Source organism: Bacillus sp. CZDM1, from assembly GCF_055502545.1.
Genome location: NZ_JBUESO010000006.1, coordinates 1 through 115,343 on the forward strand (window position 1 = coordinate 1; position 115,343 = coordinate 115,343).

116 protein-coding genes, 4 pseudogenes and 2 riboswitches (1 of these 122 running past the window's edge) are annotated in these 115,343 nt (G+C 39.2%); of the genes and pseudogenes, 26 read left to right on the forward strand and 94 right to left on the reverse strand.

Annotated features, from left to right (window positions below; genetic code table 11):
* Positions 1–233 precede the first annotated feature (233 nt).
* The 5 genes from ACY3XC_RS14890 to ACY3XC_RS14910 all read left to right on the forward strand — a co-directional run bounded on the left by ACY3XC_RS14890 (position 234) and on the right by ACY3XC_RS14910 (position 6,401).
* A complete protein-coding gene (locus ACY3XC_RS14890; protein ID WP_464869263.1) occupies positions 234–779 on the forward strand; it encodes a helix-turn-helix domain-containing protein in 546 nt (181 codons plus the stop codon).
* 43 nt (positions 780–822) lie between these two features.
* On the forward strand, positions 823–2,868 hold the full coding sequence (locus tag ACY3XC_RS14895; RefSeq protein ID WP_464869264.1) for a hydantoinase/oxoprolinase family protein: 2,046 nt from the start codon (positions 823–825) through the stop codon (positions 2,866–2,868).
* Between the two features lie 2 nt (positions 2,869–2,870).
* Positions 2,871–4,619: a hydantoinase B/oxoprolinase family protein gene (locus ACY3XC_RS14900; protein ID WP_464869265.1), complete on the forward strand. Its 1,749-nt coding sequence runs from the start codon at positions 2,871–2,873 to the stop codon at positions 4,617–4,619.
* A 3-nt stretch (positions 4,620–4,622) separates the two neighbouring features.
* Positions 4,623–4,952: a cupin domain-containing protein gene (locus tag ACY3XC_RS14905; RefSeq protein ID WP_464869266.1), complete on the forward strand. Its 330-nt coding sequence runs from the start codon at positions 4,623–4,625 to the stop codon at positions 4,950–4,952.
* 105 nt (positions 4,953–5,057) lie between these two features.
* Positions 5,058–6,401 carry a purine-cytosine permease family protein gene (locus tag ACY3XC_RS14910; RefSeq protein WP_464869267.1) on the forward strand — a complete coding sequence of 448 codons (1,344 nt, stop codon included), beginning with the start codon at positions 5,058–5,060 and terminating at the stop codon, positions 6,399–6,401.
* Between the two features lie 1,117 nt (positions 6,402–7,518).
* Here the strand turns inward: ACY3XC_RS14910 and ACY3XC_RS14915 are convergent.
* From ACY3XC_RS14915 to ACY3XC_RS14970, 12 genes are all read right to left on the reverse strand, one after another.
* Entirely contained in the window at positions 7,519–8,772 is a 1,254-nt protein-coding gene (locus tag ACY3XC_RS14915; protein ID WP_464869268.1) for a LysM peptidoglycan-binding domain-containing protein, read from the reverse strand.
* A gap of 252 nt (positions 8,773–9,024) precedes the next feature.
* Positions 9,025–9,312: a transposase gene (locus ACY3XC_RS14920; protein WP_464869269.1), complete on the reverse strand. Its 288-nt coding sequence runs from the start codon at positions 9,310–9,312 to the stop codon at positions 9,025–9,027.
* Positions 9,313–9,440: 128 nt separating this feature from the next.
* Positions 9,441–10,238, reverse strand: a complete 798-nt coding sequence (locus ACY3XC_RS14925; RefSeq protein ID WP_095250193.1) for an energy-coupling factor transporter transmembrane component T family protein — start codon at positions 10,236–10,238, stop codon at positions 9,441–9,443.
* Positions 10,222–11,685, reverse strand: coding sequence for an ABC transporter ATP-binding protein (locus ACY3XC_RS14930; RefSeq protein ID WP_464869270.1), 1,464 nt, complete (start codon positions 11,683–11,685; stop codon positions 10,222–10,224). Before ACY3XC_RS14930 ends, ACY3XC_RS14925 begins: the two co-directional genes overlap by 17 nt.
* 14 nt (positions 11,686–11,699) lie before the next feature.
* Positions 11,700–12,281 carry an ECF transporter S component gene (locus ACY3XC_RS14935; RefSeq protein WP_464869271.1) on the reverse strand — a complete coding sequence of 194 codons (582 nt, stop codon included), beginning with the start codon at positions 12,279–12,281 and terminating at the stop codon, positions 11,700–11,702.
* Between the two features lie 67 nt (positions 12,282–12,348).
* Positions 12,349–13,047: a thiaminase II gene (gene tenA, locus ACY3XC_RS14940; RefSeq protein ID WP_464869272.1), complete on the reverse strand. Its 699-nt coding sequence runs from the start codon at positions 13,045–13,047 to the stop codon at positions 12,349–12,351.
* A gap of 192 nt (positions 13,048–13,239) precedes the next feature.
* Positions 13,240–13,348, reverse strand: a riboswitch (TPP riboswitch).
* Between the two features lie 432 nt (positions 13,349–13,780).
* Entirely contained in the window at positions 13,781–15,193 is a 1,413-nt protein-coding gene (locus tag ACY3XC_RS14945) for a YfcC family protein (protein WP_464869273.1), read from the reverse strand.
* Positions 15,194–15,254: 61 nt separating this feature from the next.
* Positions 15,255–16,436: an amidohydrolase gene (locus ACY3XC_RS14950; protein ID WP_464869274.1), complete on the reverse strand. Its 1,182-nt coding sequence runs from the start codon at positions 16,434–16,436 to the stop codon at positions 15,255–15,257.
* 147 nt (positions 16,437–16,583) lie between these two features.
* On the reverse strand, positions 16,584–17,885 hold the full coding sequence (locus ACY3XC_RS14955; RefSeq protein WP_464869275.1) for an ArsR family transcriptional regulator: 1,302 nt from the start codon (positions 17,883–17,885) through the stop codon (positions 16,584–16,586).
* Positions 17,886–18,308: 423 nt separating this feature from the next.
* A complete protein-coding gene (locus tag ACY3XC_RS14960; protein WP_368737793.1) occupies positions 18,309–18,440 on the reverse strand; it encodes an FbpB family small basic protein in 132 nt (43 codons plus the stop codon).
* Between the two features lie 543 nt (positions 18,441–18,983).
* The gene (locus ACY3XC_RS14965; RefSeq protein ID WP_179159001.1) at positions 18,984–20,411 is read right to left on the reverse strand and encodes a M20 family metallopeptidase; all 1,428 of its coding nucleotides are present in this window, start codon (positions 20,409–20,411) and stop codon (positions 18,984–18,986) included.
* Positions 20,411–21,628 carry an MFS transporter gene (locus ACY3XC_RS14970; RefSeq protein WP_179159002.1) on the reverse strand — a complete coding sequence of 406 codons (1,218 nt, stop codon included), beginning with the start codon at positions 21,626–21,628 and terminating at the stop codon, positions 20,411–20,413. The genes ACY3XC_RS14965 and ACY3XC_RS14970 overlap by 1 nt, the downstream gene beginning before the upstream one ends.
* Before the next feature lie 226 nt (positions 21,629–21,854).
* On the opposite strand from ACY3XC_RS14970, the gene ACY3XC_RS14975 reads away from it, so the two are divergent.
* Positions 21,855–23,165, forward strand: coding sequence for a transcriptional regulator (locus tag ACY3XC_RS14975; RefSeq protein WP_179159003.1), 1,311 nt, complete (start codon positions 21,855–21,857; stop codon positions 23,163–23,165).
* A gap of 1,487 nt (positions 23,166–24,652) precedes the next feature.
* On the opposite strand, the gene ACY3XC_RS14980 is transcribed toward ACY3XC_RS14975, so the two are convergent.
* The 25 genes and pseudogenes from ACY3XC_RS14980 to ACY3XC_RS15100 form a co-directional block, all read right to left on the reverse strand.
* Positions 24,653–26,035, reverse strand: coding sequence for an IS4 family transposase (locus tag ACY3XC_RS14980; protein ID WP_464869276.1), 1,383 nt, complete (start codon positions 26,033–26,035; stop codon positions 24,653–24,655).
* 164 nt (positions 26,036–26,199) lie between these two features.
* A complete protein-coding gene (locus tag ACY3XC_RS14985; RefSeq protein ID WP_464869277.1) occupies positions 26,200–26,406 on the reverse strand; it encodes a hypothetical protein in 207 nt (68 codons plus the stop codon).
* Positions 26,380–26,466: riboswitch (cyclic di-GMP riboswitch) on the reverse strand. Its footprint overlaps the gene before it by 27 nt.
* Positions 26,467–26,783: 317 nt before the next feature.
* Positions 26,784–27,425 (reverse strand): class D sortase, encoded by a 642-nt coding sequence (locus ACY3XC_RS14990; protein WP_464869278.1) that lies wholly within the window; start codon positions 27,423–27,425, stop codon positions 26,784–26,786.
* 6 nt (positions 27,426–27,431) lie between these two features.
* The gene (locus ACY3XC_RS14995) at positions 27,432–28,148 is read right to left on the reverse strand and encodes a cell wall anchor protein (RefSeq protein ID WP_464869279.1); all 717 of its coding nucleotides are present in this window, start codon (positions 28,146–28,148) and stop codon (positions 27,432–27,434) included.
* Between the two features lie 99 nt (positions 28,149–28,247).
* The gene (locus ACY3XC_RS15000) at positions 28,248–28,712 is read right to left on the reverse strand and encodes a VanZ family protein (protein WP_464869280.1); all 465 of its coding nucleotides are present in this window, start codon (positions 28,710–28,712) and stop codon (positions 28,248–28,250) included.
* Between the two features lie 66 nt (positions 28,713–28,778).
* Positions 28,779–29,849, reverse strand: a complete 1,071-nt coding sequence (locus tag ACY3XC_RS15005; protein ID WP_464869281.1) for a glycosyltransferase family protein — start codon at positions 29,847–29,849, stop codon at positions 28,779–28,781.
* Positions 29,850–29,907: 58 nt separating this feature from the next.
* On the reverse strand, positions 29,908–31,296 hold the full coding sequence (locus ACY3XC_RS15010; protein WP_464869282.1) for a sugar phosphate nucleotidyltransferase: 1,389 nt from the start codon (positions 31,294–31,296) through the stop codon (positions 29,908–29,910).
* A gap of 71 nt (positions 31,297–31,367) precedes the next feature.
* The gene (locus ACY3XC_RS15015; RefSeq protein WP_464869283.1) at positions 31,368–32,687 is read right to left on the reverse strand and encodes a UDP-glucose dehydrogenase family protein; all 1,320 of its coding nucleotides are present in this window, start codon (positions 32,685–32,687) and stop codon (positions 31,368–31,370) included.
* 1,225 nt (positions 32,688–33,912) lie between these two features.
* Positions 33,913–35,268 (reverse strand): lipopolysaccharide biosynthesis protein, encoded by a 1,356-nt coding sequence (locus tag ACY3XC_RS15020; protein ID WP_464869284.1) that lies wholly within the window; start codon positions 35,266–35,268, stop codon positions 33,913–33,915.
* 5 nt (positions 35,269–35,273) lie between these two features.
* Positions 35,274–35,867, reverse strand: a complete 594-nt coding sequence (locus ACY3XC_RS15025; RefSeq protein ID WP_464869285.1) for an acyltransferase — start codon at positions 35,865–35,867, stop codon at positions 35,274–35,276.
* Positions 35,868–35,910: 43 nt separating this feature from the next.
* The gene (locus ACY3XC_RS15030; RefSeq protein ID WP_464869286.1) at positions 35,911–36,735 is read right to left on the reverse strand and encodes a glycosyltransferase family 2 protein; all 825 of its coding nucleotides are present in this window, start codon (positions 36,733–36,735) and stop codon (positions 35,911–35,913) included.
* Between the two features lie 26 nt (positions 36,736–36,761).
* Complete coding sequence (locus tag ACY3XC_RS15035) at positions 36,762–37,643, reverse strand: glycosyltransferase family 2 protein (protein WP_464869287.1); 882 nt, start codon at positions 37,641–37,643, stop codon at positions 36,762–36,764.
* A gap of 40 nt (positions 37,644–37,683) precedes the next feature.
* A complete protein-coding gene (locus tag ACY3XC_RS15040) occupies positions 37,684–38,805 on the reverse strand; it encodes an EpsG family protein (protein WP_464869288.1) in 1,122 nt (373 codons plus the stop codon).
* A 7-nt stretch (positions 38,806–38,812) separates the two neighbouring features.
* Positions 38,813–39,700 carry a glycosyltransferase family 2 protein gene (locus ACY3XC_RS15045; RefSeq protein ID WP_464869289.1) on the reverse strand — a complete coding sequence of 296 codons (888 nt, stop codon included), beginning with the start codon at positions 39,698–39,700 and terminating at the stop codon, positions 38,813–38,815.
* Entirely contained in the window at positions 39,697–40,572 is an 876-nt protein-coding gene (locus ACY3XC_RS15050; RefSeq protein WP_464869524.1) for an alpha-1,2-fucosyltransferase, read from the reverse strand. The genes ACY3XC_RS15045 and ACY3XC_RS15050 overlap by 4 nt, the downstream gene beginning before the upstream one ends.
* Positions 40,573–40,599: 27 nt before the next feature.
* Positions 40,600–40,842: pseudogene (locus ACY3XC_RS15055) on the reverse strand (acyltransferase); the annotation flags it as partial.
* A 153-nt stretch (positions 40,843–40,995) separates the two neighbouring features.
* The gene (gene pssE / locus ACY3XC_RS15060; protein ID WP_464869290.1) at positions 40,996–41,481 is read right to left on the reverse strand and encodes a PssE/Cps14G family polysaccharide biosynthesis glycosyltransferase; all 486 of its coding nucleotides are present in this window, start codon (positions 41,479–41,481) and stop codon (positions 40,996–40,998) included.
* A gap of 18 nt (positions 41,482–41,499) precedes the next feature.
* Positions 41,500–41,991 (reverse strand): PssD/Cps14F family polysaccharide biosynthesis glycosyltransferase, encoded by a 492-nt coding sequence (gene pssD / locus ACY3XC_RS15065; protein ID WP_464869291.1) that lies wholly within the window; start codon positions 41,989–41,991, stop codon positions 41,500–41,502.
* A 230-nt stretch (positions 41,992–42,221) separates the two neighbouring features.
* The gene (gene gmd / locus ACY3XC_RS15070) at positions 42,222–43,301 is read right to left on the reverse strand and encodes a GDP-mannose 4,6-dehydratase (protein ID WP_464869292.1); all 1,080 of its coding nucleotides are present in this window, start codon (positions 43,299–43,301) and stop codon (positions 42,222–42,224) included.
* A gap of 19 nt (positions 43,302–43,320) precedes the next feature.
* Positions 43,321–44,262 carry a GDP-L-fucose synthase gene (fcl, locus tag ACY3XC_RS15075; RefSeq protein ID WP_464869525.1) on the reverse strand — a complete coding sequence of 314 codons (942 nt, stop codon included), beginning with the start codon at positions 44,260–44,262 and terminating at the stop codon, positions 43,321–43,323.
* Positions 44,263–44,283: 21 nt separating this feature from the next.
* A complete protein-coding gene (locus ACY3XC_RS15080; protein WP_464869293.1) occupies positions 44,284–44,955 on the reverse strand; it encodes a sugar transferase in 672 nt (223 codons plus the stop codon).
* Positions 44,956–44,973: 18 nt separating this feature from the next.
* Entirely contained in the window at positions 44,974–45,867 is an 894-nt protein-coding gene (gene galU, locus ACY3XC_RS15085) for a UTP--glucose-1-phosphate uridylyltransferase GalU (RefSeq protein ID WP_464869294.1), read from the reverse strand.
* A gap of 318 nt (positions 45,868–46,185) precedes the next feature.
* Positions 46,186–46,950: a tyrosine-protein phosphatase gene (locus tag ACY3XC_RS15090; RefSeq protein ID WP_464869295.1), complete on the reverse strand. Its 765-nt coding sequence runs from the start codon at positions 46,948–46,950 to the stop codon at positions 46,186–46,188.
* Positions 46,951–47,052: 102 nt separating this feature from the next.
* A complete protein-coding gene (locus ACY3XC_RS15095; protein ID WP_464869296.1) occupies positions 47,053–47,757 on the reverse strand; it encodes a CpsD/CapB family tyrosine-protein kinase in 705 nt (234 codons plus the stop codon).
* The gene (locus ACY3XC_RS15100) at positions 47,747–48,502 is read right to left on the reverse strand and encodes a YveK family protein (protein ID WP_464869297.1); all 756 of its coding nucleotides are present in this window, start codon (positions 48,500–48,502) and stop codon (positions 47,747–47,749) included. Before ACY3XC_RS15100 ends, ACY3XC_RS15095 begins: the two co-directional genes overlap by 11 nt.
* Before the next feature lie 305 nt (positions 48,503–48,807).
* Here ACY3XC_RS15100 and ACY3XC_RS15105 point away from each other — a divergent pair, with 305 nt between their 5' ends.
* Entirely contained in the window at positions 48,808–49,569 is a 762-nt protein-coding gene (locus ACY3XC_RS15105; protein WP_464869298.1) for an SGNH/GDSL hydrolase family protein, read from the forward strand.
* A 31-nt stretch (positions 49,570–49,600) separates the two neighbouring features.
* On the opposite strand, the gene ACY3XC_RS15110 is transcribed toward ACY3XC_RS15105, so the two are convergent.
* Positions 49,601–49,756, reverse strand: a complete 156-nt coding sequence (locus ACY3XC_RS15110; protein ID WP_179158155.1) for a hypothetical protein — start codon at positions 49,754–49,756, stop codon at positions 49,601–49,603.
* A gap of 188 nt (positions 49,757–49,944) precedes the next feature.
* Here ACY3XC_RS15110 and ACY3XC_RS15115 point away from each other — a divergent pair, with 188 nt between their 5' ends.
* From ACY3XC_RS15115 to ACY3XC_RS15125, 3 genes are all read left to right on the forward strand, one after another.
* Positions 49,945–50,985, forward strand: coding sequence for a C40 family peptidase (locus ACY3XC_RS15115; protein WP_464869299.1), 1,041 nt, complete (start codon positions 49,945–49,947; stop codon positions 50,983–50,985).
* Positions 50,986–51,104: 119 nt separating this feature from the next.
* Positions 51,105–51,569, forward strand: a complete 465-nt coding sequence (locus ACY3XC_RS15120; protein WP_464869300.1) for a hypothetical protein — start codon at positions 51,105–51,107, stop codon at positions 51,567–51,569.
* A 182-nt stretch (positions 51,570–51,751) separates the two neighbouring features.
* Positions 51,752–52,243: a hypothetical protein gene (locus ACY3XC_RS15125; RefSeq protein WP_179158152.1), complete on the forward strand. Its 492-nt coding sequence runs from the start codon at positions 51,752–51,754 to the stop codon at positions 52,241–52,243.
* Between the two features lie 49 nt (positions 52,244–52,292).
* On the opposite strand, the gene ACY3XC_RS15130 is transcribed toward ACY3XC_RS15125, so the two are convergent.
* The 3 genes from ACY3XC_RS15130 to ACY3XC_RS15140 all read right to left on the reverse strand — a co-directional run bounded on the left by ACY3XC_RS15130 (position 52,293) and on the right by ACY3XC_RS15140 (position 54,510).
* Positions 52,293–52,538 (reverse strand): cytoplasmic protein, encoded by a 246-nt coding sequence (locus ACY3XC_RS15130; RefSeq protein ID WP_464869301.1) that lies wholly within the window; start codon positions 52,536–52,538, stop codon positions 52,293–52,295.
* Between the two features lie 599 nt (positions 52,539–53,137).
* Positions 53,138–53,758, reverse strand: a complete 621-nt coding sequence (locus ACY3XC_RS15135) for a CBO0543 family protein (RefSeq protein ID WP_464869302.1) — start codon at positions 53,756–53,758, stop codon at positions 53,138–53,140.
* 113 nt (positions 53,759–53,871) lie between these two features.
* The gene (locus tag ACY3XC_RS15140; protein WP_464869526.1) at positions 53,872–54,510 is read right to left on the reverse strand and encodes a hypothetical protein; all 639 of its coding nucleotides are present in this window, start codon (positions 54,508–54,510) and stop codon (positions 53,872–53,874) included.
* 461 nt (positions 54,511–54,971) lie between these two features.
* Here ACY3XC_RS15140 and ACY3XC_RS15145 point away from each other — a divergent pair, with 461 nt between their 5' ends.
* Positions 54,972–55,307, forward strand: a complete 336-nt coding sequence (locus tag ACY3XC_RS15145; RefSeq protein ID WP_464869303.1) for a DUF3889 domain-containing protein — start codon at positions 54,972–54,974, stop codon at positions 55,305–55,307.
* Positions 55,308–55,367: 60 nt separating this feature from the next.
* Here ACY3XC_RS15145 and ACY3XC_RS15150 read toward each other — a convergent pair whose 3' ends face one another.
* The 17 genes and pseudogenes from ACY3XC_RS15150 to ACY3XC_RS15230 all read right to left on the reverse strand — a co-directional run bounded on the left by ACY3XC_RS15150 (position 55,368) and on the right by ACY3XC_RS15230 (position 69,332).
* On the reverse strand, positions 55,368–56,990 hold the full coding sequence (locus ACY3XC_RS15150) for an ABC1 kinase family protein (protein WP_464869304.1): 1,623 nt from the start codon (positions 56,988–56,990) through the stop codon (positions 55,368–55,370).
* 357 nt (positions 56,991–57,347) lie between these two features.
* Positions 57,348–57,926, reverse strand: a complete 579-nt coding sequence (locus ACY3XC_RS15155; RefSeq protein ID WP_464869305.1) for a CBO0543 family protein — start codon at positions 57,924–57,926, stop codon at positions 57,348–57,350.
* Between the two features lie 342 nt (positions 57,927–58,268).
* Positions 58,269–58,925 carry a potassium channel family protein gene (locus ACY3XC_RS15160; RefSeq protein ID WP_464869306.1) on the reverse strand — a complete coding sequence of 219 codons (657 nt, stop codon included), beginning with the start codon at positions 58,923–58,925 and terminating at the stop codon, positions 58,269–58,271.
* 48 nt (positions 58,926–58,973) lie between these two features.
* On the reverse strand, positions 58,974–60,323 hold the full coding sequence (locus tag ACY3XC_RS15165) for a TrkH family potassium uptake protein (RefSeq protein ID WP_464869307.1): 1,350 nt from the start codon (positions 60,321–60,323) through the stop codon (positions 58,974–58,976).
* A 316-nt stretch (positions 60,324–60,639) separates the two neighbouring features.
* Positions 60,640–61,386 (reverse strand): ABC transporter permease, encoded by a 747-nt coding sequence (locus ACY3XC_RS15170; RefSeq protein ID WP_464869308.1) that lies wholly within the window; start codon positions 61,384–61,386, stop codon positions 60,640–60,642.
* On the reverse strand, positions 61,387–62,148 hold the full coding sequence (locus ACY3XC_RS15175; protein ID WP_464869309.1) for an ABC transporter ATP-binding protein: 762 nt from the start codon (positions 62,146–62,148) through the stop codon (positions 61,387–61,389).
* Positions 62,149–62,314: 166 nt separating this feature from the next.
* Positions 62,315–62,656: a DUF1048 domain-containing protein gene (locus tag ACY3XC_RS15180; protein ID WP_179158143.1), complete on the reverse strand. Its 342-nt coding sequence runs from the start codon at positions 62,654–62,656 to the stop codon at positions 62,315–62,317.
* Positions 62,657–63,051: 395 nt separating this feature from the next.
* The gene (locus tag ACY3XC_RS15185; RefSeq protein ID WP_464869310.1) at positions 63,052–63,372 is read right to left on the reverse strand and encodes a PadR family transcriptional regulator; all 321 of its coding nucleotides are present in this window, start codon (positions 63,370–63,372) and stop codon (positions 63,052–63,054) included.
* 197 nt (positions 63,373–63,569) lie between these two features.
* Positions 63,570–64,574 (reverse strand): DUF3231 family protein, encoded by a 1,005-nt coding sequence (locus ACY3XC_RS15190; protein ID WP_464869311.1) that lies wholly within the window; start codon positions 64,572–64,574, stop codon positions 63,570–63,572.
* A gap of 181 nt (positions 64,575–64,755) precedes the next feature.
* Entirely contained in the window at positions 64,756–64,956 is a 201-nt protein-coding gene (locus tag ACY3XC_RS15195) for a hypothetical protein (protein WP_464869312.1), read from the reverse strand.
* 131 nt (positions 64,957–65,087) lie between these two features.
* The gene (locus ACY3XC_RS15200; RefSeq protein WP_464869313.1) at positions 65,088–65,483 is read right to left on the reverse strand and encodes a PaaI family thioesterase; all 396 of its coding nucleotides are present in this window, start codon (positions 65,481–65,483) and stop codon (positions 65,088–65,090) included.
* Between the two features lie 842 nt (positions 65,484–66,325).
* Positions 66,326–66,490, reverse strand: a pseudogene (locus tag ACY3XC_RS15205) (tetratricopeptide repeat protein); the annotation flags it as partial.
* Between the two features lie 52 nt (positions 66,491–66,542).
* On the reverse strand, positions 66,543–67,025 hold the full coding sequence (locus tag ACY3XC_RS15210) for a GNAT family N-acetyltransferase (protein ID WP_179158191.1): 483 nt from the start codon (positions 67,023–67,025) through the stop codon (positions 66,543–66,545).
* A pseudogene (locus tag ACY3XC_RS15215) lies at positions 67,011–67,550 on the reverse strand (DUF1697 domain-containing protein); the annotation flags it as partial. The gene ACY3XC_RS15210 and the pseudogene ACY3XC_RS15215, both read right to left, overlap by 15 nt.
* Positions 67,551–67,981: 431 nt before the next feature.
* A complete protein-coding gene (locus ACY3XC_RS15220; RefSeq protein WP_464869314.1) occupies positions 67,982–68,263 on the reverse strand; it encodes a toxin-antitoxin system YwqK family antitoxin in 282 nt (93 codons plus the stop codon).
* A gap of 62 nt (positions 68,264–68,325) precedes the next feature.
* A complete protein-coding gene (locus tag ACY3XC_RS15225; RefSeq protein ID WP_464869315.1) occupies positions 68,326–68,820 on the reverse strand; it encodes a DUF1572 family protein in 495 nt (164 codons plus the stop codon).
* A 125-nt stretch (positions 68,821–68,945) separates the two neighbouring features.
* On the reverse strand, positions 68,946–69,332 hold the full coding sequence (locus ACY3XC_RS15230; RefSeq protein WP_464869316.1) for a hypothetical protein: 387 nt from the start codon (positions 69,330–69,332) through the stop codon (positions 68,946–68,948).
* 220 nt (positions 69,333–69,552) lie between these two features.
* Between ACY3XC_RS15230 and ACY3XC_RS15235 the strand changes: the two genes are divergently transcribed.
* Both ACY3XC_RS15235 and ACY3XC_RS15240 read left to right on the forward strand, forming a co-directional pair.
* Positions 69,553–70,065 (forward strand): DUF3189 family protein, encoded by a 513-nt coding sequence (locus ACY3XC_RS15235; protein ID WP_179158134.1) that lies wholly within the window; start codon positions 69,553–69,555, stop codon positions 70,063–70,065.
* A 193-nt stretch (positions 70,066–70,258) separates the two neighbouring features.
* On the forward strand, positions 70,259–70,819 hold the full coding sequence (locus tag ACY3XC_RS15240) for a CBO0543 family protein (RefSeq protein WP_464869317.1): 561 nt from the start codon (positions 70,259–70,261) through the stop codon (positions 70,817–70,819).
* Positions 70,820–70,931: 112 nt separating this feature from the next.
* Here ACY3XC_RS15240 and ACY3XC_RS15245 read toward each other — a convergent pair whose 3' ends face one another.
* Positions 70,932–71,663, reverse strand: a complete 732-nt coding sequence (locus tag ACY3XC_RS15245) for a spermidine synthase (protein WP_464869318.1) — start codon at positions 71,661–71,663, stop codon at positions 70,932–70,934.
* A gap of 196 nt (positions 71,664–71,859) precedes the next feature.
* Between ACY3XC_RS15245 and ACY3XC_RS15250 the strand changes: the two genes are divergently transcribed.
* Complete coding sequence (locus ACY3XC_RS15250; RefSeq protein ID WP_464869319.1) at positions 71,860–72,090, forward strand: hypothetical protein; 231 nt, start codon at positions 71,860–71,862, stop codon at positions 72,088–72,090.
* 394 nt (positions 72,091–72,484) lie between these two features.
* Here the strand turns inward: ACY3XC_RS15250 and ACY3XC_RS15255 are convergent, their stop codons facing one another.
* The 4 genes and pseudogenes from ACY3XC_RS15255 to ACY3XC_RS15270 form a co-directional block, all read right to left on the reverse strand.
* Complete coding sequence (locus ACY3XC_RS15255) at positions 72,485–73,111, reverse strand: hypothetical protein (RefSeq protein WP_464869320.1); 627 nt, start codon at positions 73,109–73,111, stop codon at positions 72,485–72,487.
* 556 nt (positions 73,112–73,667) lie between these two features.
* Positions 73,668–73,751: pseudogene (locus ACY3XC_RS15260) on the reverse strand (hypothetical protein); the annotation flags it as partial.
* Positions 73,752–73,865: 114 nt separating this feature from the next.
* A complete protein-coding gene (locus tag ACY3XC_RS15265; protein ID WP_464869321.1) occupies positions 73,866–74,255 on the reverse strand; it encodes a cupredoxin domain-containing protein in 390 nt (129 codons plus the stop codon).
* A gap of 68 nt (positions 74,256–74,323) precedes the next feature.
* Positions 74,324–74,866 (reverse strand): RNA polymerase subunit sigma, encoded by a 543-nt coding sequence (locus tag ACY3XC_RS15270; RefSeq protein ID WP_464869322.1) that lies wholly within the window; start codon positions 74,864–74,866, stop codon positions 74,324–74,326.
* Between the two features lie 543 nt (positions 74,867–75,409).
* On the opposite strand from ACY3XC_RS15270, the gene ACY3XC_RS15275 reads away from it, so the two are divergent.
* On the forward strand, positions 75,410–75,781 hold the full coding sequence (locus tag ACY3XC_RS15275) for a hypothetical protein (protein WP_179158130.1): 372 nt from the start codon (positions 75,410–75,412) through the stop codon (positions 75,779–75,781).
* A 217-nt stretch (positions 75,782–75,998) separates the two neighbouring features.
* Here the strand turns inward: ACY3XC_RS15275 and ACY3XC_RS15280 are convergent, their stop codons facing one another.
* The 3 genes from ACY3XC_RS15280 to ACY3XC_RS15290 form a co-directional block, all read right to left on the reverse strand.
* Positions 75,999–76,361 (reverse strand): group I truncated hemoglobin, encoded by a 363-nt coding sequence (locus ACY3XC_RS15280; RefSeq protein WP_464869323.1) that lies wholly within the window; start codon positions 76,359–76,361, stop codon positions 75,999–76,001.
* Positions 76,362–76,533: 172 nt separating this feature from the next.
* Positions 76,534–77,985, reverse strand: a complete 1,452-nt coding sequence (locus tag ACY3XC_RS15285; protein ID WP_464869324.1) for a zf-HC2 domain-containing protein — start codon at positions 77,983–77,985, stop codon at positions 76,534–76,536.
* Positions 77,982–78,464 (reverse strand): RNA polymerase sigma factor, encoded by a 483-nt coding sequence (locus ACY3XC_RS15290; protein WP_464869325.1) that lies wholly within the window; start codon positions 78,462–78,464, stop codon positions 77,982–77,984. Before ACY3XC_RS15290 ends, ACY3XC_RS15285 begins: the two co-directional genes overlap by 4 nt.
* Before the next feature lie 137 nt (positions 78,465–78,601).
* Between ACY3XC_RS15290 and ACY3XC_RS15295 the strand changes: the two genes are divergently transcribed.
* Positions 78,602–79,228 (forward strand): LysE family translocator, encoded by a 627-nt coding sequence (locus ACY3XC_RS15295; protein ID WP_464869326.1) that lies wholly within the window; start codon positions 78,602–78,604, stop codon positions 79,226–79,228.
* A 1,073-nt stretch (positions 79,229–80,301) separates the two neighbouring features.
* Here the strand turns inward: ACY3XC_RS15295 and ACY3XC_RS15300 are convergent.
* Together ACY3XC_RS15300 and ACY3XC_RS15305 are read right to left on the reverse strand one after the other, a co-directional pair.
* Positions 80,302–82,467: a YhgE/Pip family protein gene (locus ACY3XC_RS15300; protein ID WP_464869327.1), complete on the reverse strand. Its 2,166-nt coding sequence runs from the start codon at positions 82,465–82,467 to the stop codon at positions 80,302–80,304.
* A gap of 150 nt (positions 82,468–82,617) precedes the next feature.
* On the reverse strand, positions 82,618–83,184 hold the full coding sequence (locus ACY3XC_RS15305; protein WP_464869527.1) for a TetR/AcrR family transcriptional regulator: 567 nt from the start codon (positions 83,182–83,184) through the stop codon (positions 82,618–82,620).
* Positions 83,185–83,416: 232 nt separating this feature from the next.
* Here ACY3XC_RS15305 and ACY3XC_RS15310 point away from each other — a divergent pair, with 232 nt between their 5' ends.
* Entirely contained in the window at positions 83,417–83,539 is a 123-nt protein-coding gene (locus ACY3XC_RS15310; RefSeq protein WP_256989027.1) for a hypothetical protein, read from the forward strand.
* A 122-nt stretch (positions 83,540–83,661) separates the two neighbouring features.
* On the opposite strand, the gene ACY3XC_RS15315 is transcribed toward ACY3XC_RS15310, so the two are convergent.
* Positions 83,662–84,192 (reverse strand): DUF5683 domain-containing protein, encoded by a 531-nt coding sequence (locus ACY3XC_RS15315; protein ID WP_464869328.1) that lies wholly within the window; start codon positions 84,190–84,192, stop codon positions 83,662–83,664.
* A 204-nt stretch (positions 84,193–84,396) separates the two neighbouring features.
* Here ACY3XC_RS15315 and ACY3XC_RS15320 point away from each other — a divergent pair, with 204 nt between their 5' ends.
* From ACY3XC_RS15320 to ACY3XC_RS15335, 4 genes are all read left to right on the forward strand, one after another.
* The gene (locus ACY3XC_RS15320; protein WP_464869329.1) at positions 84,397–84,549 is read left to right on the forward strand and encodes a hypothetical protein; all 153 of its coding nucleotides are present in this window, start codon (positions 84,397–84,399) and stop codon (positions 84,547–84,549) included.
* Between the two features lie 242 nt (positions 84,550–84,791).
* Positions 84,792–86,423 carry an SWIM zinc finger family protein gene (locus ACY3XC_RS15325; RefSeq protein WP_464869330.1) on the forward strand — a complete coding sequence of 544 codons (1,632 nt, stop codon included), beginning with the start codon at positions 84,792–84,794 and terminating at the stop codon, positions 86,421–86,423.
* A 295-nt stretch (positions 86,424–86,718) separates the two neighbouring features.
* Complete coding sequence (locus ACY3XC_RS15330; RefSeq protein WP_464869331.1) at positions 86,719–89,649, forward strand: DEAD/DEAH box helicase; 2,931 nt, start codon at positions 86,719–86,721, stop codon at positions 89,647–89,649.
* Between the two features lie 164 nt (positions 89,650–89,813).
* Positions 89,814–90,404, forward strand: a complete 591-nt coding sequence (locus ACY3XC_RS15335; RefSeq protein WP_464869332.1) for a CBO0543 family protein — start codon at positions 89,814–89,816, stop codon at positions 90,402–90,404.
* A 22-nt stretch (positions 90,405–90,426) separates the two neighbouring features.
* Here the strand turns inward: ACY3XC_RS15335 and ACY3XC_RS15340 are convergent, their stop codons facing one another.
* The 4 genes from ACY3XC_RS15340 to ACY3XC_RS15355 form a co-directional block, all read right to left on the reverse strand.
* Positions 90,427–91,488, reverse strand: a complete 1,062-nt coding sequence (locus tag ACY3XC_RS15340; protein WP_464869333.1) for a 3D domain-containing protein — start codon at positions 91,486–91,488, stop codon at positions 90,427–90,429.
* A 484-nt stretch (positions 91,489–91,972) separates the two neighbouring features.
* On the reverse strand, positions 91,973–92,113 hold the full coding sequence (locus tag ACY3XC_RS15345; RefSeq protein WP_464869334.1) for a hypothetical protein: 141 nt from the start codon (positions 92,111–92,113) through the stop codon (positions 91,973–91,975).
* Positions 92,097–92,855, reverse strand: a complete 759-nt coding sequence (locus ACY3XC_RS15350) for an Rpn family recombination-promoting nuclease/putative transposase (RefSeq protein WP_464869335.1) — start codon at positions 92,853–92,855, stop codon at positions 92,097–92,099. The genes ACY3XC_RS15345 and ACY3XC_RS15350 overlap by 17 nt, the downstream gene beginning before the upstream one ends.
* Before the next feature lie 40 nt (positions 92,856–92,895).
* Positions 92,896–93,291, reverse strand: coding sequence for a hypothetical protein (locus tag ACY3XC_RS15355; protein ID WP_464869336.1), 396 nt, complete (start codon positions 93,289–93,291; stop codon positions 92,896–92,898).
* Between the two features lie 219 nt (positions 93,292–93,510).
* Here ACY3XC_RS15355 and ACY3XC_RS15360 point away from each other — a divergent pair, with 219 nt between their 5' ends.
* The gene (locus ACY3XC_RS15360) at positions 93,511–93,921 is read left to right on the forward strand and encodes a helix-turn-helix domain-containing protein (protein WP_464869337.1); all 411 of its coding nucleotides are present in this window, start codon (positions 93,511–93,513) and stop codon (positions 93,919–93,921) included.
* A gap of 374 nt (positions 93,922–94,295) precedes the next feature.
* Here the strand turns inward: ACY3XC_RS15360 and ACY3XC_RS15365 are convergent, their stop codons facing one another.
* From ACY3XC_RS15365 to ACY3XC_RS15380, 4 genes are all read right to left on the reverse strand, one after another.
* Complete coding sequence (locus ACY3XC_RS15365) at positions 94,296–95,987, reverse strand: glycerol-3-phosphate dehydrogenase/oxidase (protein ID WP_464869338.1); 1,692 nt, start codon at positions 95,985–95,987, stop codon at positions 94,296–94,298.
* Positions 95,988–96,159: 172 nt separating this feature from the next.
* Positions 96,160–97,650, reverse strand: coding sequence for a glycerol kinase GlpK (gene glpK / locus ACY3XC_RS15370; RefSeq protein WP_464869339.1), 1,491 nt, complete (start codon positions 97,648–97,650; stop codon positions 96,160–96,162).
* Positions 97,651–97,680: 30 nt separating this feature from the next.
* A complete protein-coding gene (locus ACY3XC_RS15375; RefSeq protein ID WP_464869340.1) occupies positions 97,681–98,505 on the reverse strand; it encodes an MIP/aquaporin family protein in 825 nt (274 codons plus the stop codon).
* A 223-nt stretch (positions 98,506–98,728) separates the two neighbouring features.
* Complete coding sequence (locus ACY3XC_RS15380; RefSeq protein WP_464869528.1) at positions 98,729–99,277, reverse strand: glycerol-3-phosphate responsive antiterminator; 549 nt, start codon at positions 99,275–99,277, stop codon at positions 98,729–98,731.
* Positions 99,278–99,460: 183 nt separating this feature from the next.
* On the opposite strand from ACY3XC_RS15380, the gene ACY3XC_RS15385 reads away from it, so the two are divergent.
* Positions 99,461–99,658 carry a hypothetical protein gene (locus ACY3XC_RS15385; protein WP_464869341.1) on the forward strand — a complete coding sequence of 66 codons (198 nt, stop codon included), beginning with the start codon at positions 99,461–99,463 and terminating at the stop codon, positions 99,656–99,658.
* 306 nt (positions 99,659–99,964) lie between these two features.
* On the opposite strand, the gene ACY3XC_RS15390 is transcribed toward ACY3XC_RS15385, so the two are convergent.
* Complete coding sequence (locus ACY3XC_RS15390; protein WP_464869342.1) at positions 99,965–100,243, reverse strand: hypothetical protein; 279 nt, start codon at positions 100,241–100,243, stop codon at positions 99,965–99,967.
* Positions 100,240–100,626 (reverse strand): single-stranded DNA-binding protein, encoded by a 387-nt coding sequence (locus tag ACY3XC_RS15395; protein WP_464869343.1) that lies wholly within the window; start codon positions 100,624–100,626, stop codon positions 100,240–100,242. The genes ACY3XC_RS15390 and ACY3XC_RS15395 overlap by 4 nt, the downstream gene beginning before the upstream one ends.
* Positions 100,627–100,886: 260 nt before the next feature.
* Here ACY3XC_RS15395 and ACY3XC_RS15400 point away from each other — a divergent pair, with 260 nt between their 5' ends.
* Positions 100,887–101,318: a YwpF family protein gene (locus ACY3XC_RS15400; protein ID WP_464869344.1), complete on the forward strand. Its 432-nt coding sequence runs from the start codon at positions 100,887–100,889 to the stop codon at positions 101,316–101,318.
* 41 nt (positions 101,319–101,359) lie between these two features.
* On the opposite strand, the gene ACY3XC_RS15405 is transcribed toward ACY3XC_RS15400, so the two are convergent.
* The 5 genes from ACY3XC_RS15405 to spoIIID all read right to left on the reverse strand — a co-directional run bounded on the left by ACY3XC_RS15405 (position 101,360) and on the right by spoIIID (position 104,601).
* Positions 101,360–101,689: a hypothetical protein gene (locus ACY3XC_RS15405; RefSeq protein WP_464869345.1), complete on the reverse strand. Its 330-nt coding sequence runs from the start codon at positions 101,687–101,689 to the stop codon at positions 101,360–101,362.
* 113 nt (positions 101,690–101,802) lie between these two features.
* Positions 101,803–102,228 carry a 3-hydroxyacyl-ACP dehydratase FabZ gene (gene fabZ / locus ACY3XC_RS15410; RefSeq protein WP_464869346.1) on the reverse strand — a complete coding sequence of 142 codons (426 nt, stop codon included), beginning with the start codon at positions 102,226–102,228 and terminating at the stop codon, positions 101,803–101,805.
* Between the two features lie 85 nt (positions 102,229–102,313).
* Positions 102,314–102,643: a DNA-directed RNA polymerase subunit beta gene (locus ACY3XC_RS15415; RefSeq protein ID WP_464869347.1), complete on the reverse strand. Its 330-nt coding sequence runs from the start codon at positions 102,641–102,643 to the stop codon at positions 102,314–102,316.
* Positions 102,644–102,976: 333 nt separating this feature from the next.
* Positions 102,977–103,978: a rod shape-determining protein gene (gene mreB, locus ACY3XC_RS15420; RefSeq protein WP_179158110.1), complete on the reverse strand. Its 1,002-nt coding sequence runs from the start codon at positions 103,976–103,978 to the stop codon at positions 102,977–102,979.
* Positions 103,979–104,328: 350 nt separating this feature from the next.
* A complete protein-coding gene (spoIIID, locus tag ACY3XC_RS15425) occupies positions 104,329–104,601 on the reverse strand; it encodes a sporulation transcriptional regulator SpoIIID (RefSeq protein ID WP_007086083.1) in 273 nt (90 codons plus the stop codon).
* A gap of 609 nt (positions 104,602–105,210) precedes the next feature.
* Between spoIIID and ACY3XC_RS15430 the strand changes: the two genes are divergently transcribed.
* Positions 105,211–105,516, forward strand: a complete 306-nt coding sequence (locus ACY3XC_RS15430; RefSeq protein WP_464869348.1) for an MGMT family protein — start codon at positions 105,211–105,213, stop codon at positions 105,514–105,516.
* A 15-nt stretch (positions 105,517–105,531) separates the two neighbouring features.
* Here ACY3XC_RS15430 and ACY3XC_RS15435 read toward each other — a convergent pair whose 3' ends face one another.
* From ACY3XC_RS15435 to ACY3XC_RS15455, 5 genes are all read right to left on the reverse strand, one after another.
* The gene (locus tag ACY3XC_RS15435; protein ID WP_464869349.1) at positions 105,532–105,978 is read right to left on the reverse strand and encodes a hypothetical protein; all 447 of its coding nucleotides are present in this window, start codon (positions 105,976–105,978) and stop codon (positions 105,532–105,534) included.
* A 16-nt stretch (positions 105,979–105,994) separates the two neighbouring features.
* Positions 105,995–106,759 carry a hypothetical protein gene (locus ACY3XC_RS15440; protein WP_464869350.1) on the reverse strand — a complete coding sequence of 255 codons (765 nt, stop codon included), beginning with the start codon at positions 106,757–106,759 and terminating at the stop codon, positions 105,995–105,997.
* A gap of 102 nt (positions 106,760–106,861) precedes the next feature.
* Entirely contained in the window at positions 106,862–108,838 is a 1,977-nt protein-coding gene (locus ACY3XC_RS15445) for a penicillin-binding transpeptidase domain-containing protein (protein ID WP_464869351.1), read from the reverse strand.
* A gap of 133 nt (positions 108,839–108,971) precedes the next feature.
* Positions 108,972–109,823 (reverse strand): peptidoglycan DD-metalloendopeptidase family protein, encoded by an 852-nt coding sequence (locus ACY3XC_RS15450; protein WP_464869352.1) that lies wholly within the window; start codon positions 109,821–109,823, stop codon positions 108,972–108,974.
* Positions 109,824–109,919: 96 nt separating this feature from the next.
* Entirely contained in the window at positions 109,920–110,105 is a 186-nt protein-coding gene (locus tag ACY3XC_RS15455; protein WP_464869539.1) for a hypothetical protein, read from the reverse strand.
* Between ACY3XC_RS15455 and ACY3XC_RS15460 the strand changes: the two genes are divergently transcribed.
* Positions 110,028–110,390, forward strand: a complete 363-nt coding sequence (locus ACY3XC_RS15460) for a VanZ family protein (protein WP_464869529.1) — start codon at positions 110,028–110,030, stop codon at positions 110,388–110,390. The genes ACY3XC_RS15455 and ACY3XC_RS15460 overlap by 78 nt on opposite strands.
* 77 nt (positions 110,391–110,467) lie before the next feature.
* Here the strand turns inward: ACY3XC_RS15460 and ACY3XC_RS15465 are convergent, their stop codons facing one another.
* The 5 genes from ACY3XC_RS15465 to ACY3XC_RS15485 all read right to left on the reverse strand — a co-directional run.
* The gene (locus ACY3XC_RS15465; RefSeq protein ID WP_464869353.1) at positions 110,468–111,448 is read right to left on the reverse strand and encodes an NERD domain-containing protein; all 981 of its coding nucleotides are present in this window, start codon (positions 111,446–111,448) and stop codon (positions 110,468–110,470) included.
* Between the two features lie 777 nt (positions 111,449–112,225).
* Positions 112,226–112,543: a hypothetical protein gene (locus tag ACY3XC_RS15470; RefSeq protein WP_464869354.1), complete on the reverse strand. Its 318-nt coding sequence runs from the start codon at positions 112,541–112,543 to the stop codon at positions 112,226–112,228.
* 153 nt (positions 112,544–112,696) lie between these two features.
* On the reverse strand, positions 112,697–113,731 hold the full coding sequence (gene spoIID, locus ACY3XC_RS15475; RefSeq protein WP_464869355.1) for a stage II sporulation protein D: 1,035 nt from the start codon (positions 113,729–113,731) through the stop codon (positions 112,697–112,699).
* A 185-nt stretch (positions 113,732–113,916) separates the two neighbouring features.
* Positions 113,917–115,227: a UDP-N-acetylglucosamine 1-carboxyvinyltransferase gene (gene murA, locus ACY3XC_RS15480; protein WP_464869356.1), complete on the reverse strand. Its 1,311-nt coding sequence runs from the start codon at positions 115,225–115,227 to the stop codon at positions 113,917–113,919.
* Between the two features lie 32 nt (positions 115,228–115,259).
* On the reverse strand, positions 115,260–115,343 hold the 3' portion of the coding sequence (locus ACY3XC_RS15485; RefSeq protein WP_464869357.1) for a YwmB family TATA-box binding protein. The gene runs 660 nt beyond the window's last position; only the last 84 of its 744 coding nucleotides appear in the window; its start codon lies off the right edge, out of view — the gene reads right to left on this strand; it ends in the stop codon at positions 115,260–115,262.

The following is a 115,343-nucleotide window of genomic DNA, read 5'->3' on the forward strand; positions in this document are numbered from 1 at the left end:
CCAGAGTAATTTATTCATCACTGATTCCTTTTTATAATTCTGGTTTTATAGTGTCTACTTTAAAGGTCGCAACGCACTGGCACCAATATCCCCCCTCTCTATCCCCACAAATAATTATTTTTAAAATTTTCTTTAAATTCCAAATCTATTTTGTTATTATATGATTACAGTATTACTACAAATATTTTTCAGTATAGCTGGAATTTTATTGTATTACTTTAAAGGAGTTTACAATGGATGAAATTTACAAGAAAATAAAGGAACTTCGGGTTCAAAGAGGGCTTACTTTAAAGGAGTTGAGCGAACGTACGGACTTGTCGATCAGCTTTATATCACAGGTGGAACGAGGCGCCACTTCCTTAGCGATTACCTCGCTGAAGAAAATAGCGGATGCATTGAATGTAAAAATAACAGAATTTTTCGAAAGCGAACAACCGAGTGAAACGTATATGGTCAAAAGGAATGACCAAAAGCCATTCCAATTAAAGGGTTCCGATTTTATTTACGCAAGATTGAATGGCGAGTTTGCCGGGAGATCATTGGAACCCATTTTGGTTACAGTCGCTCCCAATCAGAAAAAATCCCAGCAATATGGCCATTCAGGTGAAGAGTTTTATTTTGTATTAAAGGGAATGATTCTTTTTCACATTGATGGAAAGGAATATGTGGTTCGTGAAGGAGATTCACTTCACTTTCCGTCCACTAGCTCACATGCCCTCGAAAACCCAACAAATGAAGAAACTATTTTATTGTCTGTGTTAACCCCAGTTATTTTCTAACTGATTATAATTCAATCAAGGATTTAAGAAAGGTGGAGTATGCATGCGTGTAGCAACAGATATTGGCGGAACATTCACTGACTTAGTTTATGTCAATGAAAACGGTGAAATTGGAGTGGCCAAAAGCCATACCACGCCGCCACATTTTGAAAAAGGTGTCATTGACGTTATTGAAAAAAGTGGGATTGATCAAACAGCCATCCAAACCTTCATTCATGGAACAACCGTCATCATTAATGCGCTGACAGAGCGTAAGGGTGTAAAAACGGGATTGATCACTACCAAGGGATTCCGCGATGTCATTGAAATTGCGAGGGGAAACCGTCCAGACTTATTTAATGTCCGTTATCAAAAGCCAGAACCGTTTGTGGAGCGTTATTTGCGCCAGGAAGTAGAAGAGCGCCTTAACTATAAAGGTGAGGTTCTCACGCAGTTAAACAAGGCGCAATTAAAAGAAATTATTGCTTATTTTCAAAAAGAAGAAGTAGAAGCGATTGCGGTATCCTACTTACATTCCTACGTCAATCCGGTTCATGAAACGGAAACGGTGGAGCTCATTAAGGAGCTTTGGCCAGAAGTAGCCGTTACAGCCTCCCATGAAGTAACCAAGGAATGGCGGGAATATGAACGGACAAGTACAACTGTCTTCAACTCATATGTGAAACCGATCGCTGCCTCTTACGTGAATCGTTTACATACGAAACTTTTAGAAAATGATACAGACAGCCAGAACTACATTATGCAGTCTAATGGCGGCACCACAACCTTTAACAGTGCCAAGCAAACACCCATTAACATGGTAGAATCCGGTCCGGTTGCTGGTATTTACGGGGCAGCAGTCCTCGGCGAGATTATCGGCGAAGAGAATATCATCGCGTTTGATATTGGCGGGACGACAGCGAAATGTTCCCTTATTAACCAAGGTGAGGTAAAGGTATCGACGGATTATTATATTGAGAAAAATGAACGCAATGCCGGCTACCCGATTAAAGTGCCTGTCGTTGACATTGTTGAAATCGGAAATGGAGGCGGTTCCATTGCCTGGATTGACGGTGCCGGCTCCCTAAAGGTTGGACCTCAATCGGCAGGTGCCCTGCCTGGACCGGTTGCATATGGACAAAGCGGTACCGAACCTACTACAACCGATGCCAATCTGATTACCGGCCGTCTGTCTCCGGAAAATTTCGATTACAAAGTGGATTTGGAAAAAGTAAAAGGTGCCATCAAGGAAAAAATTGCTGATCATTTCGGGTTGTCCGTGGAGGAAGCGGCTTTAGGTATTATTCGCATTGCCAATTCCAATATGTTAAACGCGCTCAAGTTGATTTCGATTCGTAAAGGCCATAATCCGCGAGACTTCTCGCTCGTCGCATTTGGCGGCGGCGGGTCCATGCACGCACCTGCACTTGCGAAAGAACTAGGTGTGAAAAAAGTGATTGTTCCAGTCGCTTCTTCGGTTTTCTCTGCTTGGGGAATGCTGATGACCGACTTGCGTCACGATTATATCAAGACCTATATTAGAAGATTTAATCAAGTGGAGTTAACAGAGCTGAACGACGAGTGGGCTTCCCTCGAAAGACAAGCGCTTGAGCAATACAAAGAAGAAGGTATGGAAGAAGACAAGGTGGTATTCTCAAGATTTGCCGATATCCGATACTTAGGTCAGGAACATACCGTGAAAGTCCCGGTTTCAAATGGTGACTGGACAACAGACACCGTTCACGAAGCGATCAAAAGGTTTGGCGATCTTCATGAGCAGAACTACACCTTTAAACTGGATGGCACACCAACTGAAATCGTGAACCTGCATGTAACTGCGTTTGGCAAAGTCGAAAAACCTGCGATTAAAAAATGGGAAGCTGGCAGCAGCACGGCGGCGGATGCCTTAAAAGAAACACGCCCGGTTTATTTCGAAAATCATGGCTGGGTGGATACAAATGTTTATCACCGCCAAATACTAGGTAAGCATGTAGAAGTAGCTGGTCCGGCAATTATCGAGGAAGCTTCTGCTTCAACCGTGATTTATCCAGGTCAGTCGTTAACGGTAGATGAATATGGGAATTTAATCATTGACACGGGGGTGGAGTGAAAATGACACAGGCAGTGAAAACAAAGGTTGATCCATTTACACTCGAAATTGTAAAAGATTCATTGATTGCGATTGGCGATGAAATGTTTATTGCATTAGCAAAGACTTCGATGAGTCCAATTATATATGAAGTTCTGGACTATGCCAGTGGTCTATTAGATGCCAAAGGTCAGTTATTGACCCAGGGGAACGGGGTTACCGGTTTTATTGGGATGCTCTCCGACATGGTCAAGCAAACTTTGAAAAAATTCGGCGACGGAAAATTAAAAGAAGGCGACATTATCATCATTAATGACTCCTATGGCGGCGGTGGTTCCCACCTCTCTGATGTTGGGCTCGTAATGCCGATTTTTTACAAAGGAGAGCTTGTCGCTTTTTCCGCAAACAAAGCTCACTGGACAGAGGTTGGCGGGAAAGACCCAGGATCCTTCAGTAACGACGCCACGGATATTTTCCAAGAAGGCTTGCAATTCCCTTGTGTGAAGCTTTTTAACGAAGGGGTAATCAACCAAGCCATCGTGGATATCATTGAGGCAAATGTCCGCTTTCCGGAATTATCATTAGGAGATATGTGGGCCCAGGTTGCCGCTCTAAAAACAGGAGAAAAGCGTGTGATCGAAATATGTGACAAGCACGGAAAAGAGATCGTGCTTTCATCGGTGGAATACCTGTTAGACCATGGCGAACAGCTGGCGCGTCAAGAGCTGGCCAAGCTGCCTAAGGGAACGTATGAAGCAGAAGGATTCATCGATGATGATGGGTTTGGCAATGGTCCATTTAAAGTGATAGTGAAGGTCACGATTACAGAAGAAAAATTCATTGCTGACTTCCGCGGCAGCCATCCGCAGGTGCCAGGACCAGTTAACTGTTCTTATACCGCGCTTGTTTCGGCTGTTCGTGCGATCTTCTTAGCGATTACGAACCCGTCCCAAGATGCCAATGATGGGGTATTTCGTCCATTAGAAGTCATTACCGACAAAGGTTCCATCCTTTCGGCTGAACGTCCAGCCCCGGTATCCATCTACTGGGAAAGCATGCAAGCAGGTGCTGACGTGATTTGGAAGGCACTTGCACCAGTGGTACCGCATCGTTTAACAGCCGGCCACTTATTATCGGTCTGTGCGGTCGTTTTATCTGGTCTGCATCCGGATACAAAAGAGCCATTCCTGATTGTTGAGCCATCCGTTGGCGGATGGGGTGCAGCGGAAGGCCAGGATGGGGCAAGAGGACAATTCTGTATCGGTGATGGTGAGACCTACAACGTGCCTGTTGAGGTCGCGGAAACGAGATACGGCGTAATGGTTGATGAATACAGCCTTCATACAGACGGTGCAGGCGCCGGCGAATATATTGGCGGTGCAGGCGTCATTCGTTCTTACAGAGCTTTGACGGATAAGCAATCTGCTTCGGTCACGTTTGGCCGTCATAAGTTTGTCCCGTGGGGAATTAACGAAGGCAAGGATGGGTCCGGGAATAAATTTTATGTAGAAAAAGCGAGCGGAGAAGTGGATGGCCCGTACGGCATTTATCCAAGATATCCATTAAACACCGGGGATGTGGTGAAACTTGTCACGGCGACCGGCGGCGGTTACGGTGATCCGTTTAAACGTCCGTCTGATAAGGTGGCTAAGGATGTTAAGAATGGGTACCTTTCTATTGAGCAGGCAAGAGAAGATTTTGGTGTGATCGTAAATCCGGGAACGTATGTGGTTGAAGGGTTAACAGCAGAACGAGAGCAGAAGGGAGTTTAGAGAATGGAAGTTTTAAAGATTGAAGGCTTAGAAGTAGATGCGAATGCAGCGGTACCTTTAAAAACCGTTTTTAAACAGGATGCTATTTCAGGAGACCTAAAGGTAGGACACGTCACGATTCCCCCAGGAAAAAGGGTTCCTTTAGCTGGTTTCTCGAACCATAAAGAAAATGAGTATTCCATTGTGGTCAAGGGTTCCATTGTGACAGAAACCAACGGGCAGACCTATCGAGTCACTAGTGGGGATGCGACGTTTATTCCCGCAGGGCAGGAACATATCGCCTATAACGATGGGGATGTGGACTGTGAGATCGTTTGGGTATTAGTAGGATAATAGATTTTAAAAAAGCCTTGCCGGGCAAGGCTTTTTTTCTAACAATATTTTACTGAATATTCCAAACATAACTGCTTTGCAAAAAAATAAAGGGGTTGAGGAGAAATGGAAGATGTTTCTTTAAGAAAAGGCGGGGGTAAGGACGAGGCTCTTGCGGCGGTGCCATTGAGTGAGAGGCAGCATTGGATTTCGCCAGCAGTGATTTTTGGTGGATTAGAGTTTACGATTCCTGTGTTGATGGTAGGTGCCTCCTTAACCGCCAGCTTTGGGTTAGGAAAGCTTTTTTGGATCCTGGCGATTGCTCTATTTGGTTTTCAATGGATTGGAAATGCTGTGGCTGGATATATCGGTGCGAAAACAGGACGATCATCATCAGTAATAGCTAGAACGAGTTTTGGCTCTGCCCAAGCACGGTTTATTGTCGGCCTGACCATCTTTATCGTTTCGATGGGCTGGTGGGCATTGCAGACGGCTGTTGCTGGTAATGCAATTTCAGCGATGTTTGGAATTAACTATGAAACACAGTGGATTCCATGGGCGATTATCACGGTCATTGCTGGACTTCTTTTCGCGCTTCCGTCCATTATTGGCTATTCTTCCATGAAATGGACCGATTATTTAGCAGTCCCGGCTGGTTTGTTGTTAATTGCAGGAGGAATCTTTTACGCTTTAAAAAATATCGGGTGGGAAACGATTATGGCTTGGAACCCTGAGCCACAAATGACGTTTTTAGCGGCTATTAGTTTAATTATCGGTATCAATGTGTCCCAGTGGGTGATTGCTTCTGACTACACCCGCTATGCCAAGCCTACTGTTAAGGACAACGCACTTATTCCTTTAGGAATCGTGGCCGTTGGTTTCCCGTTGTTCTATGTAGGGGCCATAATGTCGATTGGAGTTGGTGACGCGGATATCGTAAATGTAATGATGAATTTAGGTTTCCCGGTTTGGGGCTTTATCATTTTGTGGCTTGCTACTTGGACAAGCCAATTGGTGAACAACTATAGCATGGGCCTTGCCCTGTCCAATATGTTAAACGTGAATTCAAACAAAGGCCGTGCTTTATTGACATTGGCTGGGACACTTGTTTCCATTGTCGTTGCCTTAGCAGGAATTTTAGATTATTTTATGGATTTCTTATACATGACCGCCCTTATTTATCCAGCAATCGGCGGAGTCATGATGGCGGATTTCTTCTTTATCCGCAAGCAGCAATGGGTAGATAATAAAGGGTGGAACTGGATGGCTACCATCGCCTTAGTAGTAGGTACGCTAATAGGCTATTACACCCAATATGTTAATCCAATGGGACTTCCAGCGGTTCAATCGATCATCGCATCCGGGATTATTTATATCCTAGTTATGAAAATCAAAGCAAAGGTTGCTCCAGATCACTTTACCAAAGTTCTAGAACAACACGAAACAAACCAAAAGGTAAAAGTAATATAATGCACAAACGCGCTGGGGAGACATAACCTCCGGCGCGTATTTTTTTTGAAATAGGAATCAAAGCAGGACTTTCATTTATATTAACAACCTACTCATCTGAACCTCGCCTTTAAAGAACTTTTTACAAAGGAACCAGGTTCCAGTGGGACGGTTCGAGATCACGGAAAAGTCCATTTCTTAAAAACAAGTAGGCAATTACCTACCATAAGTAGATATCTGCCTTCTTTTACTTATTATATATTGATGAAAATTATCCTTCATTGTTCAAGTAACGACTTTTTTCAGTGGTCTCGGGCGGTTCTCTTGGCTCAAATCTGGTTAAACTCGAGACTCCCTGGGAACCATCAGAACCGCCCATGGTCTTCTTAATAAAGAACTATCAATCTTCGACAAATATCGGGGAGTGACAGGCACCATAGCCACCAGTCCTTTTAAACCAATACTTAATACATTGACCGTCATAAAGCAGCCTCCAACATAACATATTTTTCATTGCTATACATAATTGGAATCACACAAAAGAATTGAGGAAAAAGTAAACGTAGCTTATTTCTGAAGATTAATAAAAAGGAGTATTACAATACTAACTTTCTACAAAATAATTCAAAATCCTGCAAAATATTTTCAAAGAATAAAAAAATACTAAGAAGCAAAAAGGGCGGAAGCTGACAAAGCTGTTACTTTTAAATAAATGATTAATTGTGTATAATGGACATATAATAAAAAAGAGAAGTGCTTCTAACACTCCTCCATGCAGCCTATACCGTCAGGGTGATGGTTGTCTACGTTATTTTTTGTGTGAACCACCCTTTTGCTTGCTACGGCGCGGGGTGGTTTTCCTGTTTTCTAGTACGTTTTTCCGAAAGAAATTTGCACTCACTTCACGCACAATCCCCTTCAGAACTTCTCGTAAGATTTCAAGAAAAGTTTCCAGTATTATCACCCCCTTCCCCTATGAAGGAAAAGAAGATTGACAATCCGGCCACCCCAACAAATATTCAGCTGCGACTCCATTCTATCACTCTTTACCTATCTAACAACCTATCAATCTTCGACAAAAGTCGGGGAGTGACTGGCACCGAAATCAAATACCGGAGAGTGACAGGCACATAGATATTTATTGAATGGATACTAAAGTCAATTTTGTACCCCTTTTTCCTTCCAGTGTTAGTGTTGCTTTCTTTCCTTGATGATTAATTAATTCATTAATCATGTTGCCCGTTGCTTTTGCAGCATATGTAGTACCTTCAGCCGTGATAAATCGAAACGTTCCGTTATCATCTACCTTGCCTATTTGAGCTGTTATTATTATTTGATTGACAGTAGGTGCAGTAGTCGAAGGGATTTTGATGGTTTGTCCAATTTTCATCTTTGTTGGTTCCACTCCTGGATTTAGTTTTTGAATCTGTGAAACAGAGAACCCTAATGTTTTACCGATTTTTGTAAAAGTATCACCGCTCTTAATCACATAGGTGCCTGTGTTATTCAACGTATCATTAATGTTTTTGTTTGGTTCGTTATTCGTTAAATAGGTTTGACTAACAAATGCTATTTTGCCATTGAAATGAATCTTAGCCCAACCATTAGAAGTGGATATCATGGACACACGATCGTTTAATTTCAAAGAGCCAATGATAGCACTACTCGTAGAAGCTGCTTCTCTTACTCTCAACGATGTTGCCGTTACATACATGGTTTTAGTAGTTGGACTTGATTCAACCGCTTGTTTTGATGTAAGATAATCCGCACTCACAAAACAAACTCTTCCTTTAATCAAAATGCCAGCCCATCCGTCTTCTTCGAATACAAACTTAACCACATCACCTTTTTTATACTTTCCGATAATACTACTTTCAGTGGTCGGTTGGGATCGAATATTTAGTACAGTGGCGGTAACCATTCGATCTTCTACTTTTGGTAAGAGAATTTTCTTTCCGTTAATGGAAGTTAGGCCATTTGCATTTAATATTCCTTCTACTGTTACCCCATGTTTCGCAGCGATCGCTTCAATTTTTTCACCACTTCTTACCTGATAGGTATATTCTTCTATCACTGTTGCGGCACTCGAAGTAATCGAAGAGATACCAAGAACTACGGTAAAAATTCCCGTCACGACCAATCTTTTTACTGGATTTTTTTGAATCCATTGGCTCACCTGTGCTACATATGTATTCCAATTGGCACGAATATCATTTAAGAATCCTTTAACATCTAAGACATTCCGGATATCAAAATGATTTACGCTCTTGTAATATTCCCGTTTTTCCATCCTTGAAGTGAAAACTGGTAAATTTTTGGGTTGCTTGCCTTTTCCATGCGCTTCTTTCCTGCTTACCTTTAATTCCCCATTTAAAAATATCTCTGTAGTCAAAATTACCGCTTCTCCTATTCTCTCTAAGATGAAAGTCATCCATAATATTTCCTATAAACGATTCGATGGTTTATAAAATTTTTTGTCCCTTTTTGTCAAAAAAAGTAGAAATTAGTTTAATATGGTCCCACTTCCATATTTATGATGAATATCCCGACTTTTATGCAAATATATAATTGGAATTTTAGGATTCTAGGAGTACTTTCTAATTCTAATAGGTGAACGATTCATCAAGCATCACAAGTTGATATGTTACAATAACTGCGAAAAAAAGCTTTCAATAACAGCGTTATCCCAACAGTTAGCCTTTTGTGTCATACTTGATATGAAGTGTAGCTCCTTACTTAGATTGAGATACATGTGTGATCTGTAAACACTTCCTTGGTCGCTATGGATCAGAACGCCCTCCAATGTATCCAATTTTCGCTTTTTCTGTGCTGCCTTGAAGGTGGCTTTTATCCGTTCCTTATTAGGGCTTGAACTTATTTCAAAGCCAATCACTTCACGGTTAAATAAATCTATTACCGCAGAAATATACAACGAAAAACGAATCCAGCATAGAATGGGATTCGTTCCTAAAATGTTTTATTTAAATTACCAAAATGCATCATAAATATCGAATTTATTGATGTCTATTTTTTGGGCGCTTGACCACAGGCACCCATATGTTAATCGCGAACATCTGTAACTGGAAAAAAGGGGAATTCCTGAGCTAGATAAAACGATAGACCCGTTAGTACAACAAAATAACCAACAAAGACAACATCAACTTTCGAAAACCCTATTTTGTAATAAAATGTGCGTTCCTTTGAGTAATCAAACCTCTTTGCTTCCATAGCGACGGCTATACGAAAAGCTCTCCGGATGCATTGAGACAGCAATGGAATCGAAGTGATTTTGAATAGGTGAAAAAGACCATTCATTCCAGCACCGGTTCTCACTCCTCTCACTTTTTGAGCACTGCGAATATGTTGAAATTCTTCGATCATGATCGGCATTAAGCGAATTCCAGCCATAAAACTATAGGAATATTTTGGATTAAGCTTTAACTGCTGCATCATCGAATAAAATAAATACACGGGCCTTGTTGTAAGGGCAAACGTTAAGCCCAGCAGTGCATAGGTTAAAGCCCTGAATCCCAAGTGAATTCCTCGAAATAAACTTTCTTCTGTTACATGGACGAGACCCCATCTGAAAATAGTAGTATCCCCTTTACCAAAAAAGATCATCGAGGTGGTCGTCGAGATGAAAATAAATAGGAACGGTATCGAGAATAGCAAAATTCGCTTATATGGATGACCTGTAAAAAATACAAATAGGATCATTGTCACAATGGTAAAAAGAATCATCTGATTAAGGTTATGAATAAAAATCACCAGGATAAACAAGAAAATCATTGTCAGGAGCTTCAGACTTGGATTGATTTTATGAAGCCATGTTTCTCTGAAATCAAATGTAGTGTGCATAAGCTGCTTGGTCCTTCCCCTGATGTACATGTTCGTTTTTCCAATCTTTGACGACCTTACCGTTATCAATCTCCCAAACTCTTGTCGCGAAACGCTTAACGATTTCCGAATCATGCGTGACCATGATGATGATGCACCCTTTTTGCCGTTCCCTCTCTAACAACTCAAGCAGATGGAATGTATTCTTGGAATCCTGCCCAAACGTAGGCTCATCCAAGAGCAAAAGCTTTGGATTTTCTACAAATGCAGTCGCCACACTCAGTCGGCGTTTTTGCCCTATTGAAAGATGATAGGGATGGTGGTTCTGTTTTTTTGATAATCCAAATATGGCTAACAGCTCATCCACCCTCTCTTTAATGATCGAGGGTTCTTCCTTTTTCACAGTGAGAGCATAGGAGATTTCTTCATAAACAGAGTTTGTGACAAATTGATATTCAGGATTTTGAAAGACAAAATAAGCTTCCTTTTGGAGTTGTTTGATATTCTGTATAATTTCTCCATTCAATACATAGGTTCCCGACGTTTTCAGAAGCTGCATCAATGATAATAGCAAGGTACTTTTTCCTGCTCCATTATCACCAACCACCGTGATCCATTCCCCCGATTGAGCAGAAGCGTGATCAAGTTGAACTTTTATTTCTTTTTTCCGGTACCCCTTAAAGTCCTCTAAAATCAGCGAGTGGTTGTAACCGTGTCCAGTATTCGATTCGAAAGACAATTTGTAATCATCCCAAACCCCAGGGTACCAGATACCATATTCTTGTAGTTGTTTACGATAAGAGGAAAACACGGTTTTCACATCATCATCTGCAATGATCACCCCGTCATAATTAAAAACAATGACACGATCTATAAAATCCAAAATGTGATCAATCTTGTGTTCGACAATAATCACCGTTTTATCTTTAGCGACACTCTTTACACTATCCCAAATTTGTTTCGTGCCTTCTTCATCAATCAGCGCTGTTGGTTCATCTAAGAATAAACATTCAGGATTGAGTGCTAATACGGATGCAAGCGCAAGTCGCTGCTTCATGCCTCCAGATAGAGATTGGATAGAAGAATGATAGAGGTCCAATCGCAGCCCGACAGCGGACAATAATTCTTCAATCCTATCAGGCATTTCACCTCTTGGCACAGTAAGATTTTCTAATACAAATGCAAGCTCTTCATCGACATATGGCATACAAAATTGTGAATCCGGATCCTGGAACACATAGCCCCAGGATTCGGGATAGTGAATATTTCTATACTTGATCGGTACTTCTATAGACTTTGGAATTAATCCTGAAAGTGTTTGTAAAAGAGTTGACTTACCGCATCCAGAAGGTCCGAGTAATAAGACCTTCTCACCTTTTTTAATGGTAATGGATAAATCTTTGAACAGCAGGTTGTCGTCTCCCGGAAACTTTAATCTAAGCTGTTCGACCATCGCTATATTTGTCATGTCTTCACCCCTGATTATTGATTTAAGGCGTCGTAATCTTCTTTGGAAGCAGGACGAAGTAAATTGGTAACACCTGTAGCCTCTAGTGCCTTCGCAATGCCAAATGCCATAAACCCAGTAAAGATAACGGACCCAATCAACCTGAAACCAATGAGCAGCATCAAGTTCCATGTTGACAAATCACCCATATATCCTTTGTAGTAATCCATAAATAGGGACCCAACTGCCGCACCAATTCCAGCTAAGCTAACAACTAGTAAATCAAAGCGCTTATACCTAAAAGCCATTATGACAAGTTCAGCAAACAACCCCTGTACAACACCATACAAAAGAACCTCCAGTCCAAATTCAGACCCCATTAGAAACTCTCCAGAAGAAGCCGCAACTTCCGCAAGAAATGCCACACCAGCTTTGCGTATGATTAAGAACGCAACGGTCGCAGCAATAAACCACATTCCGTAAATCAGCTGGTCAATATGTAATCCAAATGGTTTTACTGCGTAATAAAGCGGTCCCCAAATTTTGTAAACAATCCCAAATGCGATGGATATCACGATGGTTACTAAAATGTCCGTTAACTTTAACCCTTTTTTCATTGTTTCATTCTCCTTTTTTAGCAAAGGGGAGAACTCATTCCCCTTTGCGAACATGATCTTTCCCTTATTAGCTAATATTAAGTTGTTCTTGGGAATTCACTTCAATGGGCCATTTTTCGAATGTATAAGCCATTTCCCAGAATAAGTATTCGTATTGACAGCTAATTAAGAAATGATCAATCATTCGACTTTTTTCTTTTTCGGAAGCGGTTTTTGCTAGCTCATCTAGACGATCCAATTGCTCCTGAACCAATTCGCCAAACCATTCTCCACCATAGGCCGCAATCCATTCCTGATAGATCGGTTCATCCGGTGTCGCCCCTTTTAACTGCTGACCGATATCATAATAAATCCAGTAGCATGGTAGAATAGCGGCGATAATCTCTCCTAAACTTCCAGATGCCCCAACGCGATATAGATGGGAAGTATAGGCATAAGCCGTTGGTGCAGGCTGGAAGTTTGCAAGCTCCTCTGATGTAACGTGCAGTTGTTTGATGAATTTCTCATGTAAGCTTAACTCTGCTTGTGAAGTGCCTTGCGCATGAGCAGCCATTCTTGCTGTAGTATTTAAATCTTCTGCTCTCGAAGCACCAATCGCTTGAACACGAGCAAAGTGTGATAAATAATAGGAATCTTGTAATACGTAATAGCGGAAACTTTGTAAATCTAATTTTCCACTAGCAATTCCTTGAACAAATGGGTGTTCTAGATTCGCATCCCATATCGGAGCTGCTTTATCTCGTAGAATTTCAGTAAATGTAGACATACGATACCTCCATTTAATTAATTGCTTAGTTTTCACGTTTAATTGTCGTTTTCAAAAACATACATTTAATACTTTGTTAGATTGATTGTAAATACATCCTTGTTTGCCGGCAGCGGACGTATTTTTCCAATAAAAAAACCACTTTCTGTTGGAAGAAAGTGGTTGTATCGGAACGTGATTGAAACATAAGGAGTTCCCGTTACACCACTTCCCTACGCTGGTTTGATCCAGATCAGGTTCTAAGAGTCTTAAAGTTTCACTTTAATCTCAGCCTTCTTAAAAGGCACCCCTAGTGGTATTTTTTATGAAATTAGTATTCAGATTATTATGTTATCACTATCCACAAGATTGTCAAACATTTTATTCAGTAAAAATTGATTCAAGGCTTTGTGGGAGTTTTTTTGTGTAAGAGCCAGCGAACAAAAACCCAAGACCCTTGGGAGTGACACCGATATTTTCAAATCCTTAAGTCTTTCGTCAAATAACGATTTAATACTTCTCAACTAAACGTTTAATTAAAAGTGCCGCGAACCCTTTTGAAAAACGAACTTTAGCCTCATTTCAAGAGAATTTCTTGTCGAGGAAAAGTTTTGGTTTCTTCTAGAATACTTCAAAGATAGCCAATAAAAGTTGCTTGTTACAATTAACGACGGGGTGTTCCAGAATGTCATAGTATTATCTAATACACCAGGCACCGATATTTCGACGGGATGAACACCCAGATTAACCGTGCCTACATCGGTCCCCAACCGATAAGTACCGCGATTGTGAGCATGACAATAGCGATTCCACACCATATGATGAATAATGGGAGCATCCATTTTGCCCATTTTATCCAAGATACACCGGCGACAGCTAGACTCGCCATTAGTGTTCCTGATGTTGGGAAAATACTGTTTGTAAAGCCATCTCCAAATTGGAATGCTTGTACAGCAACCTGCCTTGTAATCCCAATCATGTCTGCCAATGGGGATAAAATCGGCATGGCGATCATAGCTTGACCACTACCCGAAGGGACAAGAAAATTAAGAACAGCGTTTGCGGCAAACATGCCCAGTGCAGCCAATACCGGAGGCATATTCTCTAATGGAGCTGCAAGGGCATTTACAGCCGTATCCAAAATCTTCGCATTTTCCATGATAATGAGTACAGCTCTAGCTACACCTATAATTAACGCACCATATACAAGTTTTTGGCATCCTTCTAAAAAGGTGACGGCGATTTTATTGTAATTCATTCCCGCAATCACACCGGAACCAAGCCCAATCACAATAAAAAACGCTGCCATATGATCAATACTCCATTTAAATTCGATAGTTGCATAGACAAAGAATGCCAACGCTAGTCCTACAAAACTTAAAATTGTTTTATGTCGGGAAGTAAACGGTGCTTGTAATTCTTCTTTCGAACCACCGGAGCTTTCCAACACGCCAATTAAACTTTTTGAGGGATCCGCCAACACTTTTTTGGCATATCTCCATGTATATAAAATTGTCACTGCAACAATAATAACGAACGTGATAATTCGAAGCGTCATTCCTGAAAATAACGGAAGACCGGCAATTGATTGAGCAACTCCAACCGTATAAGGATTTAGAAAACCTACATTGAAACCGGCAAATGTTGCACCAAACGTAATGGCTACCGCCACCATCGCATCAAGCCTAAGAGCCCTTGCGATAATCATTCCGATCGCTACAAACGGAATAACGGAGTTGGCAACTGCACCAATTGCTCCCCCTAATGCAAACAAAATCGAAACAACAGCGATAAGCAAAAATTCTTTGCCTTGTGTTTTATTAACGGCTCGAAGAATTCCTCCTCTAATGGCTCCAGACCGTTCCACAATCTCAAACGCCCCTCCTGCAAAAAGAACGAGAAAAATTAAACTGCCAGATTGAACCATACCAGATTGCAAGGCAAGAAAAATGTCCATAAAACCTGCCGGATTTCGATCAACTTGACTATATGTGTCAGGTACTACCCTTTCAACTCCATTTACAACCTCACGTTCAAATGTTCCCGCCGGCGTAAGATAAGTTGCTGCAACCGCCAGCAGCATGACTAGAAAAAGAATAACGTAAGTGTCAGGCATTTCCCATTTTCTACTTTTCATCGCTTTCACCTTTTCTGTATTAGGGTTCATCCATATTCAACTCCCCATGGTTTAAAGTATATTTTCTTACAGTAATACGGGCATTTCTTTTTCAATACGATCCCAGCAGCTTTAAAGCGGCATGAACGAATAGAGTAACACCGTTAGATAAAGAGTCTTCATCAATGTTAAATCGAGGATGGTGATGAGGGAAGTCTGTTCCTTTATCCCTATTACCTGTTCCTGTGAAAAAATAAGTTCCTGGTGCTTCCTTTAGAAAAGCGGAGAAATCCTCAGCGCCCATATTCGGTTTCATATTAACCAACGCTTCTTCTCCCCATAGTTCACATACAACCTCTTCAATGATAGCAGCGACTTTCCCATCATTCACAACAGGGGCAGCACCTTCATTGTACGAAAATTGATAGTCAGCTCCATGTGCTTCCGTTACACCTTTTACAATCCGTTCCATTAAATGGGTAACGGTTGGTCGAAGTTCGGTGTTAAAGAGGCGAACTGTTCCAGCAATTTCAACTGAACCTGAAATAATATTCATGGCTGAACCACTGGCAAATTTGGTAATCGAAAGGACTACGTTATCTAATGGATCCAAATTGCGGGATACGATATGCTGCAGGTTGGTGACAACCTGCGCCCCGACTGCAATAGCATCGACCGTTTGGTGCGGAAGTCCAGCATGCCCGCCATGACCGTTAATCGTGATTGAAAAAGTATCTGGCGCTGCCATAACAGGACCAGGGGAAACACCAAATTTCCCTGTTTCCAGCGGTGTCCAGAGATGGGCACCAATGACCAGGTCTACTTCCTCCATTACGCCAGCCCGAACCATTTCAGCCGCCCCCCCCGGTGCTAACTCCTCGGCATGCTGGAAGAGGAAACGAACTTCACCTCTTATTTGCTCCCGTAATCCAGACAGGATCTTGGCTGCTCCCAGCAATATGGCTGTATGACCATCATGACCACATGCGTGCATAACACCGGGATTTTGCGAGCCATACGAAAATGAATTCTCTTCTTGAATGGGCAAAGCATCAATATCAGCACGGATTGCCAGTACTTTCCCGGGATGAGCACCAATCAAACGTGCCATCACACTCGTTTTTGTAGGGCGCGAAAGTTCCAAATGCTCAAAAGATTGGAGGGTTTCAAATATGAACTGAGAGGTTTTTTCCTCCTCGAAGGACAATTCCGGATACTTATGGAGATGGCGCCTCCATGCAATAACTTCATGCTGAATCTCCTCAACGAGACTACTAAATTCAATTTTTTTCAAGCTTAAGCCTCCCCTAAAATATGACCTATACCATTTAAGGTTTATTAACGGTTGTGACCATAATTATATAACGAGTCGTACTATTAACGCTAGTGGTAATTTTCTGTTAATTTTTTTAAAAAAATAAACAAGATAGCAAGTATCTTGTCATAAAGTAATTCGATAGATTTTCCTCGGCCGTCCCCTTGGATGAGGATTTTCTTCAGCGACCGCTTCCGCTAATCCATTATTCTCCAATATCGTTACGATTCTTCGGGCGCTGCGAGGCAAAATTTTCATATGTTGTGCCAGATCATGGGCATTGATTTCCGTCGTTCCAATCTTTTTTAAAATAGATTCTAGTTTACTTAAAGTGGCGACACTAAGAGAGGTTCGTTCACTTAATAATTGTAATTGTTCTGAGGCAAACCCATAAGTGATTTGCTCTGGCTGCCCTAATGGACCCGTAATGGTTTTATCGTCAAAGACGACCATCGTTGTTCCTTTTTGAAATTCTTTTGCATGAAATAAGGCCGTTCCGGCATTGATCTCTGCCTCATAAGCCGTTTGTCCGATCCCAATTCCACATGTGACTCCATCATTGCCGGTCAAATGAAGAACAGCGAAATCCGGCAGAACAGTAAAATCTTGGGTTGCCTCCTTCAAAATCCCATGAGTGGTAAATATGACATAGCGGCCAGGTCCAGCAGATTTTAACGAACCATTTATTTTTTTAGCGTATTCAAGAAGCCTTTCGGTCATTTTGATTTCAACTTTATGGATTTCATCCGTTGAAAACGTCTCTTTCGTTAAACTGAAAAAAGAATCGAATTCAATCATCTGCACCGCTATCTGAGAATCCTTAAAACGCAATGTTTTTTGTGATTGCCGAATGAGGGCTAACGTCGAAACAATAGCAGAGCGTGTCGGAAGAACTCTAAACGCGTGTACACCAAGTTGCTTAAGCTCATGCTGTGCATTTTTTAAACAAGTCACCGCTGCCATTGTCTTTCCTTTTTTCCAAAGGTCATAGTGAAATTGAACAACTTTTTCAGTTTGAATTTCCTCTTCATAATGGTTTAAATACAAGGGCTCAGGATTAATTGCCAATTCCAAGAAAACCCGTTCAAGTTCGGAAGGATGAAACGTATCAAAGCTTAACTGATTAAAAGGGATATTATGGTGATAAACAATATATAGTAACGTTTTATATAAGCTGGATCCGGAAGAGGGCACGTAAAACATCGGCTGGGTTAGACCAGACCATTTCTTCGCATACCCATAGGGAATTTGTCCAGAAAATAGCCACACATCCACATCCTCTGCATATGCTTTTAATTTTTCGATAATCTCCTCATCTTTCCAGTAGGAAATGGGTACAAAACTAAATTCAGGATAATTAGAGACCACCGATCCCATAATTTCGATAGAATCCTCCGCACCAAATAATCCTAAACGAATCTTTTTCAAATTGCCAATCCACCTTTCTATTGAGAGTATTGCCAATATTATTGTAACATAGGAGGAACCTGGCAATTTTATTTTATGATTGAGGGTATAAAATTCAGCCTTTACATCCTAATTATGAAGCAGGGGAATCTCTCCCATGCTTCCCCGAAATTAATAGTAAAAATCTTCATGCCGGCCTTTTTGAAAAACGAACCTAGATCTGTTTTCAAGAATCGTTTTGTCGTGGATAAGGCTTGGATGTTCACGAAGAGTCTACAGCGATAGTATGGAAAAGAATTGTAAAAACTTATAATCCTGCTTGGCCTGCCTGATTCAGCATCACATTCGGACAATCATAAGTAGAAAAAGCAAGAGGGTGAAATCAATGCGATTTCACCCTCAAAACAATCTCCTAATTGCACCTTATAACGATCCCTGTTAAGATTAGGCCAGCCTTTTCAATTCATGCCGCTCTTCTATCCGCTGTTCAATCTGTTCCAGAGCCTTTTTATCGTTTAAAAGATCCTTTTTATTTTCTTCAATAAGTTCCTTCATGGATTTAATTTCTTTACGCACTTTTTATCTTACTCCCTTTATATTATATTAATCTGAGTATTCTATATTTAATTATACGCCCAATCGAACAATTCAATCGATTGATTAAATCGGGTTTTACCCCTTTAAAGACAAGCATTCTGATCAATAGTACAAGAAAAAGATGTTGAAATTTGATTATCACTAGTTATCAAGATAATACCAATCCCTGGATGGGTGCCTGGCACCCGGTTGTTTTTGCACATTAATAAAGAGTGGCTGATTCAAAAGATATTTCTGCTTTTGGATCAGCCACTCTTTCATCTAGGTTAGATTGACAGAAATCTTAAACAGCTTCTAAGGCAAATTGTTTATCATTAAAATAAATAATTTCAGAAAGAATCTTGTAACCTTGAATGTTCTTGAAAGCTTCTCTCGCTTCTTGTTCCGTATCTAGTTCAAACATGGTGATTTTACCTTCTGCATAAATTAAAACCGTTTCTATACAAGATGTCCAAACTTTACAAGAAACATATATTCCATCAAAAGTAACCTGATTTATATAGTACTTCCCAGTATAAAAAGTTAGTTTCGATTTTGCGCAGGCAAAATTTCTTTAGGAATCGGACATTGATAAACATTGTTGCCTAATCGTTCTTTCAATTCTTGTTTGCATTTTTCAAGAAGTTCTGGATCTTTCATCACTTCAAGTGCCGTACCGGCTAAAACCTTTCCTGCTTGAAGCATTCCTTTATGACCAATAGAGGTAGAACCAATGGAAACCACTTGCCAAGTGTGTGCAGGTGTTCCCAATACCCAGCATGCAGTACCAACCTGCGCAGTTGGTACGATCCAACTAACATCACCAACATCTGTCGAGCCTCCGAGAGGTGCATCAGCTATATCATCTGAGTACGGGTAAACCATATCGAATATCGGTTTATCCTTTAGATTTCTTGCTATCTCCTTCGGCAATTTGCTGATTTCATTGGCCTTATCTTCTTCAGATAATGAAGCATGCAGCTGTTTGGCGAAACGAATTTCTTCTTCAGTATAAGATGGAACACCGACTTCTTCGAACACTTCAGCCATCTTAGCGTTAAGTGTCACATTGCCCATCAGATTGGAGCAGGCTTTATCAAACACAATCTCAACTTCCGTACCCGTCATAAGTGCAGCCCCTTTTGCGATATTACATACTCGTTCATAAATTTCTTGGACTTGAGGCGTTTTAGGGGCACGGATTAAATATAGCACCTCAGCTTCCGCTTGAACGACATTTGGCGAAAACCCACCAGTGTTCGTAATCGCATAATGGACTCTTGCTTCAGAAATGATATGCTCACGCAAGTAGTTGACCCCTACATTCATGAGCTCTACAGCATCCAGTGCACTTCTTCCCAAATGAGGTTGAACGGCAGCGTGTGCACTCTTTCCTTTGAATTTGAAGTAAACTTGGCAGTTTGCCAGAGAATTTCCAGGTAAGATCGTATTCGTAGTCCAAGGGTGCCAGCTTAAAGCAAAGTCAACATCGTTAAAACATCCTTCGCGTGCCATATATGTCTTACCTGAACCGCCTTCTTCAGCTGGACAACCGTAATACTTGACCGTTCCTTGCAGACCTTCTTTTTCCATCATATCTTTCAGAGCGACCGCAGCAGCAAGCGAACCGGTTCCTAGAAGATTATGTCCACAACCATGTCCATTTCCACCTGGTTCAATTGGATCGTAGACGGAAACCCCGCTCTTTTGACTTAGTCCGGAAAGCGCATCGTATTCCCCAAGTATGGCGACAACGGGGCTTCCAGAACCATAACTGCCAACAAAAGCTGTATCAATGCCTGCGAGTCCTTTTTGAACTGAAAACCCCTCTGATTCAAGAGAACGACAAATGAGGTCTGCAGAACGGAACTCATCGAAACGTGTTTCGGCAAACTCCCAAATTTGGTTGCTCATACTAATCCATTTATCTTTTTTTTCGTCAATTAAATTTATAATGTGATGAATATCCATTACGCCGCTTCTCTCCCTGCTGCATTTTCAGTTGAATTTAACTTTAAGAACAAGCTTGCAATAATTGAAATGAAAAGTGATCCAATTAATAAAGTGAAAGCCCCGTTATAGGATCCATTAAATAAAGTAAGCGTATATCCGATTAGGGTTGGTGCAATCGTACCAGCCATTTGTCCACCAAAATACATGATACCAATGGTCGAACCCATTGTATTTTGTGGAAAATATTTTAACGGAAGGGCAAGTACAACCGAAAGGAGTCCTACACCAAAATAAGCCAAACAAAGGAATGTAAGTGCCATCGATATAGATTCGGCACTCATTGTAAAATATAGAGCGACCATGCCAATGATTGCACCAGTGATAATGATAAACTTTTCTTTTCCTGCAGCAATTTTATCCAATGCCCATGAGCTGAGGATAATAGCGATGATCGAACATGCAACCGGCAGCATGGAAATGAATCCTGTTTTGACAAGTTCAAGCCCACGTACGTTTACCCAATAAGAAGGAAGCCATGAGTTTAATCCCCAGTTTACCATGCTCATACCAAAGTAGATCAGCATCAGCAACCAAGCTGTAGGGTTTTTCAAAACCTTCAAATAAGATACTTTTTGTTTTTTTGCCGTACCAGTTTGTTGCGCTCTATCCGGCAAGTATTTCCAAAGTAAAAGAAGGAAAACAAACCCGAGTGCCCCAAAAATGTAGAACATTATGTTCCAGCCGACACTTTGAATAAGCACTGCTGCAAGCAAGACAGCTATGATTGACCCGATTTGAGTGGATGCAGATAACACTCCTTTTGCCCTTCCACGTTCTTCCTTCGGAAAATTTTCTGCCAATGCTACAGAACTTGCGGATGGAAAGCTTCCTTCTCCAATTCCAAATAGGAAGCGAATAATGATCAGTGAAACAAATGACCAAGCAAAGCCGGTAAAAATAGTAAAGATTGACCAAACAAGCAATGAAATAAGAATGACTTTTTTCGAACCGTATTTATCTGTCAGCCAACCTCCAAGTAATTGCATTAAGGCATAGGCAAGAAAGAAACTACTAATGACCATTCCACCTTGAGTAGGTGTTAAACTGAATTCTTTAGAAATGGCGATAATTGCTACGCTCATGGAGTTTTTGTCTAAATAATTGACAACCCATGTTAAAAATAGAAGAGTTAAAACGGTGGTTTTTGTTTTATTATTGTAAATGTTTTCTTTCATAAAAGTTCCCCTTTCATTTTCCTTTTTAGAGTTCTTTTTTAGAAACCTAAAAATACTCTATTTATTTTTAGACCTATTTAAGACATTTCTTAAAATAAATTATATCAATCATTTTTCGTAATAACAAGAAAATTCTGATTAGATGATTGATTGGTTGGTGAAGGATAAAGTTAGGAGTATAATTAGAGTTGGGAACTTACGGTTGGAGAAGGGAACGAGTATTATTATGATTAAACTTGGTGTAATCACCGCGCACCATTCTATTTTTGAAATTAAACAGATTGAACCGCTTATTCAAGATCAATGTGAGTTAACATTTATCCCATATCGTTTAATTGGCGAGATTCAAGAGCTGTATGAGCGCAATCATCTATTTTATGATGGAATTCTTTTTAGCGGGGCTTTAGGTTATAATATTTTGCAACAAAAATTTACCGAATTTACTACCCCTACCTATTTCTTAGATATTCCTGAAGGGGATTTTTATAAACGCTTGTTTTCTATTAGTAATTCTAATAAAAATTTAAACTTTGCTCGAGTTTGTATGGATTTAATAAGTGAAGAAAATAATTATATGGGGCTAAAAGGAGTGCTAAAGGAAGAAGAATTTCCTTTTTGTTTGCAATTGGAATATACAACAGCTCTTTACGAACGTGCGTTTCAGCAACATTTGTCATTATGGAATCAAGGAAAGATTGATTTAGTTATTACTCGTATAAGTAATATTGTAAATCTATTGAATCAGGCAGGCATACCAAACATTTTTATCTTTCCTTCCAAAGAGTCAATGTTAGAACAGGTGAAACATATTATTAATGAATTGCAAATTTCTAATTTGTTAGAGAATCAAGGGGCAATCGGTGTGGTTACAATTAAGGGACAAGAAAATATGTCTGACCTTGAGCTCAAACAAATCATGCTTCATAAAGCACTTTTAGAATTTAACGAAAAAGAAAATGTTTTGTCTGTTATTCAGAGAAAGCATGCAAGTTTTGAAATTATTACCTCCCAGTCAGACTTAAAAACATTGACGAACGACTTTACTACCTGTTCAGTCCTTCAGTATCTGAACGAAACACTCCCCTTTCATGTGAATATAGGGTGGGGAATCGGAACAACATTCTACCAAGCTAAGATGTCTGCTCAAACGGCAAATAATCAAGCTAAATCCATGGATTTACCATGTGCCTATGTGATTACTGCAAACGAGGAGGTAATTGGTCCATTAGGAGATGATACCTGTCTGCACTTTACGAATAAGGTTGACCCACAATTACAAAAATTAAGTGAAACATTAAGTGTTTCGATTCTTCAAATCAAAAAAATCATGGCTTTGATTTCCAAGCTGAAGACAAATGAACTTACAGCGGAAGATTTGGCTTATCAACTAGGACTTACCTTACGTCAGGCTAACCGGATTTTAAATAAATTAGAGGATAAAGGTGCTGCCAAGATATCATACAGAAAACAGGAAAAACTTAGAGGAAGACCTAAAAAGATTTACAAGATAGACTTTACAGAGGTATCTATCTCATAAAAAGTACTTATTATTGTAGCTTTGAAATAAAGATTAAAAGTATTGTTTGAACTTACACATACGGCAATTAAAAAGAATCCATTTTGAAAAAAGATTGATCAAAATGGATTCCTCTTTTTGGATTTGAATTTATTTTTTCAAAAAAATTACCAAACTATGAGAACCTTGAAACACAAAAAAAGGACGCTTTCTTTACTCAGGAAAAGCGCCCGATTCTTGTATAAGCTACTACAATAATGTTCTGATTTAGCCATTGGAATAATCTCTGTATACATTTATGAGAGAATCAAAAATATAGCTTCCACCCCTTTTAAAAAACCATCTCTACGATCTACGTATTCGATATCGTTATAGCTCCTTAGGGATTAAAAGTAATTCATTTCCTTATTGATACCCTATATATCTACTAAAAACGGGGATATTTTTTTGTCTATATGAACGAATTTTTAGGATACCTTTTAACATCCAGCAAATAAAAAAAGTCAAAATGACTGCTTATGTCGCATTGACTTTTTTAAGGATTACGATTTATTTGTTTTTCTCTTTTCAATTTCTTTTTTCACAAAAGGAATTACCTTTTCTTTTACTATTTTTTGTACTTTTGGATCATTTATTAATTTTTTTAATTTGTTTTTCAACACATTCATACCTCCGATTTATTAAATTTGGGGTTAACTAATATGGAGATGTGTACTTAAAGGAATAAAAGATTCTTCTATCATATGGCTATTGTACCTTAAGAATACACTGTGTCTTATAGGAGACAGACAACCAATGTGAAAGAAACAGATTAATTACAAAAAACAGAAATATTTGGTAACCCTCATCATAAACAAAAGCCGAACTTCCCTTATAGTAGGAAAGAATTTCCTTGTTTTTATAGGGAAGTGCTATTGTTTTAGCATCACTGTCCCATAATATATTTTGTCCAATAGTGACAAATTTACGAGGAGGGAATAATATGCATTTATTTTTTTATCACTCGGTGTTATACCACAATCGCGCCCTATAATGGAATAAAACATCAGTTTCTATTAACTTGAGTTGGGGTCTGACCCCAAAATTTAAGTGCCGATTCTAAAGATGACGTTATTTCTGTTGTCTTGCTCTTGTACATGCTTATCTCATAGATAAAAAGAATTTATCCTAGTTGAAGTAGTTTGAAATTACCCATATACCTTACAGAACTATCATATCAGAACCGCGAGAACCGTCCCCATAGTCCGCCCACTAAAAAAGAGAAGTGTTGGTAACACTTCTCCCTGCAACTCTATTCTACCATTTTCTATCTAATAACCTATCAATCCTCGACAAAAATCGGGGAGTGACAGGCACCATAGCCATCAAGCGAATTTTTCGACAATAGCGGGAATTTTGTCTACTCTTGTGATTCCTAATTCGCTGCTAAATTACATTCTAAAAAAGTGCATACTTTAATAAGCCTTCAAAACTAGGCTTTTTTTTAATATTTATGTTCACAAAATCGCTTAAGCAGCTTTCATATTGCCTTTTTCGAACACGCCAAGAAGGATCTCAAAAGGGGTCCTTTTCTTCCGTCGTTTCGCTTTTTGTCCGTTTTTTTCTACCTGTTCAAACATAACCTCTATATTGGCTAAAAGAGCCTCACCTCCTTCCATTAACGCCTGGTAAAGTGTGGCGAGGAATTCCTTTATGATGGAGAAGGCCTTAAATTCGCTTATTTCTTTCTCCTTTTTTAAGTAAAGAAGTTCTCGAATTTTAAATGCTAAAGTAGATGTGATAAGTAGTGATATAAGGGTCCCATAAAGATGGCATTCGAATCGTTCTACTTTCATTTTCTTTACTTTATTTATATCGTATATCGATTTCCATGCCTTAAATAAAATTTCTATTTGCCATCTGAGAGAATATAGAGGTTGTATTTTTTTCTTTGAAATTACATTATATGGTATATTAGTTATGAACATGTTCAATCCTGAGAGCTTTTTGGTTTGGTGTGAAAATTTCACACCATTTTTTATTTCTTTTCTTTTCCTCTTTTTTAACCTCTTTTCCGTCTGTTCATCCGTTAATTTACACAAAATGAGCCGTGGGATTTTCAGCTTTCCCTTCCCTGCATAGATATTTTCTATTTCTCTTGTCTCACCAATCTCCATCTCTTCCATTATTTTTTCTATGTCTAATCTGACGAAATTCTCCATTCCATCCTTGACATAAGCAAGTATTTTCGTTGTCGCCCTTGAAATATAATAGGCTTCTGCTTCACTAATCGATCTCAGGGTTTTATAAGAAAAATATCCTAAATCACGAATAATCAAATCAAACTTTTGGATGGTACTCATAATCTCTTCTGCAAAAACGTGATCACTATCCAACTGATCTTGTACAACAAGATGCAAAAGTTCCCCCTTAAGCAGCTCGTACTCCAGTTGAATCCTGACACCTGATTTGTGATATCCGAAGTATTTTTCCTGATAGACTGTGGCCAGTTCAAAGGAAGTGGAATCCAATATTCGGATTCGGCCAATTTTTGGATGACGAAGACTTGGGAGAAGATCGGATAAGAGCTGTTTTGAAATGAGTGAAGAAAAAACATCCTTCAATAAATTTACTCCGGCTGCGCAAAATCGTTGGTTTAACCCTTCTGTACTAAGGGAAATGTTTCTTTCGGAGGCTAAAACACCACATAATTGGGTTAACGACTTTTTTCCTGACTGATGATTCAGAAACCCGCAAAGTGCAATAAAATCCTTAGGTTTGAATTTGCTGGACCTCTGAAGAAACAAATCTTTTCTAGCCAAATCATTGAGGAAATTAGGGCTAAAAATCTTGGTCAACTCGTCGGAAATTAGTTGAAAATCCTCTTCCACTCTCAGTTTACGATTTAACATAATAAAGACCTACCTTTCTTTAGGTTTCAAAGAAAGAATAGGTCCATTTTGGTAAAATTGAAAGTTATTCGCTTAGCTTGATGGCTATGGTGACAGGCACCATAGCCATTGGACAATTTCCAATTTGTGAAACAATAATGAAATACGTTTGGTGACCGTGGCACTTAGTTTTGGTAAGCCCTTTCATCCCGAAACATTTCTAACTGGTGGTCTCCCTTTTTTGCTGCAACCATAAGGCTCATGATTAAGAGCACTGAAAAGGAACCGACGAATAGACCTGCAAGAAATATAAACATATTATTACCTCCTAATAGTGTTTTATAATTCGTAGGAAGGTGATCATATTCGGCATCTGGCTGGCCTAGTTTCACGAAACCTTAGCCCCTATAGTTTTGCGCCACCATCTTTCAATGGATTTGCCCTTTCGTACGAACTATGTATTTACCAGTTAAATATATCATTAATTACTTGCAGGTAATAGACCAATTACCCATTTAAAAATAATAAAAATACAAAAACAGATAAAATGTGCTATAATTCGACAAAATTTTTAGATTGTCTAAATTCTACAATTAACTATTCTTAATACCCCAAATCAGAATAATATCGTCTATTTTCGGAATCTCCCCACAGTCACCGGTATTCAACTAACAACGCAGGTGTTAGTTTTGAAATACACCACTAAAGGTAGTGGTATTTATCAAAAACAATAAAGCAGCCTGATAAATAATTCATCAGGCTGCTTCTTTTAGTTACTAGCAATAATAGGACTAGAAACCAACTTTGTATAAACAATATACCGGTCAGGTGCGTCCCCTATGAAGTCAAATGGGTAGCAGGTTGTTAGGGTAAGGGTTTCGTAATCGGTTGGCACCATGACGGTCATGTCGTCTGCAGGGACAATTTTAAAGTCAATGGCTTCGTAAACGAATTCCCCATATGGCGTATCAAAGGTCAGTTGTTCACCTAGTTTTAGGTTTTCTAGCTTCCTGAATACCGTATCCCGGTGTCCGCTTAAGATGACATTTCCACCTTGACCAGGCAGGGCACTGCCAGCGAAATGGCCTGCACCTTTTTTCAACTCATTGTCGTGTGTACCTTGGACAACAGGAACAGTTAAGTCAATGGAGGTAAATTGTAGTTCACCAATAGATGAACCTGGGTCCGGCAGTTTAGGCCAAGGCTGGTCAAACGTCTGATCAGGTAATTCTGGTTCGTATTCATCAACCACTTCGTGCGCTAACAAGACGGTCTGTTTTGATAAATCCCATCCAAAAAAGGCTACAATTCCAACACCAACTAGGATAAGCGCGACAGGGATGCTAAGAAGTACCCATTTCCACTTCTGAACCCACGTCTTTTTGCGCTTCTTTTTTCTTACCTTTTCCATGTTCGATTAAGCTTCAATTTCGGATTTGCGTACCAAGCGTGCTGCTGGTACAATCGCAATTCCGCCTAGTAGGATTAATAATCCGCCTAAAGCCATGTAATCTACGGTGTTGCTGTCTGTGTTAGGAAGTGGAGCATTTGGCATTGGAACGAAGGTTCCAGCTTTATCTAGTTGTTTTTTAGCTTGAACGGCACCTTTTAATGCGTTCATTTTTGCTTGAATGGCACTAATGGTTAAATCTTCTTTCTTCGGATCGACTATTGCTAGTACGTTTCCTTTTAGATCCTTTAACTGAATCACTAACGTAGATGATCCAGCCTTATAGGTTGTGATATCAATCGGATTGCCCTGCTCGTCCGTAATGGCTGCTTGAAGGTGTGCTAACTTAACGCTCTCTAGGAATAAGCGTGCAACTTCTACTTTCTGTGCATTAGGAAGATCTTCCGGATTGGCTGCACCCTTTAAAATTTGACTAACGGTTTGCGTATTAGCAAGAATTCCTTGATACTCAGCATCACTTAAATTAACAGATTGTAGATAAGCGTATAAATAATCTACTTCAGCAATATTTAACGCCTTTAATGAATCTACTAATTTTTGTGCCTGGGGATTGCTGTTACCTGCTGCAAGAACATCATTTCCTGGAAGTGCAGCAAATGCAGACAAGCTCAGGCTTAGTGCTGCGATAACAGAACCCCTTTTCAACGTTGCTTTTAAATTCAATTTTTCCACCCTCAATATTTTTATAGTTTCTATAAAAATAACATATTTTGCTAGATTTCTCAATCCAAAGTAGTAGTTAATGTAAATTATTGTAGAAATTTAAGAGACTTTTTCCTTACTCACTTTACATTTCCTCTTTTTGGTAATTAAATATAGTAGAAATAAAGCAATAAATGCGCCCAAGGAATCAATTAATACATCCCTAAATGCAGCAACTCTCCCAGGCATAAAGGATTGGTGCCATTCATCTGATAGTGCATAAAGAACGGTAAGAATCCATGAAAGGATATAGCCAAAACGAAAGGTTTCAAGGGACTTAAACAGTAAGACTGAGAGAATTCCAAAGACCATAACATGTGTGACCTTTCGAACGATGAGATTTAGCTCATTGATATTCTCAGCACTGGTAACAATTGTGTTGTTAACTGCATTTTGTTCCGTTACAACTGCTTTTTCAATTACCTTTGCGGTATTCTTCCCTGTGAAGTACGGCAATTGGGTAACGATGAATATGGCTGCCATCCAGGTAATGGCAGCAAGTATCCACCATTTTCTTTTACCCATAAACTAAACTCCTTTACATATCAACACCCATGGTCCTTTAACAATGTTTGTAGAAAAGACTACTGATCATATCAGACTTATTAAATCATTAGCTATTTTTTCAGCTTGATTATGGTGAATGGTTTCAATCCTTTTTGCCTTAGCTTTCAATTGATCAAACATTGATAAATCAATCTGATACGTTTTAAATTCTCCCCACTCCATTAGCTCACAGAGTTGTTGGTGTTTTAAATATTGAATGGTATTTTGGTCTTCTTTCATTGTCGGTCGATTCAGAATTAACAAAGGGACATTTGCACTGACTGCTTCACCCATCATTCCCCATCCAGCTTTCGAGATCACTAAATCAGCAGCTGCAATATAATTTTGAGATTCTAAATAATCTGCGGGTATTTGATAGACATTCTGACGGTCTACATGGACATTGGAAGATACAAGAAATATACAATTGGTGCTGTCCCAAATCGGTAATGGTTCAAGTGAACCTGCATCAATTTTCATCCCAAGGCCAAGGAAAATAACTTTCATATTTCCTTCAGGATCAACAGAGTTTCTAATTCTCTGAACTTCTTGTATATCTATATCTCTTGAAAAGAATCCGTATTCATTCGAATTCATACCCCAATGTTCCTGACTGCCCGATAAGGAGTAAAAGTATGTCATATTTTCATAGGCTTCTTTATAGGTGATTAACTCACTATTGTCTATTAATCCATGATAGGCGGTAAACCAGGTAAAGTTTGATATACCAACAGAAGGAATGCCTAAACTTTTAGCAGGTTCAAAAGGTAATGGTGAAATATCCGAAATAACTAAATCGACATGATGAAGTCTCAAGAACTCTCTTTCTTGTTCACTATGTTTTCCCCAATCTGCCTCGAAGTTTTTATACTCCTTGAGTAATAGAACTTTATCAGGATGGATTGAATCATTTTCTAGAAAGTATCCTATATCTGTCTTAATGTTTCTATAACTTACACGGGTTGAATTTAGAGATTCCTTAATAAAAGAAAGTGCATAGGAATGGCAGACAATGATTTTTACTTTAGGTTCTTCAAGAAGTTTCCTAATGATCGCAATACTCCGTGAAGCATGCCCATATCCATAATCAGAGATATAATAGGCAATGGTTTTCACTATTCTCCACCTCCATACAAAAAAGTGGGGAAAGAACCGTAGTTCTCTCCCCTAACTATTATAGAATAACTTTTGCTTTTGATTTTTGGAAGTGGTTAATGACATCCTCCCATTCAAAATACAAACGAGTAAAGTCTTCGTCACTAATACCGATACCTGTTTGGACTTCAACAAATTCCAACTCAGAAAATGCTTTAATACCATGTTTCTTGCCCGCAGGAAGGTGAACGATATCCCCCGCTTTTACTCGTGTTATATAGTCATCCAAGGCTAATTCGCCTTCTCCACGGACAATTGTCCAAACTTCATCACGTAAATTATGGTAATGATAGCTTGAATTCTTTCCTTCATGGATACAAATTCGTTTGGTTACCATTTCGTTTCCGTCATCATATTTTGCATAATCAAGTACACGAGACCAGCCCCAGATCCGCTCTTCATACATTGGAGGGTGTTCAAATGCACTTATTAATTCCTTAATTCTCGGACTAGAAGCCTTATCTGCAACTAGGATTCCGTCTGGACTTGCAGCAACAACAATATCTTTTACTCCTAGGACTGTAACAGGAATATCAAGTTCATTTATCAAATGGGTATTTTGGGTATCATCACTGATAATACCTTTTCCAATTTGAGAAGTTGCCATTTCCTCTGTTAACGTATTCCACGTTCCAAGATCCTTCCAATAGCCATCATAAGGAAGTGCCACAATATGATTCGCCTTCTCTACTACTTCATAATCAAAACTGATTTTAGGAAGATCTGTATACTGAAGTGAAAGTTTATCATAATGAAGAGGCAAACCTTTTTCTAGCAAAATATCTAGTAAGTACTTTAATTTAAAAGCAAATACTCCACAGTTCCAAAGTGCATTCAATTCAATAAGAGTTTGAGCTTTTTCTTCACTTGGTTTCTCGGTAAAATGATTCACAGTAAAATATGAATCTCCTATTACATGATCCTTTGGAACAATGTATCCATATTTAGCAGATGGATAAGTTGGTTTCACACCGACTAATGCCAAATCTGCTTTAGAATCTAGTAAAACACTCTCGATTTCTTTTACTTTTTCAAAAAAGCCATCCTCCACATAAGGATCAACTGGTAATACCACAACTACTTCATCTTCTGATACATTTTGAATAGAATACAAATAAGAAGCAGCTAATGCAATGGCAGGGAAGGTATCTCGACGTTCTGGCTCTATGATTAGAGGTATATCCATCCCTAATTGTCTATGAATCATATCTCTTTGCATTTTAGAAGTTGCAATGACAGAAGAAGCAGCTAGACCCACTGTTTCCAGTTGACCCCATACACGCTGCACCATTGATTGCTTTTCTTCATTCTTACTCTCTAACACTTTTAAAAATTGTTTTGATCTTGTATCATTTGATAATGGCCATAGTCTCTTACCCGATCCTCCGGATAATAATACAAGCTTCATACTATCCCTCCATAAAAAAAACAGGCCACTTGGACCTGATTCGGTTTATAATACTTAAATTTGCTAATATACTATGCAAGAGAGTATTCAAAATTATTTATAGTTTCTCTACCAATGGAATCATATGTCAGGTTTGCCTTTTTTACACTTACTAGATCATAACAGTTTCTTCCATCAAGTATTATTGGTGTTCTCATTAGTTTATTGTATTTTGTTAAGTCAAATTCTTTGACTTCATCCCATTCAGTAAAGATAAAGCACACATCTGCATCCTTAATTGTATCTTCAATCGAATTACAGTAAGTAATTTCATCGGGATATATTTTCTTAAAGTTATCTACACCTACAGGATCCCATGCTTTTATATTAGCGCCATCCTCAAGCATAATTGGGATATTCACGAGTGTAGGTGCTTCCCTTAAATCGTCAGTTCCTGGTTTGAAAGTTAAACCTAGAACAGCTACATTCAACCCTTTGAAACTATCAAAATACTTACGAGATTTTTTTATCAATTTAAGCTTTTGATTTTCATTCACATCAATAGCAGCCTTAATAGTCTTTAATTCATTATCATGGAAGTTTGCTAGCCAGTGAAGCGCTTTTGTATCTTTAGGAAAACAAGAACCGCCGTAACCTATGCCTGCATTTAAGAAACGATTTCCAATACGGCTGTCATATCCCATTCCATGAGCAACATCTTCTATATCAGCCCCAATTATTTCACAGAGGTTAGCTATTTCATTAATAAATGATATTTTAAGAGCTAAAAAATCATTGGATGCATATTTGATCATCTCGGCACTTTTCCTATTTGTAACCACAATCGGTGCATCAAAATCTTTATAAACCTCTTGCAAAACTCCACCTGCATATGAATCTTCGACACCTATAACAATTCGTGAAGCATGCAGTGTATCTTTTACGGCAGTACCTTGTGCCAAAAACTCAGGATTAGAAGCTACATATACATTTACATCATGTACCAACCTGGATTTAATCATTTCTTCAATCTTGTCATTTGTACCTATTGGTACGGTTGATTTAACAACGACGACACAATCTTTCTCAATACTTCTTGCAATTTGTTCAGCTACGCCATAAACATAACTTAAATTAGCCGAACCATCCTGTTTTTCTGGTGTTCCAACCCCTATGAAAATAACATCTGCATCTTTATATGCTTCTTTATACTCTCTTGTAAAATTCAATCTTTCTATATTTTTAGCAAGTAATTCTTCAAGGCCTGGTTCATAAATAGGGGAAATCCCTGCCTTCATTAAAGCAACTTTTTTATCATCTATATCTACACAAGTAACAGAATGCTTATGTTCCGCCAGACAAACTCCCGTAACTAAGCCAACATACCCAGTTCCAGCAACAGCAATTTTCATTTTTTCACACCTTCACTATATTAATATTTCTTATTTAATGCACCTTGATGCTTGGTTAAGTACTTAACCACTATAATAATACTATATTTCAGCCCTTCCTAATAAACCCAATTTGTTCCTTCATGCGAACCTAATGATTGAACTAAAATTAAATGTATCACTATCATCATGAACAATGGTTACAGTCACAGGAGACAGTCAATGTTAAAAGGAAGGCATCAAACTTAAGAACAACGCCTTTATCCTCTTTATTTATAAACTTCAGATAAAAAGTATATGAAACTCTAATGAAGTGTACAAATGGAAATAATCAACCAATACAAAACCGGTTGACTCTTTTCTATTTATAGCGTGATGCCTTCCTCGAACAAAAATCCTACTATTCTACAATTTTGACAAAAAACGAGTAGTGACATGCACCAAGATTATGAGAGGGGGAATTTTCACTTATCTTTTATAAGTTCTATTTGACACTTATTTATCAAACCCACTAGTAATTCCCTGTCTCGTCTTTCAAGAAGTTATACCATATTAAGTTCGTACAAAAGCTTTTGCATAGTTATTTTAATAATATATTGACTATCTACCCATCTTATTATGATAGATAGTGATTAATGCCATAATTACAATAACAGTTTCAGTTCCAGACTTTATTTCGAAAAAATCTTCATCAATCGGAACCTTAAGTTTTTTTAGATTTCCAAATGCTTTTTCTAGTAAACATGTATTTACCAGTACCACGTTTGTATTCTTTTATTCATTATAATTAGATGCATGATAGCCATATTTCTAGTTCGCTGTTACCTTTAGACCTCGGATTGGTTGTGCTTTTCATTTCAAAATACTTAGTGAACAGTTATTCGTGTTTTAGTATACGTTTCCCACTTTCTATCCCGTCTTCAATTTTATTATGAATAATTATGTCTAACTTCGGTAATCAAACTGAAGATATTAATTCGGCTTACCCTTTGATAGTATTCCCTTTGTAAAAACAAAAGTCATTGAATACTTTCAAGTAACGGACTACATGCATATTGTTCATATTTGATTGTATAGTTTTGACTATACTTTTACTGTAATCATACCCAACCTAATTGTATCACAGAATATAAAGGGAAATATCATGGCTATTCCAAGCTATTTCCCCTAAATTAAAAGAGTAGTATTGAGAGAAAAGCAATTATCAATTATAAAATAATTAATTGCAAATTAGTCTTCATTAAACTTAACCAACTTTAGAATTTGTTCTTATATACTTGTTTAACCATATTGTCTGGAAGACACAATATGGAATCATTGCAATTGTCTGCGCAACTAAAACCATGGAATAATGGCTGATTATTCTTGTAAATACATATGATAAAGAAACCAACAAAGCTACAGCAATTATCATTGATACGTATTGTACTCTCAATTCATTTAATCCATTACATATCTGGGCATTCAAAGCATACATCATCATTACACCAATATTAATTATAAATACTATTTGGATTGGTATACTTGCTACAATAGATTGATCACCTAACCAGAAATCAAATACCGGCTGCATTATAAGCAATAGTCCAAATTGAGAAATAAACATTAATAATAATACTAATCTCAATTTTTTAATTAACTTACTAAGCCATTTGAAGTTTCCATCATTTTTTGCCTTGGTAGCTGATGACCAAATTGGAGTCATAATTATCATAAAGACCATATATACTTGAAAATATATTTTATTATAGATATTGTATTCAACGACGCTATCAGGCCCTACTAACATAGTAATTAGATACACAACAAAAGAAGATCCTACAAGCATACCTAAAATTTGCAATCCCAAAAAGGCACTACCTATCTTAAATGTTTCGATTGTACAAACCTTATCAAAATAATGAATATTCGGCTTCATGTTTTTCAGCGGCCCCAAAAACACCCATAATGTAGCAACAATTAAAGGTATATTTACTGCAAATAGATAGGTCTTGGAAAGTGCGACAATATCATTATTATTCCCATTAACATTCGCAAAAAGTACCCATATTAATAAAATAATATTCGTACAGAGTGAAAGAAAATTTGGTACATACGCTTTTTGCATAGCATAAAGTATTGAAGTTACTAATCTAAGAATAAACTGTAAAATAATAGTTAAATAGACTATCTTTACAGCCATTGTCAAGGTTAGTGAGTCAAGGTTTTTATACGGTATATTAAAGAAATCATTCCAATCAATAAAATCAACTAATATCCAAAGGGAAATACCAATTGGTATAAAGATTACAGTCAAAAAAATATAGGAAGAAGATATATATTTTTTTCCTTTTAATGTATCATTTGAACTTATACAGCTAACTAATTTATTTCTTAGTCCATTCCCAATGCCCATGTCAAAATACATTATCCATGAAAGTACCGATAACATAGTAAACCAGGTTCCCAAAATAGCGTCATCGTTAAAAAAATGTAAATATGCTGGCATTGTAAATAAACCGATTAGTAAAGAACCACCTTTAACCACAAAAGAATTAAAGATATTTAGTAAAACTACCTTGCTGTCTTTTTCTTTGGAGATACTTTTTTTATTCCACTGCATTAATATTATCCTCTATCCAACTTTTTAATAAATTTTGCAGGATTACCGGCCCAAATTTCATAGTCAGGTACTGATTTTGTGACAACCGAACCTGCTCCAATAACACTTTCACGACCAATTGTTACTCCTTTAAGAATTATTGAATGAGCACCTATAAAAGCTCCATCACAAATCCGTACTTCACCAACTTGTATAGTATCATCCTTATCGCTTATTCTTTTTACCATGCCTATTGAATGAAAATCGGTGTCGTAAATTTTAACACTTCCGCCAATTCTAACGTTATCACCTATTAATATTGATTTCATTGCTACGAGTGTACAATTAGACATTCCAACATTATTCCCAATTGTGATGGAGGCACCTTTGAATATTTGAATATTGCATCTTATATCCCCACCTATAGTATTATAGTCACTTCCCGAATTAACTCTCAAACGATCGCCCAATACCAATTTCCCTAAATTGACAATATGCAACTTACCGTTTATTTTCGGACAACCTTCTACTAATAACTCACCCGTTCTTGCCCCATGATATAAGACATATTTATTATGAATGCTATTAAATACTTTAAATATTTTTTTTAGTTTACCCATTTTTAATTCACCTCAGAGTCTTGGAGTTTATTAGGAATATTATTTAAAAATCTTTTTTCATTAATATACAAATAAGGCATTTTGCATATGTCCCCAAAAATGACTTATATCCCCCAAATCCAAGACTCTGAAAATTTTTCTTACAATAATATAATCCCGACCTTATTGGTAAACCTCTTTTTGATAAGAGGTTTTTTATCCGACTAATTCTACTTAAATTACTATCCCTGAATGTATTTTTGGGTGAATTCCTTTCACAGGTACCTATAAAGTCAGTTGCGACATAAATTGGAATTTCTGATCTTTTCATCATTAATGAATAATCATAATCACCATGGGCATGTTCATAATAATTATCTATAATTCCAATTTTCTCAACAACACCTTTATCAATTAAAAAGCAATTCCAGTTTGCCAAATCACATTTTTGAATGTCACCAGTAGGATCAATGAATTCGGAACTTCCAATAATCTTACCACTATATGTTGTTGATAATTTATCTTCTGAACAAGTAGCGCCTACAATGCCGCAAACTTGCTTTGCCCTTTGATGAGAATCAAGCATAATTTCAATGGCTTTATCAAAAAAAGCAACATCATCATTAATCATCAAATAGTAATCGTACCCTTTTTCTACTGCCTTTAGCATAGCAAGGTGCATACCTCTGCTCCAAAATAAATCACCAGTACCGTTTACGATATAAGCTTTCAATTCAAGTTCATTTATTGCTTCAGCAGTACCATCCGTTGATGCATCATCACAAAGATAAAAATCCAACTCATAGTTTCTTCCAACATTGAGACTTATAAACGCCTGCAATGTTTTTTCTTTTCGATTGTATGATGTTGTAATCACAGCTATTTTCATGAAAACTATTCCTATCCTTCGAATTTTTATAAATAAATTTTCAAAATCAGCTTTAGGCATCGCCAATTAATTATATTATATTTTAAAGCTTGCTTAAGGGCTCCCTTACCCTCTTTCTTCTTTTTATATTTCAAATAGTGCATACCAAGCCGATAGTATAAACGTGACATAATCATTTTGTTTTTCCAGCTAGTGATTCTACCATCCAAAAGATAATTTGGCATTTTCTCAATGATCCGATTACAACCTTGTATGACATTTTCACCATTATTACTCATGCGTGTACCATGAAAATATTGAGTCAGAAGTACTTCAGAAACGTATCCTATTTTTCCACTGTTAATAATCCTGATATATATATCCCAGTCTTGACAACTTCGCAAATCAATATCAAACATTCCAATATCGATTAACGTAGTACGCTTAGCCATTAAACAAGAGGTTGTTCCTAAGTAATTACCAACATAAATGTCAGAGGTTTTGCATTTTAAAGCTTTATTATTTATTGCTACCACTTGGCCCGTCTCAAACTGTACCATGTCATAATTGCAAAATACCGCTACTAATGATGAATCATTCCTAAAAAGTTCTAATTGTCTCTCAATTTTTTCAGATTTCCAGACATCATCACTATCTAGAAATGCGATAAACTCTCCGTTCGAGTTCTTAATACCAGTATTCCTAGCTCCACCACCGCCTAAATTAGTTTTATGTTTAATGTATATAATCCGTATATCCTTTTCTATATATTCGTTCACAACTCGCTCGGTATCGTCACTAGAATTATCATCGACAACAATTATTTCCAAATTGGTATAAGTTTGGGCAAGAATACTATCTAATGAAAAACCTATTAAAGCTTCTCTATTATATGTTGGTATAACTATCGACACCAAAGGATCAATCATTCATGCGTCTCCTCCCTAATTAAAGTAATATATAAACCATCTACATAGAAAAAATAGATTTATATGGGAAAGTAGCTCCGGCATTTCCAAAATAATACATTTTCAAATAAACTATAAAATAGATTAATATAATAAGAGCACCATAGAGAATACGGTTCTTTCCGTTTCTAACCTTAGACAATAATAATGGTATATACGTAATCTGTATTGCTGAGAACATCATTATTACTCTATTAGTATTCGGAATAATTGGAGCAAGTACACTTAGGACTAATGCTATAAACTGAATTGAATAAAATATATCAAATAATTTTCTCTCACTTTTATCCATTATTTTATACTTTTTCTCAATATATATGGCAAAAAGGCAAATAAATAGATTCAATAGGAGATACATATAATTGTTTCCTGAATTATCATAAACACTACCAAAATATGAATGGTAGAAATCTAATCTTTGAAATATATCGATGAGAACTGGCCTAATTTGATCTAAAAATAAGCGTAAGACTAATACGACCATTGTATATGTTAATTTCCTTTTGAATTCAAATTTATCCGTACCCAAAAAATATAATAATAAGAAAATTAACGATGATGTATGAAATAGTGAAGCAAATGTAATTGCAATTACATATTTCAGCATTTTTCTTTCAATTAAAAATTGTATAGCATATAAAAATATTGCCACAGCAATCGATTGACGCATGATATTAAGGGAGCCATTGAAAAAGCCAGTTACTACGATAAGGAATACACTCAGTGCTATGTTAGGAGATAACCTCTCAATATGTTTATATAAAAAAAACATAATAAGGAAATGGGTAAAAACAAATAGCCATTGATAAGAACCTAGAAAACTCGAAAATTTAATCAAAGCTTCAAATAAAGGTTCTAAATCAATATAACTATATTGACCACTCATGACATTAGGAATATATTTTTGTATATACCCCATATAATCGGTACCTACATCATATCTTAGTCCAGCAACAAGAAACGGAAAAAGAAATGATAAAAACATAAAAAAATTAAAAATTAATTTCTTCTTAGTTATTCGTAACCCAATGCGATTTTGCTTCCTTTTTATATTTCTATCGTTATATCTATTTGCCATCCCTGCAAATAATGTCATAAAGAAAGTCATAACTACATAAACCATTACTATTTCACCTTATCCAAATATATTTGATTAAGTGAGAAAAATGTAATCGATTTGTATTCTCACTCCTCATCTCTGATGCGCTTTCGATTCCCTTTTTATATTCATTTTCCCATCCATTTCTTTTGGCCTTTAGAAAATAACCGAACCTATAATAAAGCTCAAAAAATGGAACAAATATTTTTGGAAACAAGCTACGTACAATAAAGAGCCTATTACGAACTTGATAGTAGAATCTACCAGCGTCAGAATTTCGTCCATTTCCCTTAACCCGATGTAGAATCTCAATAGTACCATCATAATACACTGGTTTTTTCCCTCCAGACAGCACTTTAAGAATTAGCTCAGTTTCCTCTCCCCAGAAAAACAAAACATCTGAGTATCCACCAATTTCTTCAAAGATAGACTTCTTAATAGCATGACCACACCCTATGAAAAACTTTGCTTCGAAAGTCTTATTCACGCACTGCAATCTTCTTTTTCCATAAGGCCAGTTATACATAGCACCTTCTAGATTTGTTATCTTGAATGCAAACAGATCATACTTTTCCTGTGTTTTCATCAAATTATAGATTGTGTTTAACGAGTCTTTTTTAACGAAATTTGCATCATCATCAATAAAAATCAAATACTCATATTGAGCATGCTTTACGCCAACATTTCTGCCACCGGCGACTCCTAAATTTTGTGTTAGACGGACATATTTAACATTTTTTGTATCAGTTTCGAAAAGTTGATCAGTCCCATCGCTTGAGTTCTGATCTATAATAATAACTTCCCATGGGTGATAACATTCTAACTCCCCTAATAGATTCAAAGTATATTCTAAATCCTTTTTTCTATTAAAAGTAATGATAATAATAGAAATACCATCATTTGTTCCACATTTCTTCATACTCTCACCCAACTATCTGGAAGAATATCTATGGAATCTGCTGGAGCACTATTAGTCCATCTTGAAGGAGCAACAATAATTTTGTTAGGATTATTATTAAGCCACGCTCCCCACCAACTAAATGAACTATTTGCAATTACATTATGTTTGCAAAGGCTCATCAGATGCATATCCCTAAAACTATTTGCATCGCTGTTTATATTAACAAAAGTCATATTTGGGAAATGAATATTATCTTTTACCCAGTCCAAGTCATTTGAAAATACAAATATCTTAAAACTATCTCCTATCTTTGCACGAAGATATTCGTACGCTTTCAAATAGTAATCAACATCACAAATTCCTTTATATAGTGGATGATTTAAATAATCTCCTCTTCTTATATGAAAACTTACAGAGTTAGTAGTCATAATTTCTTGCGCCATTTTCTGTAATTCATTATCAGTGATTTTAGGGAATCGGAAACATTTGGCAATTACATCTCTTATATCTTGGAAATACTTTTCAGTTTGCCAATATCCACGCAAATACTTTTCATCTTGAACCAGAACATCAGGACAAAATGATGTTGTTTTTTCTATAAAAACACTCTTCTTGCATAAGGGCGTTTTTTGAATCCATCTTGTAATCCGGTTATCCCTACGATATCCGTATCTTTTTATCTCATCTAAGGTTGCTATATCACCATTGATGCCAAAAACTTTATTAAGCTCATAATTATTGTGTATTTGATAATAACTATATTTAGATACATCTAATTTGATTTGTTTTCCTCTATGTTTAAATGCCATACAAAGAGCATATTGAAACATCTGGTTACCCAAACCACCACTTATTGCTACAATATTCATTATCTCTGCTCCTTTAAAAATTTTTTGACATTTAAATTTTGTATTATTTTAATGCCTTTGTACAAAGAATCTTTCCCATTCATCGTTAATACGTTCGGGGTTGAATCTATCGTTAATTTTGATATTTTTGCTTTCTTCAGTCTGTTTTTCCATCACATCGTAAAATGAACCGATTACCTTTGCAGGTATCCCCCCCACCACGGTTCCGGGAGGAACATCTTTTGTAACTAAGCTTCCAGCTGCAACAATAGCATTTGGTCCTATACGAACGTTAGGCATAATTTTGGAACCCAATCCAATAAAACAGTTGTCCATAATCTCGATGCATCCTAAATGCTGAAAATGTTTTCTCTTATCAATTCTCCGTAACATTAAATAGATTACATCGTGATTAATGAAAGTGACATCCGCAGCCACAATCAATAATACTTCAAAAATTTAATATCATCTTACGTTATCCAGTAAAAATGATTCAATCGAAGTAATTATATTCTTGGTATTGGAGAAATATGGAATAAAGTTAGTGGCTTTTACTGTAGTAATAGCCTCATCTAATTGATCGATATCATTACATGCACAAATCAAATTCATTCCATTAAATTGATCTATTAATTGCAACTGATGGTCATCAACATGTTCACCATACATAGCCCTTCTTGGTACAGCAATAACTTTTTTTCCTAGTTTAATGGATCCAATAATTGCACCTGTTCCACCATGTGTTATTAAAATTTGTGATTTCTTTGTAATTGATGCATACTCAGTGCGATCAAGAAACTGCTTAAACTGATAGTTCTGTGGCTGATAGTCACTGTAGCCTATTTGAGCAAATACATCCTCTTGTATTACTCCTGTTTCAATAAGTTTATCTATTTTAATAAGTAACCTATTAAATTGAAACTTCTGTGATCCCAACGTTACAAAAATCATAGTAATCTAACATCCTTTCTAATAGATTCCTCCCTTATAAATTGCACCTGGATATATATCTAACATTTCGCTCCATTGAACATAGAACTGATCGGCATATTTATATAATAATTTTCCGGTTAGTGTTGGAGATGTAACCTTAGCGAAAGATTCTATATATACTAATTTCTTTCTAGCTAGTTTAGCTATTAAGCATATTGGTATCATTGCTAGAACGCCCGTACAGATTACTACATCTGGTCTTTCTTTAATAAATATCCCAAGTGAAAGAATAGAATTATATATCATGCGAGGAATAAAACTATGTTCTTTTCTATTTACTTGTTGCATGTAATACATTCTCTTTCCCTTTTCGCTAGTGTTATAAAATGTTTTTTCAGTTATGATAAATGTATCGTACTTATCCATCAGAGGTTTTAGCATCATAATTTGCTCATAATGACCACCTGATGACGCTGCAAAACATATCTTTAATCTTTTACGGTCCCCATCGCTCACTGTAATTTCCAATATTTCATACCTCCTCCGACGCATATATATTATATTCAGGTGAACTCATACAATTTTTTATAACGCACGCTATAATAACAAAGACTCTTAAAAATGATCCTAATTAATTGTAATTGACATTAATATATCAATATTCCCTCAAAAATCTCCTAAGATTTTTAGCAAACTACTTTTATTAAAAAGAAATTGAGGTAGATATTTTTTCTACCTCACATTCCAAACCATATTTATTAATCAAACATCTTTTTAATTTTATCTTCTTTTTCTACTTTCTTCATATCTGCTGTAACCATGATTCGAACTAATTCTTCGAATGACGTTTTTGTTGGATTCCAACCTAATAATGTTTTCGACTTTGTAGGATCACCTAATAATTGCTCAACTTCAGCAGGTCGGAAGAATTTAGGATCAACTTCAACAATTACTTCTCCAGTTGCTTTGTTAATACCTATTTCCTCTACACCATGACCAGTCCATTCAATTTCAACACCTACATGTTTGAATGATAACTCTACGAATTCACGTACAGTATGCATTTCCCCAGTAGCAATCACGAAATCCTCTGGCTTATCATGCTGAAGGATTAACCACATACATTCAACATAATCTTTCGCATAACCCCAGTCACGCAAAGAATCCAAGTTACCCAATGTTAATTTCTTTTGTTTACCTTGAGCAATACGAGCTGCAGCAAGAGTAATCTTTCGAGTTACGAATGTTTCACCACGACGCTCTGACTCATGGTTGAATAATATCCCATTAACTGCAAACATGTTATAAGATTCACGGTAGTTCTTAGTAATCCAGAATCCATAGATTTTAGCCACTCCATATGGAGAACGTGGATAAAATGGTGTTGTTTCTTTTTGTGGGACTTCTTGAACTTTCCCGTATAACTCAGATGTTGAGGCTTGATATACACGTGTTTTTTCAGTAAGACCTAAAATACGGACTGCTTCAAGTATATTCAAGGTCCCTTTTGCATCTACATCTAATGTATATCCAGGCATGTCAAACGAAACACGTACGTGTGATTGTGCAGCCAAATTGTAGATCTCATCAGGCTGAATTTCACCAATAATACGAGTAACATTTAATGCATCTGTAACATCCCCATAATGAAGATGGAAATTTGTATTATCTAATAAAGCTTTTGCTTCTTCTTCTGTAAGAAGGTCCTCCAAACGCTCTTGGTTATAAGAAGAGCTGCGACGAATCACACCGTGTACTTCGTAACCCTTTTCTAATAAAAGTTCTGCTAAGTATGAACCGTCTTGTCCAGTAACACCTGTAATTAATGCCTTTTTCATTTTGTCCTCCGATATATGTTTAATTTACTTTTGTAAGTTCGTTTTCCAAGAACCAGTTATAAGCCTTCTTAAGTCCTTCATCTAATGAGATAGAAGCTTTCCAGCCTAATGAGTTCAACTTTGTTACATCTACCAATTTTCTTGGCGTTCCGTCCGGTTTAGATATATCAAACTTAATTTCTCCCGTAAATCCAACTACTTCTTTAACTTTTCCTGCTAATTCTTTAATAGCGATATCTTCACCAACACCGATATTTACAATCTCATTACCAGCATAATTGTTCATGAGGTAGATACTTGCATCCGCAAGATCATCAGCATACAAAAACTCTCGTTTTGGTGAGCCTGTACCCCATACTTCTACAAATGGAGCATTGTTTTCTTTTGCTTCATGGAACTTACGGATTAATGCAGGCAAAACGTGAGAAGTGTGTAAATCGAAGTTATCATTCTCCCCGTACAGATTCGTTGGCATTACCGATATATATTGTGTTCCGTATTGACGATTATAGGATTCACACATTTTAATCCCTGCAATTTTTGCAATGGCATATGGTTCATTTGTTGGTTCAAGCAATCCAGTTAATAAGTACTCTTCTTTTAATGGCTGAGGTGCCATTTTAGGATAGATACATGTACTTCCAAGGAATAAAAGTTTTTCAACATTATTTCGGTAAGCGGCATCTATGATATTTGTTTGAATTAATAAGTTGTCACGGATAAAGTCTGCAGGATATTCATTATTTGCCACAATCCCGCCAACTTTAGCAGCAGCAAGGAATACAAATTCAGGTTTTTCATCTGCAAAGAAGCTATCTACTGCAAACTTGTCTCTCAAATCTAACTCTTTACTCGTACGATAGACAAGATTATTGTATCCTTTTTCATTAAGCATTCTAACTATTGCTGAACCGACAAGGCCACGATGGCCAGCCACATATATTTTCGAGTCATTCTTCATCATTTTTTCCTTACCTCTTTTCTAAAATGCGTCTTTTGAGCCAAATAATACTAGAACTGTTTTGAAAATAATTCTTATATCGAATATGAAGGTTCTTTTTTGAATATATTGTAGATCTAGTTCAACCATTTCACTAAAACCGAGACTATTTCTACCACTTACCTGCCAAAGACCTGTACACCCTGGAGTAACTAATAAACGCTGCTTATCATACGCAGTGTATTCCGCAACCTCTCTCGGAAGAGGAGGTCGAGGACCAACTAAGCTCATATCCCCTTTTAATACATTAAAAAGCTGAGGCAATTCATCGATACTCGTTTTCCGAATGAATTTCCCCACCTTTGTAATTCGAGGGTCATCCTTCATTTTAAACATAGCGCCGTTTATTTCATTGTATTTTAATAGTTCTGCAAGCTTTTCTTCAGCATTAGACACCATCGAGCGGAACTTATACATTTTAAATTCTCTTCCATTTAGCCCCACCCGCTTTTGTGAGAAATAGACACTTCCTTTTGGATCCTCAACTTTTATCAGGATGGCAATAATCACAAAAAGAGAACCTAAAAGGATAATTCCGCATAAAGAACCAAAGATGTCTACTAATCTTTTTGTAATGAGATATATCTTTCCATCATTTACATTCGTTATTTGCTTTTCTATATAGCCAACTTCTTGATTTGCTAAATTAGACAACCTAGACCCCTTCCTTCTCTATAACACTACTTTTTCTTTATCTAATGAACAAACTAGATTTTTCAAGTACTCTAGCATATCATCATGGAGGTCTTCGTGCTGCAATGCAAATTCAATCGTTGTCTTTACAAAACCAAACTTTTCACCAACATCATAACGTTGTCCTTCAAAGTCATAAGCAAATACTCTTTGAATTTCATTTAGTCTTTGGATGGCATCAGTTAACTGAATCTCGCCACCCGCTCCTTTTTCCTGACGGTCTAGGAACATGAAGATTTCTGGAGTTAAGATGTAGCGTCCCATAATGGCTAGATTAGAAGGAGCAGTTCCTGGTTTTGGTTTTTCTACAAAGTTACTAACCTGGTAACGACGTCCTTCTTGTGTAGATGGATCGATAATCCCATATCGGTGTGTATCTGAATCTGCTACTGTTTGAACACCAATTACGGAAGAGAAAGTATCTTCATATTGGTTGATCAACTGTTTTAAGCATGGTGTATCACTTTGAACAATGTCATCACCTAATAAAACAGCAAAAGGTTCATTTCCAATGAAGTTGCGTGCACACCATACTGCATGTCCAAGTCCCTTTGGTTCTTTTTGACGGATGTAGTGGATGTCTGCTAGTTTTGTTGGATATTGAACTTTTTCTAATAAGTCGTATTTTTCTTTATCAATTAAATTTTGTTCAAGCTCCATCGCATTATCGAAGTGGTCTTCAATCGCCCGCTTCCCTTTACCTGTTACAATGATAATATCCTCAATACCGGAAGCGACTGCTTCCTCGATTATGTACTGAATCGTTGGCTTATCTACGATTGGCAACATCTCTTTGGGCATTGCTTTTGTTGCTGGAAGGAATCTAGTTCCTAACCCTGCAGCCGGGATAATGGCTTTTCTAACTCTTTTCACTATTGGTTCCCCCTCTATCTATTTCTTTCGTTTATCTAAACATTTACAAAAAAATAAATACCTAATGGAAATGCAAGCGTTTACGAGAGCTTATCCTTTCATTAAGTATCTATTGGTTTTTTTTAAAAGCGGGCATCTAACCCAACCTCACATCATGCTTTTGACGACATGCGTCTAAGGATTGGAAGATGAAGCTTCCCTCCCACAGCATAACCGAGTGCTCCCATGGATAACGGACAGAGAGCATCGCCGTTTCAGGGTGTTAAGCCTGAAAGAAGTATAGTCATAGTCGTTCATTCTTATCAGCTTAGTAGGAATTTAAAATAGATTAAATAGCTTTTTTCGTTTGATTCGTTCTGGGTCTTCTTTATAGACATGCTTCCCATCAATAAGGAGGTTAGCATTTTCATCAAAGAGGTACACCATTTCATTTCCGAACTTTTTTTCAATGACACCAAAGGCGTCTCTCATTTTAAATGTACGTTTGTTTGTATTATGGGCGTCAGAAGCAATGAAGTGTGTTAGGTTCGCTTCTATTAATTGGATTGAAAAATTCCTGATTTTCTTACCGAAGTCTCCGCAGATGCTAGCAGCTGTGACTTGTGTCATAGCGCCTTTTTTTACTAATTGGTAAAGTAGTTCAGGACGTTCAATGATTTCCTGATTTCGTTCTGGATGAACAATGACTGGGATCAGCCCATTTATCTGCAGATCATAAAACAGTTTTTCCGTATACCTTGGTACATGGTTCGATGGAAATTCCACTAACAGATACGGTGTATGATTAACGGGTAGGATTTCTCCTGCCTTATAGCCTTCAACCATTTCACCATGGATCCGAACCTCCTGACCAGGTAATACCTCTAACTCTATCTTTTCTTCCCGTAACGTTTCGTTTAAGTCTTTCACTCTATCAATAATGGAATGCTTCGGATTTTCATAGGAGTTATTCATGTGATGGGGTGTTGCTACTATTCTTTGTATCCCCTGCTCTACAGCCTTCCTCGCCATGCTCAGACTATCAGAAAGAGACTGTGCACCATCATCTACTCCAGGCAATATATGACAATGTAAATCGATCACGTGCAGCACTCTCTTTCCAATAGATTGTTATTTTTCTCCGACAATATTCATGGTAACATCGTCGAGAGCCTTGGTAAAGGGGGGGATTTTGTCGAAAACTAGTTATTTAGCACCATAATAGTAGTAATATTCATTATTCTTTAGCTCCTTATGGTTTAATACAACACCAATCAATTTGCTTTGTGCATTTTCAAGCAATTCCTTGGCTTTTTTCGCCTGGTCAATTTGAGTTTTCCCACTATAGACAACATAAATAGAACCATCCACTTTATTCGCAAGAATTTGTGGGTCCGCAACCGCTAATAATGGCGGTGTATCAAATAAAACATAATCAAATTGTTCTTTCGCTTCTTCCATAAATTGTTCCATTGATTTCGAGCTTAATAACTCCGCCGGATTTGGAGGAATCGGTCCACTCGTTAAGATAAATAAATCTTTTTCCTCTGTATCAAGGACAGAGTTCGCTAGTGTCGCTTGCTTCGTTAAGACAGTTGTAAATCCAAATAAGTTATTGACACCAAAAGAGCGGTGAACCGTTGGCTTACGAAGGTCCGCATCTACAAGCAGTACCTTTTTACCAAGCTGAGCAAATACAACTGCCAGATTTGCAGCGGTTGTTGATTTTCCCTCTCCAGGTCCTGATGAGGTAACCATTAAGGTTTTTAGCTCTTTATCTACGGAGGAGTATTGTACATTCGTCCGGATCGTTCTGTATTGTTCAGAAATCGGCGACTTTGGATCAAGGTTTGCAATAAGCTTACGGCTTGGATCTGTGGTTGTAACCTTCTTCTTTCTCTTAAACACCATAAGTCTCACCTCTTCCTGCTGCTCTAGTTCCTGCCTTCCGCTTCTTCAATTCTTCCATTTTTTGATCATCGATTTGTGCAATAACACCTAGAATCGGAAGTTCCAATATTTTTTCAATATCTTGTTCATTTTTAACGGTGCTGTCAAAGTACTCCAGTAAGAAGGCAAGTCCTACAGATGCCATTAAGCCGACTACCAATGCAATCGCTACATTTATCACTGGTTGTGGTTTAATTGGAGCCTGATTATCGGTAACCTTAGCTGGTGCAAGAATACTAACATTGTCGACTCTCTCTCCCATGATGCTACCAATGTCTTTTTGGAATACATCTACAGTTACATTTGCAATTTTTGCAGCCATATTTGGGTCAGGGTCTTGAACGGATACATTCACTACCTGTGAGTCCTTTTGACTGCTAACCATAATTTTCCCTGCTAGTTGCCCAGCTGTCATATCTAGACCTGTTTGGACAATAACCTTATCAAGGATACGAGAACTTTTTATGATTTCATTATAGGTACTAATTAATGATAAGTTTGTTTGAACTTCACTCGGACTGTAGAATTGTTGCTCACTCTGTTTCTGGTTGACGAGAATTTGTGTCGAAGCCTGATAGATTGGGGTTAGAAAAAAGTAACTTACGATTCCACTTACTAAACCAGCTGTCATCGTAATGAGTATGATCATAAGAATCCGCTTTTTTAACGTCTCTAACAACTCTTTTAAACTAATTGTTTCTTCCATTAGTAATCCTCCTGTATGTGTTCAATAAAAACAAAAAGTATTATAACATGAATGAATGTCGTTATTTGTCGATTTGTGTTGAATGATGAGTATTTATTTTATTAAGAAGTTGGTAGGTAATTATTACTGGTTTTCATCATGCCATTATATCTATGATTGTAGATGCTTTTTGTAGGATTTTGTAAATCTCTTAAACAATAGTAACATGTATATTGTAAAAATATGTAGGTTTTTTGGAATTGGAATAAATTTCTTAGCGAGACTTTTGCTATAATAATAGAAGAAATGTATTTGGGGGTATCAACATGAAGTATTTTTTGACTGCTATTTGGGCTGTCATCTGTATAGGTGTGCTTGCGTTTAGCCATATTCATTGGAATCAACAAGTAGCCGTAATGGCAGTTGAAACTCCTGTCGTCACACAAGAGCCGAGTGTGACTGACTATCGTACCTATTTGGAAATGGCAGCAAATTGGCCAGAAACCGCTAAGACGCAGCTAAAGCTGGCATTAGAGGCGGAACAGCCTTTTAAGATTCTCTTTGTTGGTTCTTCCTCCATGGACTGGGAGAAAAGCGTTAGCCAACGTATAAGTGAAAGCTTTGGAAGCGATAAGGTTATTACTAGTTTTCATACATACGATCAGAGTTCAAAAGCTTTCATCGCTGAGAATAAACAGCTTGAGCTTGCTGCCGAAAAAGCGCAGCTTGTCGTGATTGAGCCATTCCTATTAAATGACAACAGCATCGTAAAGATTGATGTCACATTAAATAACCTAACGAAAATGATCGCAGATATTAAGACTGCTAATCCAGACACCACCTTCATTCTGCAGCCATCGTATCCGATTTACCTTCCGAAATATTATTCCGAACAAGTAAAAGCATTAGAGGAATATGCTACAGCCAACAACATAACGTATCTTGATCATTGGAAAGCATGGCCTGCAACCGACAATCCAGAACTGAAGGATTATTTGAATGCCGATCAAAGTGGTCCTAATGAAAAGGGATACCAGGTTTGGGCACAGGTCCTTATTGATTATTTTGTTAACAAAAAGGCAAACTAGGAATATACTAGTTTGCCTTTCTTCTATTATATTAGTAAACCTTTAGTTTCAAAAGGTCGAGCTTCAAATCTTCGATGAGTTTCGTAACGGTTACACCTTGGTCAGTCAGTCCACGATCATATGCCTTTTTAACAATATCAGAAAAGTCATTTGTCAAACTCTCTTCTTTGTTAGTAGTATTCCCCATTCGGCAAAATTCTCCTTTCTTTCGCTTTATTCGACTATTCTACTAAACTTCATCTTTTTTGTAAATATCTGTCTGCTGATGGATTGTAAATACTATGTCAACTTTTGCTAATTTGTGCATAAATATCCATACTATTATGATAGAATAGGAGATAGTAAGAAGAAAATTGTCTGGGGTGATACACAGGAATGAAGAAGAAAGTCGCAACCGCCGTGGTTACTGTCGCGATTCTTTCTGGCGCCTATGCTGGAATGGCTTCTGCCAGTACCTATACGGTTCAAAAAGGGGATACCCTCTCGAAGATTGCATCGAAGTATAAAACAAGTGTCAAAGATTTGAAGGCAATAAACAGCTTGAAGTCGGATATGATTTATATCAATCAAACACTGAAGGTGACAGCAGCGGCGAATACACCTGCTCCTGCCCCGACCAATACGGTAACAACAGCTGCATATTACACCATAGTTAGCGGGGATACTCTCAGCAAGATTGCCAAGCAATTTGGTACCTCAGTAAAAGAATTAAAATCACTCAATCAGTTGAAATCGGATTTGATATTAATTGGTCAGGTTCTGAAGGTTTCGTCCCAAGCAGCCGTGGTTTCTCCTACGCCAGTGATTGTTCCACAGGAACCGCAGGCGCCACTGGAACCAGCTGCACCACAGACACCTAGTGCTCCTGCCGCCGCTGAGCAGAAATATATCGTTAAAGGCGGAGACACTCTTAGCAAAATTGCTGGGCAATATGGAATTACCTATCAACTCATTAAGAAACACAATGGTTTGACATCAGATATGATCTATATTGGTCAATCCCTTATGATTCCAACCACTTCAACACCAGTTAGTCCACCTAAAAATGATGATTTTGCACAGTCATTCATTACAACCGCAAAAAGCTTAATGGGTATTCCCTATGCTTGGGGCGGCTCCTCGTTGAGCGGCTTTGATTGCAGCGGTTTTATCTATTATGCGGCAAATCAGGCAGGGAAGAGTATGGGACGGTACTCAGCAGAAGGCTACTACAGCCGTACCTTCTATGTTGACCAGCCACAGCCAGGCGACCTTATCTTTTTCGAAAATACATACAAAAAAGGAATCTCCCACGTCGGTATTTACCTTGGTGATAATCAATTTATCCATGCCGATGAGAAAAAGGGAGTCTCGATCGCTAACCTAAGCAACCCTTACTACACCGCCCACTTTGACGGGTTTAAAAGATTCTATTAATATTATGAGCCAGGCGGCTGACGCCTGGCTTTTTTATGTATAAAGTCCTATGGCAGGTATAGTTGTATCACTTAGAAGGATACTAGGAAAAATGACTTCTTAAGGGTAAGGAGAACTTCATGACTATTTCTTTTTTGCTCATTTCTTATACCATCATCGCATTTATTTTCTTTTTTATGCCGAAAAGATTAACAAAGCAAGAAGGATACATTACTTATATCATCGTATCGTTAGTAACACTTATATCTGATTTGGTTATTGGTAACCTTTTGGATCAATATGATTTAATGAAGAAGCCAGGTCCACAATGGTCAGATGTATTCGTAGAAATAACTTTACCTGCTGCCTTTGGGATTTTGTATATGAATTTCATGCCGAAAGGGAAAAGAAAATTTATCTTATACTTCATTTTTTGGGTACTGCTTTCAGTAGGATACGAACAAATTTCAAGATATTTCGGTTATGTAAACTATAAAGGCTGGAAAGTTTGGTATTCCTTCATCTTTTATATTTTTGCTTGTCTTTTCATGCGTTGGCACTATTGGTTTATTAAAAAAGCCCTTTTTGGAAAAGCAAGGGATTAACGGGGTGGCCACAGGGGGACCACGGGGACGGTTCTAGTGGTCCGAAAAGTAGATACCCCTTCCATAAAAAAGCCACGGGAAACGTCCCCCCGGACCTTTTTTGGTGAACCAAGGGATTAATGAAGGATATTTTTCCAATAAATTGGTAAAAATATAACCAATGTATTCCCTTGAGGTGGAAAATGGTCATACTTTTCGGTTCAGTTATTATCTTTAATTTTCTAGCATTCAAACTAGTTAAACGATTTTCTGGAAACATGATTCTCCACATTTGGATATTCACCTGTTTTTTTCAAGTATTCTTCGATATCTTTATCGATTTAAAGTATCACGGTTACTGGTTTGTCACACCAGGTATCGATTGGAGCGCGTTTCCCGGCTATACCCTCTTAATTCCACCCGTTAATTTATTATTTTTGAATTGGTTTCCATTTAAGGCTTCATTGGTAAAACGTATTGCTTATATTGCAGTATGGGAAGTCGTATTACTTGGCTATGAGTATATTACGTTGATACCTGAGCCGTGGGGCTTCTTCCATTACGGGTGGTGGAGCATGTGGCATTCTGCCCTGGTTAATCCTTTATTGCTGCTGATTTTATTGGGATATTACAAATTGGTATGCATGCTAGAGGCCAAGGTAAAACACAAACCCATTAACGGTCAAATCATATAGGAGTATTAAAGCGCTCAACATTAATGAGCGCTTTTATGCATCCTTGATTCTAGAACCACCTCTTATGCATGTCCTTTAAGAACTTGTCTGTAATCGGAAAACCAGAGCTCTCCCCCATCACCGAATCAATCCCGCAATATGGGCATAGCGCGGTATCCTCATCATCCACCCACTCGGTAATTTCAGTTGGAGTAAAAATCTTCGTGCAATGAAAACACCCACATACTCGGTCCTTTTCAAGCTCCTTTCGGTGATGACTACTAAAACGATGTGCTTCTCGAAAGTGATTTTCCAATTTTGAAATCCCCTTTTTTAAATGATGCAGGTTAAGAACTAATTTGTGCAGGTAGAATTGTTAATTAGGCAGGTAAACTAACCTTTTAGGCTGATAGAGCAACAATTTCGGCAGGTACGATGGTTTTCCTGAAAGATGGTATCTTGAAAACAGACTTCCTCACAGAATTTAGGCCTCATTTCAAACGTTTTTACCTATTTGATTACCTGTGCCAGGCTGCCGCCTGGCTTTTTCAGCAACAGGACTTATCTCCGAGTCTAGTTCGCAGGTGAAGGACTAGTTTATGCAGGTAGAATAGTTAATTAGGCAGGTAAACTAATCTTTTAAGCAGATAGAGCAACCTTTTCGGCAGGTACGATGGTTTTCCTGAAAGATGGTATCTTGAATACAGACTTTCTCGGAGAATTTCGGCCTCATTTCAATCGTTTTTACCCATTTAATTACCAGTGCCAGGCTCAGCCTGGCTTTTTTAGCAACAGGACTTATCTCCGAGTCTAGTTCGCAGGTGAAGGACTTGTTTGTGCAGGTAGAATTGTTAATTAGGCAGGTAAACTAATCCTTTATGCTGATAGAGCAACATTTTCGGCAGGTAAGCAAAATCATCTGAACCTGCTCTTCCTGCGTTTCTTTTTCGGTTCTACTTCGGTTGGTTTCTCTTCTGCCCTTTTTTTCATGAACATGAAGAAATCCGTAATCACCTTCGATAGGACAAGAATAACGATATAGGTTAAGAACAGGTGAAAGTAATTGACCCATGAGTTGAATTTGAACAAATGATGCATGACAAAGATCGGTTTTAGAATAAAGGAAAGAAACAAACTTAATAACAGTGTATAGATATAATAATTTTTATTATGTTTGGTCGTCCATTGATACACCAATATGAACAATACCGGAACCAATGAGGCGTCCATTCCGACACTGTGAGCGATATAGGGGATCATTTTATAAGGATACGTCCAAAGCGCTTGAGTCGCACCAAAATCATCAAAATAAGCAAACCAAACATGTACATTAAATCCATAAAAGCCAAGCTGGAGTGCCCTTTTCCAGTCCATTGCAAAAAGAAGAATGATTAGTGGGGCCACAAACATAATCACATGAAACCAAAATTGCCACGTATCAAAGGCAGAAAACTCCTGCCAATAATGCAGCCACTGTCTTGCTCCCTCTTGTTGTTCTTGTATCAACTTTTCTAAAGCATCCCTTTGAGCACTCATGGAATCCCTGCCTTGATAGTAGTTTCCTCTTAAAATGCCCAAGTTTTTGAAAAAAGATTTCTGAATAAAAAATTTTGCGGAACAAAGGCTACCTTTATTCCGCTTTTTTGTAGCTATAGTTGTTGAATCATCGACGTGACTAGCGTATTCAATGGATTGATGATGGTTTGGGAAGTCTCCTGCTCTACCTGCTGTGCCGCTGCCACCATCGATAATTGAGCCACGGACAGGCTAGAGTTGCTATCTAGCTGCTTCATGTAATGATACACTGCGTTTTGATACTCCTCATTCTTCCCGCTCATAATTAGTTCAAAAGAATTCTCAATGACCTTAACCTCGATATCCAACGTCTTCTGATGGCTTTTTGCATATTGTTCCAGCCTGGTCATCGTTCCTTGTACAGTATCAGGATTCGTAAACAGGATAATTTGAGGCTGTTCAGTCTTGCAAAGGGCTTCAAAGTACGGTTCATCAATCTTGATGATGGGTATGTTTACCTCGAGCTGCTTCAATAACGCTATATAGTTCGTACATGTGATAAGAATGGCATCCACTCCAGATTGAGCAATCCATTCTATTTGATCCTTCACTTTCTTTTCCGCCTCCGACACTTGGTCGTTCTTCAGCCGATAAATTAACCCCGGGTCAACATAATGACTTAACTCGAGGTCATACGCTGAAAATGCGCTTTCGATATAGTCAATATTTGAATAATGCGCATGCAGGCAGCCAATTTTCTTCTTCAAGCCTATCCCTCCATTTCTATTTTTTACTTGTTTCTCCTTTGAACAAGAACCTGGATTAAGGACTAATCTTTTTGCAGTTCGTGCGATTTGTCCTCAAGACCCGAGATTAAGGACTAATCCTTCTGACAACTCGTGCGATTTGTCCTCAAGACCCATTATTAAGGACTAATCCTTCTGACAACTCGTGCGATTTGTCCTCAAGACCCCTTATTAAGGACTAATCCTTCTGGCAACTCGTGCGATTTGTCCTCAAGACCCCTTATTAAGGACTAATCCTTCTGGCACCTCGTACGATTTGTCCTCAAGAACCTGGATTCCTATTTTTGAAAAGTGATCTTATGAACTATTAATGAAGCTAAAACTCAATTTCAAATTTCATAAATAGGCCCCATGACCCATTATGGAGTCCAGTACATAATTTACTCCTTTAAAAGCCATGATAACAAAACACCAAAGGGGGATTTTACATGAAAAAGCTGATCATATGTCTATCGATACTTTTTTGCTCTACCCTTGCCACTCCATTTCACTTCGAACACCCAGCACATGCGCAACAGAAACCGATACCTCCGTATGCTAAGTGGAGTGTGTTGGCGATGAATAAAACGAAGGAAAAGTATCCGAATGCCAAAGTTGTCGACTTTCTCTATGTAGGAAGAACTCGTGGACAGGAAACCTCAACGGAGCGATTCAAATTTTGGCTAAAAGGTACTCAAAAAGAATTCGGTGTTTATGTAAATATTGAATTTAACAATGAAACCCAACAAGTCACGAACGTCACTTATCAGGAAACAACTAGATAATGGACATGGTGACGGTTCTTGTGGTCCGAAAAGTGAATGTTCCTTCGATACAAAAGACCACTAGAACCGTCGCCCCGGTCCCATGTACTTCATCCATTTTTTCTGTTTAAGGCTGCAAATATAATATCCGGCCAAAGCGACAGCGGTTCCTCCGGCTGACAGGTTCAATATGATCGAGTGGGTAGTATAGGTACCCGCTGCCATTCCGATGATTCCAAGGATGAGTAACTGAAAGAAATGTTTTTTATTAGTTTCATAAATCATAAATTGAAAGTGTCTTCTTTGTTCGAGTTCCTTTAAATCTTCCAGCCTTTGGGGGGCATTTAGGAATTCCGTGACCGAATGGAAGATTTTAAAAACAGGCTGTGACTGAATCCATTGCCAGATTAACGACCATTTATTATTTCCTTGTTTGTTCAACCACTCGAGAAAAATCGGTTTAGCAAAGTCCATTAGCTCCGCTTCCGGAGCAAGATTGCGGATGATTCCTTCGACCGTAACGAAGGATCTGCCTAAAAAGACAAATCTTGTCGGAACCTGAATTGGAAGCGCTTGGATGATTTCGTTCATCTCCCTTTTAAAGGCAAGCACATCCATTTGCTTTAATTGATCCGGTTCGAAGGAGACCAACTCTACCAAGAGCCTCTCAATGGTTCTAGAATCCGCCTCCGGAAGCAAGAATCCTAGTTGAGATAAGCAATCCACCGCTTTCGAATAATTTTTCGAGAGAAAGCTTTCTATTAAACTTTGAAATTGAGCAGCATCCTTTTTGCTAATCTCGCCAATCATTCCAAAATCGAGTAAAATGATTTTTCCGTCCTTTGAAACGAGAACATTACCGGGATGTGGGTCTGCATGAAACTTTCCAGGCTCCAGCCATTGAGGAAGAAAAACCTGAATCAGCCTTTGAGAAAGCTCCTGTCGACTAGCTGTAACCTGTTCCAATCCCTCGATATCGGTGAGTCGAATCCCCTCTACCCACTCCATCACCAGTACATTGGCTGTACTGAGCTCCGAATAAACAGAGGGAATTTTGACGATATCCATATCCTTAAACCGTTCTCTAAAAAACAAGATGGTATCGCGTTCCATTGTATAGTCAAGTTCTCGTTCAATGACTTGTTTGAGTTCCTGATAGAGGACTTTGAAATTAATAAAACCTTTTGGAATCGGCACGAGATGGTCAGCAAACCAAATGATAATCGCCAACACCCGGAAATCGGTTTCGACAATGCTGTCGATATAAGGCCGTTTTACTTTAATCGCGACCTCTGCCCCATCCTTCAGGACCCCTTTATAAACTTCTCCAATCGAGGCGGAGGCAATCGCTGTTTTTTCGATAGAAAGAAAGTTTTCATGAAGCGACTTTCCCCATTGGTTTTCGAGAATTTTCTCAATCTCACTCCAGTCAGACGGCGGAACTTTATCTGTCAGATCCTCGATTTTGCTGATAAATGCTTTCGGCAGCAAATCCGCACGCGTGCTGAGGAACTGTCCGACTTTAATCAATAAGCCTTCTAAATCAAACAGGGTATTCCGATACCGTTCACCTATTTTCCCCCAAAGTTTTTCCCACTCCGCTTTCGGTTTTCGGCGAAGTTTATACCAATAAATTTGCAGGAAAATCACAAAAGCCATTGAAAGCACCTTAGACATGCGGACCAGCTTATTTCTCGTTTTCACCCTAATCCCCTCCTTTCTTCAGCCACGGGGACGGTTCCCTCTTAACTTTTGAGAAATAGAAGTCACAACCTTTCTACTAATCTTTAATTCTATATTCATTTACTATTATCCTTTAGCCACGGTTACGGTTCAAAAAGTGGATACCACTTCCATAAAAAGACCACTAGAACCGTCCCCCCTGTCCATAAATAATCTTGTAACAACTTTCAATTGACTTGAATATACTATAGTAGATGGGAGGAAGCACCTCACATCACCTGGACTGACTGTATTTGGTCAGTATTTTTTTTGGAAAAAGGCAGGAAGTCTATCTATTTTGGCGAATAAATGCTAGTTAAGATAAAAGAGGCGTGCCGACTAATGTTTTTTGTTTTCACTGTCATGATTGATTCCTTCAAAGGAATTCCTTCGGCTAAACCAGTGAGAAAGTAAATACATTAAAGTTAAAATAAAAAATGAATAGGTTAAAGACCAATCCATTTTCTTATACAAATCAAGAATAGACATCAGCGGCAACCCTATATACGCACTAACTCCACCGAAAAAAATGGCTTTTAAGTATGGATTCAAACGAGGCTTATATTGTAACAATAGCATTACAAACACAGGCAAAACGGAAAGTCTGAATGAAAAACTTACAGTAGCAACAGGTATAACTTTTACTGGATAAGCCCACTTTCCTAGACTAACACCAATCGCATCCATAATTTCCGATATCACCATCACCAGTAGTCCAGCGGAAAATAAACGAGCGGAAATTTTTCGGTCACGTAAGATCATCCAAATAATCCAAGGGACAATCATCATAGCCAACGCTACCCACCATTGCCACGTAAATAAGAAAGCATTCATAATGGATTCAATCGTCAGCTGAGTTGCTTCCGTAAGCTTTTGAGTCGCTTTATCTATTTGATTTAACCCTTCTTCGTAAGTCATTGATTCCACCTTCTTCAACTTTGGATTCATTGCCTACTAGTCTTCACCATAGCTTATCGAACTATTCGCATCTGTTACTTATGTACAGTACTCCTGGTCCTATATTTCAATCTATTTTACATATGTCCTTACTATATTTTAATTGGCTATACATTTGTACCACCCCATTACGTTAAAGTAGGAATAAAGTGAAAAGATTAAAAAATGTCGTCTATTTAAGCCTTATTTAATAATTATTACTAAATAGGCGGAATTTCTCCGTCTATTTATCAGCCCAGGTGCTTAATCTAGCCTGGTCCCCCCTCAATAAAAAAGCTGCCCAGTGGACCGCTTTTAAATGAATTATTTAATATTAGTAAAATCATTAAGGTCTTCTCGATGTCCGATGACTACTAACTTATCACCATTTTGAATAATTTGGTCAGGAGAAGGGGAGATGATTAAATCTTCATTACTCAAGATTGCTATGGCATTTACATTATAATTCGCTCGCAAATCAAGCTCCCGTAAGCTTTTTGTTGTCATGCTTGGTGGAACGATTATTTCCTCAATATTGTATTCTCTCGACAGTTCTATATAGTTTAAGACGTTGGGGGAGAGAAGCTGATGGGCAACTCGTTCACCCATATCTCTTTCAGGATGTATTACCCAGTCTGCCCCAACTTTTGTTAATACTTGTCCATGACGTTTATTAAGGGCCTTCGCAATTACTTTTTGAACCCCCATTTCTTTTAATACCATAACGGTTAAGATACTAGCTTGCATGTCATTGCCAATGGCTACAATCACATAATCAAAATTCCGAATCCCAACTGATTTAAGTGATTCCTCTTCCGTGGAATCAAGTACAACAGCGTGAGTTAGCATTAATTTACCATCATCTATTCGCTCTTCATCAATATCCATTCCCATGACTTCTTGTCCTGCTTCATATAATTTGGAAGCAATACTTAATCCGAATCTTCCCAGCCCAATAACTGCATAACTTTGCTTTGCCATATTATTTATTCACCCCAAATGAATTGATTTGATTTCAATTAAAAACCTCTAGCCAATTAAAATTTTTTCTTCTGCATATCTAACTTTTGCTTCTTTTTTAGTATTTAAAAGTGCAAACGCCATGGTTAAAGGTCCAAGTCTTCCAATAAACATCATGATGGTTATTAAGATTCTTCCAAAAGGAGACAAGTCAGGTGTGAAATTTGCAGACAAACCTACAGTCGCAAAGGCGGAAATCGTTTCAAATAAAATTTTGCTCATATCAGCATTCTCAGTAAAAGTTAATAAAAAGAAAATAAGAAAGATAAAAAATATTGCAGCCACCACTATCGACAATGATTTATTCACCAGTTCCCACGAAATTCTTCGTTTAAAGATATTTACATCATTCCGGTTCGTTACTACTGCCCAAAAGGCAAAAATAATAATAGCAAAAGTCGTTACTTTAATACCACCACCAGTGGAGCCCGAAGAAGCACCAATAAACATCAGTGCCATCATAAAAACAAGTGAAGAAAGATTCATGGCTCCTATATCAATCGTATTAAAACCAGCAGTCCGTGTTACTACACCTTGAAAGTAGGAAGCCCATAACTTATCTCCAAACGAAAAATTTCCAATTGTAGCTGGATTTTTATATTCTGAGATCAAAATAATTAAAGGTCCAACAATGATAAGGATTAGAGACATAAGCAGTGCAACTTTAGAATGAAGAGATAGTTTGTGAATGGACCTTTTATGAAAAACATCAAGTATGACAGTAAAACCAATACCCCCAGTGATGAACAGAAGAGTAACCATTATATTTACAGTAGGATCGTTTACCCATTTACTTAGATTGTCAGGCTCAAGACCGAAGCCAGCATTATTAAAGGCTGAAATGGAGTGGAATATTCCATAGTAAATCGCTTTCGAAAGCGGCATTTCAAATGACCAGCGCATCGCTAAAGTAGTAGCACCAATTAGCTCCACTATAAAAGTAATGAGGATGATACGTTTTACTAGGTTTACTACTCCTTCCAGTGAAAATACATTTAATGAATCCTGCAGGAGTAATCGTTCCTTTAGACCAATTTTCTTTCCTAGGATAATAAACATAAATATTCCTGTGGTCATAAATCCCCAACCGCCAATCTGAATTAAACAGAGAAGTACGATTTCTCCAAATAGTGTAAAGGTTGTTCCCGTATCAACCACTGCCAAACCCGTAACACATACGGCAGAAGTTGCTTCAAATAACGCATCAATGAAGCTTAGTCCTCGTCCTTTTTCATATGTAGCTATTGGTAACATAAATAGAAAAGTCCCCATTAGAATTAGACTGCCGAAACCAATAACAAGTATTTGGGCAGGATGCAAACTAACTAAATTCCCCTTTCTTTTATACAATTCCACCATTTACCCCATCCTTACCTATCAATAATTTAATATAATATTTTTTTTCAAAAAGATGCCCACCCGTTTGCTCTATTTTATGGTTCACCCGATTGTCATCGTTTATGAATTCATTTATAAAACTTTTCATGACGGTTGACCTTCAATCGAAAAAAACTATGAATCACATTCAACTGAAATGTAATCCATAGTTCATTATGTTAATGATATTGATTACCAAAGCGGTTTGGGATAGCCATGGCTGCCATGTGGACGGTTCTTGCGGTCCAAAAAGTGGATATCCCTTCCATAAAAAACCACTAGAACCACCCTCCGATCCCTATAACTGGTGTTTAAATGCTTTACTAGCGAAGAAGTAAGCGATGACCATGATGCCGACGCACCAGGCAAGCGCGATCCAGATATCGCTGCCAACAGAGCCTTCATACAGGAGGGCACGAATTGCATTCACGATTGAAGTCACGGGCTGGTTCTCAGCGAACGCACGGACCATTTTAGGCATGGTTTCTGTGGGAACAAAGGCCGAACTGATAAACGGCAGGAAAATCAGCGGGTACGAGTAGGCTGTCGCCCCTTCCATAGACCCCGCTGTCAATCCGGGAATGACTGCCAGCCATGTCAGCGCCAGCGTAAACATCGCGAGGATCCCAGCTACGGCAAGCCAATCCAGGATATCGGCGCTTGACCGAAAGCCCATCAAGAGCGCAACGAGGATAACCACCACGATCGTAAGCGCATTGGAAACAAGCGAGGTCAACACGTGCGCCCACAATACCGACGAGCGCTTGATGGGCATGGTAATGAAACGTGCCATCAGCCCGCTCTTTACATCCGTAAACAACCGCACAGAAGTGTAAGCAACGCCAGATGCGATAGCCATCAGCAGGATTCCCGGCAATAAATAATTGACGTAGTTGTCCGTTCCTGTCTCTATTGCACCGCCAAATACGTAGACAAACAGCAGCATCATCATAATCGGCGTAATCGCCACCGTGATAATCGTATCCGGACTGCGCATGATGTTGCGCATTAAACGCCCCAGTAATACCCCTGTTTTGCTTTTCATTTACAGCTCCTCCTTTTTGCCGATGATGGCGAGGAAAATTTCCTCCAATGTCGGCTGCTTCTCGATGTATTCCACTTTCGCTGGCGGGAACATCTCTTTAAGTTCGGTAAGGGTACCGGTCGTGATGATTTTTCCGCCATGCAGGATGGCGATACGATCCGCCAGTTGTTCCGCTTCCTCCAGGTACTGTGTCGTCAGCAGGATGGTCGTGCCGCCGCCGGCAAGCTCCTTGATCGTATCCCAGACTTCAATCCTCGCTTCGGGGTCAAGCCCTGTCGTCGGTTCGTCGAGAAAAATGACTGCTGGCGTCCCGATCAGGCTCATGGCGATGTCAAGCCGGCGCTTCATCCCGCCGGAATATTTGTCAGCCCGGCGGTTTGCCGCGTCACACAGGCTGAATCTTGCAAGCAGATTGTCGGCAACTTGAGCTGGATTAGAAACTCCCCGCAACTTGGCGATCATCATCAGGTTTTCCCGTCCGGTAAGCATGCCGTCTAAAGCGGAGAACTGCCCTGTCAGGCTGATGCTCTGGCGAACATGATCCGGTTGACGGTGGACGTCAAAGCCACAAATACCTACTTCGCCTCCATCGGCCTTCATCAGTGTCGAGAGGATATTGACCGTCGTCGTCTTGCCCGCTCCATTTGAACCAAGCAGTGCGAAAATTTCTCCACGCCGCACCTCAAAATCCACCCCCATTAAGACCTCCTTGTCTTTAAAGGATTTCTTTAACCCTTTTACATAAATCGCTGCATCGCTCATCCTTTTTTCCTCCTTTAAAGTGTCTTGTGGAACAAAATTGCCTAAACTCCACTATTAAGTCTGACTGATAATAAGTACCACTTACTACCTAGTTAAAAAAATAACTGAATAGTGAAGGTGGCAATTCGCATTTTTATCAACTATTCAGCGGTATGGTCGATTGAATTTATTTTTTTCCCAATCGCTTTATGATACTCTCATTCAAATCTTCTCGATACTTGGCGACATAGGTTCTAGCGTTTGCCACTAGCTCGTCGGCAAAGGTCGCCACGTCTTCCCCGGTGATTTCCAGCACTTGTCTGCCTTCCGCCGCACCGGCTTCGAACAAATCGATTAATTCATACTGAATGTGCAGCATATCCATCCCGTTGCCCGCTGAGAAACTCCACATGTAGTTTTGAATTTTCTTAAATACAAACTGGTAGTCCTCTGGCAGGGCTTCAACCCGTGCCATCATCATTTTGTACTCTTTTTTATCACCAATCATTTTTTTGAACATTTCCAACATGTTATTTTTCCTCCCATTTTTTAAGGCTGTGTTAAAGCTGCATTGTGATTACTGTGTTTGGAAAATAAGCGGAGAATTTCCGTTTAAATTTGGAAATAGCCATTTTTACCTTCATAATAAGCGGAGTTTTTCCGCTTATGTTTCCAAAATCATTGGATTTTGTCTTATTTGAAGCAGTTAACCGGAATATTTCCGCTTATATCTGCTTCTTAAGGTTCCTTTTTATACAATAGCCGGAAATTCTCCGCCTATGAATGATCAACCCTACACGAAAATCAACAATGCATACTAACACAGCCTTTTTTAAAAGCTGAACAGCCACAGGGACGGTTCTAGTGGTCCAAAGTATCGATATCTCTTCCATAAAAAAAGCCACGAGAACCGTCCCTCCGGTCCTAGATTGATTTTAAGACGTTGATTTTTGATGATACAAAATCCCATTTTTCCCAAAACAATTCAAGCTCCTGGCGGCCAGCCTCATTAAGTGTGTAAAACTTGCGGGGAGGCCCCATATCGGATGGTTTCTTCTCCATATTCACCAGCTTTTTCTTCTCTAAGCGCACGAGGATGGTGTAGACCGTCCCTTCCACGACTTCGGTAAACCCAAGCTCGTTCAGGCGGCGGGTGATCTCGTAGCCATAGGTTTCATGGCGGCTGATGATTTCCAGCACGCAGCCTTCGAGCGAACCCTTCAGCATTTCAGTTAAATTTTCCATTTCAGAGCCTCTTCTATTCCGTCTGACTTATATCCAGTACTGCTTAGTACCGAGGGAAACTTTTACTGAATAGCATTTAGGAAATCACACTATTCAGTATTACTTACTACATGTATATAGTAACACCGAGTAGCAGAGGTGTCAACTATTTTTCTTAAGGCTGTGCTTTATCATCCATCAGGAATACTATCACAGGTTTAGTTCTGTATTAAGTTGTCACGGTCATCTGCTTGTGGAGGTTCTTCCATCCAACCGTGTTTAATCATAATTTTCGCTCCCTCTTCAGCGTAAAGAGCGATTTCTGGAATGATCGCTGCGTATTTCAAGCCCAAATCTCTTCTTGGACTTGCCGCCATCGCCATTCCATAATTACCGACCCCAGCAGCAATCATGGCTGCTATATGACACATACTGAGTTTATCGGAAAACACATTTGTTGTTGTATCGGTAACAGCCGAATCCCAGCCCATTGGCGCTGGCAGATCCTCTTTTTTGAGGAAATCGCTAAATATGTCTATATGTTCTTGGGCAATTTGTTTTCCTCTTACTAGATAGTCCTTTACTATTTTGCTATTTGCCGTCTGTGCTAGCCCCGTAATCAGCGCCTTACCAATCGCATTGGTTTGAATATTTAAGAATACATGACTAATTTCAATCGAAGTAAGAGCCCTCTTTTCTCCGAAAAAGCCTGCCAAAAAATGTTGTTTCTTCACAAAGTCTACTTTGTCAGGAACTGATATATAAGGCGGTCTGATGTAAGTACCTTGTTTCAGCATCAAATCCCGTGTCTTATCCTGCATCGTAACCCCTTCTTTTAATACACGTTTATGAAAAGCAACCACATCTGGACGTGTCGCTAACCCCAACGCCGCACTACTTGCGGCCATTGCAAGAATGGACATGTGCCGGAAGTACATTAACATAAATGTATCGGAGAAAAGTCTTGGGGCCTTCGGATTGACATCTTCATCTGTAAATCCAATAGGTATAGGAAATTCCTCTTTTTTAAAGAGTTCCTTCATAATAGAAAGATTCTCATTCACCATCTTTACAACATATTCAATAATAGGGCGTACTTCCTCATCTTCCACCTTCTCTAAAAAATAAGCAGCCATACAACTGGCTAATGTGTCGTTTATATACTGCGACCATAAACTGGACATTTCAGCGACCGTTAAACGAATATTTGTTTTGTCTTCCATAGGTAAACCTCCTATTCCATATATCAATGAATAATATCTCCAATACAGGGGAAATTATGAATGAACAACCTATTCAATATATCGATGAAAAAGGTCTTAGCTGATTGACTAGCTAAGACCTTTTTCTTATTCAGCAATCTTTTATGAAAGGAGTAACCTACCCCTTTTTAGTTGGCATTTGTCAACCACCTTCTACACAAGTCTCAGTTGAACTGCCAACAGCAGTATTTAATTCGACAAGAAGACTAGAAAGAGTCTCAGATTCAATCGCGCTTTCTAATGTCTTATAAGTTAGTGGTACATTAAATTTCACAAAAATAGGTTCTGTATTCTCCCACGCTTCAACAATTGCTTTTGAAGACATATTAGATTGTATAACCAAATATAAAACCTCCATTTTTATTTCTTTTCTATAAGGTGGCCACGGGAACGGTTCTAGCGGTCCGAAAAATGGACACCACTTTCCATAAAAAAACCACTAGACCCTGTCCCCCGGTCCAGCTCCCTCTAGGGCTATGCTTGCGGGCTTATTTTTGGGTGTGTGCGAAATAGGATTGCTTTAGATTTAGCTACAATTTCTTGTTTATCGTTATAAATCGAACACTCCGTGTGAATGAGAGTTCTGCCCTGCTTTTCCATTTTGGCAATCGCCATTAAGTATGTACCCGTAGCGGGTTTCAAAAATGAAACATTTAAATCAACGGTTACAGCTTGTTGTATACCGTCTTCATTTGCTGGTAACAGGTTTGATAATGCTACATCAGCCAATGAAGAAATGATACCGCCATGTATAACCCCTGCACTGTTAATGAATAGGTCCTGGACTGGCAATATGATCTGCAAATTATGATCATCCAGCTTTTTATATTTCAAACCTAAAAACTCGTCAAACGGCTGCTTTATAAACATCAAACAAACACCTCTATATATTTTTAATTTTGCTCTGGTAAAACAGCATGTTGATTTCACTGTGTTTGAAAAATAAGCGGAGGAATTCCGGTTAAATTGAGAAATACCCATATTTCCTTTAATATAAGCGGAGTTTTTCCGCTTATATCTGCTTCTTTAGCTTCATCTATATACATTAACCGGAAATTCTCCGCTTATGAATTCCTGAAAAACAACAATGAATAATAACAGAGCCATCATTTTAACGCTGGGTGGGTGGTCATCCTTCTATTCTTCTTTTTTCAAGGCTCAAAGTCCTGCTTAAGTGACAAAATCAAGTTAACTTAAACACTGTTCTTCCTTCAAAAACTTTCTCGGCTGCTAAAGTTCGAGGTGCTATTGAAACAATATTTACCAATTGATAGAAATTTCATGTAAAATAAAGGGAATAGAGGATTTTTATTCGTTGGAATTTATAGCGGCAAAAAGGTTATGAAAGGGGAATACGTTTATTTTTAATAAAGTAAAATCATTACCGCACAAAGTAATATTTGCAATTGGTTTATCTTTAAATTTAGTGGGAGTAACATTGGCTAATCTTTTGCAATTTAGTATTTGGTCCATATTATTTGAAGGTATCCTTTTATTCGTTGGTACTCTATTAATCTTGCTTGCTTCTGATAAAAAACATTTAAATAAGAATCTATAAATAATACGACTAAATCATTCACACATAAAATCAAAAATGGATGGTGAAAGTGATGTTCATTAATGCAAAAATAGATTACTACTTTTACCTATAATCCATTGATTAAAGATATTATCAAGAGAATGCAAAAAAGAGGATGAAAACCCTCTTTTTTCTAACTCCATGTTTTATCCAGTTTGTCAGAATAGAAATGAATCGCTTTTTTATAGTGCAGGATGTCCTCGTCCGATGTGGTATCAATCAAGCATGTAAGCAGGATTTCCATCGCACGATGATGCTCTTCTACATTATAAAGAACCATCGAATAGAATACCTTTAACAACTATGAATCAATTATGCCAACTCACCAGGCGTAAAGGTAGTAAAGATTGCTATATAAATATGGAGAAAGTAGGTTCATCAAATGTCAGTATATGATCTTCTAAAAAACCAAATTTCAAATAAAATAATCTCCCAGCTTCATTTTCCGGATGAACCGTTAAACACAATCGTTTACAAGAAGGATTGTTTTGTTTGATATGTCTAATTAATTCATTTAATGCTTTTGAACCCAATCCGTTTCTTTGAAATCTTTTATCTATGAAAAAATGAAACAGCCAATAATCATCTGTACTATCTGGTGTATAATGCAAATTGAAAAAGCCTACCATCTTTTTTTGATGGTAAATTCCATATGGCTCAACCATTTTTCCACCAGGTCTTATGTATGCTTTAGCAAGAGCAATAGCGACGGGAGGATTGACGGAGGCAACAAATTTCATTTGTTTATCGTGTACGGATAAATCAAGTGCTTTTCTCCAATTGTCTGAACTTATTATTTTTATTTCTATATTTGCCCTATTTTGAGCTTGCATAAGTTCATATATCTTACGAGTGGTGTTGACATTTCTTACCGTAACTTGTTTATATATCTTTGAACCAATAATCTTTGATTTTCCACTCTTGGTTACATTCTTCTTGTCAACCGACCATAGGATCGCACCGGGTACATATTTTACCGTGTCAATATCTGGCTTAATGACCAAATTCGCCATTACAGATGCATCATCAATTTCATCCCATAAAAACATGACATCACTTGTCATTCCTTTATCATTTTGCCAATTGTCAGGAATAGCGTTAATGATTTCTCTGACATCCTCGACACTACGAATTACTACTTTAATTGGTAATCCAAAATCATTATGTATCGCTTCTTCCAAAATACGCGATAGTTCATTTTTTGAAATGCCACTGTATGAAAAAATAATATTACCTGTATTGATGTATGTCACCACATCCTTCATCCCGACTTGTTCAAATGTTTGTTTAAGCAACTTCATGTCAATTTTATTTTTCCCACCGACATTAATCCCCCGAAGAAGAGCAATATAAACCATAACCATCCTCCTTTCAACTTACTCGTAAAATCTTCCAATGACGCTAACATTAAAATCCCCCAATTGTTTTGTAAAAGTTGGACATATTATCCGTAGGAGGTGATACGGTTGCTGACAAAAAGGAAACTTCCAAACACCTAAAAAGAGACAGTAATATAAATAGTTATGACAATCGACATAATGATAATGCTAGGGCAGCAGCGGCTCTTGAACCAGAAACCCCAAGAATTAATACAGATAATCTTTAATACCACACCTATCCACGCTTGGATTTAGATCCAAACGTTATTAATTCTAAAATGCCTTTATATCAGTCAATCCCCTTACGTTTAAGACTCTTCTTAAACGTAAGGAATCTCTTTCCCCTCAAGCAAGGCTTTCAAGTGTATATCTGGAGTTGATATCCACCCCTTAGATCTATTTATAAGGAACTATTTTTTATTACGATTGGTGGTTTTGTATTTTTCACCTTTGCTATCATAGGTGACCCATTCACCAACAGGCTCACCTTTTTCAAAATGCCCTGAACGCTTAATGGTTCCATCGACACGATACCATTCCCAATAGCCTTCTGGCTGATCTTCAATCACCTTTCCTTTTGACCATATCGTTTTTCCAATTGCATGGTACTTTATCGTGTATCCATCAATTTCTTCCAGCTTCTTTTCCTTGACGCCGTTTGGGTGGATCAAGTCACATTTTTCATTCTCCATGACGTACCTCCGATAACTATTTTTTAATTACTATCACCATTCAAAGTTAACTATGGAACCTATTACTTTTTTCGAGGAATTGTTAGTGATTTCCAATCACCAGATTTTAAATATTTCACAATATAAATGATTTGTCCAACATGGTAAGAGTAATGGTACATTTGGCGTTCAATCGCTTCTATAACGGAATGGGGTTCATTTCGAATCGTAATGGTTTTTAAGAGGTGTTCTTCGTCAATATCTTTCAATGCAGATAAAAAGGTATCCCAGCCAAGTTCCCACAGTTCCATAACCTGTTCTTTCGTTTGACTATCTCCAACAAATTCATCATCACGATTACGGGACGGTTTTTCCCCATCTGTTGTAAGGAAATCCGTCCAGCGTGATACCATATTACCACTCATGTGTTTCACAATGACAGCGACACTATTGGACTCTTCATTCGGAGCCCAAAATAATTCGCTTTCAGTTAATTGTTCCATGGCCTTCTCAGCGGTTACTTTTGCATCCTTAAATCGATGAATAACTATTTTTAAATATTCGCTGCCTATAATCATACAATCACCTCACCATAATACCCTTATTGAACTTACCCTGAAAGTCGCCGTTATAAATCATAGAACTTCCACAGGAGGGGCTAGACTCCTTTAATACTTTGACTGTTTAATGATTGCAAGATTGATTACCCTTCAACAATTGGAAGGTATTTCAAGATTTCTCCTTCTAATTCAACGATTAAAATATCTCCTCTTTCCTTGGCTGAAAAAATCTTTGCACCAACTGGAAGTTTATTCGCCATCTCATCTTTGAAATCTGTATTCGTATCATTTTTTGTTTTTATTTCACCAATTTGAACGTCATTTGTTAAAGACAATTCCTCAACCCAATCGATATTCGTTTTGTAGATTACTCCATCATACTGAAAAATATCAGCAGCAGGGTCCAATCTTAAAACTTCCCCAGCATTAATACTATCAATTGATACTTTTGTTGTTTCCCGTCCATTAGAGCATCCAGTAATCATAAATAACGTTAATGCAATCAAGACATAAGATAACCTTTGAACCAACGTATTACCTCCTTTATATATAGACGGCTATTCTCTACTAAAGTTCCTTCTTGCAACTGACTTCTCATTCTTAATGCTTGGGTTTAGATCCAGCATTGTTAATTCTAATATGCTTTTATATCACTCTCCCCATAAATGATTGTCCAATTTACTTAAGTTCGAATCAAAAATAGAATTAATGCCATATTAATAGGGACAGTTATGATAAAGGATGGTTTCTATGATTTATATTTATAATGATTATGGAGGGACACATACTACGTCTTTGGCTGCTGCATATCATTTAAAACAACTTCCTCAATCGGAGCGAAAACTAACCTCGGAAGAAATATTAAAGGTTAAATATTTTAATCAATTAACGAAATCGGATTTTGGAAAAATCATTTTTCGCGGGACAGATGAAGAAGGCAACTCAGTTTATACCATAGGACGGAAAAGGAACAAATTTGTTGTACCAGCATTAAAAGAATTAACCTTACTTCTACAAGAAAAATATCATTTTGAAGAAAAAATCGTTCTCTCCAATACATCACCAACTGTCCCATTTGCTATGTCATTAGGGGGTTTTTTCTCAAGAGGATTGAAAATGGACTTTATTGGAGTACCCTTATTAGTGATAGGCGCTAAACAATGCTGTGATAATTTATTTCGGTTAGTGGAAAACACCAAACATGTTGGTCGTACTATTTTCAATGAAAATGTGATTATTTTAGAAAATGAGATGTATAAATAGTACAAAAATATTATAAGTACTTAATTAATTTAAGGGTGTTGAATTAATGGATTTTCGGCATGCTCCTCAAGCATAAACAGAACATCTCCGTTAAGGGGGGAGACTACTGTTTTTCTTAAGAAACACCATTGCATAATTTATTACTTAACTGAAAAAAATATATTATTACTATGTTTTTGGAGGTGTAATGAAAATGGCATTTGAGAAGGGGCTCGCTCAATCAGAAAAAGCCTATAACCAGCTCACTGAGGTCAGTTCTTTATTTGCAAAAATAGTGACGGAAGAATTTCTCTCAACATGGCAATGGTGGTTTGGTCTCGCACTATTTATTGTTCCATGGATTGTTTGGTTTAGACTCAGGAAGAAAGATAGCACGGGACGTCTCCTTTTAGGTGGCTTCCTGACTATAATATTATCACTTACAGTAGATCTTGCTGCCTTATCTTTAGGGCTCTGGTCATACCCAATGGTAATCATCCCTCTAGCACCTTTTCTATTTTTACCCTATCACTTTTCTTTAGCACCCGTTGCGGTAATGTTAGCTCTACAAATAAAACCAAAAATGAACCCCTTATTAAAAGGTATTTTATTTTCTTCCATTGCGGCATTTGGAGGAATGAATTTCTTTAATGCCATCGACTTCTACAACCCTAAGAATTGGTCCACTCTATATGATTTTATTATTTTTTTAACTTTTTATTTTGCAGCTTATTCGGTTACAAAAATTGAGAGCTATACTAAATTAGATAATTGAATCCACGGGGACGGTTCTAGTGGTATGAAAAGTGGATATTCCTTCCATAAAAAAGCCACTAGAACCGTCCCCACGGTCCCTTCATTAGTATATATCTATAGAATTGCTTCTCCTAGTCACTAAGTACTTTTCCGCCAATAACTTGTATAGGACTCGCCTCATGCGGTGAATAGTTTTCCAGAACTTGTTGGCTTGCAACCAAAAAAATATTTTGTAAAATTCTACTCTGTGGCTCGGGAGCAAACACCTTCACATAAGGATAAACGCTGGAAATGGTCGCAAACAATTTTCGCAATATCTCATCATCTCTGACCCTTCCAATATAATTGACAAATAGGATTCCATCATTGGTCAATTTTTGACTCGTTAGATAGAAAAATTCTTGGGTGGTTAGGTGAAATGGGATACTATTTCCATTGTAGGCATCAGAGAAAATGATATCCTGAGATTTGTCCACCTGTCTTTTCAAAAGCTCACGTCCGTCTCCAATATTGATTTTATTGCCCAAATAACCAAAATACTTTTTGGATATATCGACAACTAAGGGATCAATCTCAGCAGTTACCAAATTTCTACTTGAATAATATGAGCTTATTACACCAATTCCATGTCCGATTATGAAACCTTCTTTGAAATCAGGTGCGTAGTGATCAATAAGATCCACTACAGTACGAGAGTACGACAGCACCAAACGGGATGGATTCTCCAAATCTATCACTCCCTGAACAATATCGTCAGTAAATTTAAGTAAGCGAAATCTGCCGTGCATCCCGCCAAACCTGCTTCTATCTTGAACGGTAATGTTTTGGAAAGGGCTTGATCCCTTATAAATTAATTGATTCATCTATGACACTCCTTGATCGATTGAAAGATTACTATATAGAGTATTCATAGGGTTTATTATTTGTATAAACAAGTAACATGAGAGAACGTGTTGTTCAAAAAAAAACCTAAGTAAAAAAATAATGAAAACATCTGTAACAAGTGGACAAGCTTTTACATACAAATATATTAACTTCTTAAAGAAAGGAGTTGATTATATGGGACAACCTCAATGTGAAAGTTGCTGTGAAGATACAGATATTCTTTGTGTGAGTATTCCTGGAGGAGTTCATATTGTCTTGTTAGGAATTCACATCGACCTTGAAGCTTTGTGCCTTCGAATTTCCAACCCTGGTCCTGGCACTCTAACAGCAGCACAACAAGCTAATGTTGAGCAAGTTGCAGGGGCAGTGGGTAACTTGTTAGGAAACCTTTTACCACGTGCATAATTAATTTAGTAGAGAAGGAAGGAGGTCTCCCTTCCTTCTTTTTATGTACATACAGTTAAACAAGTCAATAGGCTAGAGATTCGGATAGGGGCAGTGTAGCTAAAGGAAGGATAGATATCAAATATGGAATCATTAAGGAAGATTGAGGCGAATGCCTGAACAGAAATGCAAATCAAATTTGAGGCTAATCCAATCGAAATATCCTTAAGGATGTACCCTGCCTAGCCAATACTAGAACAAAGCCTTCACTGTCATCACCTCATTATATAAAGTCCTAGGAAATACCGATTATCCCTAGGACTTCGAAGTCTACTTTTAAGTTTAGAGAATCACCGAATACATAATGGCACGGACGGTGGTATAGGAAAACGGGGGGGTAATCACCCCTTCCTATCTAATTATGAGAAGGACATTCTTCCGTCTTAGAATTTCCCATGAAGCATAACTGATTCAACCAATTGTTTAAACATTTTTTCAATAAATGGAGTACTTCATCAGCAGGCAGTTCATTGGTGGATATTTTAAGACAACGAAAGTCTACTTTAATCGTGATTCCGTTAAAAACTATGGTAATGGGTGAGTCAGTAGAGAGGGAAAAGATCTCCTTAGTTTCATTAATGATTAAATTTTCAGTGACGGGCGTATCCTGCTCCAAGAAGTCTGAAGGAGTATCAGTGGGGATATTAGGATCAGTTTTGGGTATTTCTATACATTCAAATGTTCTCTCTACAACGGAGTCTTTCTCAGCCTGAGATGGGGTGTAAACTAGAATTGGCGACTTTGCCTTGACGAGCATCTGATGACTTATACTGGTAGTCATCTGTATCTGTAAAGGCACATTCGACAATTGAATTTCCCCTTCCTCTTGTTTTCCCACATGGTGTTTTGGCATTTTTATGGTTTTCGGACCGATTTCTCTTGTTTTAGGAGGAATAGTCGGTCTTCTGTGTTTATGTTTTTTAGGTTTTCTAATTTTTTCACTTACTGGTTTTTCCTTATGTCGCTTCTTTTTTTCTTTCATTGTAATTTGTAATCCTCCCTCCATGCTTTCCTGTCTTTTCTTGTCCAACTTTTTTGCAGAATAACTTAATAAGATATTATAAACTCCCCCTTGTTTCGAATGGCAATCATATCAGGCAATCTAAATACAGAAATAGGATGGATGAATTTTTTCTTTATTCTTTTCAAGATATAGGACCTTATTATATAAATATGTAGATGTGATCGATGGGAATTGGACGGCTGTCCAGTGAAACCACCCAATTATTCTTATAAGAATAAAGTTCTACTGTTGATTCCCGTAGTGGAAAGGCATTTGTTTTCACAAAGCAAACTAAAACAATAATGCCCATAAAATAACTACCTATTATTGGACTAAAAATAGCAACATATTTACTTATTGTTTGGGATGTGGCGTTTGCTTTAGGATGGGCACTTTTCTTAATCACACCTAATGGATAAATAATAGGGGCGTGAGTATTTTCCTCTGCGCTTGCTACCTCCGACTACAATTCCACGGAAGATAACAGACGAGCAACGTGTAATTATTTAACAATCTACAGGAATGCTAAACTGCTTCACCCGAACACCCTTATCTCGTCGCATCCTTCAGCCTGCAACCTTTCTATTTGCAGTTCCAAATCCTGTCCTATAGTGCTTACACGACAATAGCCCTACTTCATTTTTCCACCTCACTTATGAATATAAGTTATGACACCTTTCGATAATTACTACCGTTGCCTATTAAAAAAGCAAGGCCCGATAGGCCCTGCTTGTTATTTGACTATTACTTTTCCAACCATTCCTTCATTGAAATGGTACCGACATATCAGTTCATATGTACCTGGCTTATTCGGTGTCACGGTAATGATTTTTTCTTTTCCCGGCTGGACTTCGGCGTCAATTCTGAGCTTTTCCACTGTGAAGGTGTGTTCTTTCTTACCTTTGTTTTTCAATAGTAACGTTGTCGTTGTTCCTTTGGAAATCGTGATGACTTTCGGATTAAAGTAATCATCGTGCAACTCGACCTCAATCGCTTTCACCGTCTCCATAGGTCGTGTTGCGACACCGGATTCGGCAAATACACCGAGCGAGCCTGGAGCGGCCACAACCACAATCATCGCAAGCAAAACGACCAATCCTGTTAAACCCTTTTTTACAAACATTCGTAATCCCTCCTTTCCTATCACTATTTTTTCCAATTCATCAAATATTATGAGGCCAGGGGGACCCCCTATTGAATAGGTAAAAATGACACTTGCCATATCCCATCTTCATTTTTTATCATCTGAAAACCATTTATTCCTTCACCTGAATCATATTCAATATATCCTTCGTAATCACTCGTTTGTACAAATGTTCCTTTGTCGATATTTTTAAATTGTTTTATGTTCTGTTCATCAGAGCCTCTATCAGATTCAGGGATTTTTTTATCCTCTTCTTTTGACCATTGAACATATCCTTCTCTGTCTGTATATAAAGCGTATTGAACATCATATTTTTTATCAAACCCTGCTTTAACATATAACTTCGCAATACTTATTGGTTCTAATCCGCTTAGATGCTTTAAATTTATATCAATTTGAAAATTGCTATAAACCTCTTCTTCTTTAGCAGACATTTCAAAAGGGTTTAATTCAGTAGTAGAGCTTTCGACAATTTCTTTATCCTCAACAGAGGTATTTTCTTTAACTTTTTGTTCAGTATTATCTACGCTGCAAGCTGACAGCAGGATTGTGCCAAGTACAACTACTATACCAAAATATTTATGAATCATTTTTCATTTCCCCTCCCAAATCACTTCCATTGTACCTTCCAATTACGCTAACCATTAAAATCCCCAATTGTTTTTATTAATTTTAACATTTAACAGAACTCGCTAATAAAAAGGAAATATTATGAATTCCCGTTCCACTAAAGGTGCGTTACTTCAATAAAGTTCAACAAAAAGAAGCGTTAATCCTCCTGGATCAACGCCCCCGATAGTTTAAGTGCATTTCATCACAATCTTATGTGGAGTAAACATTTCAATGAAAGCATTTACTCATAAAAAAGAGCGTTGAAAGACATCTTCTAATGCACCCTTTATTTGAAGAGTAAAGTATCCTGTTTCATTGATTTACGAATATTATCCTGAATCGTTAAAATTTTCTAAGTTTGTAGAATCAAAAATAAAGAGATCCAATAGGGACTCTCTCAAAGTTTTAACATTTGGAAACTAGTATAAGTCAAAATATTCTGATAAAATTAATATGTTAAATCTATACTATGAGAGTCAATTATAGTCTTACTTATTATTTAAATAAAGGGGAGAATTTGGGTGGAGAAACATATAGCAAGAGTAAATGGATGGGTGAAATACGATGATTTTGATCCATTAAAGCATGTTTTTTCTGATGAAATTGTCCTTTATATTAAAGGGATGTATCAAGAGGCTGCAAGAAGAAGAGATGAATATGATTTGCCTAGTCGTGATTATAAAGATATTGGAGGATATGATGTATTTACTCTAACACCAGAAATGCCTTTTACAAGAGATTACTTCATTTCTGAAAATGAAATTTGTTTCAACGAAATAATAGAAGGTTATATTTCTAGTAATAAAACACCTGTAGCTATTTTTAAGTATAGAGATGGACAATCACTTGGAGTATATTTGCCTGTATTAAAAAGAGAAAACTTCGTATTATAGGTATAATAAATATGACCAAAAGAATGTACTGTACCTCCAATTGTTAGGTGTGTCTAACAATTGGGGTGCAGTTCAAAATTACGATCAAAAGCACACTTTAGTTTAACAACATTAAGCAAACGAAAACTAAGCTTCTTTATAAATACTGTTACATCAGCTGTTAACTAAAAAGAGAATCCACCAAGAATGGTAGCTCGTTTTTGGATGAAAAATTCATTTATTTATACAAAATATCATCTCTTAATGAAGCTACTTGAGTTAAAGCTGTATCAATGTCCTCCTCTTTTACCCCAAAATGAGCAAGAGCATCATGAAGATGTTTTGCAATAGCATCAAAATGCTCAGGTTGCAAGTTCATTCCCTCATGAGCTTTTGCCATTGATTGACCAGAATATTTATTAGGACCTCCAAGGGCAAAACTAATAAATTTTGTTTGATGGCGACGTTGTTTCTCCATATCTGTTTTTTCAAAGAAGGAATTTACAGTTGGATCTTTCAAAACTAATTCATTGTAAAAATAATCAACGACTTTTTCAATTGCCTCTTCTCCACCGACGTTTTCATAAAGTGATTGTCCCATTTGATACACCTCTAATTTGTATTTATTCTTAATATATATTGCACAAGACAATTTCTTTATATTCGTTTCGAATCATATACCGTTACTTGTATTTGGCAAACCATCGAAGGATCTGCCTTCACGATAAATCTTTCTATCGTTAGATGAAATTTTTTACAGTTATTACAAAAGCTTAATGAATAAATAAATAGGGTCTTTCCACTATGCCCGTTTCGGCATTGATATAAATCTTGTTTTCCTTTCCTTCAAAAACATAGACGAGGACATAGTCAGCCGAAACGGTTGAGTAAATGATGCCAGTTTCAATGGCATTCACTTTTTCATCTAAAATTTGCTCTGCCTTGGTTTCAAGTGAAGCTTGGCTTAGCTTTTCCTGATAATTTTTCGAGAATAACTCTCTAGATTGAAGTGCTGGCTGGGCCGACAACATGAAAAATTCTCCGGTTCCGGCATCAAATTCGATGACAAACGGCTCTCCCAGTGGGAAGTGCAGCTTGTATTCTCCTGCAAGGGGAGTGAACCTAAAACGATAAAGATTGTGCTGTCCTTCGATCTCTTCCTTGTTTGGTTCGACCTTTATTTCAAAGACCGCGGTTTTCCCGTAAATCGCTTTAAGCATTTGTTCTGCCTTTTTCATGACCTCCCTCTGTTCAAGAGGCTTTTGTTCATTTATTTGATGTCCATAATTAAAGGCAGTTATAATCATTCCGGAATAACCGTCCATTTCACCATCGATTTTGGTTTTTCCTTGTTGAAGGTCAAACCGATACATTCCATAATGATCATTCATTTTTTCAAATTTAACCTTGCCATTCTCTGCATGGAAGGCCGTTCTTATTATCTCTTTCAGATCTTTCTCCTTTATCAGCTTCATCTCGGAAGGAAGCTTGTGGTATTTGTTATAAAAAAACGCGAGTTCATTTATCTTGCCTATTTGATTGCCGATTCCTTCTGTATCTAAAAACTCAAAATAAGAACTATAGCCATGATGGAATTCATTATATTCCTTCCCGACATGCTTAAACAAAGTGCTGGAGTACGTTTGTAAAAGTTCAACCGCCTTAAGGTCCGTTTCATCCTCAAGCCCCTGGCTTTTTCGCTCCCTAAGGATTGCAGCCATTTCATCGAGCTCCTGGCTATTAACGAGAAGAGGGGCATTTTTACGCTCAAACCAAAGCAATTCCTCGTCTAAATCCACAATATCTTCCGCCGCATACGATAGCAGCTGCCCGTTCATATCGATTTCATATGGATTGTTGACTATTTGATTAAGTGACTCTGCATATAGATAAACACCATCGAGAAGTGTGGCAACTTTTTCACGGTTCGCAACATACAAATTGATGCCAGATACAATAATTACGGCTGCCATAAGGGCCGCTATCACTTTCATCCTTCTCAGTCTAAAGGTGATCCGGATCCTGTCATCGACTTCCTTCGATATTGTCTCTTCAGAGGAAAGCGATAACTCTGAAAATCCAGATCCCTTTTGATACAATTCCCTGCACTCCCTGCAGTGCTGTAAATGCTCTTCCACTGCCAGGTGGTTTTCCGGCCTTAATTCATTTTCTTCATACAAAGGATATAAATCTTCTACTAGACTGCAATTCAACTTCACCTTCATTCCCCCTCCCCTTCAAGATAGTATTTTTTAAACTTCTTTTTCGCGCGATGAATTCCGACCTTTATGCTGCCTTCTGTCTGGGTAAGGATCTCGACCATCTCGCTAAGCGAAAAACCCTGTTCCCGCAAAATCAAAAGTGATTTTTCATTCTCGGTAAGCTTTTGAAACGTTTGTCTTATCATCATTTCTGTTTCGATGTTCCGGGTTGTGCCGCCTCCTTGAAGGTCCGGATCGGCATAAGGAATCTCGTTTCGTTGTGAAAATTTCATTGCTTCATTCAAATATGTATTGCGCGCAATTTTAAAAAGCCATGTTTTCAGGGAAGACTCACCGCGAAACCGACCAAATCCCTTGAAGGCCTTGATAAACGTATCATGCGTCAATTCTTCGGCAATCGTGGTGCTGTGGCACATGTTGCGAAGATAACGGAAAACCGGATCTTTATATGCCTGATACATCTCTTCCAGCGGATCTGTCATGTCTCCCTCTCCCTCCACTGATAATGACAAACGAAAATGCAAAAGGTTACAAACTATTTTTAAAAAAGTGAAACATAATTCAAAATATTTATGATAAAGTAATTTTAACCATTTTTACTCGGAAGGTGCTGATTATTTTGGAGAACTTCTATTTGTTTGTGATTATGTGTATTTTACTAATTCTTTTACCTGGCCCTGATACCGCCATCGCGACAAAAAATACGCTGACAGTGGGAAGAACAGGCGGGTTTAGAACGATCTTTGGCACTTGTTGCGCCTTACTCATCCATACTCTGGCAGCGGTTGTCGGACTCTCAGCGATTATTGTGAAGTCAGCTCTATTATTTTCTGTCTTCAAATACTTCGGTGCCGCCTACTTAGTTTATTTAGGCATCAAGACATTATGGGCATTAAAGCAAAATAAAACAGCAGCCACCGAAATGACTGCTGAGGGCAAGTATGATAACAAGTCTTGTTTTAAGCAGGGGTTCCTGACGAACCTCTTAAATCCAAAAGTAGCCGTATTTTTCCTAACCTTCCTGCCACAGTTCGTAGATTCCGGCAGCACCTCTTTTATTCCGTTTCTCATCATGGGAATCACCTATACACTGTTAACCGCCGTCTGGTTTTTGTTCTATATCTACCTGCTTAACCAGATTCGTACTTTTATGAAAAAGCCTAAAACCCAAACAGCTATGGAAGGAATCACTGGAACCATTCTGATTGGTTTCGGCATCAAACTGGCACTGGAAAAGGCACATTAATAGATTGGTAGCTCGAAAAGCAGTGGAATTCCACTGCTTTTTTCATATTCTAGACTTGTAGCTACAAACCTAGTTCAGGTATCTAAGCTACCCTAAAACCGATACTACGCCAGTATTTTCCGTTTATTATAGAACAAGTTAGTATTTCCCAATTACCTTTTTTATCCAAAAATTCTTACCTGCCAAAATGTTTCCTTCACCTGCGGACTTTAGCCTCTAACCTGCATATTTTCCGTCTTATCTGCATATTTCCTTTGTTTATCTGCCTAACAAAATCCAAACCTGGACTAGATGCTAAAATAGCCAGGCTGCTACACGGTTCAGGCATCTAAACCCCTAAAAATTGGTATTATGCTCGGTATTTTTCGTTTTTATAGAACAAGTTGGCATTTTCTAATTACCTTTTTTATCCAAATAATTCTTACCTGCTGAAATGATTCCCCCACCTGCGGATTTTAGCCTCTAACCTGCATAAAGCTCCCACTTACCTGCATATTACCTTTGTATATCTGCCTAACAAAATCCAAGCCTAGACTTGAAGCTAAAAAGCCAGGCTGCTACACGGTTCAGGCATCTAAACCCCTAAAAATTGGTATTATGCTCGGTATTTTTCGTTTTTATAGAACAAGTTGGCATTTTCTAATTACCTTTTTTATCCAAATAATTCTTACCTGCTGAAACGATTCCCTCACCTGCGGATTTTATCTTCTTACCTGCATAAAGCTCCCTCTTACCTGCATATTTCCTTTGTTTATCTGCCTAACAAAATCCAAACCTAGACTTGATGCTTAACAAGCCAGACTGCTACACGATTCAGGCATCTAAACCCCCTAAAAATTGGTATTACGCTCGATATTTTTCATTCATTATAGAACAAGTTACCATTTTCAAATTACCTTTTTTATCCAAATTATTCTTACCTGCCAAAATGATTCCCTCACCTGCGGATTTTATCTTCTTACCTGCATCAAGCTCTCTCTTACCTGCATATTTCCTTTGTTTATCTGCCTAACAAAATCAACGGACAAAAAAAACACCAGATTCGCCTCGACGAACCCAGTGTTCCTTCACTATTATGCCGCTTTTTCAAGCATTGCCTCACTGCCACTGCCCTGTTTCCTTTTGAACGTTAATGCCATGTAGATAAAGCTAACAGCCATGAACCCCGCACTGTAAGCTAGCAAGATCCAATTGTTTTGCCACATGTACGCAAAATCACCGCTTGAGATGACGGCTTTAAATGCTTGGACGCTGTACGTCATGGGGAAGAACGCGTTGAATGGCTGCAGCGCCTCTGGAATTAACGCAAGTGGGAAGGTTCCCGCGCTTGTCGTTAATTGCATGATCAGGATGAGAATCGCAATGAATCGGCCCACATCCGCCATGGACGTGACGAGCATTTGAATTAATGTTACGAACACCATACTTGTCAGAATCGTCGTCACAATAAACAACGGCAAGCTTCGTACCTCAATTCCCAGCCCAGCAAGTAATACAAAATCGACTAATAGTGCCTGAAGTACGCCAATAATCGTAATAACGCCTAATTTACCGATAAACCATTGTGCTGCTGAAGCTGGTTTGACGGCTGGTTCTCTCAGACCGAACACAATCGAGATGATCAGTGCACCCACGAAAAGTCCGAGTGAGATGAAGTAAGGAGCAAAGCCGGTACCGTAGTTTGGCACGGTGTTAATCTCATTTTTATCAACCTTCACGGGCTCGCCCATCATATCATACGTATCATCATCCGCTTTTACGCTATTGGCCACTTCAGCCCCGGCCGCCAGCTTCTCGTTTAATTCGGAAGACCCGTCCTGCAATTTTTCTGTGCCTGCTTGTAATTCAGTAGAACCTTCCGCAAGCTTACCCGTACCTTCCGTTATTTTACCCGCACCCGCAGTTAATTCTCCCATACCAGCTATCAATTGGTTGGCACCTTTATTTAGTGCGGTTGATCCTGTATAAAGCTGGTGAATTCCTTGCTGTAATTTCACCTGGTTTGCGTTAATTTCGCCGATTCCGCCGATTAATTGGTCGAATACGGGATCCGTTTGTTTTTTCAATTGTGATTCTAAACCTGCTGTCGCCCCAAGTAATTGTCCATTTACCTGCGATTTAAATTGCGTGAAGCCTTGGTGCAATCCAGGTGTGATTGCCTGCGCAACCTGCTGCTCGACCTCTGCCTTGGTTGGCGGAGTCTGTTGTTCCATAATCGCTGTCACTTTTTCTGCCGGAACACCATTTTCGATTAATGCTGCGGCCAGTTCCTCCATTTTTGCTGTTTGCTGTGCGATCATTTGATCAGCAATCTGTGAAGACAATTCCGCCCCAAGCTGCGTTTCAAACTGATTGATACCTTGGTTTAATTTTTCTGTACTACCTGATAACTGGGCGTTGATTTCAGCTGCGATTCCAGCTGGTAACGCTTCTTTCATCTGCTGTGCCCCTGCTTGTGCTTTTTCGGTGCCTGTCACCAGCTGCGGCAGCTTTTCATCCACTTCCTGTAACCCTTGTTGGATCGCCGCTGTCCCTTGAGCTATTTCACTGGATCCCGACGCCGCACTATTCATACCTTCCTCGAATTCAATCGATTTGCTTGCTAAGAGCTCAAGGTTTTCCTTGATTTGTCCAGCTCCTTCGTTGAGTTTTTCCGAACCCTCGTTGAGCTGCCCGGCTCCCTCACTTGCTTGGCCTAACCCGCCTGCCATCTCTGTTACTTTTTCAAAAATGCTTTCAGAGTAGGTTGCAACAATCTCTTTCGAAATCTCCGCTTTGATTTCCTTCATCGCGGTTTCACCAATTTGCGCCGATAGGAAGTTTGCCCCCTCGTTCGGAACATATTTAATCTCTAACTTTTGAGGCTTATCCTCAAGCAAGGTTGTAGCATTTTTTGAAAAATCACTCGGAATCTCAACTAGGATATAATACTTTTGGTCCTCCAAGCCTTGGTATCCCTGCTTCTTGTCCACTATGTCAAAATCAAACGTATTGCTTTTCCTCAGATTTTTGACTAGGTCGTCCCCAATCGTGAGCTGCTCTCCGTTAAGCTCAGCTCCCTCATCCTGATTCACAATCGCCACAGGCAGGTCCCCTAAATATTTATAGGGATCCCAAAACGCCCATAGGAACATGCCTGCATAAAGCACGGGAATAAACAGGATCGCGATGATGGGAATGAGCACCTTCCGATTGGAAAGAATAGATGTTAATTCTGCTTTAAATGATGATCCTTTCATGTTTGTTTTCCTCCTATCTAATTGACTATTTTGTTCAATTGGTCATCTTTACTCCTAAAAAATAGTGACTATGAATTCAAACAGTCTGCCTTTCTTTTTGTAATAGTGACCATTTTATCCAAACGGTCAGTTTTTGTGAAAAATAAAAGGCTATGTTAACAAGCCTTTTAGTAAGTAAAGCTCAAAGAGCCTTGGTATTTCTCCCTTTCTCAATGGTGCATGGTCCTTTTGCCAGTCATTCACCAACGAAAAGTACATCTTCAGCATCACAAAGGCCGTGACCTCAGGATCACAGGATTTGATTTCGCCCTTACGCATTGCTTTTTTAATAATGGCCTTCATGTACTGGATGATCGATTGCTCTACTCTCTGCATGGCTTCGACAACGGTTTGCGTGCCCATATCCCGCTCTTCCTGAATCAATTTTATCGTCAATTGGTGTGATTCCCTAAACACTTGAACCCTACCTAATACCCTGTTCACATTTTCAAGAATCGAGGATGAGTCATCCAGCACGCTATCGACTTCGAAGCGAATTTCAGCGATAAGTGAATTAATTATTTCATCAAACAATTCTTCCTTTGTCTTAAAAAAGGTATAGATGGTTCCCTTCCCCACATTGGCTAACTTCGCAACCTGATCCATCGTCGTTGCCTTATAGCCATACAAGGAAAAGGACTTAGCCGCCGCCTCCAAAATCAACTTCTTCCGATCAATCAATGCCACATCCACTCACCTCACTTTTATAAAAAAATGACTAAATTGCTAAATTGGTCATTCGCATGAAAAATAATATATCATAAGGTTTTTAGAAAAGCAACACACGAAAGTTTCCCTCCTCAAGAATTTTTTATCCTGCAGATTTTGTCAAACGGTTCTATGGAACCAATTGCCATTTACTAACGTCTAATTGAGTAGAGATAAAGGAAATAACTGGGGGATCACTTCGATGAAAAGAGTTTTAATTGCGTTGTTTATTGCGCTGGTTTTGTTCTGTGCAACAGGTGGCTTGGAACGGTTCGCTTCTGACGTAGAAACACAGGAACCGGGGGTTACCGAAGAAAATTTATAATAAAGATTTTCCAGTCCTAGCGCTGCTGGGGCTGGTTTTTGCGTGGACCGCCGTGACAAATTCGCTGATTAGGACATACTTTGTTAGTGGACAAACTTCAGCCCGCAGCGAATCGTAATTTTTTAGGCTATCTCTTTGAGTGCCTTCTTTTTTCGGTAGATGTTTTTTTCAAGAAAATAACCTAGCGCTCCTACTAAAATCCCAAATAGTAATCCGCTGAAAACCGGCATGTCCAAAATACTGAGGGTTTGATATTGCTTCAAAAATGCAAATTCGTGCCAAAATAGCCCGCAATCCATGCCAACCACCAATCCAATGAAAAAACCAGTATGGTACGTTCTTTTTGGCATATCTAGGCCCTTGTCATTGTGGACCTTGGCTGCGTTAAATGCCTGCCAGATTGCAAAAGCATATAACGATGGGTAGAACATGCCCCAGCTGTAATCAATGACACTGTGAGCCTGGGCGAAATCGCCAGTAAATGAATATACAAGTGCTAGATTTAAGTTGGAGTATAAATTAATAAGGAATTCAAAGCCAAGCAGCACAAAGCCAATGATGTAATCCTTATTGTATAGTTGTCCAAAACCCGGTAAAACCATTGACCATACCGCTGCTGCATACGGGGATTTATACTCACGTCTGTGTCTCATTGCGCCCAACCTCTCTTTCTCATATAGTACTCCCTTTTCCATTTTGTTTGGGGGTCTTTGATAAAAATTCACAGAAATTGGGATATTAGTTATACCAGTATAATGAGTCCAGCGGGTAATTGGAACCAGATTTTTTTGTATGTATAAGAGAATGATAGATTGGTAAGAATGATGATAGAAAGTAATTTAAGGGGGATGGAAACAATGAAAGAATCTAAATTGCTATTATCACAATTTGCTAAGGAAGAAGGCTTCGAGCTAACAAACTATCTTACACAGCTGTTTGAATATGTCTCACACCAGCTCGGACAAACTCCAGCCATCAACACCACTACTACTGAAATGGAAAATAGTTAAGTCCGGGCGTTGCATCAATGCCTGGACTTTTTTTGTGTTTGGGGAGACATTTTTGGGTTTGGCCCGTAAGACTGGAATTCGGCTGGCAAACATATTCCTGATAGGGCTAAGACCACAATGACCAAGATCTTTTTTACAAAAAAAGCCTGTCTTGAATAGAAATCCCTTTTTCTCTCCTCGAATGGCCATTTTTTGGGTATAATATAGGAATATGGATTTTTCTAAAAAAGGGGGTCGTGGCTTTGGGAGCAACGACTGCTAATGAACGGATTGAACTTCTCTCTGAGGAGATTAAAGATTTGTTCCATCCACACGCTGCGGATGATGTAAAGCTTATACAAAAGGGATTAATGCTTTACCGGCAAGGGATGGTCAAGCAATTACAAATATGGAATGCTCAAATTACGGCAATGGTGCAGGATGTGACGCCCTGCCATGTGAAGCTGAATTTTGAACGTTTGTCGTTTAGCAGCTGTACCTGTCCTCATGAGGGACTGTGCCGCCATCAGCTGGCCGTGTTTTTTGCGGCATATAGCAGGGTCGGCAGTGTCGCGGATTGGGTGACTGAATGGCGGGAACCGATGAAGGAGAAGAATGACGTTGCGAGCTGGGGGCTTCAAAAGGCAAAGGATTTGATCAAGGCGAACGGTGTGATGAAGCCTGATTACCGGCGCTGGGTTGAGTCGTTTGAAGTGAGCTTCGATACGATTTTGAACTCGAAAAAGTATTCGAGTCCTTTTATTATTGCTGAGTTGTTCAATATATACGAACGGCGGATTAGGGCGAGTGCTCCGGTTGAGCAGGAGTGGCGCCTGCTGTATGAAATGGTCGGGATTGTTGTATCGTTTAAAAAGCTCGCCGTTCTGACCGAGAATTCGGGGTTTGCGGAGGATGTCGTTAGACGCGCTTACCTCTCTGTGTTTCATAATTTGATTGAGGATGCCGATGAGCTCGTGTTGAAGATCGGTGTTCAATCGCTTCCGTTTGACTTCGACGAGTTTATTTTACAATTAAAGGACGACGTGTTTGAGCTTCTGACAGCGTCGAGCGGGCTGGAGCAGGAACGAATCTATCTCTATCGCCTCCTCTGGACGAATCTTTTTAAAAAGAAAGAATGGCGTGAGCAGGAGATTTTAAATATTAATGAACGGTTGAAGTCCTTGAAGGATTGGGAAAATCCGAATCCACTGATGATTGCTGGGATTCATATCAGCTTTTTGCAGCAAAAGGATGAACTGGCATTAGATTTGATTCATAAAATGGACGATAAGGTGATTACCCCTTATATGCTTCATTGGATTGACCTGTTGTCACAGACGAAAGCATGGAAACGGGTTGGTCCTTTAGTTGAGCTTTTTTCAGCTAAACTAAGAGGCTATTTGGACTTTTTGCGAGCCTATCATTCGTGTGCGTCTTTTACCCGGTCTTCGCTTAAGGCGATCTCTCCGTATGTTTCAGAAAACGGGAAGGTAGAATTGTACGAAAAGATGATGTTGGCGACGCTGCCCTACAGCTATACAGAATATGAATATATGCTATTTGAACGCAAGCAATATGACAAATGGGGCGACCTCCAGGCATTCATGGGCTGGAATTTTTATGATTTACCACGGGAGCGCGTTAAGGTGATTGAGAAGGAAAAACCGGAGGTACTGCTGGGAATGCTGCACCAATCCGCACTGAACGAGATCAACCAAAAAAACCGGTCCAGCTACAAAGCAGCCGTCCGACACCTAAAAAAACTGCGCACCCTATACAAAAAAACCAAACGCGTCGACGACTGGCAATACTTCCTCGACAGCCTAATGGAAAAAACCAAGAGACTCCGCGCCTTCCACGAAGAATGCAGGCGGAGCAAACTTATTGAGGAATAGGTGGGGTGGTGACAGGCACCGCCCGTGGACACTGTCCACCTCAGGCGGACAGTTCCCCTAAAAAATTCTTCGATTTTCAGGTAATTTGGGCTTAGAATTTGTTTTGGACTTTTTTTCGAGGGTTTTGGACTAATTTTTTTGTGTTTTGGACTTTTTTTGAGTACTTATGGACTTTTTTATAGATGTTTTGGACGTTTTTTTAGGGGGTTTGGACTTTTAGACAATATTTGGAAACGGACACCAACTATTTTGTCTACAACAAACCATTCCACCCAAGTAAAAGGAGTAACATACGATGCTGAAAACTAGATTTGTTAAGCTTCTGACAATTAAATTAGAAGGTGGTCGCTATCTTTTGGCTGCTAAGGATGAGCACGGGTATGGTCTGCCTCCTTCTGAGTGGAAGAATGTGCTGTTCGGCCGTCATGAAGAGAGCTTTTTTGGCACGCTTCTGGAGACGGAGTCTGTGGGTGGCATCGAGGGTGTGGTGGTCACAGGCTGGCACCTGGTCTCTCTTTTTGCGAAGGAGTCGTTCAACCGGTTTATTGACTGGGATTGGAGTGAACAATCGGAAATTTGCCTCGCTGCTGCTCATGCTCTCCATGAAGGGATTCTGGAGAAGGACTGGCTTCCGGATTTTTCCGTTTGGGAAAATGGCGACTTCCGTTGGCAGCTTCCTGTCAGGGTGGTGGATGAATTTGATCCTTCCTTTTGGGATCAGGAAGTTGATCCGCAAGAAGAAGCTTCTGGAACCGTGCATGAATTCATCTCTGATTTATACGACCATGCCCTGGATGCTTATTTAACACGAAACGCTTCGATGAAGGAACTTTTTGGACCGAAGCTTGCATTATTGAGGAAACAAAATATTTCTGGCGCTGAGCTGGCAAGGTATTTTGATGAGGATAGCTGGCTCGAATGGGTCGGGATCAAGGAAAGCGACACTCCGTTCACGATTGGACTGAGGTTAGAGGAGCCATTAGATGGCGAGGGTCCTTGGAACCTGGATGTCTTTTTGCGTGGGAAGAAGAATGTCGATGATGTATATGGGTTGGATGCAAAGCTCCCTGCTCGCTGGAAGCCCTTTTTAGAGAGGGTTGACACCGAGCAAAGTCGCTGGGCTCGATTAATTCCCTGGCTGAGTGAGGACGGGATGACCTTGAAGTCTGGGCTCACAGAGGACGAAGCGTGGATGTTTTTGACGGAGGCCAGTGAAACACTGGTCGCTTTGGACGTTGAAATCCTGCTTCCCTCCTGGTGGCAGGCAATGAAGAATGCTAATTTGAAGGTGAAGGCTTCATTAAAAGGCTCATCCAGCCACCGGCCGTCGTTTGTCGGGCTGCAGGCTATGCTTGATTTTAACTGGCGTTTTTCCATGAACGGTGTCGATTTTTCCGAGGAAGAGTTCAGTCAGCTTGTCGAAGAAAAACGTCGACTTGTGTTTATTCGCGGCCGCTGGGTCAAGCTCGATCCAGGCTTTATTCGACAAATTCAGGATTTGATGAAGCGTGCTGAGAAAGAGGGCCTGCATGTAAGGGATTTACTTGAGCAGGAGTTGGTCGAGACACCTCTAACTGAGGATGAACTTGAAAATCCAAAAGCCTTCGCGCGAATTCAAATTGAATTAAACAGTCAGTGGAAAAAAATGATTAAACAGCTTTCTGAAGCACATGAGATTCCGATGGAACAGGTTCCCGCAGGACTTCAGGGTGAACTCCGTCCCTACCAGCAGCTGGGAATGAGCTGGCTTTGGTTCCTGCGCCAATACGGTTTTGGCGCCGTCCTCGCCGATGACATGGGGCTCGGGAAAACGGTACAATTAATCGCGTACCTTCTGAAAGTAAAAGATGAAATCAGTGCTCTTCCGGAAATAGATACATCTGAAGTGGTGACAGGCACCAAAGGCGGAGCTTCTTCAGAAAAAGGATCTAAGGAAAAGAGCACCACCGCAAAAATACCTGTTAAAGCTGCGTTGATCATTTGTCCTACTTCGGTTCTTGGTAACTGGCAGAAGGAGCTTGAACGGTTTGCCCCAGAAATGAATGTGTATTTGCATTATGGTTCGAACCGACTGAAGGAAGAGGCATTTTCGGAAAAAATTCAGGATGCCGATATTGTCCTGACCTCATACGGTCTGAGCCATATGGATTCGGAGGAGTTCGAGTCAAAACTTTGGAGTTCGATTGCTATTGATGAGGCACAGAATATTAAAAATGCTGGGACGAAGCAGTCGAAAGCAGTTCGAAGGCTGCGAGCTAGTCATCATATTGCCTTGACGGGGACTCCTATGGAAAACCGCTTATCCGAGTTGTGGTCGATTTTTGATTTTACTAATCATGGCTATCTCGGCAGCTTAGGACAATTTCAGAAAAAGTTCGTCATTCCGATTGAGAAAGATGAGAAAAAGGGGAAGGTTAATGAGCTTCAGTCTTTAATCCGTCCATTCCTGTTGAGGAGGACGAAAAAGGATGAGGAGGTTGCCCTTAATCTTCCTGACAAGCAGGAGCAAAAAGAATACTGTCCGCTTACAACGGAGCAGGCTTCGTTGTATGAGCAGCTTGTTCGTGATACTTTTGCTGAGATTGAAAAACTGTCTGGCTTTGAACGTAAAGGATTAATCCTCCAAATGCTCAGCAGGTTGAAGCAGCTTTGTAATCACCCTGCTCTCTATCTAAAGGAAAAGTCAGCTGAAAGAATGCTCCTCGATCGCTCGAACAAATTAGAGAAGCTAGTTGACCTGGTCGATGCTGTTTTGGACTCAGGCGAAAGCTGTCTCATTTTTACTCAATATATTGAAATGGGTGAAATGATTCGTGCGACCATCAAGAAGAAGTTTGGCGTAGAGGTACCGTTCCTGAATGGCAGTGTGCCAAAGACACAGCGTGATAATATGATCGAGCGGTTCCAAAACCAGGAGTTTCCTGTGTTCCTGTTATCATTAAAAGCAGGAGGAACCGGGCTTAATCTGACAGCAGCCAATCACGTCATCCACTATGATCGCTGGTGGAATCCAGCCGTTGAAAACCAAGCCACAGACAGAGCGTATCGGATCGGTCAATCTCGCTTCGTTCATGTGCACAAGCTCATCTGTACCGGGACACTCGAAGAAAAAATCGACGCCATGCTCGAGAAAAAGCAGCACCTAAACGACCAAATCATCCAAAGCGAAAATTGGATCACCGAACTCTCCACCGACGAACTCAAAGACCTGGTTTATCTAGGGTAGATTTGTCCGATTGGGGTAATTTGGATAATTATACAGTAATGTATATCTGGTGCCTGTCACCACCATCGGTGGTGACAGGCACCTTTTACTTTTTTTGAAGGCATACATTTTGGATTGGGTTTAATACTAATGTTGGAAGATGTAAAAAGTTAAGAGGGAATGCTATGGCGAATAAGGAGAAGGTTATTGATATTCTCGACCGTAATCAACACCAAATTGAAGGGCTCATCAACATAAAAATTGATATCTGGCTGGATCATGTCCTTTTTTCTGGTTTGTGGTGGATGGGCTTGGCCTTATCCATTATTCCTTGGATCATTTGGTTTGTTTTCAGGAAAAGGGAAAGTACGGACCGCTTACTGTATATTGCTTTTTTTATCATGACGATTTCTGTTCTTTTGGATATCATAGGAGACCAAATCGGTCTTTGGCATTACCGGTATCATGTTATTCCCGTACTTCCTACTTACTTTCCCTGGGATGTTACCTTAATGCCCCTATCAGTAATGTTGTTGCTGCAAGTAAAACCTTACGTAAATCCATGGTTTAAAGCTATTCTCTTTGCACTTCTAGCCTCTTATGTTGGAGAACCAGTCTTTGATTGGTTAGGTGTTTACGTACCAGTAAATTGGCGCTATACCTACTCTGTTCCAATTCAAATTGCCATATATATGAGCACACATTACCTTAGTAAGCGAAATCATTTCGCTCCGTTATCCGATAAAACAAAAAAGAGATCTAACATCGATTTATGATGTCAAATCTCTTTTTCTATTGCTATGGTAAAACTACAACTTTTACTGTTCTTCTGCCCCATGCGAATGCTTGTGCATTGTTTGGCATTAATACATCTATTTTATGGCCTTTGATGGCGCCGCCCGTATCACCCGCTATTGCGACACCATATCCTTCTACCCATACCTTTGAGCCCAATGGAATAACAGAAGGATCCACTGCGATTAATTTCATATTTGGATTTTCTTTAATATTATAACCCATGTACGTAATACTTCCTGAAGATTGCCAGCTATAGGCAGTCGAAGTAACATACATTTCTACACCCGTTGGTGCTGGAGCTTTAGGAGCAGCCGGTGTATTAGCAGTGCTCATTGCTTTTACAGAATCTTGTTCTTGGCGAACCTTCTCTTGAGCCGCTCTCAGCTCAGCTTGAATGCCAGCCATTTGTTCGTCAACTTGGCTGTATTTTTGCTGCATGACCGTTAATGATTCCTGTCTCTTTTGCAAGTTTAGAGCAAGTTCATTGTGCTGTTTTGAAAGCGTTTCCCTTTCTGCAGCTAATTGTTCCTCATGTTTTGCAATTTCTTGTTTGTCTTTTTCTATTTGCGAAAGGTCATTTTCTTGTTCATTGATAATATCATTATCAGCGTTAAACAAAGTCGTTACCGCACTTGCACGTTGAATAAGATCTGCCACACTTTTAGATTCTAGAATGACATTGATGGCTACATTCAGTTTTTCATCCTCTTGTAAAGCCACTAACCTGCTTTTCATTACGTCTTTACGGTTATGAATTTTATCCTGAAGAACTACAATTTCTTCTTTTTTCTTTTCAATTTGCTGTTGAGTTGCCGCGATTCTCTTTTGAGTTTCTGCCAATGCTTCTCTATTTTGTGTTATATAAGATTGTAAAGATTCCATCTCTTTTTTAATCTTTTCAATTTCTTGGTTAATAGAGTTCTTTTCATTCGCCTTTTGTTCAAGCTCTTGCTCCACACTATGTAAAGCCTCTTTACTTGATTCTGCATGTGCCACAACGGTACCTGACACCAATAATAAGCATGTTAGAAACATGAAAATCATACGCTTTAGAAGTTGCATACTCTTCCCCCTTCTCTATTAATCTATTTATACCATGCCAATGTACCAGTTATATTACAAAAACATTAAAACTCTATCACAATTTGTCATATAACAGTGGTAAACAATGTAAACAGATGAAAAACATAGGTAAATATGCGGTGCCTGTCACCACTCGTGGACATTTCGCCCTTTTTGTCCGTGTGGGGCGGACAGAATTGTATTCTTAGTGAAATACTACGCGAGTTGATGGTATGGGTTATGAGATTTGTGCACGCAAAAAGGGGCATAATATGCTACATATGGAATGTTTTGGTCAAATTGTGAAAGATTTATGACCAGCTTAAAAAGGGCTCCGGAAAAAATCCGGAGCCCTTTCGATAAAATTTGTCATTCTTTTGTAATAATACGATTGATATGGTTATGGCTTTTCCAGGGATGAAGTCTTTTTCCTCTCCATGATCCTCATGCTCGGCGATTACCTCATGCTCCTGGTATTTAAAGGTTATTCTTCGATTTCATTTAACATCCTGCTCAATTCTTCTGCTGTATACGGGGTAAGCCTTGCGGCTTCATTAAGTGGCATTCCTTTAGACAAAAGACCCTGAATTACGCTTAATATCCCTTTTTCAATGCCCTTTTTCAATGCCCTTTTCCATACCCTTTTCAATGCCAATTTCAATACCACTTTCCCTCGCATCTTCTAACCTGCTCCGTTCATCTGATAGAGCCTTTGCCCGCCGTTCGTATTCTCTTCTCGTCTCAGGGTCCGCGCTTAACATTGTCAGCTTTTCCTCTGCTTTACTAATGACATCCATCCTCAAGACCTCCCTTAATATATAATCAGGAACATCATCTTTTAAAAATAGCAGCCAGCAATGGAGTGGATTATTCAAATCATACATGACATCTTCAAACTTTGGAAATTCAATGAAATGAATCTCCAGCAAATCAGTTAAGTTATTTTTTGTTTGAGCTTCCCCTATTTTATAAATAGAATGGAAGTTCTCGCTCCGTAACTCTTCCAACTTAAACCCTAAAATATTGATGGTTACCGTTTTTTTTAGTTCTTTATAATTCCTGCCTGATTCAAAATCCTCTACAAATAGCTTTGACCAATAAAAAAGAGTTCGTGGGATCATGTTTTTTTGGTTTAACAGTTGCACTTCAATATTAATTTTTTCTCCGTCTGCCATTGTTGCCTTAATATCTAAAATACCTAATTTTTCTTCTTCCTTAAAACGGTCTAGCTTTTCATTTTCAATCGTTAGATTCACAATTTCCTTTTTTAGGATTGCATTCAGCAGACCAATTAATAGTTCATTATCATTTTCGTCTCCGAACAATTTTTTAAACAAGAAATCATTTAATGGATTTAGGCGATTCATTACAGTACCTCCCACTATTTTACCATATAATTTCCACCCTTTAGATTTCCTGTTTTTCACACACAGACAAAACCCTCGGTTCCACTTTATCTCGTAATTTAATTCTCTTACTTCCTGAATGCATCAGGAATGCGACCTTGTTGTCTTCCATAATCGCAAAGTTTGTGAAGATATCGTAAGCTTCTTCCTCGGACAGCTGTTTCTCGCCTTCGATTAGCTGTAAAGATTGGTGATAACAGTTAAATTGGGAGTTATTCTCACGTATATGGATGGTAACCCTTGATTGATGAAGAGGGATAGAATGGTAGGAAAGGTTTGAAGATGGATGATGGGACTTTTTAGAGAGTAAGATGGCGTCATAGAAATCCGGTTTACCTTTGATCTGCATTTCCATGTGACTTGGTCGTTCCCCGATAAAAATTAATGAGTTTGGCATCCTTTTATTGACCTCCGATGGGACAAATATTTACATCAACATTTATTATTCGACAATAATTTCACAACTCCTTTTTACCCTATGTGCTCTAACCCCTATATACAGAAGATTGTGCACATCCCTCACGCAATTCATTGTGCACATTGAACACATTTGACCTATGGCCATTCTTTTGCCGTTAAGTTAAAAACAACAATTGTTTTTATGGCGGTGATTAAGATGTCTTTATCTAAAAAATTGCGAAAGCTGCGTGACAGTCGAAACTGGTCCCAACAGACTCTAGCAGATATGATGAACATGGATCGCTCTACCGTGAGTCGATATGAAACGGGAAGAAGCATCCCCAACTATCAAACCGTGGTTCGATTTGCTGATTTATATCAGGTGGATAAGGAATATTTGGTCGGGGAATTAGATCAGCTCCTTCCTAAAGTCGAGGAGCCTGGATATATGACAAAGGAGAGCCCTCCGGACCATGATTTGGGCATCATTCTTCAGCTGCTCCAGCAAGAACCTGAATTGAAAAAGAATCTGCTCGATATCCATCTCATGCCGGCAAAGCGCCGGGCATTTTTTATCGATTTAATAACTTATCAGATTAAAGCAATAAAAAAACATAAAAATATCTAAAAAAGAGGCCGCTGATCTAGTATCAGCGGCCTCGCACTCTGTTGAAAAAGTCCTTTTCGCAATGGATAAAATATGGAAAATTTCGTAAAATACCCTCGAAGATATAAAAACGAGGAGGTTTTTTTATGTTATGCACTTATACTCCTCAACAAGTTGAACAGAATCGAAACTTTTATCTTAATTTGTATGATGCTTCCCATCAATTAGTCCAGATTGGTCGAGTGATGAATTGGCATCATCTTTATGAAAAACTTTTAAATTATTATATTTCAAACAATCAAAAAAACGTGTGGAAATTCACATGGATTTCATTGACTAAATTGTTTTTCAACAATTTTAGGCGCTATATTCATAGCGCCTAAAATACATATACATTAATGGTTATTTACTGTCCATGGAAGAGCTTCCATTTCATCGACAGGGGTGACAGATGAGAATAAGGCTTCCTCTAATGCAAGTGAATGTATTTTCTTTACTTGATTGTTCCAATTTAGCTTATCTGCCATGTATTCAATGACCTGTTTCCGTGAAATTTCTACTAACTGAATATCAAACAAGATGGCACTAGTTCGGCGATTAAAGAAATCAATAGGTGTTGCTGCCATTTCCTCCTCAATGGCATAGACAAGCTTGGCAAATAGTTCAGATGGAATTTGATATTTCTGTGCATCTTCTTTATTTTGGGAGAGAAGATTGTACACAGTGCCAACATTTGAACCATACATTCTTGCTAAATGCTCCGCTTCCTCTCTAGATAAACCTGCTGCAAGACCTTTATCGATTTGCCCCGAAACATAGGCTGAAAATTGAAGGGAGCCGCCAACATTTCCACCCGAAATCGGCATTTCTTTTGTTGGACATGTAGGGAAGTCTCGTGAATCTTCGTTTTGAAATTTAGTTGCTAACAGATCGACAACCATTTCCGCCATCTTTCGGTACCCCGTCAATTTGCCGCCTGCAATCGTAATCAATCCGGAAGCAGACTCCCAAATCTCATCTTTCCGTGAAATTTCAGAAGGATCCTTTCCTTCTTCATAAATGAGCGGACGAACTCCAGCCCAGCTTGATTCAATATCTTTCTCACTAATTTTTACATCAGGAAACATATAGTTGATCGCATTAATAATGTAGGTTCGGTCAGCCACCGTCATGTTCGGATTGACCATATCCCCATTATAGAAAGTATCTGTTGTCCCAACATAGGCCTTCCCATCACGCGGGATCGCAAAAACCATTCTGCCATCCGGGGTATCAAAATAGATCGCTTGCTTTAAGGGGAAACGAGATTGATCAATGACAAGATGGACACCTTTAGAATGCTGTAATGTTTTTCCCTTTTTAGAATGATCCATTTCACGGACTGAGTCTACCCAAGGGCCGGCAGCGTTCACGATTTTTTTCGCACGAATCAAATACTTTTCGCCGCTTATCATGTCCTGGACCATTGCCCCAACGACTTTCCCCTTTTCGTAAACTAGCTTCACGACTTTTGTATAGTTACAAGCAGTAGTCCCTTTTTCGAAAGCTGACTTCATTACTTCAATGGTAAGTCGAGCATCATCTGTCCGATATTCAACATAATAGCCGCCACCTTTTAATCCCGTTTTTTTAACTAAAGGCTCCTTTGCTAATGTTTCCTCCACAGAGAGCATGGAGCGCCGTTCAGATCTTTTAACTCCTGCTAAGAAATCATATACTTTTAACCCAATCGATGTGGAGAACTTTCCGAATGTCCCGCCTTGATGCATGGGAAGTAACATCCATTCGGGTGTTGTGACATGAGGCCCATTTTCATAAACCACTGCCCGTTCTTTCCCAACTTCCGCCACCATTTTGACTTCAAATTGTTTTAAATAGCGTAATCCGCCATGAACTAATTTCGTGGACCTGCTAGAAGTTCCGGCGGCAAAGTCCTGCATCTCTACAAGTGCTGTTTTCATGCCGCGTGCTTGAGCATCAAGAGCAATTCCGGCACCAGTGATTCCACCGCCGATGATCAATACATCAAACGGTTCATTTTTCAATTTGTGAACAATTTCTTTTCGGTGTAAGGTAGAAAATTTCATGATTGTGGCCTCCGTTTGTTAAGTCTCTTGTATAGACAGTGAGGGGAACAAAAAAGAGACCACAAAAGACATTATCGACGAACGATAATGTTTTTGTGGTCTCTCCGATTTCTCCTGCCAAATATTAACTTAACTTTATTATAACATAATCAACTTCTTTTGAATACAAAGTTTATTTAAAAGCCATCGCTGCTTTTACTGCTTTTTTCCAACCAGAGTAAAGGGCATCACGGTTCTCTTCTGTGATTTGTGGTTTAAATTCGCGATCCACGGCCCATTGCTTGGAAATTTCCTCTTGGCTTTCCCAGAAACCAACCGCAAGTCCCGCTAAATAAGCAGCTCCGAGAGCCGTTGTTTCATTCACGATTGGTCTTTCAACCGGTACATTTAATAAATCGCTTTGGAATTCCATTAAGAAATTATTTTTCACAGCGCCGCCATCGACTCTTAGTTGCTTTAATTCGATTCCAGAATCGACTTCCATTGCCGATAGAACATCTTTGGTTTGATAGGCAAGTGATTCCAGTGTTGCCCGCACAAAATGTTCTTTAGAAGTTCCTCGTGTTAATCCAAATACAGCACCGCGGACATCGCTATCCCAATATGGTGTTCCTAAGCCGACAAAGGCTGGAACAACATAAACTCCATCAGTAGAGGTAACCTTTGTCGCATAATCCTCACTGTCCTTGGCATCTTTAAGCATCCTTAATCCGTCACGAAGCCATTGGATGGCTGAACCTGCAACAAAAATACTTCCTTCAAGTGCATATTCCACTTTACCATCGATTCCCCATGCGATGGTTGTTAACAAACCATGGTCGGATTGTACAGCCTTTTCGCCTGTATTCATCAGCATAAAGCAACCTGTACCATACGTATTTTTCGCCATACCCTTTTTAAAACATGCCTGACCAAACAAGGCAGCCTGCTGATCGCCGGCAACCCCTGCGATTGGAATTTCTTTACCGAAGAAGTGGTAGTCCACCGTGTGCGCATATACTTCGGAAGAAGGACGTACGTCTGGTAGCATGGACGCCGGTACGCCTAAGATGTCTAATAATTCTTCGTCCCACTTTAGGTCGTAAATATTGAACATAAGAGTCCTAGAGGCGTTGGAATAATCAGTCACATGGGCTCTTTCTCCAGAAAGCTTCCAAATGAGCCAAGTATCAATCGTCCCAAACAATAATTTACCCTGCTCCGCTTTTTCACGCGCACCTTCGACATGATCCAATATCCATTTCACTTTTGTTCCGGAAAAATAAGCATCGATTAATAATCCTGTTTTATTACGGAAAAGGTCATTATAGCCTTTTTCCTTTAATTCATCACAAATTTCACTTGTCTGTCTTGATTGCCAAACGATAGCATGGTATACAGGAAGACCTGTTTCTTTATCCCAAACCACAGTGGTCTCGCGCTGATTGGTAATACCAACCCCAGCAATTTGATCTGGTTTAATATTTGACTCAGAAAGAACACTCGCAATAACTGAAAGGATGGATCCCCAAATCTCATTCGCATCATGCTCGACCCAGCCTGGTTTCGGGAAATGTTGCGTAAATTCTTTCTGTGCGGTATGAACGATTTCTCCAGCTTTATTAAAAAGGATTGCTCGTGAACTTGTTGTCCCTTGATCCAGTGATAAAATATATTTCTCCATTTTGATTCCCCCAAATTGATAGATTAATTATTATGCGGCTTGACTGACATTATTTAAAGAACTAGATTGCTTTTTAGTAACGGCTAGTGCAAGTAATAGAATGATGGCATTGATTCCTAAAACGATCCATAGGGATTGTGTAACTTCTCCTTGAAAAACAGCCTTATAGAATACCGCACCAAGACTGCCTCCCATTAATGGTCCAACGACAGGGATCCAGGCATAACTCCAGTTGGAGCCGCCTTTCCCGTGAATCGGGAGCAGGAAATGAGCAATCCGCGGACCGAGGTCACGAGCTGGATTAATCGCGTAGCCAGTTGTACCGCCTAATGACATCCCAATCACAACGATAAGTAAACCAACGACAAGTGGATTTAATCCATCTGTAAACTTATTAGCACCGATAAATAATAGACCAAGGACAAGAATGAAAGTACCAAATAACTCACTAATAACATTTGAAAAAGTATGAGGAATTGCCGGGCTTGTAGCGAATACCCCAAGCTTTGTTCCTGGATCCTCGGTCGCTTTCCAATGTGGTAGATAATGCAGGTAAACTAAAGCTGCACCAATAATAGCGCCAATCATCTGAGCCGTAATATAACCCGGCACCTCAGACCAAGCAAAGTCTCCATTTATAGCTAAAGCTACCGTTACAGCGGGATTTAAGTGAGCCCCACTTACCGAACCTACTGCAAAAACAGCCATTGTAACGGCAAGACCCCAAGCAAGCGTGATTACAATCCATCCAGCATTATTAGAATAGGAATTCTTCAGTGAAGATCCTGCTCCAATCCCCGCACCAAACACGATTAGAAGCATCGTTCCAATCAATTCTCCAACAAATGGTGTCATTTTTTTTTCTCCTTTTTTAAAAATATTTTTGTTGCCGTTTGAAACATTTGGCGAAAAAAAAAGAGATCCACAGCAGAATAGCCCATAATTGGGTATCTGTGTGAATCTCCTTATCTCCGTCACAAAATATTAACTTGTTAAATTGAGTATAATAAGTTATGAAAACGGTGTCAATCACTATTTTCAAGTTTTCACAGTATTTATATTTATTATACTATTAATATTATTTTTCGAAGAGGTCCCAAAGCTCACGTTTGGATGTCGTGATGGCAGAAGCACCAGCATCCAAAGCAGTATTTACGTCTTCTACTGTCCGAATCAATCCTCCAGCAAATATTGGAATATGTACTCTCTCTTTTATCTCGGCTATCATTTTTGGCATCGCACCAGGAAGAACTTCGAGGTAATCGGGTTGTGTTTTTTGAATGAGCTTTAAGCTTTTTTCTATTGCATGACTATCAATGAGGAACATTCTTTGGACCGCGATTACCCCTTTTTGCTTCGCCTTTTGGATCACGCTGCTCTTTGTCGAGATCAATCCAAATGGCTTGAATTCCTGGCAAATATATTCTGTTGCAAATTCATCATTTTTGATTCCATGGATTAAATCGACATGATAGATCATTTTCTTGCCATGCTGCTTCGCCATTTCATTAATGTGTTTGAGCTGGGCAATATGCATGTCCAAGAATACCCCGGTTTCATAGGAGCTTTTTAAAAACCGCTCAAATTCCTTCATATTCGCCGATGCTGGTAATATTTTTTGCTCCATCATCACTTTACCCCTCTATAAGCTTTTCCCCTATCATAAATAGAAAAATAGATTTATACAATACGAATGAAATAATTAGATGGTAATTAACGGTAAATAATTAACCAAATGAGAGAAGGGGAATGAGCTGTAAGTTTCATTGATTTGCTAAAGAGCCGTAACAATCGCTTAGTCTGGGGTGCTATGACCTCATTATCTACCATTGCTCAAGTGTCATCAGAAACCATAATGGAGCGTCTTGATCTATTATTTTCTACGATCAAATCAGGCTCAGTCATTACGGTTGATAAAGGAGTGTTAACTTTATCAAAACTAGCTGCAGTTAACAGGGAGAACAACGAGAGGATTTTTCCGTTTCTGCTGGAAAAAATAGGCCGCTGATCTAGTATCAGCGGCCTCGAAAAATAAAACACAGGGGGTTTTGTACTATTGTGCCCTGCTGGCCATAATTTATACGAAAAAATTGATAAAAAAATTCCGGCGCTGCTTGGCCGGAAAATGGGGATTATTTTGGAGAGCAATCGCTTTTCTATATTCTAACTTCGGGGAAAAATTTTTAAAAAGGTACCTGAAGTTGATTTTAGTTTTACCAAAGTAGGACTTTTATTTTTAAAAAGTCGCGAAATAACTATTTCCACGTTAAAATCGGCTTTAAGATTTTAACAACAATCGTTGAGAAAACAGCCTTTAAAAATGAACAGAGATTTGGTCATGAATTTCAGATTGTGAGTGTGTGTGAGGATGTGTGGGGTAATTTCTGATAGGGCTCCAGTCTCGTTCCTTTAGCTGCCCTTTCATAATCCATTCTAGCTGGCTAATTCTCTTCTGCAGACTCTCCGTGTTCTGGGACATCTCAATCATTCTTTTTTGCAGATGGTCGTTATTCTGATTGGCTCGGCCCACCATTTTAATCAAACTTTCAAGCAGCTGTTCTAAACTAGCGGCTACATCATCACGATTCGTCAAAACGGCAGCTCCTCCTTCGTAACAGGAACCGTAACCGGCGGTGGTACAAGTGGTGTCGAATTGGGCTTTGCACCTAAGAATTGGATCGATTCGGCCACTACCTCTGTCACATAAACCCTTTTTCCCTCTTTATTGTCATAATGCCGCGAATGCAGCCTACCTGTTATCCCAACAACTGAGCCTTTCCGGCAGTATTGAGCAGTATTTTCGGCTGCCTTTTTCCAGAGGGTGCATTGGACGAAATCCGCCTCAATTTCTCCATGCTGATTTCTGAATTGTCGGCTAACAGCCAAGGTGATAGAAGTTACCGACAGCCCTTCACCTGTTTTCCTTAACTCCGGATCCCGCGTGAGTCTTCCGACAATCGTGACTTGATTGATCATACATATTCTCCTCTCCTTTTGATGGCTTAATCATAGCCCCTCAGGAACCTTCCTGTAAAATTGTGATATGAAAATTTCCGACAAGGTTCTACCTTCAAATTCATGATTTTACCTAAGGCAAAAACGGAGTTTGGAAGACCTATTCTTTCGCAAAGTGCTATCTTGCAAAATGCGACAAATATTTTTCGACATTTGTTTCTAGTCCGAATATGTTATAATTTAGAAAATGTGACCCGAGAATCGAAACGGAGGTATCGCAGATGAAAACCTTTAAGTTAGTCGCTTTGGAAGTTGTTGACGGTGGAAATACAGTGGAAATTCCATTAGAAGATGGATTAATTATCAATAAAGAGAACGAACGTGCCAGCTGGCTGCTTGAGGCCTATACGGATTTTTCTCTATATGATTTTTTCAAGAAAATCGAGGAGCAAGGCCGTGAGGTGATCGTACAAGCGGTGATTTCGAAGCGTGAAAACACTCCTGCCTATTTCCAAACGAGAATTGCTTCACTTCACAAATTCGAAAAACATATTAGTGTTCTGTTCGAAGGTCAATTGCGCCGAAACCGGAGTGATTATTCCGAGCTGCTGCTCGACAGCCTGCTTGAAAAAGGGCTTGGAGGTCAAGCTTTACTCGAAGAATTCAAGGATAAAATGAAAAGTAAACCGAAATTAAAAATTAAACATGACTAGTAAATAGGCAGGCTGATTTTATTCAGCCTGCCTCATGTACTTTATTCGTCTCTATTGTCGCGATCGTTCATATCACGGTCGTCTTCGATGATATCTTCACGATTTGTGTTTCTGTCTCTGATCATGTCTTTGTCTGTATCCGTGTTTATGTCGTTGTTGTTATAACGAGTGTTGGTGTTGCCTAAACCATCGTCATTGTCATCAACGTCGTTGTTATCGTTACCATCGAGATTGTTATCATCATCAAGTGGAGTATCCACTTTGTCATTCACTGGCGGCGGCGGATTTTGATCATCATCATTATTACACCCCGCTAACATAAACCCTGATAGAAGCGCACTTAATAGCACTAAAAACAGCTTTTTCTTCAAACGTAAAAGCCCCTTTCCATGAGAAAAATATTGACCCGTTTAAATTGGTCTGATGTTATTTTCCCCAAGATTCTAAGGACTATTACAAAAAAAATAACCGGGAGGATTCCCGATTATTTTCCTAGTGCAAAAGTGATTTCCGCTTCGCAGGCAATTTCTCCATCCACTGTCGCCACCGCTTTCCCTTTTCCAATCGGTCCGCGCAAGCGAGTAATTTCGACTTCAAGTCGAAGCTGATCCCCTGGTTTTACTTGTCTTTTGAAACGGCAGCCATCAATTCCTGCAAAAAAGGCTAATTTTCCGCGATTTTCTTCTTTTTTCAATACAGCCACCGCGCCAACCTGTGCAAGCGCCTCAACGATTAGCACTCCTGGCATAACCGGATAATCAGGAAAATGGCCATTGAAGAATTCCTCATTTGCTGTTACATTTTTAATTCCAACCGCCCTAACCCCTTCTTCAATTTCCAAAATTTTATCTACGAGCAAAAATGGATAACGATGGGGAATGATTTCTTTTATTTGTGTCACATCTAACATTATTGGTACCTCCTCATAGGAACAGATACATACATTTTACTATTAAGAGGATACAAAAAGGAAGGGCAAGTGCGCCCTTCCTCGTTTATTTTTTTTCAACTAAGTCGATAATATGTGTCCAAGTGGACCCTTTTAACACATCTCCGGCATTTCCATTCCCGAGCACACTGTATCCAACCGTGGCACCAAGAAGGGCAAAAACTCCAGTCAAAATGACCAACAAGACAATCCTCAGCCAAATTGGAATAAGTCGGATTCGAATTCTCTTATTCGTATTTTCAGCTGGGGCCTTTTGAGCACTTTTGACTTTAGAAGCTTTCTGCGTGGTTGTAGCTTCTACAGCCTTTCGCCCATCGTCTTTTGTCTTTTGATACTCTTCCCTCGTCTTCACCTGTTTTAGATGATTAACTGACATCTCTTATTCCCCTTTAACCGAAATCCTCTATTTCGTATTGGATCTTTAGTTTGCCTGATTTTACATTTTACCTAATATTATACTCTATTTTATAAAATAATTAGGGAATTCGCAGTAACTTTTTGCAGAAAAAGTATTTCCATGGCAAATAGTGGCGAAAAATCCTTAGTGAAGATATGATGCGTGGCGATTCTGAGATTTACGTGCCGAATTTCATTTTTACGTGCCAAATCCCAGATTTATGCCAAACTAACCCCTACTCCCTAAACCAAATAAAAAAAGCCCAATGATTTGATGTCATTAGACTTCTTATAAGGTAAGATGTCCTACCTGTTAACCAAGTTTTCTTTTCGCAATTCGGTCAATATTGTCTAACATAATGCCTGTTCCGATTGCCACGCAGTCCATTGGATTTTCTGCCACTAGGACTGGCACCTTCAGCTCATCTGCTAACAACGTGTCAATACCGTGAAGTAACGCTCCGCCACCTGTTAAGATAACGCCGCGATCAATGATGTCAGCTGATAATTCTGGCGGTGTGCGTTCAAGAACGCTTTTTGCCGCCTGAACAATCACGGACACAGACTCACGCAGTGCACCTTCGATTTCTTCTGAACGAACCGTAATCGTACGCGGCAGGCCGCTGACCATGTCTCGTCCACGAATTTCCATTTCTTCCGAGCGTGATCCTGGAAATACGGTACCTATGTTGATTTTAATATTCTCAGATGTGCGCTCACCGATCAATAGCTTGTACTCACGCTTGATGTAGTTGAGGATTTCCATGTCGAACTTGTCGCCGGCCATTTTAATGGAAGATGAAGTAACGATATCGCCCATTGAAAGGACCGCTACATCCGTTGTTCCACCGCCGATGTCAACGACCATATTACCGCTTGGCTGGAAAATATCCATCCCTGCGCCAATCGCTGCCACTTTCGGCTCTTCTTCCAGGTAAATCTTCTTTCCGCCGCTTTTTTCAGCCGCTTCTCGAATTGCTTTTTGCTCCACACTTGTGATGTTCGTTGGGCAGCAAATCAAAATACGCGGTTTTGATAAAAAGCCTTTTACGTTAAGCTTATTAATAAAATGTTTTAACATTGCTTCTGTTACGTCAAAGTCAGCAATTACTCCATCCTTCAATGGGCGAATCGCGACAATGTTTCCAGGTGTACGTCCAACCATACGGCGAGCTTCCTCACCTACAGCAAGAACTCGATTTGTATTTTTGTCTATAGCAACAACAGATGGCTCATTCAATACAATTCCACGGCCTTTTACGTGAATTAACACGTTAGCCGTTCCCAAATCAATCCCAATATCCCTAGCAAACATTCTCTTTTCTTTCCTCCTTGAAACGGTCATACTTTCCTAATTGTTAATTGTATCATATTCCTTAAAATTTCCATACTCTTAACTCAAAAAACGTAGAAATTTGTCGGAAAAAATTTATTGAAAGAGAATGCTGCTACTTTTAGCCATTGGCTGTGTTAGATTTGGCTGTTGATTTGTGCTCCGGGCGCTTCGCACAAATCAACAGGTTCTAAAATCTATATTTTCCATTAACACAGCCTAAATTAAAAATGGCCCTTTCCCCGACTTTCTTAGAATGCACCAAGAAGTCCTTGAAAATGGCCATTTCAAAACATTTTTTCTTTTTTACGAAAGATTTTCTGAAAGTCGGCCTATTTAACGGCCTCACCCTCTTTTTCTTCCTTCTGATATTTCATCTTTGTCGCTTCTCCACCCCGGAGATGTCTGATCGATTTATGATAATCTAGTATCTCTTTTACTTCATTTGCCAGCTCAGGATTTATTTCAGGAAGTCTCTCTGTCAAATCTTTATGGACAGTACTTTTGGACACGCCAAACTCCTTCGCTATTACACGAACCGTTTTCCTCGTCTCCACGATATACTTTCCAATCTTGATAGTTCTCTCTTTGATGTAATCGTGCACACCACTCGCCCTCCCTAAATTGGATGTGAGAAGTGCGAAATGAGATCCGCTTATCACTAAGACGAATTACTGTAACCGCAAAGTGTCCGCCCCCCGTGGACAGTGTCCACGGGCGGTGCCTGTCACCATTTATTGTCACCATTTATGCAACTATGCGGTATTACGATGAATAATCATGTCCCCAACTGAATTCACAAAGGCCTCAAACGACTCTTCACCTCAAACACTCTCTTTGTAAAGGTTTGTAACCATTTTATTAGCTTGGATACGGGAATATGCACGAATTACTGAATAAGGACAAGACTGTTCAGAAATTATTTGAAAAATCAGACACTTCAAGTACTTTTTACCACAAAATCGACAATTTGACGAAAGTGCTGAAGACCGCATGTAATATGGGTTTATTTTGGAAATGAAGCGTCCTTTCATTTATTTCCCGAGAAATTTGTCAGCACTAAATGTCGAATGAAAATTTTATTGAAAATAATATTTTTTGTTCATTTTATCGTTTTTTCAGCTTATTTCACTGTTTCAACGATAATTTTTTCACTGTCTTTTTAACAGAATATAATATAATGGGGGAAGTTAGACTGAAAGGAAATTCGAAATATGCAGCCTTTTACAGAAAAAGTCATAGAAATCATTAAAAATATTCCCGAAGGCAAGGTTATGACCTATGGACAAATAGCCAGAGAGGCTGGAAGCCCGCGTGCTGCACGGCAGGTCGTCAGGGCCCTGCACTCGATGAGCAGGAAGCATCGCCTTCCCTGGCACCGCGTCGTCAATTCCAAAGGACAAATCGCCCTCAAGGACGATGAATCCTATCATGAACAGCTGTTTTCGCTCGAGAGTGAAGATATCCATATCGGGCTAAACGGAATCATTGACCTCGAGAAATACCAATACCACCCTTAAAAAAGAGGTGGTATTTTATATTTTTGTTAAACCCAGAGCAAAGTGGTCCCATAATATTTTTTCTACCTGTTCCCATTTTCGGTCCTCACAACGAACCATGAGGACAATTTCTGATGTGATCCTTGAACTCCCTCTTTTATTTTTCCTGAGGAGAAACATCTTCAAAAGAAATCCTAACAGCAGCCCTGAAACGGCGCCAATGATTCCCCATAAAATGGGCCCCCATTCTAGGACATACCCATAAATTGCACCGAGCAGCATGAAGCAGGTTCCTAGGATCGCAGGTCCGTCAAACAGACTAAATCCATCTGATTTGTGGATGGTATCGAACAACCCCCTCAATTCCTTACGCTTATCAAGCGGAGCCGCTAATATTAACTCCTTTGAGATCCCCTGCTGTTCTAGTGCTGTAATGGCTAATTCAATATAAATAGAATTCTCAAATGCAGCAATAACAAACATCCACTCCACTCACTTCTTAAAAAGGAAATTTGAACTCCTTTTTTTGATAATTTTCTCGTAAAAATCTTTTCATTTCTTTTTCAAAAAGAAAATTATATTCAATCGTTGAACTATAAGCGTCATAAAGAATAAAAAAATAAATAGAAGGCAGATAGAGGAGCCACTGCATATCGACTACCTTTTTCGCCTCTGAAAACTTGCCAACCATCGTGAACTGAATACCCTCTGGAATATGCCCAAAATACATGATGGCTACGGTATAGGCAAAAATAAAAAATCCTGCAATCACTTTATGGATATAAAGATGACCCAACCCTGGGAATAGTGCAGACCAAGTAACCGCGACCCAAGGTTTACGCTTATCCATGTAGTTTATATCCCAAGCCCCCATGGCAATCGGACGTAAGGAGGCATCCTCACGATCGGCTAATATGTATTGTTTGTTTAAGTCAACCGTGGTTCGATAGCTGTCCCAGATCCCAAACATGTATATTCCTACATAAAGCATAAGCCAGCGTTCATCCATTACTTCCTTGGCTTTCGTAAAGTCACCAGTCAGAGTATATAAAATCCCGAGATTCACGTTTGCCTTGCCATTAATAAACATCTCCCAAATGATCAGAATAAACCCTGCGATATAACGGTGCAGTAAAAGGTGACCAAAACCAGGATAAGAAAAGGCAAAAAACGCAACCACCCACGGGTTCTTTTTTTGAAGGACTGAGGTCGTAAATTGAGATAAATGTGCTCTGTATCTTCGAGGTTGAGGATTTTTGGTCAAATTGCTACTCCCGTCTTTTTCCTATTATTTTTTCTAATTCTGGTTTAATTATCCTTACACGTAACAAAAAAACAGAAACCAGCAGTTGGTTTCTGTTTAAGGTTATTTATTTTGCATAAAGGCATTTTTTACTTTTTTCACTGGAATCTGAGAACCGCCACGGTCCAGAACGTTTTCGACCATCATCGCAACCATTAATCTTGACGAGTTGGTATTGTAGGCGATGAACCAGCCGTTTTCCGTTCCTTTTTCACCTTGCTTTTCCTTGATTTCAGCTGTACCGGTTTTTCCTGCTAGTGGATAGTCTGCGATATTAGCAGAATGTGCCGTTCCATCAGCGTCACCGACGACCTTTCTTAACATCGAAGAAACCGTTGTGGCAATCTCAGGAGAAACCACTGCTTTCTCACTCTTTTCAGCATCTAGGATCAGGCTAGGTTTAATCATATTTCCACCATTTACAAAAGGAGTATAGGTTTCAAGCAAATGAACGATACTCATTTGAATCTGCCCCTGACCATATCCTGAATCCGCTAAGAAAATTTCGTTTTCCAATTTCCCAATCGTTGACTTTTCAAGCGGGAATGGATAGTCAGACTCTTCCTCAAAGCCAAACTCCTTAAGCCCCGCCGCAAACGGCTCTTTTCCAATTCCTAATGCTGTCTGCGCGAAATAAATATTGTCCGAGAAAACCATCGCTTTTTCGAGATTAACAGGATTGGCTTCATGAACCCTCGTCACAAAATAGTTGCCCCACGAGGCACCCTTCTGCCATTTCAACCCTTTTATATCCATCGTTTGCTCTGGAGTGATGGTCTTGTTTGTGAGCCCAATCGCCGCTGTAATTGGTTTGAACACCGAACCTGGTGCATACGCCTTATTGAACCTGGTCGTCATCGGCTTGAGTGGATCCTCCTGAAGCTGGTCCCACTCGTCACCTGAGAAGCCCAGGGTGGCTTGATTTGGGTCAAATGATGGTGAACTGACAAGTGCCAGCGTCTCACCACTCACGGGGTCTATCGCCGCTCCTGCGCCTGCTTCACCAACAAGCTCTGCATACAGACTAGCCTGCAGGTCGATATCGATGGTAAGCGATATCTCCTTTCCATCCTCTACCGGCTTTTCAGCTAGGATTTCTGTCGCTCCATCCGGCTTTTTAATCGTGATCTTCACGCCGCTATGCCCTTTAAGCTGCTCGTCAAAAACTTCCTCGAGCCCTCTTTTTCCAATCACGTCATTACTTGAATAGCCTTTATCCTTTAACTTTTCGAGCTCTTCTGCGGTAATCGAGCCGACATAACCGATTAAATGAGCCGCCGCTTCGTTGTAGGGATAAATTCGCGCTTCCACCTTTTTAGTTTGCACCGGCTCTAAGGCGATTAACTGGGCGATACGCTCCGTATCGTCCATCGATACCTTCTTTAACGGCACAAACAAATCGGGCTTCACCCAGCTGGCATTAAGCGCTTTGTTGATTTGCTCAGGTGTCATTTTTAATAGGCGGGATAATTGTGGAATAACCGTCTCCTCCTGCCCCTCAAACTTCCCAGGGACCACTCCCACCTCATACACCTGTCCATTCATAGCTAGCCCATTTCCTGCCCGGTCAAAGATTTGACCGCGCTTAGGCTTAACGCTGCTAATCCCGATTTTGTCGCCATCCTTCAATTGTGGAAAAATATACGTCGTGTTCCAGTCCACATACCAGTTATTTTCTTTGTCACGTTCTTCTTTTTTCAGCTTAGCATTGTGTGTAAATTCGATGGGCCCAGCGATGCTGTCCATAGATGCGGAAAAATCATATGTAATATTGTCTTGATCCTTGTCCAACTCTTGTTCTTCCGTTGGTTTAGTAAAGTTAATCTTGAGGTCTTTTATTTGTAGGTCATCGTAGATTTTTTTGTAGCGATTGGTGAAGTCTTCTTTCGAGATTACCTCTTTGGAGCCCTCTGTAAGGTAGTCATACATCTTATCAAACTTTTGCTCATTCCATAGCTTTATGTATGCGTCGAATCGGTCCTCGGGCGTGGGTTCCTTGCTGCAGCCAGCTGCCACCATCGCGAAGAGAACAAGTGTCACCAGCAGCCCTATTATTTTTTTCAAAAAAGATCCCCCCTTTTCCACCAGTTTACCATATTTATCTAAATAAAACGCAGGCAAAAGCACACAAAAAAAAGAGGAAGGTAGATTCCCCTTTCCCCTTTGTTGATTATTAAGAGTTTGTTTTGTCTGTTGACTCAGAAGATTCATCATCGGATGGAGCATCTTCATCTGAAGGAGTTTCTTCCTTTGATGGAGTTGACTCATCACTCGCCGGGTCCTCAATCATTTGTTGTTTCGGACTCTTTTTATCTCCTGGATTTTCATCCGCTGCAGTTTCTTCCTGTAATTCGCTTACTGGTTTGTTAAAAAAGTCAGTTGGATTTACTGGGATACCATCTTTACGGATTTCAAAATGTACATGTGTTCCAGCTTCTTCTTGGTACAAGCTTTGTCCAGCCATGGCAAGTACTTGTCCTTGTTTGACTTTGTCGCCAACCTTAACCTTTACATCTTTAACCGACTGATATTTTGTTATAATATTCTTATCGTGCTCGATTTCGATGACATTACCAAGGGTAGCATCTTCTTCGACTCTAGTAACTTTCCCGCTTAGGGCAGATACTACATCAAAGGTTTCGCCATCTTTGGATGTGAAGTCAATACCAGTATGCGGCTCATAATTATTGTTGTAAACGACTAATGCCGCTTCTTGTTTTTCTTCACTTGCATTGTCATCATAGAATTCCATTTTGACGGTTGTCTCCATTGGATTCTTCACCGGCATTTTCAGGTTTTCCAAGCTTGAGTTAACCTCAAGTGCTGGAGTATCGTTCTTACCTGTTAGGTCAGAAGACTCGTAATCATACTTGTCTGTTGCATTGTCGCTGCCTTGGAACCAAAGAACACCTGTCAGAATGATTGCTGCACTTGCAATATAAATGGCTGGAAATACCCAACGCTTTTTGAAAAAGCGTTTAACGCTGGAACCTTGAGAAGATCGCTTGTTTTCTTCCTCTCTCATTTTCATCACCTCAGCAATCATTCTGAACAGATAAGTAGAATTATATACACTAGTAAAAAAATTTTTTCCACTTATTTTTTGAAAGTACGGAAGTTTTTATGCATCATTGTTAAAAATATATTTTTTTGGAGGAACATTTTTATGAACGTCTTCAAATGGATCTTGCGAATTCTGCCTTTCTTCTATATGGGGGCCATCTGGGTGATGTCGAGTCTCCCATCCAATCACTTTGTCGAACTCCCCGATTCCACGCTCGATCGGACCATCAAGGAATCCTTGCATTTAATAGAGTTCGCCATTCTCTATGTATTACTAGTTTTGGCCTTCCTCACACGCCGAGGGCCGTTCACTATGCGTCTCAACGTCTTATGTGCCGTCATAGCCGGTCTCTACGGGGTAACAGACGAGATTCACCAATCCTTCTACGCTTACCGCTCAGCGTCCTGGTTTGACCTCGTAAAAGACGTCACCGGGATACTCGTATGTTTTTATTTTATTCGGGGTGCGCTGTTTAAGGGTCGATTTATGCGGTTAGGGAAGGTGCTTGGATTCTTGAGGAAATGGTAGCCACAGCACAGAGTTAAGCGGAGGCCCCTGGGTTTGTGAAGAAATTGTAGCCACTGCGCGGCTTGTGCGGTGGTTTTTTATTGGTGGTAAATTTTGAATTTGAATTTTCCAGTATTATTTAAGTTCATAGACGTTAAATACTGGTGTGCCATTTTAGGTGAATTTATTTGTAAAAACCTACGTGCCTCAGCGTTATTAATGGTGGGGCTTATGATTTGAAAATAGTCTTGAATGGTGTCGATGAAGGCTGTTTTTGATTGGATTCGACATTTTGGGCATCTCCATGTTCCAGACTGATAGGTCATAGGTAAGAATGAGCATTCTGGGCAATGAACACCTGTGAGAATCTCATTTTGGGAAAGGTTGTGCTTCGAGAGTAATTGGGGATCTTCAGGAGTGTGGCTGGTTAATAGAAGTTTGTTTACTTTTCGCAGTTCTTTTTCATCTAGCAATTCTAACTTATAATCATTGGTAATTTGGTCAATTCTCTCTAGCAAGTATTCACTATTACAAGCATTCCACTTGTATTTATTGTCGTCCCCTATGATGATATTGGACTTTTCATTACTGTTGACAAACAAGTATTGGATGGGGATCCCCGGAACATTATGCAGCTTGAGCCACTCTCTCAGCTTAAAAGCTTGCAGCCTTGCTTGAAAAATAGGATTCTTTGTTCTCTCCATTTTCCCATTTACATCGATGGTGGTTTGATGGAGGACTTTATCAAAGTGCCAATCCCTTGCCCAATTTTTCACCTCCAGCACCAGCGCAAAGTAGGCACACAGAATGAGGATGTCAATTTGGAAGAAATAGTTGCCGTGGTAAAAACGGAGATCGTGATAAATACGGTAATTAAGGTCTGCAATGGGTTCTAAATGAAAATTCATTACCGACTCCTCGCCTAGGAAACCCGTCAATCGATTATTATACTCGGTCACCACATCGAATTTGACAAGGTTATTCTCACTTAATCTCCTTATTAAAACTCGATACTTTACAATATTTGGCGGAAGCACACATGGTTTCGCGATCATTTCATCAGTCCTTTCTGTTTTCATACTATTTCCGCTCAGTTGTGTGTGAATCCTTCTTTTATATTGTTACAAAAATAAGTTGTTTTTCTATTACCTTTTTTATAGGAAAATCTCATATCTGCACAAATTATTGCTCCACCTGCGGATTTGGCCCACTTACCTGCCTAGTTCTCCATCTTACCTGCGGATACCCCTTGTTTATCTGCCTAACTAATTCCCCAGCCTAACTTGTAAGCTGAAACAGCCAGGCAGATGCCTGGCTCAGGTAATTTATTTTCCTATATATGGATACTCAGCTCGATATTTTGCTTGGATTCTGGATTTTGGCTGGTTTTTTATTACCTTTTTTATGGAAGAACCTCTTACCTGCACAAATACTCTCCCCACCTGCGGATTTGGCTCGCTTACCTGCCTAGTTCTCCATCTTACCTGCGGATTCCCTTTGTTTATCTGCCTAACTAATTCCCCACCCCGACTTGTAAGCTGAAACAGCCAGGCAGGTGCCTGGCTCAGGTAATTCCCCTTCCTATATATGGATATACAGCTCGATATTTAGTTTAGATTCTGGATCATGGCTGGTTTTTCTATTACCTTTTTTATGGAAAAACCCCTTACCTGCACAAATTCATCCCCCACCTGCGGATTTGACTCGCTTTCCTGCCTATTTCTCCACCTTACCTGCGGATTCCCCTTGTTTATCTGCCTAACTAATTCCCCACCCCAACTTGTAAGCTGAAACAGCCAGGCAGGTGCCTGGCTCAGGTAATTCCCCTTCCTATATATGGATATACAGCTCGATATTTAGTTTGGATTCTGGATTTTGGCTGGTTTTTCTATTACCCTTTTTATGGAAAAACCTCTTACCTGCACAAATACTCTCTCCATCTGCGGATTTGACTCGCTTACCTGCCTAGTTCTCCATCTTACCTGCGGATTCCCTTTGTTTATCTGCCTAACCAATTCCCCACCCCAACTGGTAAGCTCAAACAGCCAGACTGATGCCTGGCTCAGGTAATTTATCTTCCTATATATGGATATACAGCTCGAAATATAGCTTAGATTCTGGATTAAGGCTGGTTTTTCTATTACCTTTTTTATGGAAAAACCTCTTACCTGCACAAATTCATCCCCCACCTGCAGATTTGACTCGCTTACCTGCCTAGTTCTCCATCTTACCTGCGGATTCCCTTTGTTTATCTGCCTAACTAATTCCCGACCGCCTAATCATAAGCAAAAAAGCCAGACACCACAAGTGCCTGGCTCCACCACAATCTATTTCTTCGCCGTAATCGTAGCAAGCATCGTATCCGCACTTGTCACTTCTACACCCTGATAATAGTGCTTCACAATTTCCTGATAATCCTTCCCATCGGCGGCCATCCCGTTTGCGCCATATTGGCTCATACCGACGCCGTGACCGAAGCCGCGAGTTGTAATCACAATGCTATTTCCTTTCCGCTCCCACTCAAAATCAGATGACCTCAAATCCAATTTTTCACGAATTTGTTTTCCGGTCAGGACCTTGCCGCTAAAATCGACTTTGGCGACTCGCTTGCCTGTCGTGTACTCCACGATTTTGCCAATCGTCTCGCTGGCTCCAACCTTTACACCCAGTGCTGATTCAAATTGTTTAACCGTCACTTCTTTAACAGATTTAAATTTAGGGGAATTTTTGTCCCAGGGGCTTGATACACTCCGCAAATAAGGCATTTCATTGGGCCAGTAGTCCTCGGAGTTTTCGGTGTAGCCATTGCTGGTGGAGAAGAAGGAGGCGTCAATGGCCTGACCGTCATACGTCAAAATCTGCCCGCTCGTGTCCCTAACCGCGGAAAGAATCTTCGCGTAGTTCGATTCAAACTCCATTCCCCAGTTGTCTCTCATTTGCTCCTCACTCAAATACACCTGATGAAGCTGGGTGTCCGTTACCTGTGCACCTTCGGGAACGCCGATGCCATCTTCACTCAGCATTTTTTTAACAATATACGTTCGAGCTGTCAAAGCTTGTGCCTTCAAGGCTTCCTCCTTGAACTCCACAGGCATTTCAGCTGCTACAACCCCGACAAGGTATTCCTCTAGTGGAACGTTATCAATTTGTCCTGCCGATGAGCGGTAAACTGCCACTTCTACCGCGGCGTCTTTTGATGGATTGTCTGCCGTTTCGGAATTTGGGGCTTTGTTGGATAGGTCTTCACCTAATTTGCCGCTAGCATTCCCATCCCCGAACGGTAACACTAGGAGCGCTGGAATGAGTAGGGTGAGGGCAAATAAGAATGACGCTAGTAGGATGAGTGGTTTGAATTTTTTCATGTAGGAGCCTCCAATTATGAAATTTACGCACCCTAACTGGGCGCTTTCTCATTCCATCATATGGAGGCGGACAAGCATTTATGACAAAAAATAAATGACCGAATTTTCTAAAAACAACATATAATAAAAAACCGAAGAATGCATCCATCACAGATACCCTCTTCGGTTCCTTATTTTTTATAAAATTACGCGTTCAAATCCGTAATATAGCTTTGCACTTCCGGGAAAACTTCTTCTGCTTCCTTCACGCGCTCGATATCTGCGCCTAAAGAAGCTAATTTTCCATGGAAGTTCACATATCCACGGTCTAAATGCTTTAATTCCGTTACGCGTGTATTACCGTCAGAAACCAACCCTGTTAAAATCAGAGCAGCTGCGGCACGAAGATCTGTTGCAGAAACTTCGGCACCTTGTAAGTTAGAAGGTCCGTTTAAAATTACAGAACGCCCTTCAATCTTAATATCAGCATTCATCCGGCGGAATTCCTCAACATGCATGAAGCGGTTTTCGAAAACCGTTTCGGTAATCATCGAAGTTCCTTCTGCACGAAGCAGAAGAGCCATCATTTGTGATTGCATATCCGTTGGGAAGCCAGGATGCGGCATCGTTTTGATATCAACAGCCTTAAGCTTTTCAGGACCGATGACACGAACGCCGTCACCTTCCTCAATAATCGTAACGCCCATCTCTTCCATTTTTGCAATTAAAGAAGATAGGTGTTCAGGGACCGCACCTTGTACCAATACATTTCCGCCCGTAATCGCGCTGGCAACCATAAAGGTACCTGCTTCAATCCGGTCAGGGATAATGTTGTGGTCAGCGCCAAACAATACGTCCACGCCTTCAATACGAAGAGTGCCCGTGCCTGCGCCTCGGACATTTCCGCCCATTTTATTCAAGAAGTTAGCCAGGTCAACGATTTCCGGTTCCTTTGCTACGTTTTCAATGATTGTCGTACCCTCTGCAAGCGTTGCAGCCATCATGATATTCTCAGTTGCACCAACACTTGGGAAATCCAAGTAAATCTTTGCTCCCTTTAAGCGGCCTTCAACCTCCGCTTCGATAAATCCATTTCCTACTTTAACCTTAGCGCCCATGGCTTCAAAACCTTTAAGGTGCTGGTCAATCGGTCTAGAACCAATTGCACATCCGCCTGGCAAAGCCACACGTGCACGGCCATTGCGGGCGAGCAGCGAGCCCATCACGAGGACAGATGCGCGCATCTTACGAACGTATTCGAAAGGCGCTTCTTCTTTCAACACTCTAGATGCATCAACGACAACTGTATTATTGTTAAAGGCAACCTCAGCATTCAAGTTGCGCAATACTTCATTAATTGTGTATACATCGGAGAGTGTAGGTACATCACGAATTACACTTTTTCCGTCACTTGCTAATAATGTGGCAGCGAGTACAGGCAGGACCGCATTTTTTGCACCTTCTACTTTAACCGATCCGTATAGCCTTTGTCCGCCGCGGACGATGATCTTTTCCAAGAGTATTCCCCTCCGCGTCCATTTTCTCTATATTAATATTCAATCGTAATGATTGGTGTGCCAACTACAATGGTAGTCTTTCCGCCCAATCCTTCGGAGCGTATCCCAATTTGTAA

Excerpts from the sequence above, each read along its gene's own strand:
- ACY3XC_RS14890 (WP_464869263.1), top strand. The coding sequence starts at position 234 with ATGGATGAAATTTACAAGAAAATAAAGGAACTTCGGGTTCAAAGAGGG.
- ACY3XC_RS14895 (WP_464869264.1), top strand. The coding sequence starts at position 823 with ATGCGTGTAGCAACAGATATTGGCGGAACATTCACTGACTTAGTTTAT.
- ACY3XC_RS14900 (WP_464869265.1), top strand. The coding sequence starts at position 2,871 with ATGACACAGGCAGTGAAAACAAAGGTTGATCCATTTACACTCGAAATT.
- ACY3XC_RS14905 (WP_464869266.1), top strand. The coding sequence starts at position 4,623 with ATGGAAGTTTTAAAGATTGAAGGCTTAGAAGTAGATGCGAATGCAGCG.
- ACY3XC_RS14910 (WP_464869267.1), top strand. The coding sequence starts at position 5,058 with ATGGAAGATGTTTCTTTAAGAAAAGGCGGGGGTAAGGACGAGGCTCTT.
- ACY3XC_RS14925 (WP_095250193.1), bottom strand. The coding sequence starts at position 10,238 with ATGCACACTACATTTGATTTCAGAGAAACATGGCTTCATAAAATCAAT.
- ACY3XC_RS14930 (WP_464869270.1), bottom strand. The coding sequence starts at position 11,685 with ATGACAAATATAGCGATGGTCGAACAGCTTAGATTAAAGTTTCCGGGA.
- ACY3XC_RS14935 (WP_464869271.1), bottom strand. The coding sequence starts at position 12,281 with ATGAAAAAAGGGTTAAAGTTAACGGACATTTTAGTAACCATCGTGATA.
- tenA (WP_464869272.1), bottom strand. The coding sequence starts at position 13,047 with ATGTCTACATTTACTGAAATTCTACGAGATAAAGCAGCTCCGATATGG.
- ACY3XC_RS14945 (WP_464869273.1), bottom strand. The coding sequence starts at position 15,193 with ATGAACCCTAATACAGAAAAGGTGAAAGCGATGAAAAGTAGAAAATGG.
- ACY3XC_RS14965 (WP_179159001.1), bottom strand. The coding sequence starts at position 20,411 with ATGGATATTCATCACATTATAAATTTAATTGACGAAAAAAAAGATAAA.
- ACY3XC_RS14970 (WP_179159002.1), bottom strand. The coding sequence starts at position 21,628 with ATGAAAGAAAACATTTACAATAATAAAACAAAAACCACCGTTTTAACT.
- ACY3XC_RS14975 (WP_179159003.1), top strand. The coding sequence starts at position 21,855 with ATGATTAAACTTGGTGTAATCACCGCGCACCATTCTATTTTTGAAATT.
- ACY3XC_RS14980 (WP_464869276.1), bottom strand. The coding sequence starts at position 26,035 with ATGTTAAATCGTAAACTGAGAGTGGAAGAGGATTTTCAACTAATTTCC.
- ACY3XC_RS14990 (WP_464869278.1), bottom strand. The coding sequence starts at position 27,425 with ATGGAAAAGGTAAGAAAAAAGAAGCGCAAAAAGACGTGGGTTCAGAAG.
- ACY3XC_RS15000 (WP_464869280.1), bottom strand. The coding sequence starts at position 28,712 with ATGGGTAAAAGAAAATGGTGGATACTTGCTGCCATTACCTGGATGGCA.
- ACY3XC_RS15010 (WP_464869282.1), bottom strand. The coding sequence starts at position 31,296 with ATGAAGCTTGTATTATTATCCGGAGGATCGGGTAAGAGACTATGGCCA.
- ACY3XC_RS15015 (WP_464869283.1), bottom strand. The coding sequence starts at position 32,687 with ATGAAAATTGCTGTTGCTGGAACTGGGTATGTTGGCTTAGTTACGGGA.
- ACY3XC_RS15020 (WP_464869284.1), bottom strand. The coding sequence starts at position 35,268 with ATGCAGTGGAATAAAAAAAGTATCTCCAAAGAAAAAGACAGCAAGGTA.
- ACY3XC_RS15025 (WP_464869285.1), bottom strand. The coding sequence starts at position 35,867 with ATGGGTAAACTAAAAAAAATATTTAAAGTATTTAATAGCATTCATAAT.
- ACY3XC_RS15030 (WP_464869286.1), bottom strand. The coding sequence starts at position 36,735 with ATGAAAATAGCTGTGATTACAACATCATACAATCGAAAAGAAAAAACA.
- ACY3XC_RS15035 (WP_464869287.1), bottom strand. The coding sequence starts at position 37,643 with ATGATTGATCCTTTGGTGTCGATAGTTATACCAACATATAATAGAGAA.
- ACY3XC_RS15040 (WP_464869288.1), bottom strand. The coding sequence starts at position 38,805 with ATGGTTTATGTAGTTATGACTTTCTTTATGACATTATTTGCAGGGATG.
- ACY3XC_RS15045 (WP_464869289.1), bottom strand. The coding sequence starts at position 39,700 with ATGAAGAAATGTGGAACAAATGATGGTATTTCTATTATTATCATTACT.
- pssE (WP_464869290.1), bottom strand. The coding sequence starts at position 41,481 with ATGATTTTTGTAACGTTGGGATCACAGAAGTTTCAATTTAATAGGTTA.
- gmd (WP_464869292.1), bottom strand. The coding sequence starts at position 43,301 with ATGAAAAAGGCATTAATTACAGGTGTTACTGGACAAGACGGTTCATAC.
- fcl (WP_464869525.1), bottom strand. The coding sequence starts at position 44,262 with ATGAAGAATGACTCGAAAATATATGTGGCTGGCCATCGTGGCCTTGTC.
- ACY3XC_RS15095 (WP_464869296.1), bottom strand. The coding sequence starts at position 47,757 with ATGGTGTTTAAGAGAAAGAAGAAGGTTACAACCACAGATCCAAGCCGT.
- ACY3XC_RS15100 (WP_464869297.1), bottom strand. The coding sequence starts at position 48,502 with ATGGAAGAAACAATTAGTTTAAAAGAGTTGTTAGAGACGTTAAAAAAG.
- ACY3XC_RS15105 (WP_464869298.1), top strand. The coding sequence starts at position 48,808 with ATGAAGTATTTTTTGACTGCTATTTGGGCTGTCATCTGTATAGGTGTG.
- ACY3XC_RS15110 (WP_179158155.1), bottom strand. The coding sequence starts at position 49,756 with ATGGGGAATACTACTAACAAAGAAGAGAGTTTGACAAATGACTTTTCT.
- ACY3XC_RS15115 (WP_464869299.1), top strand. The coding sequence starts at position 49,945 with ATGAAGAAGAAAGTCGCAACCGCCGTGGTTACTGTCGCGATTCTTTCT.
- ACY3XC_RS15120 (WP_464869300.1), top strand. The coding sequence starts at position 51,105 with ATGACTATTTCTTTTTTGCTCATTTCTTATACCATCATCGCATTTATT.
- ACY3XC_RS15125 (WP_179158152.1), top strand. The coding sequence starts at position 51,752 with ATGGTCATACTTTTCGGTTCAGTTATTATCTTTAATTTTCTAGCATTC.
- ACY3XC_RS15135 (WP_464869302.1), bottom strand. The coding sequence starts at position 53,758 with ATGAGTGCTCAAAGGGATGCTTTAGAAAAGTTGATACAAGAACAACAA.
- ACY3XC_RS15145 (WP_464869303.1), top strand. The coding sequence starts at position 54,972 with ATGAAAAAGCTGATCATATGTCTATCGATACTTTTTTGCTCTACCCTT.
- ACY3XC_RS15155 (WP_464869305.1), bottom strand. The coding sequence starts at position 57,926 with ATGACTTACGAAGAAGGGTTAAATCAAATAGATAAAGCGACTCAAAAG.
- ACY3XC_RS15160 (WP_464869306.1), bottom strand. The coding sequence starts at position 58,925 with ATGGCAAAGCAAAGTTATGCAGTTATTGGGCTGGGAAGATTCGGATTA.
- ACY3XC_RS15165 (WP_464869307.1), bottom strand. The coding sequence starts at position 60,323 with ATGGTGGAATTGTATAAAAGAAAGGGGAATTTAGTTAGTTTGCATCCT.
- ACY3XC_RS15170 (WP_464869308.1), bottom strand. The coding sequence starts at position 61,386 with ATGAAAAGCAAAACAGGGGTATTACTGGGGCGTTTAATGCGCAACATC.
- ACY3XC_RS15175 (WP_464869309.1), bottom strand. The coding sequence starts at position 62,148 with ATGAGCGATGCAGCGATTTATGTAAAAGGGTTAAAGAAATCCTTTAAA.
- ACY3XC_RS15180 (WP_179158143.1), bottom strand. The coding sequence starts at position 62,656 with ATGTTGGAAATGTTCAAAAAAATGATTGGTGATAAAAAAGAGTACAAA.
- ACY3XC_RS15185 (WP_464869310.1), bottom strand. The coding sequence starts at position 63,372 with ATGGAAAATTTAACTGAAATGCTGAAGGGTTCGCTCGAAGGCTGCGTG.
- ACY3XC_RS15190 (WP_464869311.1), bottom strand. The coding sequence starts at position 64,574 with ATGGAAGACAAAACAAATATTCGTTTAACGGTCGCTGAAATGTCCAGT.
- ACY3XC_RS15200 (WP_464869313.1), bottom strand. The coding sequence starts at position 65,483 with ATGTTTATAAAGCAGCCGTTTGACGAGTTTTTAGGTTTGAAATATAAA.
- ACY3XC_RS15210 (WP_179158191.1), bottom strand. The coding sequence starts at position 67,025 with ATGCAAGCTCAAAATAGGGCAAATATAGAAATAAAAATAATAAGTTCA.
- ACY3XC_RS15220 (WP_464869314.1), bottom strand. The coding sequence starts at position 68,263 with ATGGAGAATGAAAAATGTGACTTGATCCACCCAAACGGCGTCAAGGAA.
- ACY3XC_RS15225 (WP_464869315.1), bottom strand. The coding sequence starts at position 68,820 with ATGATTATAGGCAGCGAATATTTAAAAATAGTTATTCATCGATTTAAG.
- ACY3XC_RS15235 (WP_179158134.1), top strand. The coding sequence starts at position 69,553 with ATGATTTATATTTATAATGATTATGGAGGGACACATACTACGTCTTTG.
- ACY3XC_RS15240 (WP_464869317.1), top strand. The coding sequence starts at position 70,259 with ATGGCATTTGAGAAGGGGCTCGCTCAATCAGAAAAAGCCTATAACCAG.
- ACY3XC_RS15245 (WP_464869318.1), bottom strand. The coding sequence starts at position 71,663 with ATGAATCAATTAATTTATAAGGGATCAAGCCCTTTCCAAAACATTACC.
- ACY3XC_RS15250 (WP_464869319.1), top strand. The coding sequence starts at position 71,860 with ATGGGACAACCTCAATGTGAAAGTTGCTGTGAAGATACAGATATTCTT.
- ACY3XC_RS15255 (WP_464869320.1), bottom strand. The coding sequence starts at position 73,111 with ATGAAAGAAAAAAAGAAGCGACATAAGGAAAAACCAGTAAGTGAAAAA.
- ACY3XC_RS15265 (WP_464869321.1), bottom strand. The coding sequence starts at position 74,255 with ATGTTTGTAAAAAAGGGTTTAACAGGATTGGTCGTTTTGCTTGCGATG.
- ACY3XC_RS15270 (WP_464869322.1), bottom strand. The coding sequence starts at position 74,866 with ATGATTCATAAATATTTTGGTATAGTAGTTGTACTTGGCACAATCCTG.
- ACY3XC_RS15280 (WP_464869323.1), bottom strand. The coding sequence starts at position 76,361 with ATGGGACAATCACTTTATGAAAACGTCGGTGGAGAAGAGGCAATTGAA.
- ACY3XC_RS15285 (WP_464869324.1), bottom strand. The coding sequence starts at position 77,985 with ATGAAGGTGAAGTTGAATTGCAGTCTAGTAGAAGATTTATATCCTTTG.
- ACY3XC_RS15290 (WP_464869325.1), bottom strand. The coding sequence starts at position 78,464 with ATGACAGATCCGCTGGAAGAGATGTATCAGGCATATAAAGATCCGGTT.
- ACY3XC_RS15300 (WP_464869327.1), bottom strand. The coding sequence starts at position 82,467 with ATGAAAGGATCATCATTTAAAGCAGAATTAACATCTATTCTTTCCAAT.
- ACY3XC_RS15310 (WP_256989027.1), top strand. The coding sequence starts at position 83,417 with ATGAAAAGAGTTTTAATTGCGTTGTTTATTGCGCTGGTTTTGTTCTGT.
- ACY3XC_RS15315 (WP_464869328.1), bottom strand. The coding sequence starts at position 84,192 with ATGAGACACAGACGTGAGTATAAATCCCCGTATGCAGCAGCGGTATGG.
- ACY3XC_RS15320 (WP_464869329.1), top strand. The coding sequence starts at position 84,397 with ATGAAAGAATCTAAATTGCTATTATCACAATTTGCTAAGGAAGAAGGC.
- ACY3XC_RS15330 (WP_464869331.1), top strand. The coding sequence starts at position 86,719 with ATGCTGAAAACTAGATTTGTTAAGCTTCTGACAATTAAATTAGAAGGT.
- ACY3XC_RS15335 (WP_464869332.1), top strand. The coding sequence starts at position 89,814 with ATGGCGAATAAGGAGAAGGTTATTGATATTCTCGACCGTAATCAACAC.
- ACY3XC_RS15340 (WP_464869333.1), bottom strand. The coding sequence starts at position 91,488 with ATGCAACTTCTAAAGCGTATGATTTTCATGTTTCTAACATGCTTATTA.
- ACY3XC_RS15350 (WP_464869335.1), bottom strand. The coding sequence starts at position 92,855 with ATGAATCGCCTAAATCCATTAAATGATTTCTTGTTTAAAAAATTGTTC.
- ACY3XC_RS15355 (WP_464869336.1), bottom strand. The coding sequence starts at position 93,291 with ATGCCAAACTCATTAATTTTTATCGGGGAACGACCAAGTCACATGGAA.
- ACY3XC_RS15360 (WP_464869337.1), top strand. The coding sequence starts at position 93,511 with ATGTCTTTATCTAAAAAATTGCGAAAGCTGCGTGACAGTCGAAACTGG.
- ACY3XC_RS15365 (WP_464869338.1), bottom strand. The coding sequence starts at position 95,987 with ATGAAATTTTCTACCTTACACCGAAAAGAAATTGTTCACAAATTGAAA.
- glpK (WP_464869339.1), bottom strand. The coding sequence starts at position 97,650 with ATGGAGAAATATATTTTATCACTGGATCAAGGGACAACAAGTTCACGA.
- ACY3XC_RS15375 (WP_464869340.1), bottom strand. The coding sequence starts at position 98,505 with ATGACACCATTTGTTGGAGAATTGATTGGAACGATGCTTCTAATCGTG.
- ACY3XC_RS15380 (WP_464869528.1), bottom strand. The coding sequence starts at position 99,277 with ATGGAGCAAAAAATATTACCAGCATCGGCGAATATGAAGGAATTTGAG.
- ACY3XC_RS15385 (WP_464869341.1), top strand. The coding sequence starts at position 99,461 with ATGACCTCATTATCTACCATTGCTCAAGTGTCATCAGAAACCATAATG.
- ACY3XC_RS15395 (WP_464869343.1), bottom strand. The coding sequence starts at position 100,626 with ATGATCAATCAAGTCACGATTGTCGGAAGACTCACGCGGGATCCGGAG.
- ACY3XC_RS15400 (WP_464869344.1), top strand. The coding sequence starts at position 100,887 with ATGAAAACCTTTAAGTTAGTCGCTTTGGAAGTTGTTGACGGTGGAAAT.
- fabZ (WP_464869346.1), bottom strand. The coding sequence starts at position 102,228 with ATGTTAGATGTGACACAAATAAAAGAAATCATTCCCCATCGTTATCCA.
- ACY3XC_RS15415 (WP_464869347.1), bottom strand. The coding sequence starts at position 102,643 with ATGTCAGTTAATCATCTAAAACAGGTGAAGACGAGGGAAGAGTATCAA.
- mreB (WP_179158110.1), bottom strand. The coding sequence starts at position 103,978 with ATGTTTGCTAGGGATATTGGGATTGATTTGGGAACGGCTAACGTGTTA.
- ACY3XC_RS15430 (WP_464869348.1), top strand. The coding sequence starts at position 105,211 with ATGCAGCCTTTTACAGAAAAAGTCATAGAAATCATTAAAAATATTCCC.
- ACY3XC_RS15435 (WP_464869349.1), bottom strand. The coding sequence starts at position 105,978 with ATGTTTGTTATTGCTGCATTTGAGAATTCTATTTATATTGAATTAGCC.
- ACY3XC_RS15450 (WP_464869352.1), bottom strand. The coding sequence starts at position 109,823 with ATGAGAGAGGAAGAAAACAAGCGATCTTCTCAAGGTTCCAGCGTTAAA.
- ACY3XC_RS15460 (WP_464869529.1), top strand. The coding sequence starts at position 110,028 with ATGTCGAGTCTCCCATCCAATCACTTTGTCGAACTCCCCGATTCCACG.
- ACY3XC_RS15455 (WP_464869539.1), bottom strand. The coding sequence starts at position 110,105 with ATGCAAGGATTCCTTGATGGTCCGATCGAGCGTGGAATCGGGGAGTTC.
- ACY3XC_RS15465 (WP_464869353.1), bottom strand. The coding sequence starts at position 111,448 with ATGAAAACAGAAAGGACTGATGAAATGATCGCGAAACCATGTGTGCTT.
- spoIID (WP_464869355.1), bottom strand. The coding sequence starts at position 113,731 with ATGAAAAAATTCAAACCACTCATCCTACTAGCGTCATTCTTATTTGCC.